This is a genomic window from Frankia sp. BMG5.60, assembly GCF_059428125.1.
In genome coordinates this window covers 5,120,864-5,236,206 of the sequence record NZ_CM182091.1, presented here as the reverse complement: position 1 = coordinate 5,236,206, position 115,343 = coordinate 5,120,864, and the positions used below count along the sequence as shown (strand labels likewise).

General features: G+C 73.2%; 95 protein-coding genes, 4 tRNA genes and 1 pseudogene (2 of these 100 running past the window's edge). 55 read left to right on the top strand and 45 right to left on the bottom strand.

All coding sequences use genetic code 11. The features are described 5' to 3' along the window. Together ispD and AC5R91_RS21545 are read right to left on the bottom strand one after the other, a co-directional pair. A protein-coding gene (gene ispD, locus AC5R91_RS21550) for a 2-C-methyl-D-erythritol 4-phosphate cytidylyltransferase (protein WP_495393130.1) crosses the window boundary here: on the bottom strand, positions 1 to 320 show its 5' end (the start). It extends 475 nt beyond the left edge of the window; 320 of the gene's 795 nt are visible here — the first part of the coding sequence; the start codon lies at positions 318 to 320; its stop codon lies beyond the left edge, outside the window. A gap of 275 nt (positions 321 to 595) precedes the next feature. After that, entirely contained in the window at positions 596 to 1,078 is a 483-nt protein-coding gene (locus AC5R91_RS21545; protein ID WP_009741775.1) for a CarD family transcriptional regulator, read from the bottom strand. 765 nt (positions 1,079 to 1,843) lie between these two features. On the opposite strand from AC5R91_RS21545, the gene AC5R91_RS21540 reads away from it, so the two are divergent. From AC5R91_RS21540 to AC5R91_RS21525, 4 genes are all read left to right on the top strand, one after another. Beyond that, positions 1,844 to 2,587 (top strand): copper chaperone PCu(A)C domain-containing protein, encoded by a 744-nt coding sequence (locus AC5R91_RS21540; protein ID WP_495393129.1) that lies wholly within the window; start codon positions 1,844 to 1,846, stop codon positions 2,585 to 2,587. Positions 2,588 to 2,935: 348 nt separating this feature from the next. Beyond that, a complete protein-coding gene (gene radA / locus AC5R91_RS21535) occupies positions 2,936 to 4,393 on the top strand; it encodes a DNA repair protein RadA (RefSeq protein ID WP_495393128.1) in 1,458 nt (485 codons plus the stop codon). A 129-nt stretch (positions 4,394 to 4,522) separates the two neighbouring features. After that, on the top strand, positions 4,523 to 5,602 hold the full coding sequence (disA, locus tag AC5R91_RS21530) for a DNA integrity scanning diadenylate cyclase DisA (RefSeq protein ID WP_011607569.1): 1,080 nt from the start codon (positions 4,523 to 4,525) through the stop codon (positions 5,600 to 5,602). A gap of 82 nt (positions 5,603 to 5,684) precedes the next feature. After that, positions 5,685 to 6,677, top strand: coding sequence for an HhH-GPD family protein (locus AC5R91_RS21525; RefSeq protein ID WP_495393127.1), 993 nt, complete (start codon positions 5,685 to 5,687; stop codon positions 6,675 to 6,677). A 129-nt stretch (positions 6,678 to 6,806) separates the two neighbouring features. On the opposite strand, the gene AC5R91_RS21520 is transcribed toward AC5R91_RS21525, so the two are convergent. The 5 genes from AC5R91_RS21520 to pstS all read right to left on the bottom strand — a co-directional run bounded on the left by AC5R91_RS21520 (position 6,807) and on the right by pstS (position 11,991). Beyond that, the gene (locus AC5R91_RS21520; protein WP_495393126.1) at positions 6,807 to 7,610 is read right to left on the bottom strand and encodes a winged helix-turn-helix domain-containing protein; all 804 of its coding nucleotides are present in this window, start codon (positions 7,608 to 7,610) and stop codon (positions 6,807 to 6,809) included. A 32-nt stretch (positions 7,611 to 7,642) separates the two neighbouring features. Further along, positions 7,643 to 8,419, bottom strand: coding sequence for a phosphate ABC transporter ATP-binding protein PstB (pstB, locus tag AC5R91_RS21515; protein ID WP_011607572.1), 777 nt, complete (start codon positions 8,417 to 8,419; stop codon positions 7,643 to 7,645). Between the two features lie 166 nt (positions 8,420 to 8,585). Continuing rightward, positions 8,586 to 9,653, bottom strand: coding sequence for a phosphate ABC transporter permease PstA (gene pstA / locus AC5R91_RS21510; protein ID WP_495393125.1), 1,068 nt, complete (start codon positions 9,651 to 9,653; stop codon positions 8,586 to 8,588). Further along, positions 9,650 to 10,693: a phosphate ABC transporter permease subunit PstC gene (gene pstC, locus AC5R91_RS21505; protein ID WP_495393124.1), complete on the bottom strand. Its 1,044-nt coding sequence runs from the start codon at positions 10,691 to 10,693 to the stop codon at positions 9,650 to 9,652. The genes pstA and pstC overlap by 4 nt, the downstream gene beginning before the upstream one ends. Before the next feature lie 227 nt (positions 10,694 to 10,920). After that, positions 10,921 to 11,991, bottom strand: a complete 1,071-nt coding sequence (pstS, locus tag AC5R91_RS21500) for a phosphate ABC transporter substrate-binding protein PstS (RefSeq protein WP_495398025.1) — start codon at positions 11,989 to 11,991, stop codon at positions 10,921 to 10,923. A gap of 1,026 nt (positions 11,992 to 13,017) precedes the next feature. On the opposite strand from pstS, the gene AC5R91_RS21495 reads away from it, so the two are divergent. From AC5R91_RS21495 to AC5R91_RS21470, 6 genes are all read left to right on the top strand, one after another. Continuing rightward, complete coding sequence (locus tag AC5R91_RS21495; RefSeq protein ID WP_495393123.1) at positions 13,018 to 13,326, top strand: hypothetical protein; 309 nt, start codon at positions 13,018 to 13,020, stop codon at positions 13,324 to 13,326. Positions 13,327 to 13,456: 130 nt separating this feature from the next. Further along, complete coding sequence (proS, locus tag AC5R91_RS21490) at positions 13,457 to 14,863, top strand: proline--tRNA ligase (RefSeq protein WP_495393122.1); 1,407 nt, start codon at positions 13,457 to 13,459, stop codon at positions 14,861 to 14,863. A gap of 311 nt (positions 14,864 to 15,174) precedes the next feature. Further along, positions 15,175 to 16,149, top strand: coding sequence for an acetyltransferase (locus AC5R91_RS21485; RefSeq protein ID WP_495393121.1), 975 nt, complete (start codon positions 15,175 to 15,177; stop codon positions 16,147 to 16,149). A gap of 52 nt (positions 16,150 to 16,201) precedes the next feature. Continuing rightward, a complete protein-coding gene (locus AC5R91_RS21480; RefSeq protein WP_495393120.1) occupies positions 16,202 to 17,875 on the top strand; it encodes a long-chain-fatty-acid--CoA ligase in 1,674 nt (557 codons plus the stop codon). After that, positions 17,872 to 18,330 carry a hypothetical protein gene (locus AC5R91_RS21475; protein ID WP_495393119.1) on the top strand — a complete coding sequence of 153 codons (459 nt, stop codon included), beginning with the start codon at positions 17,872 to 17,874 and terminating at the stop codon, positions 18,328 to 18,330. Before AC5R91_RS21480 ends, AC5R91_RS21475 begins: the two co-directional genes overlap by 4 nt. A 164-nt stretch (positions 18,331 to 18,494) precedes the next feature. After that, positions 18,495 to 18,920 (top strand): hypothetical protein, encoded by a 426-nt coding sequence (locus AC5R91_RS21470; protein ID WP_495393118.1) that lies wholly within the window; start codon positions 18,495 to 18,497, stop codon positions 18,918 to 18,920. A gap of 247 nt (positions 18,921 to 19,167) precedes the next feature. On the opposite strand, the gene pyrH is transcribed toward AC5R91_RS21470, so the two are convergent. From pyrH to AC5R91_RS21450, 4 genes are all read right to left on the bottom strand, one after another. Then, entirely contained in the window at positions 19,168 to 19,962 is a 795-nt protein-coding gene (gene pyrH / locus AC5R91_RS21465) for a UMP kinase (protein WP_044883895.1), read from the bottom strand. 215 nt (positions 19,963 to 20,177) lie between these two features. Next, entirely contained in the window at positions 20,178 to 20,531 is a 354-nt protein-coding gene (locus tag AC5R91_RS21460; RefSeq protein ID WP_495393117.1) for a VOC family protein, read from the bottom strand. Between the two features lie 147 nt (positions 20,532 to 20,678). Further along, positions 20,679 to 20,755, bottom strand: a tRNA-Pro gene (locus AC5R91_RS21455). A gap of 127 nt (positions 20,756 to 20,882) precedes the next feature. Continuing rightward, positions 20,883 to 21,815 (bottom strand): metallophosphoesterase, encoded by a 933-nt coding sequence (locus AC5R91_RS21450; RefSeq protein WP_495398024.1) that lies wholly within the window; start codon positions 21,813 to 21,815, stop codon positions 20,883 to 20,885. Between the two features lie 286 nt (positions 21,816 to 22,101). On the opposite strand from AC5R91_RS21450, the gene AC5R91_RS21445 reads away from it, so the two are divergent. After that, positions 22,102 to 22,578, top strand: coding sequence for a GatB/YqeY domain-containing protein (locus AC5R91_RS21445; RefSeq protein ID WP_495393116.1), 477 nt, complete (start codon positions 22,102 to 22,104; stop codon positions 22,576 to 22,578). 22 nt (positions 22,579 to 22,600) lie between these two features. On the opposite strand, the gene AC5R91_RS21440 is transcribed toward AC5R91_RS21445, so the two are convergent. After that, on the bottom strand, positions 22,601 to 25,288 hold the full coding sequence (locus AC5R91_RS21440) for a penicillin-binding protein (RefSeq protein ID WP_495393115.1): 2,688 nt from the start codon (positions 25,286 to 25,288) through the stop codon (positions 22,601 to 22,603). A gap of 552 nt (positions 25,289 to 25,840) precedes the next feature. On the opposite strand from AC5R91_RS21440, the gene AC5R91_RS21435 reads away from it, so the two are divergent. Continuing rightward, on the top strand, positions 25,841 to 26,197 hold the full coding sequence (locus AC5R91_RS21435) for a WhiB family transcriptional regulator (RefSeq protein WP_495393114.1): 357 nt from the start codon (positions 25,841 to 25,843) through the stop codon (positions 26,195 to 26,197). Positions 26,198 to 26,383: 186 nt separating this feature from the next. On the opposite strand, the gene bagB is transcribed toward AC5R91_RS21435, so the two are convergent. Continuing rightward, a complete protein-coding gene (bagB, locus tag AC5R91_RS21430) occupies positions 26,384 to 27,748 on the bottom strand; it encodes an ATPase BagB (RefSeq protein WP_495393113.1) in 1,365 nt (454 codons plus the stop codon). A gap of 5 nt (positions 27,749 to 27,753) precedes the next feature. Further along, the gene (bagA, locus tag AC5R91_RS21425; RefSeq protein WP_495393112.1) at positions 27,754 to 28,785 is read right to left on the bottom strand and encodes an ATPase BagA; all 1,032 of its coding nucleotides are present in this window, start codon (positions 28,783 to 28,785) and stop codon (positions 27,754 to 27,756) included. A 144-nt stretch (positions 28,786 to 28,929) separates the two neighbouring features. Here bagA and sp36 point away from each other — a divergent pair, with 144 nt between their 5' ends. From sp36 to AC5R91_RS21400, 5 genes are all read left to right on the top strand, one after another. After that, positions 28,930 to 29,097 carry a Sp36 family protein gene (gene sp36, locus AC5R91_RS21420; RefSeq protein ID WP_095212072.1) on the top strand — a complete coding sequence of 56 codons (168 nt, stop codon included), beginning with the start codon at positions 28,930 to 28,932 and terminating at the stop codon, positions 29,095 to 29,097. A gap of 1 nt (position 29,098) precedes the next feature. Continuing rightward, positions 29,099 to 29,575: a RidA family protein gene (locus tag AC5R91_RS21415; RefSeq protein ID WP_495393111.1), complete on the top strand. Its 477-nt coding sequence runs from the start codon at positions 29,099 to 29,101 to the stop codon at positions 29,573 to 29,575. Between the two features lie 79 nt (positions 29,576 to 29,654). Further along, positions 29,655 to 30,605, top strand: a complete 951-nt coding sequence (locus AC5R91_RS21410) for an NUDIX hydrolase (RefSeq protein ID WP_495393110.1) — start codon at positions 29,655 to 29,657, stop codon at positions 30,603 to 30,605. 10 nt (positions 30,606 to 30,615) lie between these two features. Further along, entirely contained in the window at positions 30,616 to 31,458 is an 843-nt protein-coding gene (locus AC5R91_RS21405) for an MBL fold metallo-hydrolase (RefSeq protein WP_495393109.1), read from the top strand. Positions 31,459 to 31,954: 496 nt separating this feature from the next. Continuing rightward, positions 31,955 to 35,809 (top strand): AAA family ATPase, encoded by a 3,855-nt coding sequence (locus AC5R91_RS21400; RefSeq protein WP_495393108.1) that lies wholly within the window; start codon positions 31,955 to 31,957, stop codon positions 35,807 to 35,809. 233 nt (positions 35,810 to 36,042) lie between these two features. On the opposite strand, the gene AC5R91_RS21395 is transcribed toward AC5R91_RS21400, so the two are convergent. Next, entirely contained in the window at positions 36,043 to 36,744 is a 702-nt protein-coding gene (locus AC5R91_RS21395) for a Crp/Fnr family transcriptional regulator (RefSeq protein ID WP_264761768.1), read from the bottom strand. Positions 36,745 to 37,277: 533 nt separating this feature from the next. Further along, positions 37,278 to 37,514: a hypothetical protein gene (locus AC5R91_RS21390; RefSeq protein WP_009741745.1), complete on the bottom strand. Its 237-nt coding sequence runs from the start codon at positions 37,512 to 37,514 to the stop codon at positions 37,278 to 37,280. A gap of 146 nt (positions 37,515 to 37,660) precedes the next feature. Between AC5R91_RS21390 and nth the strand changes: the two genes are divergently transcribed. From nth to AC5R91_RS21370, 4 genes are read left to right on the top strand one after another with little or no spacing between them, the layout of a single operon-like run. Further along, complete coding sequence (gene nth / locus AC5R91_RS21385) at positions 37,661 to 38,395, top strand: endonuclease III (RefSeq protein WP_495393107.1); 735 nt, start codon at positions 37,661 to 37,663, stop codon at positions 38,393 to 38,395. A 5-nt stretch (positions 38,396 to 38,400) separates the two neighbouring features. Continuing rightward, entirely contained in the window at positions 38,401 to 39,408 is a 1,008-nt protein-coding gene (locus AC5R91_RS21380) for an NUDIX hydrolase (protein WP_495393106.1), read from the top strand. Positions 39,409 to 39,445: 37 nt separating this feature from the next. Next, a complete protein-coding gene (locus tag AC5R91_RS21375) occupies positions 39,446 to 39,910 on the top strand; it encodes a plastocyanin/azurin family copper-binding protein (protein WP_495393105.1) in 465 nt (154 codons plus the stop codon). An 18-nt stretch (positions 39,911 to 39,928) separates the two neighbouring features. Beyond that, a complete protein-coding gene (locus tag AC5R91_RS21370) occupies positions 39,929 to 41,113 on the top strand; it encodes a MarP family serine protease (protein ID WP_495393104.1) in 1,185 nt (394 codons plus the stop codon). Positions 41,114 to 41,119: 6 nt separating this feature from the next. On the opposite strand, the gene AC5R91_RS21365 is transcribed toward AC5R91_RS21370, so the two are convergent. Both AC5R91_RS21365 and AC5R91_RS21360 read right to left on the bottom strand, forming a co-directional pair. Further along, positions 41,120 to 42,034, bottom strand: coding sequence for an alpha/beta fold hydrolase (locus tag AC5R91_RS21365; RefSeq protein ID WP_495393103.1), 915 nt, complete (start codon positions 42,032 to 42,034; stop codon positions 41,120 to 41,122). A gap of 142 nt (positions 42,035 to 42,176) precedes the next feature. Beyond that, the gene (locus AC5R91_RS21360; protein WP_495393102.1) at positions 42,177 to 42,728 is read right to left on the bottom strand and encodes a phage holin family protein; all 552 of its coding nucleotides are present in this window, start codon (positions 42,726 to 42,728) and stop codon (positions 42,177 to 42,179) included. A gap of 287 nt (positions 42,729 to 43,015) precedes the next feature. Here AC5R91_RS21360 and AC5R91_RS21355 point away from each other — a divergent pair, with 287 nt between their 5' ends. The 8 genes from AC5R91_RS21355 (at position 43,016) to AC5R91_RS21320 (ending at position 51,958) form a co-directional block, all read left to right on the top strand. Next, on the top strand, positions 43,016 to 43,987 hold the full coding sequence (locus AC5R91_RS21355; RefSeq protein WP_495393101.1) for a hypothetical protein: 972 nt from the start codon (positions 43,016 to 43,018) through the stop codon (positions 43,985 to 43,987). 456 nt (positions 43,988 to 44,443) lie between these two features. Beyond that, positions 44,444 to 45,643 (top strand): septum site-determining protein Ssd, encoded by a 1,200-nt coding sequence (gene ssd / locus AC5R91_RS21350; protein WP_495393100.1) that lies wholly within the window; start codon positions 44,444 to 44,446, stop codon positions 45,641 to 45,643. Then, positions 45,634 to 46,878 (top strand): TadA family conjugal transfer-associated ATPase, encoded by a 1,245-nt coding sequence (locus tag AC5R91_RS21345; protein ID WP_495393099.1) that lies wholly within the window; start codon positions 45,634 to 45,636, stop codon positions 46,876 to 46,878. The genes ssd and AC5R91_RS21345 overlap by 10 nt, the downstream gene beginning before the upstream one ends. Beyond that, positions 46,875 to 48,278 (top strand): type II secretion system F family protein, encoded by a 1,404-nt coding sequence (locus AC5R91_RS21340; RefSeq protein ID WP_495393097.1) that lies wholly within the window; start codon positions 46,875 to 46,877, stop codon positions 48,276 to 48,278. The genes AC5R91_RS21345 and AC5R91_RS21340 overlap by 4 nt, the downstream gene beginning before the upstream one ends. 51 nt (positions 48,279 to 48,329) lie before the next feature. After that, positions 48,330 to 48,596, top strand: a complete 267-nt coding sequence (locus tag AC5R91_RS21335) for a DUF4244 domain-containing protein (RefSeq protein ID WP_495393096.1) — start codon at positions 48,330 to 48,332, stop codon at positions 48,594 to 48,596. 9 nt (positions 48,597 to 48,605) lie between these two features. Then, on the top strand, positions 48,606 to 49,094 hold the full coding sequence (locus tag AC5R91_RS21330) for a TadE family type IV pilus minor pilin (RefSeq protein ID WP_495393095.1): 489 nt from the start codon (positions 48,606 to 48,608) through the stop codon (positions 49,092 to 49,094). Next, positions 49,091 to 49,564 (top strand): Rv3654c family TadE-like protein, encoded by a 474-nt coding sequence (locus tag AC5R91_RS21325; protein ID WP_495393094.1) that lies wholly within the window; start codon positions 49,091 to 49,093, stop codon positions 49,562 to 49,564. Before AC5R91_RS21330 ends, AC5R91_RS21325 begins: the two co-directional genes overlap by 4 nt. A 315-nt stretch (positions 49,565 to 49,879) precedes the next feature. Then, positions 49,880 to 51,958: a PASTA domain-containing protein gene (locus AC5R91_RS21320; protein ID WP_495393093.1), complete on the top strand. Its 2,079-nt coding sequence runs from the start codon at positions 49,880 to 49,882 to the stop codon at positions 51,956 to 51,958. A gap of 95 nt (positions 51,959 to 52,053) precedes the next feature. Here AC5R91_RS21320 and AC5R91_RS21315 read toward each other — a convergent pair whose 3' ends face one another. Together AC5R91_RS21315 and AC5R91_RS21310 are read right to left on the bottom strand one after the other, a co-directional pair. Continuing rightward, positions 52,054 to 53,010 (bottom strand): hypothetical protein, encoded by a 957-nt coding sequence (locus tag AC5R91_RS21315; RefSeq protein ID WP_495393092.1) that lies wholly within the window; start codon positions 53,008 to 53,010, stop codon positions 52,054 to 52,056. Between the two features lie 112 nt (positions 53,011 to 53,122). Continuing rightward, the gene (locus AC5R91_RS21310; RefSeq protein ID WP_495393091.1) at positions 53,123 to 55,396 is read right to left on the bottom strand and encodes a DEAD/DEAH box helicase; all 2,274 of its coding nucleotides are present in this window, start codon (positions 55,394 to 55,396) and stop codon (positions 53,123 to 53,125) included. Between the two features lie 372 nt (positions 55,397 to 55,768). Between AC5R91_RS21310 and AC5R91_RS21305 the strand changes: the two genes are divergently transcribed. The 7 genes and pseudogenes from AC5R91_RS21305 to AC5R91_RS21275 all read left to right on the top strand — a co-directional run bounded on the left by AC5R91_RS21305 (position 55,769) and on the right by AC5R91_RS21275 (position 68,610). After that, on the top strand, positions 55,769 to 56,110 hold the full coding sequence (locus AC5R91_RS21305; protein WP_009741728.1) for an STAS domain-containing protein: 342 nt from the start codon (positions 55,769 to 55,771) through the stop codon (positions 56,108 to 56,110). Between the two features lie 42 nt (positions 56,111 to 56,152). Further along, positions 56,153 to 56,689, top strand: a complete 537-nt coding sequence (locus AC5R91_RS21300; RefSeq protein ID WP_495393090.1) for an ATP-binding protein — start codon at positions 56,153 to 56,155, stop codon at positions 56,687 to 56,689. Positions 56,690 to 57,252: 563 nt separating this feature from the next. Then, on the top strand, positions 57,253 to 59,592 hold the full coding sequence (locus tag AC5R91_RS21295; protein WP_495393089.1) for a sodium-translocating pyrophosphatase: 2,340 nt from the start codon (positions 57,253 to 57,255) through the stop codon (positions 59,590 to 59,592). 531 nt (positions 59,593 to 60,123) lie between these two features. Next, positions 60,124 to 63,359 (top strand): annotated as a pseudogene (topA, locus tag AC5R91_RS21290) (type I DNA topoisomerase). Continuing rightward, positions 63,359 to 66,034 carry a dTMP kinase gene (gene tmk, locus AC5R91_RS21285; protein ID WP_495393088.1) on the top strand — a complete coding sequence of 892 codons (2,676 nt, stop codon included), beginning with the start codon at positions 63,359 to 63,361 and terminating at the stop codon, positions 66,032 to 66,034. Before topA ends, tmk begins: the two are co-directional and overlap by 1 nt. Before the next feature lie 31 nt (positions 66,035 to 66,065). Beyond that, positions 66,066 to 67,319 carry a DNA polymerase III subunit delta' gene (locus AC5R91_RS21280; protein WP_495393087.1) on the top strand — a complete coding sequence of 418 codons (1,254 nt, stop codon included), beginning with the start codon at positions 66,066 to 66,068 and terminating at the stop codon, positions 67,317 to 67,319. Positions 67,320 to 67,551: 232 nt separating this feature from the next. Then, entirely contained in the window at positions 67,552 to 68,610 is a 1,059-nt protein-coding gene (locus AC5R91_RS21275) for a PSP1 domain-containing protein (protein WP_495393086.1), read from the top strand. A gap of 106 nt (positions 68,611 to 68,716) precedes the next feature. Here AC5R91_RS21275 and AC5R91_RS21270 read toward each other — a convergent pair whose 3' ends face one another. After that, a complete protein-coding gene (locus AC5R91_RS21270; protein ID WP_044883920.1) occupies positions 68,717 to 69,451 on the bottom strand; it encodes a response regulator transcription factor in 735 nt (244 codons plus the stop codon). A gap of 372 nt (positions 69,452 to 69,823) precedes the next feature. On the opposite strand from AC5R91_RS21270, the gene AC5R91_RS21265 reads away from it, so the two are divergent. From AC5R91_RS21265 to AC5R91_RS21255, 3 genes are all read left to right on the top strand, one after another. Continuing rightward, positions 69,824 to 69,895, top strand: a tRNA-Thr gene (locus AC5R91_RS21265). A gap of 109 nt (positions 69,896 to 70,004) precedes the next feature. Then, positions 70,005 to 70,334 carry a DUF6247 family protein gene (locus AC5R91_RS21260; RefSeq protein WP_495393085.1) on the top strand — a complete coding sequence of 110 codons (330 nt, stop codon included), beginning with the start codon at positions 70,005 to 70,007 and terminating at the stop codon, positions 70,332 to 70,334. Beyond that, positions 70,334 to 70,486 carry a hypothetical protein gene (locus tag AC5R91_RS21255; protein ID WP_495393084.1) on the top strand — a complete coding sequence of 51 codons (153 nt, stop codon included), beginning with the start codon at positions 70,334 to 70,336 and terminating at the stop codon, positions 70,484 to 70,486. The genes AC5R91_RS21260 and AC5R91_RS21255 overlap by 1 nt, the downstream gene beginning before the upstream one ends. Before the next feature lie 210 nt (positions 70,487 to 70,696). Here the strand turns inward: AC5R91_RS21255 and AC5R91_RS21250 are convergent, their stop codons facing one another. Further along, positions 70,697 to 71,236, bottom strand: a complete 540-nt coding sequence (locus AC5R91_RS21250; RefSeq protein ID WP_495393083.1) for an inorganic diphosphatase — start codon at positions 71,234 to 71,236, stop codon at positions 70,697 to 70,699. A 731-nt stretch (positions 71,237 to 71,967) separates the two neighbouring features. On the opposite strand from AC5R91_RS21250, the gene dacB reads away from it, so the two are divergent. The 5 genes from dacB to folE all read left to right on the top strand — a co-directional run bounded on the left by dacB (position 71,968) and on the right by folE (position 79,739). After that, positions 71,968 to 73,389 (top strand): D-alanyl-D-alanine carboxypeptidase/D-alanyl-D-alanine endopeptidase, encoded by a 1,422-nt coding sequence (gene dacB / locus AC5R91_RS21245; RefSeq protein ID WP_495393082.1) that lies wholly within the window; start codon positions 71,968 to 71,970, stop codon positions 73,387 to 73,389. A 142-nt stretch (positions 73,390 to 73,531) separates the two neighbouring features. Further along, positions 73,532 to 74,644, top strand: a complete 1,113-nt coding sequence (locus tag AC5R91_RS21240; RefSeq protein ID WP_495398023.1) for a zinc-dependent metalloprotease — start codon at positions 73,532 to 73,534, stop codon at positions 74,642 to 74,644. Between the two features lie 52 nt (positions 74,645 to 74,696). Further along, entirely contained in the window at positions 74,697 to 76,532 is a 1,836-nt protein-coding gene (hpt, locus tag AC5R91_RS21235) for a hypoxanthine phosphoribosyltransferase (protein WP_495393081.1), read from the top strand. A 217-nt stretch (positions 76,533 to 76,749) separates the two neighbouring features. Beyond that, positions 76,750 to 78,981, top strand: a complete 2,232-nt coding sequence (gene ftsH, locus AC5R91_RS21230; RefSeq protein ID WP_495393080.1) for an ATP-dependent zinc metalloprotease FtsH — start codon at positions 76,750 to 76,752, stop codon at positions 78,979 to 78,981. Then, entirely contained in the window at positions 78,978 to 79,739 is a 762-nt protein-coding gene (gene folE, locus AC5R91_RS21225) for a GTP cyclohydrolase I FolE (protein ID WP_495393079.1), read from the top strand. The genes ftsH and folE overlap by 4 nt, the downstream gene beginning before the upstream one ends. A gap of 128 nt (positions 79,740 to 79,867) precedes the next feature. On the opposite strand, the gene hisG is transcribed toward folE, so the two are convergent. Both hisG and AC5R91_RS21215 read right to left on the bottom strand, forming a co-directional pair. Then, positions 79,868 to 80,716, bottom strand: coding sequence for an ATP phosphoribosyltransferase (hisG, locus tag AC5R91_RS21220; protein WP_495393078.1), 849 nt, complete (start codon positions 80,714 to 80,716; stop codon positions 79,868 to 79,870). A 40-nt stretch (positions 80,717 to 80,756) separates the two neighbouring features. Then, positions 80,757 to 81,173, bottom strand: a complete 417-nt coding sequence (locus AC5R91_RS21215) for a phosphoribosyl-ATP diphosphatase (protein ID WP_495393077.1) — start codon at positions 81,171 to 81,173, stop codon at positions 80,757 to 80,759. 178 nt (positions 81,174 to 81,351) lie between these two features. Here AC5R91_RS21215 and AC5R91_RS21210 point away from each other — a divergent pair, with 178 nt between their 5' ends. Then, positions 81,352 to 82,149, top strand: a complete 798-nt coding sequence (locus AC5R91_RS21210) for an HAD family hydrolase (RefSeq protein ID WP_495393076.1) — start codon at positions 81,352 to 81,354, stop codon at positions 82,147 to 82,149. Here AC5R91_RS21210 and AC5R91_RS21205 read toward each other — a convergent pair. Together AC5R91_RS21205 and AC5R91_RS21200 are read right to left on the bottom strand one after the other, a co-directional pair. Beyond that, the gene (locus AC5R91_RS21205) at positions 82,115 to 83,176 is read right to left on the bottom strand and encodes a helix-turn-helix domain-containing protein (protein WP_495393075.1); all 1,062 of its coding nucleotides are present in this window, start codon (positions 83,174 to 83,176) and stop codon (positions 82,115 to 82,117) included. The genes AC5R91_RS21210 and AC5R91_RS21205 overlap by 35 nt on opposite strands. A 53-nt stretch (positions 83,177 to 83,229) precedes the next feature. Next, positions 83,230 to 83,382 carry a hypothetical protein gene (locus AC5R91_RS21200; protein WP_495393074.1) on the bottom strand — a complete coding sequence of 51 codons (153 nt, stop codon included), beginning with the start codon at positions 83,380 to 83,382 and terminating at the stop codon, positions 83,230 to 83,232. A gap of 842 nt (positions 83,383 to 84,224) precedes the next feature. On the opposite strand from AC5R91_RS21200, the gene AC5R91_RS21195 reads away from it, so the two are divergent. From AC5R91_RS21195 to AC5R91_RS21185, 3 genes are all read left to right on the top strand, one after another. Next, positions 84,225 to 84,857, top strand: coding sequence for a hypothetical protein (locus AC5R91_RS21195; protein WP_495393073.1), 633 nt, complete (start codon positions 84,225 to 84,227; stop codon positions 84,855 to 84,857). Positions 84,858 to 84,974: 117 nt separating this feature from the next. Beyond that, complete coding sequence (locus AC5R91_RS21190; protein WP_495393072.1) at positions 84,975 to 86,546, top strand: TldD/PmbA family protein; 1,572 nt, start codon at positions 84,975 to 84,977, stop codon at positions 86,544 to 86,546. Next, positions 86,543 to 88,051: a metallopeptidase TldD-related protein gene (locus tag AC5R91_RS21185; RefSeq protein ID WP_495393071.1), complete on the top strand. Its 1,509-nt coding sequence runs from the start codon at positions 86,543 to 86,545 to the stop codon at positions 88,049 to 88,051. The genes AC5R91_RS21190 and AC5R91_RS21185 overlap by 4 nt, the downstream gene beginning before the upstream one ends. A gap of 30 nt (positions 88,052 to 88,081) precedes the next feature. Here AC5R91_RS21185 and AC5R91_RS21180 read toward each other — a convergent pair whose 3' ends face one another. From AC5R91_RS21180 to AC5R91_RS21165, 4 genes are all read right to left on the bottom strand, one after another. Beyond that, on the bottom strand, positions 88,082 to 88,645 hold the full coding sequence (locus AC5R91_RS21180; RefSeq protein WP_495393070.1) for a bacterial proteasome activator family protein: 564 nt from the start codon (positions 88,643 to 88,645) through the stop codon (positions 88,082 to 88,084). Positions 88,646 to 88,764: 119 nt separating this feature from the next. Further along, a complete protein-coding gene (locus AC5R91_RS21175) occupies positions 88,765 to 89,748 on the bottom strand; it encodes an NAD(P)H-quinone oxidoreductase (protein ID WP_495393069.1) in 984 nt (327 codons plus the stop codon). A gap of 90 nt (positions 89,749 to 89,838) precedes the next feature. Further along, the gene (locus AC5R91_RS21170; RefSeq protein WP_495393068.1) at positions 89,839 to 90,486 is read right to left on the bottom strand and encodes a nitroreductase family protein; all 648 of its coding nucleotides are present in this window, start codon (positions 90,484 to 90,486) and stop codon (positions 89,839 to 89,841) included. 40 nt (positions 90,487 to 90,526) lie between these two features. After that, positions 90,527 to 90,814 (bottom strand): hypothetical protein, encoded by a 288-nt coding sequence (locus tag AC5R91_RS21165; protein ID WP_495393067.1) that lies wholly within the window; start codon positions 90,812 to 90,814, stop codon positions 90,527 to 90,529. Between the two features lie 525 nt (positions 90,815 to 91,339). Here AC5R91_RS21165 and AC5R91_RS21160 point away from each other — a divergent pair. The 4 genes from AC5R91_RS21160 to AC5R91_RS21145 all read left to right on the top strand — a co-directional run bounded on the left by AC5R91_RS21160 (position 91,340) and on the right by AC5R91_RS21145 (position 95,841). Continuing rightward, the gene (locus AC5R91_RS21160; protein WP_495393066.1) at positions 91,340 to 92,596 is read left to right on the top strand and encodes a SigE family RNA polymerase sigma factor; all 1,257 of its coding nucleotides are present in this window, start codon (positions 91,340 to 91,342) and stop codon (positions 92,594 to 92,596) included. Beyond that, positions 92,597 to 94,246, top strand: a complete 1,650-nt coding sequence (locus tag AC5R91_RS21155; protein WP_495393065.1) for a hypothetical protein — start codon at positions 92,597 to 92,599, stop codon at positions 94,244 to 94,246. It abuts the gene before it with no gap. A 633-nt stretch (positions 94,247 to 94,879) separates the two neighbouring features. Then, entirely contained in the window at positions 94,880 to 95,425 is a 546-nt protein-coding gene (locus AC5R91_RS21150) for a hypothetical protein (RefSeq protein ID WP_495393064.1), read from the top strand. Beyond that, positions 95,422 to 95,841 (top strand): DUF3817 domain-containing protein, encoded by a 420-nt coding sequence (locus AC5R91_RS21145; RefSeq protein ID WP_495393063.1) that lies wholly within the window; start codon positions 95,422 to 95,424, stop codon positions 95,839 to 95,841. Before AC5R91_RS21150 ends, AC5R91_RS21145 begins: the two co-directional genes overlap by 4 nt. 78 nt (positions 95,842 to 95,919) lie before the next feature. On the opposite strand, the gene AC5R91_RS21140 is transcribed toward AC5R91_RS21145, so the two are convergent. Beyond that, on the bottom strand, positions 95,920 to 96,528 hold the full coding sequence (locus AC5R91_RS21140) for a hypothetical protein (protein ID WP_495393062.1): 609 nt from the start codon (positions 96,526 to 96,528) through the stop codon (positions 95,920 to 95,922). Positions 96,529 to 96,827: 299 nt separating this feature from the next. Further along, on the bottom strand, positions 96,828 to 97,061 hold the full coding sequence (locus AC5R91_RS21135; RefSeq protein ID WP_495398022.1) for an FDXHR family putative zinc-binding protein: 234 nt from the start codon (positions 97,059 to 97,061) through the stop codon (positions 96,828 to 96,830). Between the two features lie 402 nt (positions 97,062 to 97,463). On the opposite strand from AC5R91_RS21135, the gene AC5R91_RS21130 reads away from it, so the two are divergent. After that, positions 97,464 to 98,351 (top strand): helix-turn-helix domain-containing protein, encoded by an 888-nt coding sequence (locus tag AC5R91_RS21130; protein ID WP_495393061.1) that lies wholly within the window; start codon positions 97,464 to 97,466, stop codon positions 98,349 to 98,351. A gap of 253 nt (positions 98,352 to 98,604) precedes the next feature. On the opposite strand, the gene AC5R91_RS21125 is transcribed toward AC5R91_RS21130, so the two are convergent. Both AC5R91_RS21125 and AC5R91_RS21120 read right to left on the bottom strand, forming a co-directional pair. Then, positions 98,605 to 98,693: transfer RNA gene (locus AC5R91_RS21125), tRNA-Ser, on the bottom strand. An 80-nt stretch (positions 98,694 to 98,773) separates the two neighbouring features. Continuing rightward, entirely contained in the window at positions 98,774 to 99,247 is a 474-nt protein-coding gene (locus AC5R91_RS21120; RefSeq protein ID WP_495393060.1) for a MarR family winged helix-turn-helix transcriptional regulator, read from the bottom strand. A 261-nt stretch (positions 99,248 to 99,508) separates the two neighbouring features. Between AC5R91_RS21120 and AC5R91_RS21115 the strand changes: the two genes are divergently transcribed. Next, entirely contained in the window at positions 99,509 to 101,011 is a 1,503-nt protein-coding gene (locus AC5R91_RS21115; protein ID WP_495393059.1) for an MFS transporter, read from the top strand. Positions 101,012 to 101,508: 497 nt separating this feature from the next. On the opposite strand, the gene AC5R91_RS21110 is transcribed toward AC5R91_RS21115, so the two are convergent. The 8 genes from AC5R91_RS21110 to AC5R91_RS21075 form a co-directional block, all read right to left on the bottom strand. Continuing rightward, positions 101,509 to 104,286 carry an FUSC family protein gene (locus tag AC5R91_RS21110; RefSeq protein ID WP_495393058.1) on the bottom strand — a complete coding sequence of 926 codons (2,778 nt, stop codon included), beginning with the start codon at positions 104,284 to 104,286 and terminating at the stop codon, positions 101,509 to 101,511. A 138-nt stretch (positions 104,287 to 104,424) separates the two neighbouring features. After that, positions 104,425 to 105,186: a hypothetical protein gene (locus tag AC5R91_RS21105; RefSeq protein ID WP_495393057.1), complete on the bottom strand. Its 762-nt coding sequence runs from the start codon at positions 105,184 to 105,186 to the stop codon at positions 104,425 to 104,427. Further along, positions 105,183 to 106,223, bottom strand: coding sequence for an ABC transporter ATP-binding protein (locus AC5R91_RS21100; RefSeq protein ID WP_495393056.1), 1,041 nt, complete (start codon positions 106,221 to 106,223; stop codon positions 105,183 to 105,185). The genes AC5R91_RS21105 and AC5R91_RS21100 overlap by 4 nt, the downstream gene beginning before the upstream one ends. 323 nt (positions 106,224 to 106,546) lie before the next feature. Next, positions 106,547 to 107,251 (bottom strand): ANTAR domain-containing protein, encoded by a 705-nt coding sequence (locus AC5R91_RS21095; protein ID WP_495393055.1) that lies wholly within the window; start codon positions 107,249 to 107,251, stop codon positions 106,547 to 106,549. Between the two features lie 101 nt (positions 107,252 to 107,352). After that, the gene (locus AC5R91_RS21090) at positions 107,353 to 107,748 is read right to left on the bottom strand and encodes an STAS domain-containing protein (RefSeq protein ID WP_495393054.1); all 396 of its coding nucleotides are present in this window, start codon (positions 107,746 to 107,748) and stop codon (positions 107,353 to 107,355) included. A gap of 225 nt (positions 107,749 to 107,973) precedes the next feature. Continuing rightward, positions 107,974 to 108,435, bottom strand: coding sequence for a hypothetical protein (locus AC5R91_RS21085; protein WP_495393053.1), 462 nt, complete (start codon positions 108,433 to 108,435; stop codon positions 107,974 to 107,976). 84 nt (positions 108,436 to 108,519) lie between these two features. Next, complete coding sequence (locus tag AC5R91_RS21080) at positions 108,520 to 109,398, bottom strand: LLM class F420-dependent oxidoreductase (RefSeq protein WP_495393052.1); 879 nt, start codon at positions 109,396 to 109,398, stop codon at positions 108,520 to 108,522. A 124-nt stretch (positions 109,399 to 109,522) separates the two neighbouring features. Next, positions 109,523 to 110,413 (bottom strand): class II glutamine amidotransferase, encoded by an 891-nt coding sequence (locus tag AC5R91_RS21075; RefSeq protein ID WP_495393051.1) that lies wholly within the window; start codon positions 110,411 to 110,413, stop codon positions 109,523 to 109,525. Positions 110,414 to 111,591: 1,178 nt separating this feature from the next. On the opposite strand from AC5R91_RS21075, the gene AC5R91_RS21070 reads away from it, so the two are divergent. Further along, positions 111,592 to 112,995: a glycosyltransferase family 4 protein gene (locus AC5R91_RS21070; protein WP_495393050.1), complete on the top strand. Its 1,404-nt coding sequence runs from the start codon at positions 111,592 to 111,594 to the stop codon at positions 112,993 to 112,995. Here AC5R91_RS21070 and AC5R91_RS21065 read toward each other — a convergent pair. From AC5R91_RS21065 to AC5R91_RS21055, 3 genes are all read right to left on the bottom strand, one after another. Beyond that, positions 112,975 to 113,952, bottom strand: coding sequence for a carbohydrate kinase family protein (locus tag AC5R91_RS21065; protein ID WP_495393049.1), 978 nt, complete (start codon positions 113,950 to 113,952; stop codon positions 112,975 to 112,977). The genes AC5R91_RS21070 and AC5R91_RS21065 overlap by 21 nt on opposite strands. A gap of 591 nt (positions 113,953 to 114,543) precedes the next feature. Next, positions 114,544 to 114,614: transfer RNA gene (locus AC5R91_RS21060), tRNA-Gly, on the bottom strand. A gap of 145 nt (positions 114,615 to 114,759) precedes the next feature. Further along, positions 114,760 to 115,343, bottom strand: the final stretch of a protein-coding gene (locus AC5R91_RS21055) for a glycoside hydrolase family 65 protein (protein WP_495393048.1). It continues 1,969 nt past the right edge of the window; only the last 584 of its 2,553 coding nucleotides appear in the window; the start codon falls outside the window, past its right edge; the stop codon is at positions 114,760 to 114,762.

Genomic DNA, 115,343 nt, shown 5'->3' with positions numbered 1-115,343 from the left:
ACCACGGAGACGTCCTCGTCGACCGCGCGCAGGGCCCGACGGACCGAATCCACCCGCTCCGCGCCGCCGGCGATCACGCGCACGTCCCGCCCGAGCAGTTGAGCCACGACCTCGACCAGAGTCGGCGGTGCCGCCACGACGATCTGCGTCACCGACTCCGAACGTCGCAGCGCCTCGATCGAACGCACCAGCATGGGCCTACCGCCCAGGGCTCGCAGAGCCTTCGGGGTACCCCCGCCCAGCCGCTCGCCGCGGCCGGCAGCCGGCACGATCGCCGCGACCCGCGGGCCTGTCGCCCGCGACTGGAGACCTTCGCCCATCACCAGACCTCCCGTGTGCCATCCACCACGAGAGCATGGCCTATCCGGCCGACCGGATGCGAGCCGGCCGACCGGTACGCCGATCGGGCGTGCGCAGCCGGATGGGTGCGAGCGCCGCCATCGGACCGCGTCGGCCGGCGAACCCGGCCCACCGGACGACAGGGCGTCCGGAGGGGCCGACCTCCCGGCCGGAAATCATATTCCGGTAGTTTCACGCCGACCGAATGGAACCGGCCGACACCCGATCTATTACGACCGGGCCGACAAGGCCTGGATCAGCCGGCGAGAACCTCGTCGAGCATCGCCTCGGCCTTGTCCTCGTTGGTGCCCTCCGCCAGCGCGAGCTCACTGACGAGGATTTGCCGCGCCTTGCTCAACATCCGCTTCTCACCCGCGGAAAGACCGCGCTCGCGATCACGGCGCCACAGATCGCGGACGACCTCGGCAACCTTGTTCACGTCACCGGAGGCGAGCTTTTCGAGATTTGCCTTGTAACGCCGGGACCAGTTGGTGGGCTCCTCGGTGTGGGGTGCCCGGAGCACCTCGAACACCCGTTCCAGCCCATCCTGCCCGACGACGTCGCGCACCCCGACCATGCCGACGTTGTCGGCCGGCACCCGGACAGTCAGATCGCCCTGAGCGACCTTCAGCACGAGATAGAGTCTTTCCTCGCCCTTGATGACGCGGGTTTCAATCGCGTCAATCAGAGCAGCACCATGATGCGGGTAAACAACGGTCTCGCCGACTTGGAACGCCATGTGTCACGTGCCCCTTCCGCCTCTACCAGCGTAACACGCACGCATCGCCGCAGGTCAGACGCGCGCTGCAAGCGCAAGGGCAGCAACGCCAAGCCGAGGGGCCCGGCGGAGCCTTCCGGCCACCGTTCGCGACGGCGGACACCGCCCGGCCCGGATCCACGCACCGATCCCACCTCGCCGCGCAACGACACCGAACAGCCCTACCAGCTAAAACGGGCAACAGGTCGACGGACGTTGGCTGCGCGTTGAGCGTCAACCGCCCGGCGAACGTAGCGCGGACGGACCCCGTCCGCGCGCCGACACGGCCGCGTCCGGCGGGACGGCGGCGCGGCCCGCCGACCCGGCCCCGGCCCCGGCACCGGCCGCGGCGCGGCCGTGGGCCGGCCGGGTGCGCGGCGTGACACTGCCCACGTCCCCGACCGGCCCTTCGTGGCCTGTCGGGCCGGTCAGCCCGGCTGCCGGCGCCCGGGCACCGTCCCGGCGCGCGCCGCCCACCGGCCCACGCGGGCTGGCCGGGGCCGGCGGCCTGGGCACGTGGCGCCGCCGGGTGGCTAGTGTTAGCCCCGCACGGAGACCTCCGTGGACGGCCACTCGACACACCGGCCCGTCGGCGGCGGGTCCTCCGGGCACCGGGGGTGACCCCTGCACGCCGGGTCCGACTACCGGCGCCGGGGCGCGCCGCCGGGTGGCCGTCCATGCGACGGCCGTCGACCAGCACCGGCGCCGCCCAACGCGCCGGTCTTGTGCAGGAGGAGCCACCGAGCTGTGAGCCGCCGTCCGGGTGCCCGTTTCCCGTCAGTCACCGCCGTCGCCGAGGCGACGCCCGCCGCCGCAGCCCGCGACGACGCCGCGCCGCACTCCGCGTTGCGGCGGCGGATGACCTCCCGCCGGGTGGGCGTCGCCCTGCTGGCCTCGGTGATCGGTTCGGCCGGCCTGGCGAGCTGCGCCTCCGGCAACGACGCGTTGACGAACCTCGCGCGGACCACGACCAACAGCGTCGCGGGGTCCGTGGGTTCCATCACCCTGCGCAACGTCTACGTCGCCGGGCCCGTGTCCCAGGGCGATTCCGCGCCGATCGTGTCGGCGTTCTTCAACGGGGGCGGCGAGCCGGACACCCTCGTCTCGGTGTCCTCCCCGGAGGCCGGCGGCGGCCAGCCGCCGAAGTCGGCGCAGTTGGCGCCCGGCGGCGGCCAGATCTTCACCGCGAACGCCGCCGCGCCCACCCTGCAGAACGTGCAGCGCAAACTGCTGATCGGCTCCCAGCTCCCGATCACCTTCACCTTCGCGAAGGCCGGCAGCGTGACCCTGGACGTGCCGGTGGAGCCGGCCGCTCCCGGTGCCTCCGGTGCCCCGACGGAGGCCACCACGAGCACGGAGACGCCCGCCGCCGTCTCGGCCTCGCCGAGCGCCGGCGCCTCTCCTTCCGCCGCCGCCACCACTCCGGCCGCCGGCAGCGCCACCCCTTCCGCCGGTACCGCCACCCCGACGGCCACCGCAACCGCGGGCTGAGGCCGCCGAGGCCGAGCTCGGCCCGGCCGCCGCACCGCGAGGAGTGACTCGTGGCAGCCGACGGCCGGGCATCAGCGTGGCGAGCGCGCAGCCGTGCCGGCCCTGGAACCGGATCGGCGATCCCAAGGTTCCGCGGAACCGCGCCGATCCCGGAACCAGATCGGTGATTCCAAGGTTCCGCGGAACCGCGCGGACCCTGGTGACCAGGACAGCGGCGGACCAGGACAGCGGCGGTACCAGCCCGGCAGGGGCCCTGGGCGCCGGTCGGTCGCGGCCGGTACGGCGTCGCCGGCTCCGGTCCTGGTCACACGACACCTGTGGGCGCCCCCACGCGCGGCTGGCTCCGACATGTCGGACCGGCCGGTTAACGTGGCGCCCATGACATCCACTCGGCCGGCGGCCGGCGGACGCACGTCCGGTCGAACGGCGTCGGGCGGGTTCCGGTGCAGCGGCTGCGGGGCGGAGTCCGTCCGCTGGGCCGGGCGCTGCCCGCGCTGCCAGGAGTGGGGGACGCTCGAGGCCCAGACGCCGGCGCCGCGCCGGGCCTCCGGTCTCGGCGGTGCCGGACGGGCGGTCGTGGCCACGGAGGTCACGGCGCCGGCGCAGCCGGTCGTGTCCGTCGACGTCACGGCGGCCCGCCGCCGGCCCACGGGCATCGACGAGCTGGACCGGGTGCTCGGCGGCGGTCTCGTCCCCGGCGCGGTGATCCTGCTCGCCGGTGAGCCGGGCGTCGGCAAGTCCACGCTGCTGCTGGAGGTGGCCGCCCGCAGCGCGGCCGGCGGGGCCCGGGCCCTCATCGTCACCGGTGAGGAGTCCGCCGCGCAGGTGCGGCTGCGCGCGGGGCGGACGGGCGCGCTCCACGAGGATCTGTGGATCGCCGCCGAGACGGATCTCGGCGCCGTGCTGCGCCACGTCGAGGAGGTCTCGCCGGCACTGCTGGTGGTCGACTCGGTGCAGACGATCTCCGCTGCCGGGGTGGAGGGGGCGGCCGGCGGCGTCACCCAGGTGCGCGAGGTCACCGCCGCGCTGATCCGCACGGCGAAGGCACTCGGCCTCGCGACGGTGCTTGTCGGCCATGTGACAAAGGATGGGCTGGTGGCCGGGCCCCGCCTGTTGGAACATCTGGTGGACGTGGTTCTGCATTTCGAGGGTGAGCGGCACTCCGCGCTTCGCCTCGTGCGGGCGGGCAAGAACCGGTACGGCCCCGCCGACGAGGTCGGCTGTTTCGAGATGAGCGACTCCGGCATCCACGGGATCGCCGATCCCAGCGGGCTGTTCCTGTCCCGTTCGGGGGCCGGCGGCCTGGAGGCGGTGCCGGGGACGTGCGTCACCGTGACGGTGGAGGGCCGCCGGCCGCTCGTCGCGGAGGTGCAGGCCCTCGTCGCCGAGACGTCCGCCCAGGTGCCGCGACGGGCGGTGTCCGGGCTGGACCCGGCCCGGGTGGCGATGATCCTCGCCGTGGTCGAGCGCCGCGCGAAGGTCCGGTTCGGCAAGGCCGACGTCTACGCCGCGACCGTCGGCGGGGTGCGCCTCGCCGAACCCGCGGCGGATCTGGCGACGGCACTTGCGGTCGTGAGCGCGGCGCGGGACCGGCCGCTGCCGGCCGATCTCGTCGCAGTCGGGGAGGTGGGGCTGGCCGGGGAGGTGCGGGCCGTGGGTGCGGTCCGCCAGCGGCTCGCCGCGGCGGCCCGGCTGGGATTCCGCCGGGCGCTCGTGCCCGCGGGTGCCGGGCCCGGACCCGAGGGCATGAAAGTCACCGAGGTGCCCGATCTGATCGGCGCCATAACCCGAATGCATGAAGCGTAACAAGAAATATGTCTGTTTTGAGTAATTTCGTTACCCCATGAAGAGCTGGACCGCACCGACTCCGGTCGCCCCGATAGCATCGCGGCAGAGGTGGCAGACAGCGGGGAGCCGAGGAGCTGAGGGAGCCTGATGGCGGGACCACCCGGAGACGACATCTTCCGGGCGACACTGGCCGCGGTCGCCCCCGGAACTCCATTCCGCGACGGCCTGGAGCGCATCCTTCGCGGGCATACCGGGGCGCTGATTGTGCTCGGCCACGACAAGGTCGTCGAGGGTTTGTGCACCGGCGGCTTCGAGCTCGACGTCGAGTTCTCGGCCACCCGGCTGCGGGAGCTGGCCAAGATGGACGGCGCGATCGTGCTGTCCTCGGACCTGCAGCGGATCGTGCGCGCCGCGGTGCATCTCGTGCCGGACCCGACGGTGCCCACCGAGGAGTCCGGCACCCGCCACCGCACCGCCGAGCGGGTCGCCAAGCAGACCGAGTACCCCGTCATCTCGGTCAGCCAGTCGATGCACATCATCGCGCTCTACGTCGCCGGGCGGCGCTACGTGCTCGACGGCTCGGCCGCGATCCTGTCCCGGGCGAACCAGGCGCTGGCCACCCTGGAGCGTTACAAGCTCCGGCTCGACGAGGTCGCGGGCACCCTGTCCGCGCTGGAGATCGAGGATCTCGTCACGGTCCGGGACGCGATCTCGGTCAGCCAGCGGCTGGAGATGGTGCGCCGCATCGCGGACGAGATCGAGGGCTACGTCGTCGAGCTCGGCACCGACGGGCGACTGCTGTCGCTGCAGCTCGAGGAGCTGATGGCCGGCGTCGAGACGGAGCGTGAACTCACCGTGCGCGACTACCTGCCCGCCGGGTCGAAGGCCGGGTCGGCCGCGCAGGTCCTCAGCGAGCTGTCCGCGATGTCGCCGACCGACCTGCTCGACCTCACCGTGCTCGCCCGGGTGATCGGATTCTCCGGCGGGGCGGACATCCTGGATCGGCAGATCAGCCCGCGGGGCTACCGCATGCTGGCGAAGGTCCCCCGGCTGCCGCGGATGGTGGTCGACCGGCTCGTCGACCACTTCGGCACGCTGCAGAAGCTGCTCGCCGCCGGGGTCGACGACCTGCAGGCGGTCGACGGCGTCGGCGAGACCAGGGCTCGCGCCGTCCGCGAGGGCCTGTCGCGGCTGGCCGAGTCGAGCATCCTGGAACGCTACGTCTGATCCCTGCCCCGCCAACCCTTACCCCGCCGACCCCCGTCCCGCTGACCCCCGTCCCACGGCCGTCACCCACCGGCCTGGCACGATGGCCAGGATGACCAGCGCACCGCGGCCCGCGCCCGCTTTCCCGACCCTGGCCGCGACTTCGACTCCAGCCGCGGCGTCGGCGCCAGCCTCGGCCACGGCATCGGCCGGGGCATCGGCCGGGCCGGAGGCGCTCGCCGGGCTGGTGCTCGACTGGTTCGCCGCCGCCGCCCGGGATCTGCCCTGGCGCCGTCCCGGGACGACGCCGTGGGCGGTCCTGGTCAGCGAGGTCATGCTGCAGCAGACTCCGGTCAACCGCGTGCTGCCGGTCTGGCAGGCCTGGCTGGACCGGTGGCCGACCCCGGCCGCGCTGGCCGCGCAGCCCGCCGGCGAGGCCGTGCGGGCCTGGGGCCGGCTGGGCTACCCACGCCGGGCACTGCGGCTGCACCAGGCCGCGACGGCCGTCGTCGAGCGGCACGGCGGCGCGATCCCGGCGGACCTCGACGCGCTGCTGGCCCTGCCCGGGATCGGGACCTACACGGCCCGGGCCGTCGCCGCGTTCGCCTTCCGCCAGCGCCACCCGGTCGTCGACGTGAACGTGCGCCGCCTGTTCGCCCGCGCCGTGGAGGGCCGGGCGGATCATCCGGCCACCGTCAGCCGCCGCGATCTGGCCGCCGTCGCCGAGCTGCTGCCGGCCGACCCCGAGACCGCCGCCATGACCAGCGCCGCGCTGATGGAGCTCGGGGCTCTGGTCTGCGTGGCCCGTACCCCACGCTGCGCCGCCTGTCCGCTGCTGCACCGCTGCGCCTGGGTGGGAGCGGGCAGTCCGGCCGGGACCGGCCCCGCGCGCCGGCCGCAGGGCTACGCCGGCACGGACCGCCAGGTCCGCGGGCGGCTGCTGGCCGTCCTGCGCGACGCGGAGCAGGCGGTCGGCCAGGACCTCCTCGATCAGGTCTGGGACGACCCGGTCCAGCGGCACCGGGCGCTGGCCGGGCTGATCGACGACGGTCTGGTCGTCCGCGTCGCCCCCGGCGTCTACGCCCTGCCGGGCTGACCGGCGCCGCACGATCCGGCAGGCGCAAGGTCCGCCAGGCGCACGATCCGCCAGGCGCACGATCCGCCAGGCGCGACGTCGGGCCCGCGCCGGGTCCGGCAGGCGCGAGGTCGAGCGGGTGAGGTTCGGTCAGGCGGTGGGGTCCGGCGCGGCACGGAACCGGTAGCCGACCCCGCGGATGCTCTCGATGATCGTCGGCTCGCCGGAGGCCTCGCCGAGGCGGCGGCGCAGCCGGCGCACGTGCACGGCGAGCGTGTTGGTCTCGGTGTGCGCCGAGCCCCAGACCTCCCGCAGCAGGGTCTCCCGCGGCACGACCCGTCCGGCCTGCTCCAGCAGCAGCGCGAGCAGCCGGAACTCCCGCGGCGGGACCGACACGACCGCGCCGTCGAGGCGGACCTCGTGGGCCGCCCGGTCCAGCAGCACCGGCCCGCCGCGCAGAACGTCGTCCCCCGCCGACCCGGACGGCTGCGGGCCGGGGCGGCCCGCCCCGATCACGCCGACCATCGCCAGCACCTCGGGCACCCGGTACGGCTTGCCCACGCAGGCGCTCGCGCCCGCGTCCAGGCCGGCCGCGGCGGCCGGCCGGTCGTCGGGACCGACCGCGAGCAGGATCGGCATGTCGTCGTGCCCGGGCACGCTGCGGACCGTCCGCACGACGGTGACCCCGTCGACGACCGGTAACCGGGCGCTGATCAGCAGAGCGGCGGGCTGCTGGAGTCCGATCTCCAGCAGGGCCTGCGCGCCGTCGGCCACCACGCTCACCTCGACCCCGCCGCCGACGAAGGCGTCCAGCATGCCGTCGTCGACCTCGGAGTCGGCGATCAGCAGCGAGGGCCGGCCAGCCGACCTGACCTGCGCCGACCCGTGCCGTTCGGCCACCGGATCACGGTCCTCACCCCCCGGTTGAGCGGACCCACGCCGTACCGGGAGCATCCGCGCGTCCTGTCCGTGAACTTCCGCCGGCGTCAGCCGAACCGTCCGGAGACGTAGTCCTCGGTCCGCTTCTCCGTCGGGTTGCTGAAGATCTTCGAGGTCTTGTCGAACTCGACGAGGCGGCCGGGGTCTCCGGTCTTCTCCAGAGAGAAGAACGCGGTGGCGTCACTGACCCGCGACGCCTGCTGCATGTTGTGGGTGACGATGACGATCGTGAAGCTCGACTTCAGCTTCGTGATCAGGTCCTCGATGGCCAGGGTGGAGATCGGGTCGAGCGCCGAGCAGGGCTCGTCCATGAGCAGCACCTGGGGCTCGACGGCGATCGCCCGCGCGATGCACAGCCGCTGCTGCTGGCCGCCGGACAGGCCGGCGCCGGGCCGGCCGAGCCGGTCCTTGACCTCCTCCCAGAGGTTCGCGCCGCGCAGCGACTCCTCGACCCGCTCGTCGAGCAGCGCCTTCTTGCGCACGCCGTTGAGCTTCAGGCCGGCGATCACGTTCTCGTAGATGGACATGGTGGGGAACGGGTTCGGCCGCTGGAAGACCATCCCCACGGTGCGGCGGACGTTCACCGGGTCCGTGCCGGCCCCGTAGAGGTCCTCGCCGTCGAGCAGCACCTTCCCCTCGACGCGGGCGCCGGGAAGCACCTCGTGCATCCGGTTGAGGGTGCGCAGCACCGTCGACTTTCCGCACCCGGACGGCCCGATGAATGCGGTGACGTTCTTCGGCTCGATGGTCAGGTTCACGTCGGCTACGGCCTTGAACTTGCCGTAGTACGCCGTCAGCCCGGTTACGTCGATGCGGGTGGCCATGGCAACCTCGACTCACGATCTGTCTGGACGCTGTTCGATGTCGGACGGGAACGCGGGGCGGTACGGGAACGCGGGGCGGTACGGGAACGCGGGGCGGTACGGGAACGCGGACGGTACGGGCCGGCGGCGGCGACGTCGGCGGCGGCGCCACCGGCCCGGGTCTGGGTCATTTCAACCGGTTGCGTCCGGCGAACAGCCGGGCGATGAGGTTCAGCACCATGATGATGATGATCAGCACCAGGGCGGCCGCCCACGCCCGGTCGACCGCGAACTGCTGCGGCTGGCCGGCCTGGGAGTAGATGTACAGCGGCAGGGACGACTGCTCGCCCGAGAACGGGTTCGAGTTGATGAGGTTCGTCCCGAAGACGGTAAGCAGCACCGGGGCGGTCTCGCCCGCCACCCGGGCCACCGCGAGCATGACGCCGGTCACGATCCCGGGCAGCGCGGTGGGCACGACCACCCGCAGGATGGTCCGCCACTGGGGTACGCCGAGCGCGTACCCGGCCTCGCGCAGCTCGTTGGGAACCAGCTTGAGCATCTCCTCGGCGGAGCGCACGACCGTCGGGATCATCAGCACGACCAGCGCGAGCGCGCCCGCGAACCCGGAGAAGCCCTGGTCGAGGGCGAGCACCCAGAACGCCAGGATGAACAGACCCGCGATGATCGATGGCAGGCCGGTGAGCACGTCGACGAAGAAGCTGATCACCCGGCTGATCCGGCCGCGGCCGTACTCCACCAGGTAGATCGCCACCAGCAGGCCGAACGGCACCGCCAGCAGGCTGGCGAGCAGGACCTGCTCCACCGTGCCGATGATGGCGTGGTAGATGCCGCCGCCGACGTCCCGGGCGCCGATGCCGTTCATCGAATGAGTGAAGAAGCCGGCGTCGAGCCGACCGGCCCCCTTGCTGATCACGCTGACCAGTACCGCGACCAACGGGATCACGGCGAGCAGGAACGCGGTGTAGACGAGTGTCGTCGCGAATCGGTCCCGCGCCCGGCGCCCGCCCTCGACGACCGTCGAGACGACGGTCGTCGCGATCACGAAGAAGACGGCGGCCATCAGCACGATCTGGATCTCGCTGTCGACCGGCGTGAGCAGGTAGATCAGCAGGGACACGACCACCGCGCCGGCGGCGACGGCGAGCGGCGCCCAGCGCGGCAGGCTCTGCCCGCGCAGGTGCAGGCGGTCTGGGCCACTGTCGATGTCCGGTCCGGACACGGTCGCGGTGCTCATGCGGAGCTCCCGGAGAACTCGCGGCGGCGCGCGACGATGGCCCGCGCGATGATGTTCACGATCATCGTGACGATGAACAGCACCAGGCCGGAGGCGATGAGCGCGCCGCGGCCGATGTCGTTGGCCTCGCCCCAGCCGTTCGCCACGTTCGCGGCGATCGTGTTGCCGGCGGGCGAGAGGAGGTGCGCGGAGATGTTGAACGAGGCGGGCAGGACCAGCGCGACCGCGATCGTCTCGCCCATCGCCCGGCCGAGGCCCAGCATCGACGCGCTGATCACCCCGGGCTTGCCGTAGGGCAGCACCGCGGTTCTGATCATCTCCCACCGGGTCGCGCCGAGGGCCAGGGCCGCCTCACGGTGCGCGATCGGCACCTGGAGGAAGACCTCACGGGACAGGGCGGCGACGATCGGCAGGATCATGATCGCCAGAACGACGGAGGCGACGAAGAGCGAACGCCCCACCGAGTCGCCGCTGAACAGCGGGATCCAGCCGAAGTAGTCGTTCAGCCAGAGCTGGATGCCCTTCATGTGCGGCGCGAGGACGATCAGGCCCCACAGGCCGTAGACGACGCTCGGCACGGCGGCGAGCAGGTCGACGATGTAGCCGAGGACGGACGAGAGCTGCCGGGGCGCGTACACGGTGATGAACAGCGCGATCCCGACCGCCACCGGCACCGCGATGATCATCGCGACCGCCGCCGAGACGACCGTGCCGTACAGCGTCGCGGCCACCCCGAACTTCGGCGGGGTGGCGTTGGGGAACCACTCCTCGGTGGTGAGGAAGTTCCCGGTGTTGGCGTTGAGGGCGTGGGTGGCTCGCAGCACCAGGAAGATGGCGATCACGGCGATCAGCGCCAGCAGGCCGAGGCCGGCCGTGCGGGTGAGGTTCTTGAAGATCAGGTCGGCCACCCCGACCCGGGCCTTGCCCGAGGATGCGGGCGCGGGCCCGCCGGCCGGCGGTGGGTCTTCCGGCGGGGTCGCCGCCGTAACGGCCCCCCGCGGCTCGGCGGCGTCCGCCGAGCTGTCCGGCTCCGTCGTCATGGTCCTCTCCTTGGTGCCCGAACGGGGCTTCCGATCAAGGTCCCGGACGCGGCACGCGCGGCGGGACGTGGGTGCCGCGGCCGCCGTACATCGACGAATCCGCGGTGGGTCGTTCGCCCACCGCGGGCACCGGCCGGGCCGGTCGGGTCGTGCGGGCCGCCCCGGCCGGGCCCGGACCGTGTGGCGGTCCAGGACCGGCTCAGGGCGGCCGTGGTGCTAGCTGCGGGTCAGGCCAGCTTGGCGACGACCGCGCGGACCTTCGTCGCGACCGCGTCCGGCAGCGGCGCGTAGCCGAGGTCGCCGATCGAGGACTGAGCGGCGTCCGAGGCGGTGTAGGTCAGGAAGGACTTGACCAGCGCGGCCTGGTCGGCCGAGAGACCCTTGGTGCAGGCGATCTCGTAGGTGACCAGGTAGACCGGGTAGGCGCCCTTCGTCGCCGTGGCGTAGTCGAAGGTCAGCTTCAGGTCGTCGCCGTCGGCGACCTTGGCGGTGCTCAGGCCCAGGGAGGCACCGTCCGTGCTCGGCTCGATGTACTCGCCGGCGGCGTTCTTGACCTTGACGGTCGACAGCCCGGCGTTCTCCGCGTAGGACAGCTCGGCGTAGCCGATGGAGTTCTCGGTGGACTTCACGGTCGAGGTGACGCCGTCGCTGCCCTTGGCGCCCTGGCCGCCGGGGGCCTTCCAGTCCGAGCCGGAGTCGAACGTCCAGTCGGCGCCGCCCGCGCCCTTGAGGAACTTGGTGAAGTTGTCCGTCGTGCCGGAGCCGTCGGAGCGGTGCACCGAGGCGATGGTGGCGTCCGGCAGCGAGGCGGCGCTGTTCTCGGCCTTGATGGCCGGGTCGTTCCACTTGGTGATCTTGCCAGCGAAGATCTTCGCCAGGGTCTGGGCGGACAGCTGCAGGCCGTCGACGCCGGACACGTGGTACATCAGCGCCACCGGGCCGACGGCCATCGGCAGGTCGACCGCGGCACCGCCGGTGCAGCGCGCGTCCGCGTCGGTCTTCTGCTGGTCCTTCAGCGCGGAGTCCGAACCGGCGAAGGACACCTGCTTGCTGATGAACTGCTGGCGACCAGTCGAGGAACCCGTCGACTGGTAGTTGATCGTCGCGCCGGAGCACGCGTTCTGGTAGGCCTTGACCCACTCGTCGACCGCGTTCTTCTGTGCGGACGAGCCGGAGCCCGTGATGGACCCCTTCGCGCACGAGATCGCTGCCGCCGAAGTTGACGGCGCCGCGCCCGTGCCACCGGAGTCGTTGTTGTCGTCAGTTCCGCACGCCGCCACGGTGAGCAGTGCCACCATCGCGGCCCCGACGGCGGCCTGACGCTTGCCTCGGATCACAAGCAACCCTTCGTCCCCGCGCCATTCCTGGCGCGCAATGTCGTCCGCCCCCCGGACTGGGGTGCCGGCGAGAATCGAAGCGATCCGGAGTGAACGGAAGATGAACAAGCGCATACGCCAACCCGTCACCAACCGGAACACATACATGTCGGATGATTTATGGCCTGTTGACCGGACCGGCTGCCACCACTCCAGAACACCGCGTACTGAACACTAAGCGCACCGTTACCGGCGGCCGACGCCTCCGGCGCCCCGACACAGCACGACACCGCGCCTCCCCGGGGCGCGCACCGCCCCGCGGCCTGCGGTCCGCGGGTACCCGCCGGCAGGCAACACCAGGCGGCCGACCACGTCGGACCCGCGCCACCGCCGGCACCGCACGCCACCCCTACGCCCGCGAACACCGGGACAACCATCGGACAAGTCGATGACAAGAGGGTGTGGGCGTCGGGACGGTCGGCGGCCCGAGTTGGAGGATGGTCCGGCCGCTCGGGCGTCGCCGCGCCGGCCGGCCCGAAGCCCGGATGCTGACTTTTCGACGTCATCTAACGACATCAAGCGTCTCGGGAATCTTGCGCCGCTGACACCGAATGTTCATCCACGCGCGTCATGCCCGACCCGGCCCACTGCGCCCGGCGACGCAGTGGGACGGACCCGGCGAAGCGGCCAACTCGCGCGCAGCGCTACGCAGATGATCAGGACTTGCGCCCGCAGTCACCGGACGTCCGCTCTGCCCGGAGATCGCCGGTGGCGTTCCACCCGTTCCCGTGCTTTGCTTGGAAGCAACATCGATGTAGCTGACAGCATCCAGTCGAAACCCGAACGCCCGACCGCGGAGGACGATTCCGCCCGACAGTAGCAATGAGATACATCGAAGCAACGTAACGAAGTTGTCCCGGTCCCGGGGAGAGCCCGACGCCCGCCAGGCCCGCCGGCCGCACGTGACGCGCATCGGAACCGACACGCATACAGGAGGACGGCCAGAAGATGAACACCGTCGACAACGACGATCTCCTGCCGGAGCCCCGGCCGATCACCGGCGGACGGCCCGGCTCCCTCGCCGAAGTGGTCACCGTCCACGACGGCCTGGCGATACGGCACGAGCTGGTCCTGGCGCCGGGAGCCACCGCGGCCGACCTGACCACGGCCATGATCCTCGTCCCGCCCACGGCCTGCCTGGTCAGCCACCACGGGGACGTCGACGTCTCCCTGGTGTTCCAGGAGGTCGGCCGCGACGGGCGGCTGGAGCCGGCCGCCGACCCACTGGAGCACAGTCGAGGCCTGCGTCACCGCTGACCCGGCCCGATCGGGGCCGCCCGCCCGAGCGCCGGTGCGGGCACCCCGAGCGGCACCTCGGGGTGCCGCGCCGCGCCCACCCGTCCGTCCCGATGGTCCCGCCGCCCGGCGTAGGCAATATCGTGGCGAGGTGGCTGTACTCACCTCCCGTGCGACCGACTTCCCGCGCTGGTACCAGGACGTGCTTGCGAAGGCCGAACTGGCCGACAACGGCCCCGTCCGCGGGACCATGGTCATCCGACCGTACGGCTACGCGATCTGGGAACGCATGCAGGCCGACGTGGACGCCCGGATCAAGGCGGCGGGCGCGGTCAACGCCTACTTCCCGCTGTTCATCCCGGAGAGCTACCTGCGCCGGGAGGCCGAGCACGTCGAGGGCTTCAGTCCCGAGCTCGCCGTGGTCACCATCGGCGGCGGCAAGGAGCTCGAGGAGCCGGTCGTCGTGCGGCCGACCAGCGAGACCATCATCGGCGAGTACCTGGCCAAGTGGACCCAGAGCTACCGCGACCTGCCGCTACTGCTCAACCAGTGGGCCAACGTCGTCCGCTGGGAGCTGCGTCCCCGCCTGTTCCTGCGCAGCAGCGAGTTCCTCTGGCAGGAGGGGCACACCGCGCACGTCGACGAGGCCGAGGCCGCCGCCTACGCCCGCAGGATCGCCCTGGAGGTCTACCGCGACTTCCTCACCGACGTGCTCGCCATCCCGGTGCTCATCGGCACGAAGACCCGCAAGGAGCGCTTCGCCGGCGCCACGAACACCATGACCTGCGAGGGCATGATGGGCGACGGCAAGGCCCTGCAGATGGCGACCAGCCATGAGCTGGGGCAGAACTTCGCCCGGGCCTTCGACATCGACTTCCTCGGCGCGGACGGGGCGAAGCACCTGGCCTGGACGACGTCCTGGGGTAGCTCGACCCGGATGGTCGGCGGCCTGATCATGGCGCACGGCGACGACAACGGCCTGCGCATCCCGCCCCGGCTCGCGCCGACCCAGGTCGTCGTGCTCCCGGTGCGCGACGACGAGACCGTCGTCGCGAAGGCCCGCGAGATCGCCGCGGCGCTCACCGACGCCGGGCTGCGGGTGCAGCTCGACGCCCGCCCGGGGCTGTCCTTCGGTCGCCGGGTCACCGACGCCGAGATCAAGGGCATCCCGGTGCGGGTCGAGGTCGGCCCGCGTGACCTCGCCGCCGGGAACGTGACGCTGGTCCGCCGGGACACCTCGGTGAAGGCTCCGGTGCCGCTGGCGGAGGCGGCCGCCCGGGTCCCGGCGCTGCTCGACGAGGTGCAGGCCGGCCTGCACGCCGAGGCCCTGGCACTGCGCGAGAGCCGGACGGCGGACGTCACCACGGTCGCCGACGCCGCCCAGGCGGCCCAGACCGGCTTCGCCCGGATCCCGTGGCGGCTCGTGGGCGAGGAGGGCGAGGCGCGCCTCGCCGAGGACGCCCTGACCGTCCGCTGCCTCCAGACGCCCGACGGCGAGATTCCGCCCGCCGGCGGCGACCCCGACGACCTGGTCTGCCTGATCGCCCGCTCCTACTGACCGCCGGCCCACGGCACCTGGCCCACGGCGCCTGGCCCGCCGTCTACGGCGCCACCGCACCCCCGTCCCGGCTGGTGTGCCGGGGCCAGGGCGTGGGGCGGACCTGTCCGCGCAGTCTCCGCTCGTCCGGGCTGGTGCGCCGGGGCGGGAGGCTCGGCGCGGGACGGGCCGGTGCGTGACGCAGGCGCGCTAGCCGAAACGGGTTATCCGGCTTTGCGGCCCTTCGGCTCGTTTGCTAACGTCACCAATGTCCGAACTGCCCGAAATCGTCCATCTTTGATTCCGTCTTTCGCGCACGCAGAACAGGTAGCATGCTCCGACAAGACGAATTCGAGCAGCTTATCGCCCGGAAAATGGGTCTCGCCGATTCCGCGATCGCCGGCGGCAGCCGGCTCCATGAAGACCTCGGGCTGGATTCCTTCCGGCTTCTGGAACTCTGCCTGTACGTGATCGAACTCGGGGTCGACCTCTCCGAGGCGAACTGGCTGGAAATCGAGACCATCGGCGAGCTCTACAACCGTTATCGGGCCGGGCCACCCGCCGCGGACTCCCAGCCGATCCCCGCCGCATCGGCGACGAGCGCCGTACCGGCCAGGGTCGGCGTCGGCGGAGGGCCGCTCGGCGGGCCCGCGGGCCTCGCCGGGCAGGGGATGGCCGGGCAGGGGATGGCCGGTGCCGCAGCCGCCTCCGCGGCCGCTTCGGCGGCATCGGCGGCATCGGCCGCCGGCTCGCTCGCGCTGCCACCGCCGCGGTTCGCCGGGCGGTTCCTGCGGCTGATGCCGGTGCTGCCGGCGTCGACACCGTTCCTGTACGAGCTCGCGGTCACCCCGGACATCGGCTTTCGCTGGCGCTACCGCGGCTCGGTGCCGTCGTACCCGCAGTTCGAGCAGGAACTGTGGCAGGGCGTCCTGACCCAGTTCGTGATCGAGTCGATCGAGACGGGCCGGCCCGTCGGCCACGCGATCTGCTACAACCCGGAGTTCGCCCTGGGGTACGCCTACGTGGGCGCGGCGATCTCGGCCGACTACACCGGGTCGGGTCTGGCCGTCGAGGCGCTGGACCTGTTCGTGCGTTACGTCTTCGACATCTGGCCGTTCCGGAAGCTGTACTTCGAGGTGCCCGAGTTCAACTATCCGCAGTTTGCGGGGGCCGATCGGGAAAAGTCGGCCGGCGGCGCGCTCGAACTCGAGGGACGGCTGCGCAGGCACGACTTCTATCGCGGTCGCTACTGGGACCGTCTCATTCTCGCCGTCTACCGGGATAGCACGGACGGCGACGCCCGATAACGGGATCGTCCGCCGGGAGAGGGCGTCGACAATGGTTTATCTGCTGGATCGTATGAGGCGTGCCAGCACCGGTCCGAACACGGTGACCTTCCTCGCGCCGGACGGCGGACGGCGGGTCGGCTGGGCCGAGCTGTACGGGGACGCCCGACGCGTCGCCGCGGGCCTGCAGTCGCACGGGGTCGGGCCGGGCCGTCCGGTGGTCATCCTCGCCGACACGTCGCGGGAGACGATCACCGCGGCGATGGCGACCTGGCTCGCCGGCGGCAGCCTCACCATGGCCCCCACCCCCGCCCGCACCGTCGACCTGGCCCGCTACCTCGCCGACACCCGCGACCGGTTCGACTCGCTCGGTGAGCCGCTCGTGCTGGTCGGCGCGCCGTGGGGGGAGGCGGTGCCGGCGCTGTCCGGCGGGGCCGGGCGGGTCATCCCGCTGGCCGAGGCGGTCGGCGACCCGCTGGCGGCGCCGTGGCGCCCGCCCATGCTGACCGCCGACGCCCCCGCGATCCTGCAGTTGACCAGCGGCACCACCGGTGCACCGAAGATCGCCCGGATCAGCCACGGCAACCTGGCGGCGAACGTCGAGGGCATCCGCGTGGCGACCAGCCACGAGGCGGTGCACGGCCGGATGCTGTCCTGGCTGCCGCTGTCCCACGACATGGGGCTCATCGGCGGGTTCATCCTGCCGATGGCGTGCGGCCGCTGCGACACGTTGCTGTCCTCACCCGCCGACTACCTGGCCAGGCCGGCGAGCTGGATGCAGCTCGTCTCCCACCACCGCGCCACCAACACGGTCGGACCCGGCTCCGCCTACGCCGTCGCGGCCCGGCTGCTGCGCACCGGCCCCCGGCTGGACCTGTCCTGCCTGGCCTACGCGCTGTGTGGCGGGGAGCCGATCGATCCCGCGGTCGTCGACGACTTCCTCGACGCCGCCGGCGGTCACGGCTTCCACCCGGCCTCCTTCATGCCCGCCTACGGGCTCGCGGAGGCCACGGTCGCGGTCACGTTCTCCGCCGTGGGGCGCGGGCCGCGCTACGACACGGTGGACGCGGACGCCCTGGCCGCGGGCACGGCCCGGTTCGTGCCCCCCGAGCCGGCCGAGCGCCCGGTGCCCCTCGAGCGCCCGGTGCCGCCCGCGGCCGCCGAGCCGGCGGTGCGCACGAGGCGGCTGGCGCTGCTCGGGGAGCCGATCCCCGGCCTGTCGGTCCGCGTGGTCGATCCGGACTCGGGCGGGATCCTGCCCGAGCGGAAGGTCGGCGAGGTCCAGGTCCGCGGCACCTCGGTGGCCGCCTCCTACCATGACGATCCCGAGTCGGCGGCGGCCCTGCGCGCCCGCGACGGATGGCTTGCCACCGGCGACCTCGGCTACCTCACCGGCGGCGAACTGGTCGTCTGCGGTCGCCGAAAGGACGTCATCATCCTCGGCGGTCGCAACATCTATCCCGAGGAGGTGGAGCGGGCCGCGGCCCGCGCCGAGGGTGCCCGCGCGGGCAACATCGTCGCCTTCCCCTACCCGCGTCCCGGCCACCTCGGCGGGGAGGGACTCGCCGTGGCCGTCGAGACCCGTGGGGCCGATCCCGCCGCGCTGCGCAGCGCCGTCGCCGAGGAGGTCCGCGCCGCGCTCGGGGTGACCCCGCACGCGGTGCTGGTGCTCGGACCGGGCTCGGTGCCGAAGACCCCCTCCGGAAAGCTGCAACGAGCCGAGGCCCGGCGGAGGTTCGCCCCATGAGCACCCAGCCCGCCGCGCGGCACGACGCGCACAGCGTCGGCGCGGGCAGCGACGCCGCCACGGCCGAACGGCTCGCGGCCCTGGCCGACGGCCTCTACGCCGCCTGGGCGGAACCCGCGGTGTCCCGGCGCGACGAACTGCTCGCCGCCTGCTGCGTCCCCGCGGTGACCTACGCCAACCCGCTGGGCGAGGCGGCCGGCATCATCGAGTTCGCCGATCTCATCGGCGAGTTCCTCGCGCCCTACCCGGGGCATCGTCCGCTGCGCACCAGCGGGGTCGACGTGCACCACCGTCGCGCCCGCTGGGAGTGGGGACTGCGCAACAGCATCGGCCAGATCGTGCTGGCGGGCCTCGATGTCGTCACCTTCACCGAGCGGCCGCGCCTGGAGACCATCACCACCTTCTTCGGGCCTCCGCCGCGGCCGGTCTACTCCTTCGGCGCGGCGCCGGCCTGAACCGCGCCGGCCGAACCCGCGCCGTCGGTGACCGTCTCGCTGCCGCCGCCCCGCGCTGCCCCTCCCCCTGAACCACTGCCCCTTCCCGCACCACAGCCCATCTCGTTCCCCTTGCCGCACCATCCCCGATCCCGCACCGCCCATCCCCCACCTGGAGGAAACCCGTGCCCAGCACTCGCGCAGCACTGCGTACCGCGGCCGTCGGCGCGACCGGCGCCGTGGCGGCCGGCCTGTTCGGCGCCATTCCCGCCGACGCGTCCACCCCGATTTCCTCGACCGGCTGCACCGTCACCGCCTGGCCGCCCACCGGCGGCTCGACGATCTTCGCGAACGGCGGCATCACCTGCGACCCCCGGTACTCGGGCAACATGCAGATCAGCAACCAGCTGCGGAAGTACGCGAACGGTCAGTGGATGTCCATCGGGGACCCGGTCAAGAAGTCGTACTGGGGCGGCAGCGGCATCGGCGAGGGCACCTCGGTGCCGTGCAGCTTCAACGGCCAGGCGCAGTTCAAGACCGTGACCACCGGCACCGCGGACGGCATGTCGACCACGGACACCTCGCCGAGCACCACCTACTCCTGCTTCTGATCCACCCCTGGCGATCCATCGCCGCTGAGCCCGGCGCCGGTACCGGCCACGTGTCGGTACCGGCCCGGCCGGGCTGGCCGGTCAGATCCCGACAAAAGACGCCTCATAGCACCAAATCGGGCCTCGCCTTTACCGAAAAGGCGACAACTGTACGGCGTACCGTCAACCCACCACGGCAGGAGTACAACCCCCGGTGCCGGCGGGCGGTGCGCGATGAGAACTTCGCCGACCGGCGGCGCCGCGCGGCTCACACCACCGTTTCGGCGGAACTCGCCAGCGCCGCGGAACCCGACTTCCCACCCGTGGTGTCGATGACGGTCCCCCGGTGTTCGCCGCGACAGATCGCCGTCATCGCGCCCTGCTGCTCGATGTCGAAGATGTGCAGCGGGATACCGAAGTCGCGAGCGAGAATGAATGCCGACTGATCCATGACCCGCAGCCCCCTGCTGATCACCTCGTCGTAGCTGAGGTGGGAGAATCGCTGAGCGTCCGGGTTGATCTTCGGGTCGCTGTCGTAGACGCCGTCGACGCCGTCCTTGGCCGCGAGCACCGCGTCCGCGCCCAGCTCCAGCGCGCGCTGCACCGCCGGGTAGTCGGTGGTGAGGAAGGGCTGGCCGTTCCCGCAGGCGAGAATGACCGTCGCCCCCTTCTCCAGCAGGTGCACGGCTCGCAGCCGGATATAGGGCTCGGCCACCGCCGGGACCGGGACCGCCGTCATCACCCGCAGGTTGTCCTCCCCGAGGGCGGTCAGCTTGCCCCGCAGCAGCAGACTGTTGATGACCGTGCCGAGCATCCCGATGTTGTCGGCCTCGACCCGATCGATCCCCCACCGGTCCGACTGGTTGCCGCGGAAGAGATTTCCCCCGCCGACGACGATCGCCACCTCGACCCCGGACTGACGCACCGCGATGATTTCCCGGGCGAGGTGTTCCAGCGCATTGGAGTCGAAGCCGAATTCGGCGGAACCGGCGATCGCCCGGCCACTTAGTTTTACGACCACTCGACGGTATTTGGCCACAGTCTCCCGCTTCCCCTTTTCCATCGTGCGATCTTAACGTAGCCCGGCCAATGATCGATCATGAGCCCGGGAAGTACTGGGTACACGGTAGAGCACCCGGCTCCCGGGACCACGCCATGACCGGCCGGCCACGAAAACAACCCACGCCAGCCGCAACGCGTCAGGTGCCGACGAAGGTCTCTCCCGGCCGCGGCGCCCTGCCGACGCGCATCCGGGCAGCAAGATTCGAACACACGACCTTACATCACGATGTGCAGGTATTCGAACACCGTCCCGTCGGGGTGCTCGGCGATCAGTCGGGACCCGTTGGGTGACTCGCCGGGCCCTTCGATCAGTGCACCACCTGCCGAGATGATCGTCGAGGCGACGACGTCGAGGTCATCGACGAGTACGGTCGCGGCCCGGTTGCGCAACGGCGCCAGCGCGGCGGGCGTACCCGCCACCAGGAGGAAGGGGCCGACCCACGCAAGCTCGACATCGCGGAAGGCGAAGCGGCGCGTGGGCGCATCACCGGCCAGCCGCTGGTAGAGGGGCAGCACGTCGTCAAGGGATTCGACGTAGACCCGAGCAAGCACCTCACGAATCGGACTCACAGCGCGACGCTACCTCGCCCTGCCGACGGGCCACCGGTGGAGCAGCCCGCCTGCCGGCGGGCAGGTGTGATCGCTTCGGTGCGAGCCCAGAGACGACGAAGGCCCTGGTCCGGCTCTCCCGTAGGAGCCTGAGACCAGGGCTTTGCGTGGTCGGGGTGGCGGGATTCGAACCCACGACCTCTTCGTCCCGAACGAAGCGCGCTACCAAGCTGCGCCACACCCCGCGACCGAGATGAAGCATACCCGACGGAGCAGTGGTTCAGGGCGGGGGGGTGGTCACGGGTTCGGCCGGAGGTCAGGCCGTGACCGCGGTCACGCAGACGAATCGCGGTCACGCAGAAGGGGCCGCGGTCACGCAGAAGGGGCCGCAGTAAGGCAGAGCAGGGTCGCCTCGGGGCGGCAGCCGAGGCGCACCGGCGCGAAGGGCGACGTCCCCAGGCCCGGGGACACGTGCAGCCAGGACGCTCCCGCGGCGGTCGCGTGGCGGGACAGCCCACGGACCCGGGATCGGTCGAGCCCGCAGTTGCTCACCAGGGCCCCGATTCCCGGCAGCCGGATCTGGCCGCCGTGGGTGTGACCCGACAGGATGAGGCCGACGCCGTCGGCGGTGAAGGCGTCGAGAACCCGCGGCTCCGGCGTGTGCGACAGGCCGAGCGCGAGCTGCGTGCCGGGCTGCGCGGCCCCGGCCACGAGGTCGGGCCGGTCGCGGCGCAGCCGGGCGTCGTCGACCCCACGCACGTCGATCCGGCTGCCGCCGGCCGCGAGTACGGCCCGGGTGTTGGTCAGCTCCGTCCAGCCGCTCGCCGCGGTCAGGTCCTTGGCGAGGCCCGCCCAGTCCAGCGGGACGCCGGTCGGCTCGGCCGCCTCGGACCGGTTCAGGTACCGGTGCGGGCTGGTCAGCGCGGGGACGAAGTAGTCGTTGTTCCCGGGAACGAACACGCCCGGGAACGAGTACAGCGGCGCCAGCGCGGTGAGCAGCGGGCCCCGGGCCTCCTCGGCGCAGAGGATGTCACCGGTGAGGGCGACCAGGTCCGGCACCAGCCGCGCCAGATCCGCCAACCAGGCGAGCTTGTCCCGCTGGCGCGCCGTGACGTGCAGGTCGGACAGGTGTAGCACGCGCAGCGGCCGCGAGCCGGCGGCAAGCGCGGGGATCGACAGCCGACGCAGCGTGTAGGCGTTGCGTTCGTACAGCGAGCCGTAGGCGAGCGCGCCCGCCCCGACCACCGCGACCGACGCCGAGAACCCCGCGACCCCGCGCGCCACCCGGCGCCTCGGCGCCCCCACACTCGCCACCACGACCTCCTCGTGCCCCGACCGCTCGTGTGCCCCGACCGCTCGTGTGCCCCAGACCGCTCGCGCGACCGCCCTCGCCCCGGCGCCATCCCCCGTGCCGCGCGTTCGGCCCGGCGGCCCCACCGCGCCGGAGGGACCACTCTCGTGGCGGCGGCGTGCCTCGGGCCGTGCAACACAGTCTCATCCCCGGTCCGCCGTGGCCGGGCGCCACCCCGGTCGTCGCACCGCCGTGGCCAGGCGTGACCAGGTCCCCCGCGGACCATAGGCTTCGTTGACTATGAGCACCCCCACGGAACGGAGCACGCTGCACCAGCGGCTCCGCGCCGACCTGACCACCGCGATGAAGTCCCGCGACGAGCTGCGCACGTCCACCCTCCGGCTGGCGCTGGCCGCCGTGAAGGACGCGGAGGTCGCCGGCGCCATCGCCCGCGTCCTCGACGACGCGGAGGTCTCGAACGTCCTGACCCGCGAGGTGAAGAAGCGGCGGGAGGCGGCCGACGCCTACGCCGCGGCCGGTCGCGTCGAACAGGCCGACCGGGAACGCGCCGAGGGCGAGGTGCTGGGCGAGTACCTGCCCAGCCAGCTCGGCGACGACGAGCTGGCCGCCATCATCGACCGCGTGCTCGCCGGGCTGGACCTGTCCGGGCCGAAGGCGATCGGCCCGGCGATGAAGTCCGTGCAGGCCGCCGTGGCCGGCCGGGCCGACGGCGGCCGGGTGGCCGCGATGGTGAAGGCGAGGCTCACCGGCGGCTGACCGGCCGCCACCGGACCCAGGGTCAGGCCCCGCGGCGCTGCGCCCGGTTGCCGCGCTGCCCGCCGCGCCAGGCCAGCGGGCCGGTCCCGGGACCGGCGGGCGCGCCGAGTTGCTCGCGCGGGTTCACCCCGAACACGCCCGGCGGAACGGGCTGCCCCAGCCCCGCCGGCGGTGAACCCCCGGGCAGCACCGGCGTACCGGTCAACCCGCCGGAGATCGACAGCCTGATCTCCGTGTTGATGGAGACCGGGCCGCCGGGCGCCGGCGACATGTACACCACGATCCCGGGGGCGACCGGCGCGGGGACCGGCTGCGACGTGACGTGGAACCCGAGCTGGACGAGCATCTGCTCGGCCACCTGCTGCGGCAGGCCGACCACGTTCGGTAGAACCTTCGTCGGCACCTGCGGCTGGGTGTCGTCCGGCGCCGGCAGCGGCTCGACCGGCAGGCTCAGACCGTTGATCGTTCGGATCATGGTCCGGGACCACACCTGCGCCGGGTATCCGCCGCCGAAGACGTTGCGGCCGAGCACGTTGGTCAGCGGATGCGAGGTCGGCCCACGCGGGTCGGCGAGGGTGACCGCCGCGGCGAGCTGCGGGATGTACCCCGCGAACGAGGCGGTGCTGAAGCCCTCGGCGGTACCCGTCTTGCCCGCGGCCGGCCGGCCGATCTGCCCGTTGCCGCTGGCCGTCCCGTGGTTGATGACGCCCTGCAGCACGGCACTGACCGTGTCCGCGATCTTCGGGTCGAGCACCTGCTGGCAGGGCGCGCCGGCGTTGAACGGCAGCGGCCGGTCGGCGCCGCCGACCCGCTGCGTGATCGCGAGGACGGTGCGCGGGTCGCACCGGCGCCCCCGCGCCGCCAGCGTCGAATAGGCGGTGGCCAGGTCCATCGTGCTGATCTCGTTGGAGCCGAGGATCGACGAGCCGTCGACGCGGCTGATTCCGTCGATCCCCTTGCATTCCGGATCGTCGTTCCTGGCCGGGCGGATCCGGCAGGAGGAGACGCCCATCCGGCGGGCGACCTCGGCCGTCTTCAACACGCCCAGCTTCTCGGCGAGCTGGATGTAGTAGGTGTTGACCGACCCCCAGGTCGCGGTCGTCAGCGAATAGAAGCCGTCCTCGCTCGGATCGGCGTTGCCGTAGCAGTTCTTACCCTGCGGATCCGGGTTCGGAAAGACGTCGGAGTGATAGCAGACCGGGGCGTGCAGCGTCGTGGACAGCGGCAGGCCGGACTCCAGGGCGGAGATCAGCGTGAACACCTTGAAGGTCGATCCCGGCGAGAAGGAGTCCTCGTCGACCGGGTAGACCTCCTTTGTGTGCACGAAATCCGTCGACTGGCTCGCCGGCTTGCCGTCGTCCGTCGCCCCGTACTCCCGGTTGATCGCGACAGCGAGCACCTGGCCCGTGCCCGGCTGCATCATCGCGACGCTCGCCGCCACCCGGTTGCCGATCGGGATGACCTCCGTGGCGGCCGACTGCGCGGCCTGCTGCGCGACCGGGTCCAGCGTCGTTCTGATGGTCAGGCCGCCCTCGAACAGCAACCTGCGGGCGTCCTCCTCGGTGGGGGCGAAGGTTCTGTCGTTGAGGAGCTGCTGGCGGACCAGCGCGCAGAAGAACGGCGCGCCCGAGTCGGCGCACGGGTCGGCCGACCGCGCGGGTCGGTCGAGCACCAGTCTGCTGTCGTGCGCCTGGCGGAAGTCGGCCTGGCTGAGATGATGCAGCTCCAGCATTCGGTCGAGTACCACGTTGCGCCGTTCCCGGGCCGCCTCGGGGTGCAGCACCGGATTGAAGGCGGTCGGGTTCTTCACCAGCCCGGCCAGGGTCGCCGCCTGCGGCAGGGTGAGTCGGTCCACGTCGACGTTGAAGTAGTGCTTCGCCGCGACCTCGATGCCGTAGGCGCCGTCGCCGAAGTAGGCGATGTTCAGGTAGCGCTCGAGGATCTCGTCCTTGCTCAGGTGCGCCTCGAGGTAGAGCGCGTACCGCGCCTCCCGCAGCTTTCGCCGCACGGTCTGCTCGGTGGCGGCCTTCTTCTCCTCCGGCGTGGTGGCCGACATCAGCAGGACGTTCTTGACGTACTGCTGGGTCAGCGTGGACCCGCCCTGGGTCACCTCGCCGTTCTCCCGGTTGGTCAGATAGGCGCGGACGAGGCCCTTGTAGTCCAGCCCGTCGTGTTCGTAGAAACGCGAGTCCTCGATGTCGACGACGGCCTGTCGCATCACCTGGGGAACCCGGCTCAGCGGCACGACCTCACGGTTCTGCTCCCCGGACAGGACGGCGATCTGGTTGCCGCGCGCGTCGAGGATCCGCGACGCCTGCGCGAGCGGGGGAACCGTGAGGTTCGCCGGCAGATTCATGAAGTCGTCGGCGCTGCCCTTGACGGTCAACCCCACCGCGCCGACCACCGGCAGCGCGAGCATGCCGACCAGCACTCCGGCCACCACGCTGAGCACGCCCGCGACGGCCAGCCGGCGAGCCGTACGTCCGGCCCGGCGGCCGCCGGCACCGCCCTGCCCACCGGAACCGCCCTGCCCACCGGAACCGCCGTGCCCGCCGGAACCGCCCTGGCCACCCGTGGCGAAGCCCGGCCGGTAGAGGTCGCCGACCCCGCGGTTCCGCCCGGCAGCGGTGGGTACCGGGCCGGCCGGGGTCGGCCGGCGCCCGGGGGGTGGCTGCCCAGAGGGCACCGGATACCCGGAGGGCGTGGTCATCGGCGGACCTCCGTCCAGCCAGGCTGGGACACCAGTCGGAGCATACGGGCCAACATCTGATCAACCCTCCCCGCCCTGGAGGGGCAGGCCGGTACAACGACGCTCGGGTGGCCCCCCAAGCGAGTCGAAAACGCCGTGACCTGGGACACCGCAATTCCGACGGCGGGTGGCGTGGCCGGCCGCCGACGGCGAGCCCAGGACGAGCGTGACGACCTCCACATCACCACGCCCGAGGCGGTCCCGCCATGCCCACCAACGGGCTACCGGATCGGAGGGGACCTCGGATGCCAGTTCCCATGTCAGCCGGACAACGGGACCATGGAAGAACTACTCGGCCCTCACGGCGATACTGGAATGTCACCCAACCGACATACGGTTGTCACAGACCGCACTACTGCGGCGATCCGGATCAATGGCCCGGACTAGTCATTTGGACAACCACCCGTGTGGGGTCTGTGCCGTGGCCACGCCACTCCGTACGGTTTCGGGTCAACGCCACGTCACCACCCGCACGGGCCCCCTGACCCGGACTCGAGAAGAAAGGCAGGTGGCATGACCAGAAGCCTGGCCCCCGCCGTCAGCACGACCCTGCACGCCAACACGACCCACCTCGTGGGTTCCACCGTCGACGGCGACTGGACGGCACACGCCGCCTGTCGCGACCTCGACCCGGATGAGCTGTTCGTCCAGGGCGCCGCCCAGAACCGGGTGAAGACCCGGTGCTTCGGCTGCGCCGTCCGCACCGAGTGCCTCGCCGACGCCCTCGACAACCACGTCGAGTTCGGCGTCTGGGGCGGCATGACCGAGCGGGAGCGCCGCGCGCTGCTGCGTCGCCGCCCGGACGTCACGTCCTGGCGCAAGCTGCTCGCCGACGCCCAGGCTGATCATCGATCAGCGTCCGCCGGATAGCCCGGACGGGGACGCCCCGCCCACCGAGCCGGCCCGGTCCACCGTCCGGCCCGACACTGCGCGGCAGCACACCCGCCCGACCGCCGCATGACCGGCACGGGCCCACCAGCCCGTGACCCGCACCCGATTCCGCCCGAGGACAGCGTCGTCCCGGTTCGGAACGCAGCCCCTTCCGCCGGCCCTGCGTCAACCGGCCTGCTCCAGCCGCTCGACCCGAGCCAGCGCGTCGCCGATCTCACGCAGACCCGCCAGGTCGTGCACATCCTCGGACAGCGCCTCCACCTCCACCAGCGGGGTGTCGGGATGGGCGCTGGTGAACCGCTCCCGCAGCCTCGCCTCCCGGCTGGCCAGCCGCGCCCGCTCGGCATGGATGCGCAGCACCGCCGCCGCGAGTGGATGCTCCCCGTGCTCGTCGAGGTTCTCGGCGGCCGCCAGGCTGCGCTCGACGGTGAGCGCCGTCGCGTCGCTGTGGTGCATCCGGTTGACCACCAGCCCGGCCAGCGGCATCCCCTCCGCGTCCAGCCGATCGACGAAGTACGACGCCTCGCGCAGCGCCGCCGCCTCGGGCGCGGCGACGACGACGAACGAGGTGCCGGGATCGCCGAGCAGGCGGTAGGTCTCGTCCGCCCGGGCCCGGAAGCCCCCGAACATCGTCTCCAGCGCGGCGACGAACTGGCTGACGTCCATGAGGAGCTGGGCGCCGAGCACCTTGGTGAACACCTTGGTGAACATGCCGAGACCGGCGCCGAGCACCTTCGCGTAGGCCCGCCCGCCGGCCTTGGCCGGCGCGAGCAGCAGCCGCAGCAGCCGCCCGTCGAGGAAGGCGCCCAGCCGCGTCGGCGCGTCGAGGAAGTCCAGGGCCGACCGGGTGGGCGGCGTGTCGACGACGATGAGATCCCACTCGCCGGTCGCGTCGAGCTGGCCGAGCTTCTCCATCGCCATGTACTCCTGCGTCCCGGAGAAGGAGGACGACAGCGACTGGTAGAACGGGTTCGCCAGCAGCGCCTCGGCGCGCTCGGGCGTGCTGTGCGCCAGGACGATCTCGTCGAACGTCCGCTTCATGTCGAGCATCATCGCGTCGAGGCGACCGCCGGCGGCGCCGTCGACCCCGGCCACCTCCCGCGGGGTGTTGTCGAGCGCGGTCAGGCCCAGCGACTGGGCGAGCCGGCGGGCCGGGTCGATGGTCAGGACCACCACGTCGCGCCCACGCTCGGCGGCGCGCAGCGCCAACGCCGCGGCCGTGGTGGTCTTGCCGACACCGCCCGCGCCGCAGCAGACGATGATGCGCTCGGTGTCGAGCATCGCGTCGACGTCAAGCAGCGGCGCCCCCGCCGGGTGCGGCCGGACCCGGCGGGTCGCGCTCCCGGCGGACCGGCCCGCGGCCCGCCCCGTCGACCCGCCGGAGCGGCGGCGCGGACCCTCGTTCCTGGTCCCGTTCGCTCCGGTGCCCGCCTTCGTGGCGCCGGCCTTCCTCGCCGGTCCCGTCGTGGCCTTGGTCGACCGGGAACTCTTCTCCGCCTGCGGCCGGTCGTCGCCGGACGTCGAACCCACGGCGCTCACTCCACCATCTGCTGCGCGCGCAGCATCTCCGCAAACCGATAGATCGTGCCGACGTCGACCCCGTCCGCGACCAGCGGCACCTCGTACACCGGGCGGCCGAGCGCGGCGATCTCGGCCCGTTCGGCCGTCTCCAGCGCCACCCGGTCGGCGTGCTGGGCCGCCTCCCAGGCCAGCGCGTCCACCAGATCGCGGGTCGGTTCCAGGCCCGCCTCCTTGATCCCGGCGGCGAGCTCCTCCCGGTCGAGCTCGCCCCGGCGGGCCAGCCGCGACTGGCCGACCTTCAACAGGGGTGAACGGGCCATGTTGACGATCACCCCGCCCAGCGGCAGCCCGACCCGGGTGAGCTCGGCGACGCCGTCCACGGTCTCCTGGACGGGCATCTCCTCCAGCACCGTCACCAGATGCACGGCGGCACGTTCGGGCCGCAGCACCGCCATCACGCTGTCGGCCTGGGCGCGGATCGGACCCATCTTGGCCAGCCCCGCCACCTCGGCGGTCACGTTGAGAAAGCGGGAGATCCGCCCGGTGGGCGGCGCGTCCAGCACGACCGCGTCATAGGCGAGCCCCCCCGGACGGGTGGCGTCGGGGCGGTTGACGGCCTCCTTGACCTTGCCGGTCAGCAGCACGTCGCGCACCCCGGGCGCGACCGTCGTCGCGAAGTCCACCGCGCCGATCTTGGTCAGCGCCTTTCCGGCCCGGCGCAGGTTGTAGAACATCTCCAGGTATTCCAGCAGGGCCTCGTCCGCGTCGATCGCGAGCGCGAACACCTCGCCGCCGCCGGGCGCGCTGGCCACCTTGCGTTCCTGGTAGGGCAGCGGCGGGGTGTCGAACAACTGTGCGATCTGCTGGCGCCCCTCGACCTCGGTGAGCAGGATCCGTCGGCCGCCGGTCGCCAGCGCCACCGCCAGCGCACCGGCCATCGTCGTCTTGCCGGTTCCGCCCTTGCCGGTGACGATGTGCAGCCGGCGATCCCACGGACCGCTCGCCTCGTCGTCGGAGTCCTCGGTCACCGTGCGCTTGCCGCTCACACGCTCGACCGTACCCGCGCGCCCGGCCCCCGCCACGTCGGAAGCCGTGAGCTCGCCCGCGGCGGGCGCCAGGTGGGCCGGACGACCGCCGTCGTCCCCCGAGGTGTCCGGGGCGGGCAGACGGATGCTCTAAGGTCCGGTGTCATGCAGACGAAGTGGGAGTACTTCACGGCCCCGTTGCTGATCCACAACACCAAGCAGATCCTCGACACCTTCGGCGAGGACGGGTGGGAGCTGGTTCAGGTCATCCCCGCTCCCACGAACCCCGAGGGCCTCGTGGCCTACTTCAAGCGACCCAAGGGCCAGGCCTGAGATGACCAGCCCGAGCGCCCGCCTGGCCGCGCTGGGGCTGGCCCTGCCGCCGGTGGCCAGCCCGGCGGGCGCCTACCTTCCCGCGATCCGCGACGGCGATCTGGTCTGGACCGCCGGGCAGCTTCCGCTGGTCGACGGGCGGCTGGTCGCCACCGGCCTGGTCGGGGAGGCGGTCGACGCCGAGCGGGCGGCGGAGCTGGCGCGGATCGCGGCGCTCAACGCGCTGGCGGCCGTCGCCGCGCAGGCCGGCGGCCTGGACGGGATCGTCCGGATCGTGAAGGTGGTCGGGTTCGTCGCGAGCGCCGCCGGGTTCACCGCCCAGCCGGCGGTCCTCAACGGGGCGAGCGAGCTGTTCGTCGACGTCTTCGGCGACGCCGGCCGGCACGCCCGCTCGGCGGTCGGGGTGGCCGCGCTGCCGCTGGGCGCTCCGGTGGAGGTCGAGGTGGTAGCTCGGGTGGCAGCCCCCGCCCGAGACTGAGCGGGCCCGCCGGGGCCGGGCGGCGAGGTCCGACCTCGATCAGCGGCGGCCACCGGTGGTCCTCACTAGCATCAGACCCATGGTCGATCACAAGGCTGCCCTGCTTGCCCGGCTGCAACGGTCGCTGGTCGTCGTCCGCGATCCCGCCGGTCCCGGTGCCGGGGCGGGGGCGCCGCAGCCGACGGCGGGCTCGTCGGCGCCCGTGCGCGACGCCGCCACGGTCGTCCTGCTGCGCGACGCGCCGGGCGGTCGTGGCGTCGAGGCGTACCTGCTGCGGCGGGTGACGGGGATGGCGTTCGCCGGCGGGATGTACGCCTTCCCCGGCGGCCGGGTGGACCCGACCGACATGGGGCCGGACGTGCCCTGGGCCGGGCCGCCGGTCACCGAGGTGATGCACGCGCTCGACGCGGACCCCGCGCTCGCCCGGGCGCTGGTCTGCGCCGCGGTGCGCGAGACCTTCGAGGAGTGCGGCGTGCTACTGGCCGGCGCCGTTCCCCCGGATCCAGCCGGCGGGACGGCCGCCGCACAGAGCCTCGACGAGACGGCCCGCGCCGAGGCCCGCCGGGCCCTGGAGCGCCACGAGCTCGGGCTGAGCGAGCTGCTGCGCCGCCACGACCTGGCGCTGCGGGCCGACCTGCTCGCGCCCTGGGCTCGGTGGGTCACCCCGGAGATCGAGCCGCGGCGCTACGACACCCGGTTCTTCGTCGCGGCCCTGCCCGGCGGCCAGTCCCCCGAGCAGCCCTCCCGGGAGGCCGACCGGATGGAGTGGATGCGGCCCGTCGACGCGCTCGAGCGCCACGCCGCCGGCGCGCTGGGCATGCTGCCGCCCACGGCGTTCACGCTGGCCGAGCTGTCCGAGCACGACGACGTCGCGTCGGTCCTCGGCGCCGCCCACGCCCGCGACCTGTCGCCGATCATGCCGAAGATCCTCGTCAGCGGCGGGGAGGCACACCTGCTGTTGCCGCACGACGAGGCGTATGACCCGCCGGGCGGCGACGGACCGGGCGACAGCGGGCCGGGCCAGCGATAAGGCTGGAAACATGACGACTCCTCGACAGGTCACCCCGCTGGCCGCGGTGCTGCTCGCGCCGAACCCGGGCCCGATGACGCTGGACGGCACCAACACCTGGCTTCTGCGCGCCGCCGGCGAGCAGGGATGCGTGGTGGTGGATCCCGGGCCCGACGACGCGGGGCACCTGGCCGCGGTGGCGGCCGCCGGACGTGTCGAGCTGATCCTGCTCACCCACGGACACGCCGACCACAGCGCCGGCGCCGCCGCGCTGCACCGGCTCACCGGCGCCCCGGTCCGCGCACTGGACCCGGCGCACCGCCTCGGCTCGGAGGGGCTCACCGCCGGCGACGTGATCGCGACCGCGGGGATCGAGCTGCGCGTGCTGCCCACCCCGGGCCACACCTCGGACTCGCTGTCGTTCCTGCTCAGCGGCGACGAGCGCCCGGCGCCAGGCCCGCCCGCGGACGCCGCCGGCACCGCCGGCCTGCCGTCCGGACCGGGAGTGCTGACCGGGGACACGATCCTCGGCCGCGGCACCACCGTCGTCGCCCACCCCGACGGGCGGCTCGGCGACTACCTCGACAGCCTGCGGCTGCTGCGTGAGCTGGGGGAGACCACGGTGCTGCCGGGGCACGGCCCGGAGCTGCCCGCCGCCGGCCTCGCCGCGGAGCAGTACCTGGCCCACCGCCGGGCCCGTCTGGACCAGGTCCGCCGCGCGCTCGCCGACGCCGGGGTCGACGCCGCCGAGGCCGACCCCGCCGACGTGGTCCGCCGGGTGTACGCGGACACCGACCGGGCGCTGTGGTTCGCGGCCGAACTTTCCGTCAGGGCCCAACTGGACTACTTGCGGGAGCATCCCGACGTCGCCTGAACGAGCCAGGCACTTCGAGTTGGTCCCCGGGATCGCGACCCGTGACATATCCTCACGGCGGCCGTGAGCGGGGCCACCCGTTCGCCACCCCCGTACCAGCGGCCCGGACCCGAGTCCTGCCAGCCCCACCGCGGGCCGCTGACCAGGCAGATCAGGGAGTCCGGCGGCGGCGGGACGGCACCGGCGTCGAGCCTCGCCGCACCCGGCCGCGCGGGACTGGACGACCCCCGTACCACCGGGAGGCACCGACGCGGCCGCGGTCGGTCACCCGACAGGAGGGGATGCCGGGAAGGAGACCCAGACCACTAAACTCTGGCGCGGAGGGAACCGATCGTGCGCAGGATGACGACTTCGACCAGCCGGAGGCCGAGCGACCGGTCCGGGGCGGCCCGTGGCCACCCGGTCGGGCGAGACGCGGCGCCGGTGCTGCCCCTACCCCGGGAGGCCCGCAGATGAGGGTGCCCGCGCGATCCCCACGCCCCGGGCGGCGGCGCCCATGGTGATCACCGCACCGCACACGGGGCCGCTGCGCTGCCCCCGGTGCGGCTCGGCGGCCGTCCCCGGCGGACGGTTCTGTTACCACTGCGGCCTGGAGTTCACCCAGGCCGAAGCCCCGGCGTCCGAGGTCCCGGAACGGCGCGTCGTCACCGTACTGTTCGGCGACCTGTCCGACTTCACCGGCTGGGCCGAGGACCGCGACCCGGAGCGTGTGGGCGAGATGACCGACCGGGTGCTCGCCGCGCTGGCCCACGAGATCGACGAGGTCGGTGGGCGCGTCGACAACCTGACCGGCGACGGCATCATGGCCGTGTTCGGCGCGCCCACCGCCCACGAGGACGACCCGGAGCGCGCCGTGCGGGCCGCCGCCGCGATGCAGGAGACCGTCCGCCGGCTGGTGCAGGACACCGCGGGCGACAGCGCGGAGGGCCGCCTCGGCCTGCGCGTCGGGATCAACACCGGCGAGGTCCTGGCCGGGGTGCAGGCGGCCATCTCGTACACGGTGATCGGCGACACGGTGAACACCGCGGCCCGGCTGTCGGCCGCGGCCACGATCGGCACCGTGTACGCGGGCCGCGAGACGGTGCTGGCGACCGGGTCGGTGGCGAGCTGGCGCGAGCTGCCCGATCTCGTCCTCAAGGGCAAGCGGGAACCGGTACCGGCGTACGAGCTGATCAGCCTGCGCCCCTCCAACGTCGCCCGGCCGGGTCTCGCCGACGACGCGCCGTTCCTCGGCCGCGACGCCGAGCTGGCCGCCCTGGAGACGCTCTTCGCCGAGGTCGTCACCCGGCGCTCACCGGAGGTCGCGCTGATCGTCGGCGAGGCCGGGATCGGCAAAACCCGGCTGGCCAGTGAGCTGGCCAACCGGGCTGAGCGGACACCCGGCACGGTGGCGCTGTGGGGACGCACGGTCCGTCACGGCGACGGCCGCGGCCTCGCGCCCCTGGTGGACGTCGTGCGCAACGCCTGCGGTGTCACGGACGGCGACTCGCTCGACCGGGTGGCCGACCGGGTCCGGCGCACGGTGGCGGGGCTGCCCCACCCCCTCACCGGGGCGCGGCTGCCCGCCGGCATCGCCGACCGCTTACTCCTGCTGCTCGGTGTGCCCCTGGACCGGCGGTCCACCATCCCGGCCACCACCCCGGGTGATCCGGCGGCCCGTGCCTCCCACATCGAGGAGGCCGAGCAGCGCGCCGTGGAGGCGACGGTGGAGGCCGTCGCGCTGCTGCTCAGCGCGCTGGCGCGGTCCGGGCCCATCCTGGTGCTGATCGACGATCTGGAGTGGGCGACGAGCCAGCTCAGCGACGCGATCGGCCGGCTCGCCTCGCGCCTGTCCGGGCCGGTGCTGCTCGTCCTGCTCGACCGGGCCGGGCCGCGCCTGGCCACCCTCCCCCGGATCCGGCGCATCGACCTGCAGCCGCTGAGCACGGAGGCGTCCGGCCTGCTGCTGCAGAGCCACCTGCGGGGCAAGACGCTGGAGCCGCACACTCGCGACGACCTGCTCGCCCGGGTGCACGGCAACCCGTTCTTCCTGGTCGAGCTGCTCAACCTCCTCATCGACCGGCGGCTGCTGCACCCCGGCGACGGCACCGGCGAGGGCGACCAGGCCGAGTTGGTGCTCGACGGCTCATTGGCCGAGACCCCGTTGCCCGCCGGCGTGCAGTCCGTGCTCGCCGCCCGCATCGACGATCTGGACCCGGTCGCCAAGGCGGTGCTGCGGGCCGCGGCGGTGCTCGGCCGGCGCTTCCCCGCGGAGGCGCTGCCGATGGTCGACGAGCGGCCGGCCGAGGAGGTCACCCGGGCACTGGAGGTCCTGACCGAGCGCCAGCTCGTCCGCCCGCCGCGGGCCGCCGAGACCCGCTGGCGCTTCGTCCACCCGATGGCCCGGGACGTCGCGTATGCCGGCCTGCCGAAGGTCGAGCGGGCCCGCCGGCACGCCACGGCCGCCCGCTGGGGCGTCACGGCGATGATCGGCAGCTCCCGCTCGGTGTCGACCTTCGTCGCCGGCCACGCCCTGCGTGCCTACGACCTGGCCGCCTCGATGGGCCTGCCACCGAGCGACCCGGCCTGGTCGTCCCGGATGTCCGGGTTCCACGCGCATGTCCGGCTGGCCCGGGCGGCGCTCGCCCGCGACGACCACCGGACCGCGGCCGACCTGCTCGCCCATGCCCGCCGGCTCGGCCGGGGCATGATCGACACGCAGGAGGACAACGTCGTCCGGGTGCTGCACGCCGAGGCTCTGGTGGGGCTGCGTCACCTCGAGGAGGCCGAGCGCACCCTGCGCCCGGCGCTGCGGGCCGGCGCCCCCGCCCGGCGCGCCGCCGCCTTCTCCGTGCTCGGCGAGCTGCGCCAGAAGCAGGGCCGCACCGAGGAGGCGGCCCAGTGCCTGCTCACCGCGCTGGAATCGGCCCGCCAGGCCGGGGACGAGCGGGCCACGGCCGCGGCGCTGCGCCGGCTCGGCATGCTGGAGTACAACGCCGGCCGGATCGGCGCGGCCGAGGACCGGTACCGCGAGGCCCTCACGATCGCCCGCCAGGTCGACGACCCGCGCGGCGTCGGCTGGGCGCTGCAGCACCTGGCCTGGAGCGCCACCACCCGCGGGGACTACCCCCGGGCCGAACGGACGCTGCGTGAGGCGTCCGCCGTGTTCGAACGGCTGGAGGACACCGGCGGGCTCGGCTGGTGTCGGGGCACCGAGGCACTGGTGCTCCTGCTGTCCGGCCAGCTCACCCGCGCCCGCAAGCTCACCCGCGAACTGATCGAGATCGCGGGTTCCGTCGGCGAGCAGTGGGGCATGGGTGTTTGCCTGACCGTGGACGCGATCGCCGCCGCGGAGCTGGGGGACATCGCCGCCGCCGAGTCCCACGCGCAGCGGGCCACGGAGCTGTTCGAAAACTCCGAGTACACGTGGGGATCGATGCTGGTGCTGGTCGCCCGGGGGCTCGCCGCCCGCGGCGCGGGCGAGCCGGCCCGCGGGGCGCGGTACCTGGAGCAGGCCTGCGACCAGGCCGCCGAACGCGGCCACGTGGTCGTCGGCGCTCTGGCGCGGGTGCTGCTCGGGCTGACCCTGCTCGACGCCGGCGAGGTCGACAAGGCCGCGCAGGCCGCCGAGATCGCCCTCACCGACCTCGAGCACCTGGAGCTCCACCCGCACGCCCAGCTCGGGGCGAAGGTGCTCGTCGCCCAGATCGCCCGCGCCCGCGGCCGGACCAGGGCTGCGCTGGACCTGCTGCGGGAGGCGCTGTCGGCGAGCGAGCCGGCGACGCTGATGTTCCCCCGGCGGCAGGCGTACGCGCACCTCGCCGGCATCCTGCTGGACGCGGGCCAGCCGGCCGAGGCGCTCGAGGTCGCCCGGCGGGCGGTCGCCGTGGACGCCGAGGACGTGCGCGCCCAGGTACTGGGATACCGGGCACTGGGCACGGCGCTCGTGGCCAACGGCGACCTTGAGGGCGGCCGCGGAGCCTACCTGCGGGCGCTCGCGGCCGCGACCGCGACCGGCGCCGTCAGCGAGGCTCCGCAGACCCGGCGGCTGCTGGCCAGCCTGCCGCCCAGCGGGGGCCCCGCCGGGGCCGGCAATCCCGCGGGCAGCGGTGGCGGCCCAGCGGGTAGCGGTGGCGGTCCGGCCGACGGCGCGGTACCCACCGGTGTCCCGGACGCGGGCGGCCCCGGCGCGGGCCTACCGGAGGCGGGTGTCCCCGCCGCGGCGGACGCGCGGTCCCGGCGCGGGGCGCAGCCGGCAGCGGCGCAGGCGCAGGCACAGGCACAGGACCTCACCCTGCCGGGGACGACCGGGGACGCCGATCACGCGCGGACAGCATCCCCGCCGGCCGCGGTCGCGGGCAGCGCCGGCTGACCCGCGCAGGGCCATGGGGTGACGTCAGGGGCCGGCGGGCGGGTCGTCCATCGGGGGCGACCCGCCCGCCGGCACGGTGTGCGGGCGTAGAGCGGGACGCGGATGTAGGGCTGTCGGGCTGGGCGCGGGCGTGCCGATGGGACGGGCGTCGGGCTGCACGGGCGGGCGGCTGGGCGCATGGGGCTCCGGGCCGTCCGGGCGGATCCGGAACGGCGCGTGACGAGCGCCGGGAACTAGCGGGCTCGGCGGGACAGCCGTTCGCGGTCGAGCAGCACGACGGCACGGGAGTCCAGGCGAAGCCAGCCGCGGGTGGCGAAGTCGGCAAGCGCCTTGTTCACCGTCTCCCGGGAGGCGCCGACCAACTGGGCCAGCTCCTCCTGGGTGAGCCCGTGCTCGACCCGGACACCGGCCGCCTCGTTGCCGGGCTGCGCCGGCTCACCGAACCGCTCCGCCAGGTCGAGCAGGGCTTTCGCCACCCGACCCGGAACGTCCGTGAACACCATGTCCGCGACGTTGTCGTTGGTGCGACGGAGCCGACGGGCGAGCACGCGCAGCAGCATTGCGCCCGCCTCGGGGCGGGAACGCAGCCAGGGCCGCAGCGCGGTGTGCTCCAGCGACAGCAACGACGCATCCGTGACCGCGGTCGCGGTAGCCGTGCGTGGACCGGGGTCGAACAACGAAAGCTCCCCGAAGAGGTCACCAGGACCCATTACGGACAGCAGGTTCTCCCGGCCGTCGGCCGACTGACGCCCTATCTTCACCTTTCCGGACAGGACCACGAAGACCCGATCCCCGACATCTCCTTCTCGGAACAGCACGTCCCCGCGGGTGACGTCCTGCCGATCAAGATGGTCGGAGAGGGCCAGCCGGTCCTGCTCGGAGAGCCCGACGAACAGCGGTACGCGGGCAAGCAGATCCTCCACGGTCCTGAGCATGCCAGGACTATCGGTGGAGGGCACGGGCAGGGACCCCCAGCAATCAAATTGCTCCACGTAGGTGAACGTGGAGCGACCAACCGTGTGCCGTTCGCGAGAATCCGCCCTTGATCAGGCACTTCCGGATGCCACGTCCGGGTGTTTTAAACCCCACCACCGCGCCTCGCCGCGGGCCGTGGGAGCCGTCTCGCCCGGACGGGCCAGGTGGGCACCGGGTCGATCGGCCCGGCCGCCGACGGGCCGATGGACCCGCCCCTGGCGCCTGGACGGACGGCCGGGGGCCGCCAGGGCCTTCGGCCCGGGTCTCGCGGGACTCCCCGCCCGGCGCCGCTGCCCCACAATGCCCGCCGCCCGAGCCCGCCACCTGCGGCAACGCCCGCAGGCGGCGGAATGGGCGGAAAAGCCGTCGGATGCGCCACCCGCCGCGCACTCATACCCGGACCGTTGATGGCGCGCGGCGGGCGACATGTGGTATACGCCGGCACCGGCCATCCACCCGGCACCGGAAGAACGGTGGAAGGCGCGCGGGGGCATCAGGCTGCCCGATGCTTGCCGGGCGACGGGCGGCGCAGCCGGCGCCGGTACCGCTCGAGCGCGGCGGGCAGGCCCTGTTGGACGAAGGTGTCGACCTCGTCCGGTTGGGCGTTGTCGAGGAAGCCCTCCAGTCCCTTGCCCGTGTCGGCGGCGTTCAACGGGCGTTCCACCCGTTCCATCGCCAGCAGAAGACCGAGAAGCACCAGAGGAAAGAAGATCGCGGCAATGACAAACATGACTCCCCCATGGTGGCCGACGAGCGATCGGCAGACGCACCGGGGGTGGGTGTGTCGCGGATCGGGTTGCCCACGCCCGTCATGACCACACGGCACGCCCACCGGTGCCAACCGGGCCGGATCGGCCGGCGGATACGCTGCGAGACATGCCCGCCGCCGTCGACACCGCGACCGAGACACCACTCGCGAAGACCCGGCGGGCCCGACGGATCGTGCGTCTGCTGGGCGAGGTCCACCCTGATGCCCGCATCGCGTTGCACTTCGACAACGCTCTCGAGCTGCTGGTCGCCACGGTGCTGTCCGCCCAGTGCACCGACAAGAAAGTCAACGAGGTCACGCCGACGGTGTTCGCCAGGTATCGGTCGGCCGCGGACTACGCGGCCGCCGACCGGGCCGAACTCGAGACGCTGCTGCGGCCGACCGGGTTCTTCCGCGCGAAGGCGAACTCGCTGATCGGCATCGGCGCGGCGCTCACCGAGCGCTTCGGCGGCGAGGTCCCCCACCGGCTCGACGAGCTGACCACCCTGCCCGGCGTGGGCCGCAAGACCGCCAACGTCGTCCTCGGCCACGCGTTCGACACCCCGGGCATCACCGTGGACACCCACGTCGGGCGCCTGTCGCGCCGCTTCGGGCTGACCGCCGAGACCGATCCGGTCCGGGTCGAGGCCGACCTCGCCGCGCTCATCGAGCGCCGGGACTGGACGATCACCTCCGATCGGATGATCTTCCACGGCCGGCGTTTCTGCCACTCCCGCAGACCGGCGTGCGGCGCCTGCGCCCTGGCCCGGCTGTGCCCGTCGTTCGGGCTCGGTCCCACGGAGCCGGACGAGGCCGCCAAGCTCGTGCGGGGAACACGCGGCGACGTCGAAGCCTTGCGGTGAAGGAGATGTCCACGCCTGCACCCTCTTCCCCCGACGCACCCTCCCCCGTTCCCGCCGACGCGACGGCGCCGCCAGGCGCCCCCCCGACCCCCAGGATCGCCACCCCGGCCGAGGTCGCCAACCCCATCGAGGTCGCCCGCCCCGGCGAGATCGCCGGCCCCGGGGAGATCGCCCGCCCACCCGCGGTGCCGCGCCCAGCGGACCCCGCCGACGCGACGGGCCTGGGCGATCCGGGCCATGTGGCCACGGGTGCGTCCACGCCGCCGGCGTGGCTGCGCACGCTCGCCGGCCACCTCGGGGATGCGCTGGTGACCGGCCGGACCCGGCCGGGCTCGCGCGCCGCCGACGCTCGCCCGGCGGCCGTGCTGATCCTGTTCGGCGACGGCCCGGACGGGCCGGACGTCCTGCTCCTCGAACGCGCGGCCGAGCTGCGCAGCCACGCGAGCCAGCCCGCGTTCCCCGGCGGCGCCGCCGACGCCACCGACGCCGACCGGGTCGCCACCGCGCTGCGGGAGGCCGCGGAGGAGGTCGGCCTCGACCCGGCGGGAGTCGAGGTGCTCGCCGTCGCCTCGCCGCTCTACCTGCAGGCCAGCCACTACCTCGTCACCCCGGTGCTCGCCTGGTGGCACACCCCGTGCGCGGTCGCGCCCGTCGACCTCGCCGAGACGTCGTTCGTCTCCCGGGTGCCGCTGGCCGAACTCGCCGATCCGGCCAACCGGGTGATGCTGCGCTACGCCCAGGGCGGCCTACTCAGTCCGGCGTTCCGGGTCCACGGCATGCTGGTCTGGGGCTTCACCGCCGGCATCCTCGACATCCTGCTGCGGCTGGGAGGATGCGAGCGCCCGTGGAACCACTCGGCGGTGGTGGACTACCCGCTCCCACGTGAGGCTCCCGCGGCTTCCCCACCGGCTCCACCGACTCCACCGTCCCTGCCGACTCCACCGTCCCTGCCGACTCCACCGTCCCTGCCGACTCCGCCGACTCCGCGGCGACGCTCACCGAGTGCGCCCTGAGCCGGCCGGCCGCGCCCCGACACGAAAGGCACCACCGATGACCTGCACCGCGGACCGCGACCAGGCGGCCCGCCCGGCGGACCCGGCCTCGCCCCGCCGGCGAGCGTCCCACGCGGCCGCGCTGCTCGGGCTGGTCATTGCCGTGCTGTTGGGCGTGGCGGGCTGCGGCGGCGACGGCGGCGACAGTCCGTCCGCCGGCCCCACGCTCAGCGCCACCCAGGGGGCGGACGGCGTCCAGGTGTTCGCGGTCACCGGACTGCCGAGCATGAAGTTCTCCGCCACGGAGCTGGTGGCGAAGCCCGGGAAGATCCGCGTCGACTTCTCCGTGGCGCAGGGCTCGGCGCCGCACAACTTCGTCGTCCCGCGCATCCCCGCCGCGCACACCAGCATCGTCTCCGCCGGGGAGTCGCAGAGCGTCACCTTCACCGTGACGGAGCCGGGCGACTATCCGGTGGTCTGTACCCTGCATCCCAACATGACGGCCACGCTGAAGATCACCTGAGTCCGGGCCGACCCCGCCGTGCCCAATGTGCTCGACGTCGTCCTGCTGGCTCTCGTCGTCCTGTTCGCGGTCTCCGGCTACCGGCAGGGCTTCCTGGTGGGCGCCCTGTCGTTCGTCGGCTTCCTGGGCGGCGGAGTGCTCGGCGCGAAGATCGCGAAACCGTTCACCGAGCTGATCGGTCAGCAGGGCCACGGCGCGCTGGTCGGCCTGCTCGTCGTGCTCGGGCTCGCCCTGGTCGGCCAGGTCGCCGGCACGGCGCTCGCCGTCGCGCTGCGCGATCGGTTGACCTGGCGGCCCGGTCGGGCCGTCGACGCCGCCGCCGGGGCGGTGCTCTCCGGCGTCTCGGTGCTGCTCGTCGCCTGGCTGCTGGCGAACGCCGTCGAACGCTCCCCCTTCGAGTCCCTCGCCCGGTCGGTCCACGACTCCCACGTGCTCGCGGCGGTGGACGCCGGCATGCCGAACGGGGTCCGCGAGACCTTTGCCGACCTGCGCCAGATCGCCGACGACAAGGCCTTCCCGGAGGTCTTCGCCGGCCTCGGGGGCGAGCGGATCATCGCGGCCGGCCCGCCGGACCCGGCCACCACCCAGGCCGCCGGGGTGCAGGCCGCGGCGGCGAGCATCGTGAAGATCCGCGGCGTCGCCCGGTCCTGCGACCAGCGGGTCGAAGGATCCGGCTTCGTGATCGCCCCCCAGCGGGTCATGACCAACGCGCACGTGGTGGCCGGCGTCCGCCACCCGACGGTCGTGCTGTCCACCGGCACCCTGCCGGCCGAGGTCGTGGTGTTCGACCCGGACCGGGACGTCGCCGTGCTGCGGGTGCCGGACCTGCAGCGCCCCCCGCTGCGGATGCGGGCCAGCCCGCCGGCCGCGGCCGAGGAGCCGGCGGTCATCGCCGGGTATCCCCAGGACGGGCCCTACACCACCGTGGCCGCCCGCATCCGCAACCACCAGCGGGCCCGGGCGGCGAACATCTACGAGCACGGCACCGTCGTGCGCGACATCTACGCCGTTCGCGGCCAGGTGCTACCGGGGAACTCGGGCGGTCCGCTGCTCGCCCCGGACGGGACCGTGCTCGGCGTGGTGTTCGCCGCGGCCATCGGTGACGACGACACCGGGTACGTGCTCAGCGCCGCCGAGGTCGCGCAGTCCGCCGCGGTCGGCAGCGTCGCGGCGGTGCCGGTCAGCACGCAGGGCTGCGACTGACGGTGGTCAGGAGCCGAGCCAGGCGAGCAGCTCGGCGTTGACGAGGTCCGGGACCTCCTCGTGCGGGAAGTGTCCGACCTCGCCGTGCAGCTTCCAGGTGTAGGGACCGCTGACGTAGCGCCCGGACCCCTGGGCGGTGGACGGCAGGAAGCAGCGATCGGCCGCACCGTGGATCTGCAGCGTGTCGACGTGCAGGGAGCGCCGCAGCACGCCGGCGAACCGCGCCCCGTCCGGCCGGAACAACGAGCGGAACACCCATCGGTGGTACTCCAGGGAGCTGTGCGCCACACCGGGGATACGCATCGCTGAGCGGTAGCGCCGCTCCGCCTCGGCATCGGGATATCCGGGACCCCCCCACGCGCGCAGGAGGGCCGCGACCCGGACGGCATCCCTGGCGACCAGGGCACGTTCGGGACGCCACGGCAGTTGGAAGCCCGCCATGTAGCGGCTCGCGGCGCCCTGGCCCCGCGGGTCCGCCGCGATCTGGTGACGCAGCCGCAGCGGGTGGGGCATCGCCAGAACGGCGAGGCGGCGGACGACCACCGGATGACGGGTCGCCGTCGTCCAGCCGAGCAGGCCGCCCCAGTCGTGGCCGACGATGACCGCGTCCTGCTCGCCCAGCGCCCGGATGAGGCCGGCCACGTCGTCGGACAGGGTGAACGCGTCATAGCCTCGCGGCGGTTTGTCGCTCGCCCCGTATCCGCGCAGGTCCGGGGCCACGACACGGTAGCCCGCCGCGGACAGTGCGGTGAGCTGGTGGCGCCAGGCCCACCAGAACTGCGGAAAACCGTGCAGCAACAGGACAAGGGGACCGCGGCCGAGCTCGGCGACATGCAGCCGGGTGCCGTTGGCGGACACGTCCCGATGCCGCCACGGCCCGTCGATCAGGACGCTGGCGGGCTCGGGAACGGTGTCCTCCATTGCCTGCCAGAATGGCAGACCGCCCCCCGCTGTAGGCCGGCGGTGGTCCGGTCAGGACGGGGCGTGACCGGGCCAGCGGCTGCCGCTGCGGACCGCTCCGGGGACTCCTCTTCGGCGCCCCGGCGACCTGGCCGACCGGCGATCAGGAGTGGATGCGGTGCGGGGCCAGCACCGCCCCGCCAGGCCCCGACGGAGTGGGGCCTGGCGCGTCCCCTGGTGCGGCCGGCCCCGCGGAGGTCACCCCGGATGCCGGGTTCGTCGGGGCGGCCGATGCCGATGCCGGTGTGGCGGTCGGATTGCGCAGCCACGAGATGTCGTCCCGGACGGTCTGGATGGTCCGTTCGGGCGGGGAGAGCCGGCGGAACCTGCGGATCGCGAACAGCGCCAGCAGACCGGCGACCACCAGGTACCCCGCCGCGGTGAGCAGGTACGACCAGAACCGCTCGACGCCGGCCCAGGTGATCAGCTCTCCGAGGAAGATCGTGACGGCGATCAGGGCACACAGCCCGAGCCCCGCCGCCACCGCGAGGCAGGCCACTCCGAGCGCGGCCGAGACGGCCTGCCGGGTCAGCTCGGCCTTGGCGAGGTCGATCTCCTGACGGACGAGCAGCGAGACATCGCGGGTGGCCAGCGCCACCAGCTCGCCCAACGAGGGCTCCCGGCCATTGCGGGTCTTTCCGGCAGTAGTCGACACCCTTCGTCCTCTCTCTGGCCCGCGACCGGACCGGTGTGGTCGGGTCGCGAGGCCCATCGCCCCACCCAGGGTGGTCCGCGCCGACGGCGGACCGAGAGACCCGACCGGAGATACCCGGCCCGGACCTCTCGCCAGTCACACCGTCGACGTGCCTTCCGGCGGACCGGCGCACAGTCCGCCGCTCCCGTCCTGATGCGCAGTGTCCCCCGGGCGAACGCTCCCAGGGGGAGAACGACGCGGTTGCGCTCGTGTGACGCCTCCGACGGCCGGCTGCGCACCGACTCCGGATGGCGCGGACGGGTACCGTGCCAACCGTGAACCCCCGCCCGTCCGGATCAGTCCTCGCCGCCGACCCGCTCGCCCGAGTCGCCGCTCTGCCCGGGGTGCGCGAGGCGGCGGACAGCGCCCGCGCGGCCGTCGACGCGCTGCTGCGGCACCGCATCCTGCGCCGGCAGAGCGCCGACGTGACCGCAGAGGCGTCCCTGCGGGCGGCCCGTGCCTCCGCCGCCCTGGAGGGTCACGAGATCAGCCTGGACGGGCTACGCGGCTACCTCGCGGGCGCTAACACCGACGCGCGGCTCACCCCGGCGGGCGAGGAACCGACGGCTTCGGACCTGGCGGCACCGGCCCACTCCTCCGCCGAACTGCCCTCCCCCGTCGTGCTGGGGACGGTCCGCCTCTACGCCGAGCTCGGGGTGCTCGGGCCCGCCTGGGAACGGGCGCCCCGGCAGGCCCTCGCGCGGATGCACGTCCTGGCGGGGCGCGGTTACCTGCCCGACGACCTGCTCGGCCGGCCGCGTGCCGACGCGGGCACCCGCGAACTGCTCGACCCGCTTCGGCTCGGTCCGCCCCCGCACTCGGTCGAGACCTCCGTGCGGCTGGATGGCCTGACCGGGCTGCTCGTCGCGCCGACCACGGCGCCGGCCGTCGTGGTGGCCGCCGTGGTGCACGGGGAGCTGTTGGCGCTGCGGCCGTTCGGCGCGCTGGACGGTGTCATCGCCCGGGCCGCCGGCAGGCTGGTCCTCATCAGCCGCGGGCTGGACCCCAAGGCCCTGACCGCCACCGACGTCGGGCATCTGGAGGTCGACCAGGTCGACGACCCAGGGGCGCCGGTCCTCGGATACCGCGATGCCGCCGCCGCGTACGTCGGCGGTGGGGCGCAGGGGGTCGCGGCCTGGGTGCTGCACTGCGCGAAGGCCCTCGAACTGGCCGCCCGGGAGTCCCTGGCCGTCTGCGAGGCTCTCGCCCGCGCCACCTGATCATCCCCGCGGCCCCTCGCCGGGCCCCCCGCTCGGGTGATGCGTCCCACGATCGGTGGGCACGCCCTGAATTCGCGCAACGCGCGGTTTCGCACGGGCACCCCTGGGTATCTCCCGGCATGTCGGACCTGGTGGCCGTGGGGCCGCGAGATCCGACCCGCGACGGGCGGCCTTCTGGGCCATGTCCCGAGGCGACCCCCGCACTCCCCCCTGCGGGGGTCGCCTCACCCGTTCCGTCCCTCTCTCGTTCTGCCGCCGGCTCCCTGTCTGCCGTCGGCCCCGCCGCGTCCTCGCGGCCACCGACCGGCGCGGCCCCGGGCAGCGGCGAGCTGCCGGCATCAGGCCGAATCCTCCATGACACCACGGCGAAGCCCTGTGGAGAGCGCTCATCCACAGGGCCCGCCTCGGCGCATGGTGGGCCACGTCCTCCCCATCCGACCGGGAATCGAGCCCACCATGCCCCCCGCCCTGCCCCTGCTCACCCCCGCTGACGGCCGCGACGCGCGACCCCTGATCGTGACCGGCGTCCCGGACCTGCTCGACGACCTCCTGCGCCTGGCCGCGGCCGCCGGCGTCACAACGACCGTCGCCACCGAGCCGGGCGCGCTGCGCCGCGCCTGGGCGGCGGCGCCGCTGGTCGTCGTCGGCATGGACCGCGCCGAGGCGTGCGTCGCCGCCGGCCTGCCGCTGCGCCCGCACGTGGTCCTGGTCGGCGGCCATGTCGAGGACGGCCGGGTCTGGTCCGCTGGTTCCCGCATCGGCGCCGATCACGTGATCTTCCTGCCGGAAGCCGAGCTCTGGCTGATCGACGCCTTCGGCGATCTCGACGGGTTCGGCCCACGCGAGTCGGTGACGATCGGGGTGGTCGCCGGCCGGCGCGGCAGCGGCGCGTCAACGCTCGCCGTCTCCCTGGCGCTGTCGGGCCTGCGCCACGGCCTGCGCACGATGCTGATCGACGCCGACCCGCGGGGCAGCGGGGTGGCACCCGGCTTCGCCCGGCTCCTGCCGTCCGTGGCTGATCCCCCGCCGGGGGCCATCGACCGGCGGCCGGCGGATCCCCTCCCCCCGCCGGACGCGGTGCCCCTGGGCAGGCTCGGTGGGAAAGCGCCCCTCTCCTGGTCGGGTCCGCCGGCGGGGCACGGTGACCTGGCGGTGGTCTCCTGGGATCTCGGTGCCGGGCCCGACGTACCAGTGGGGCCGATGGTCACGCTGCTCTCGACGGCTCGGTCCACCTCGGATCTGGTGGTGGTCGACCTGCCCTGGCAGCAGGACCCGGCCGCCGCCCTCGCGCTCGGCTCCTGCCGGACGGCGCTGGTGGTGCTCCGGGCGGATCTGGCGTCCGTCATGGCTGCCGAGCGTGTCTGCGCGGCGGTCGGGCGACGGTGCTCGGACATACGAGCGGTCGTGCGGCAACGCCAGTCGGCCGGGCTCGCCCCCACGCAGGTCAGCGAGATGCTCGGAGTGCCGCTGGCCGGGGTGATCGCCGACGCCCGCCGGCCACCGGCCGCGACTTCGGCCGGCGCCGACGCCCCGCGGGACGCCGACGCCCCGGGACCGCTCGGCGACCGGCTGCTGGCCCGGCTGGGACTCCTCCGGTGGCCGACCACCCCGCAGACGCCGGACGGCCCGAGCGCGGAGCCTCAGACATGGGCGTGACGGCCCGGCGGGGTGGTGGGCCGCCGGGCCGGGCCGGGCAACGCCGGGTGGCGGCGGCGCAGCCGGCGGCCGGGGAGCGGGAGTCGGACACGGGCCGGGAGGCAGCGGGCCCGCACGGGCTGGAATCGGCGACCACGGAACCCCGCGGCGCCGGTCCGCTCGGCGCCGGTCCGCTTGATCCCTTCCTCGCCGATCCGGACGTCACCGACGTGCTGGTGAACGCCCCCGACGAGGTCTGGGTGGAGCGGCGGGGCCGGCTGACGAGGACGCCGGTCACCTTTGCCGATGAGGATGCGGTGCGCCGCCTCGCCGTCCGGCTCGCGGCGGCCAGCGGCCGGCGGCTGGACTCCGCCATGCCCTTCGCCGACATCCTGCTGGGTGACGGAACCAGGATGCACGCCGTCCTCGCGCCCACCGCCGTGCGCGGCACCTGCCTGTCCCTGCGGCGCCCCCGGCGTCGGCCGTTCACCTTTGACGAGCTCGTGCTCGCCGGCACGCTGAGTCCCGCGGTGGCCGCGGTGCTCCACGCGGTGCTGCACGCGCGGCTCGCGGTCGTCGTGACGGGCGGCACCGGCACGGGCAAGAGCACGCTGCTCGCCGCTCTGCTGGGCGCGGTGCGCCCGGGCGAACGCATCGTCCTCGTCGAGGACACCGCCGAGCTCGCGGTGAGCCGCCCCGGCCTGGTCCGGCTGGAGGCCCGACCGCCCAACATCGAGGGCGCCGGCGAGGTAACCCAGCGCGAGCTGGTCCGGCAGGCGCTGCGGATGCGACCGGACCGCCTCGTCGTCGGCGAGGTCCGCGGCCCGGAGGTGCTCGACCTCCTCGTCGCCCTCAACACCGGACATGAGGGGGGCCTGAGCACCGTGCACGCCAACGACACCGGCGCGCTGCCGACCCGGCTGGAGGCGTTGGCCGCCCTCGCGGGACTGTCCCGGGCGGCGGTGCACAGTCACGTCGCCGCGGCCCTGCACGCGGCCGTCCACCTGCACCGCGATGCGGACGGCCACCGGCGGGTCCGGGCGGTTGGCGTGTTCCGCCGGGCGCCCGACGGCCTGGTACAGGTGGTACCCGCGCTGGTGGCGCCCCCGCCCACCGGGCGGCGGGGAGCGCCGCGGCGCGCGGCGGGGCCCGTGGCCGCGGAGGGGCTGCCGCTGCTGAGAAGCCTGTTGGACGCCCGCGGGGTGAGCCTGCCGGGGTTCGTCGACGCTGCCGCACCCGCGGGGAGCCGGCCTTGATCGCCCCGGCGGGCGTCGTGGGCCCGGCCGCCCGCGCCCGCCGCCGCGGCCCGGACGGGACCGCGAGGACACGGCGGGCCGCGGCGGTCGCCGCGGCACCCGTCGCCGTGCCGGGCGGCACCGTGCTGGGCATCGCCGCAGTGGTCGCAGTGGTCGCAGTGATCGCGGTGACCGCCGGGCCCGTCGCCGCGGCAACCGTGAGCGTGGCGCTGGGCTGCCTGTCGCGAGCCGTCCGGCGGGAGCGGGCGCGGCGGCGGCTGACACGGGTGCGCGCCTGCGCGGAGGACTTCCTCGCGGCCTTCGCGGCGGAGCTCGACGCCGGCGGTCCGCATGGGCACGCCCTGCGCGCGGCCGCACGCGGCATCGACGAGCTCGGAACCGCCCCCGGCCGCCGCCCCGGCTGGATCCCGCTGGACCGGCTGGCCGACACGCTCGCGGGACCGGACGACCCCGGGGTCGCGCTGTGCCGGAACGAGGCAGGCGCCGTCCGCCAGCTCGGCATCGCTTACCAGGTCTGCACGATGGTCGGTGCCCGGCTCGCCCCCGTCACGACGATGCTGGCCACGCTCGCCAGGGCCGACGCCGTACGGGCGGGGGAACTGGCTGCGGCGCTGGCCGGCCCGAGATCCTCTGGGCGGCTGGTGGCCGCCCTCCCGCTGGCCGGGATCGCGCTGGGCTCGCTGGCCGGTGCCCAGCCGCTGCACACGTTGCTCGCCACCCCCGCCGGCAACGCCTGCCTGCTCGCGGGGGGCCTGGCGGACCTGGCGGGCCTGCGCTGGCTGCGATCCTTCGCGGATCGCGTCGAACGGCGGGTGGCTCCGGTGGCCATGGATGCCGCCCGGACCGGTGGCCCGGCCGGCATCACCTCCGGGCGCGAGCGGCTGCTCGCCGACCTGCCGCTGGCCCTCGACCTGATCGCGGCCTGCCTGCGGGGCGGCGGGACGGTCGTCTCCGCCATGGTGGCCGTCGGGGCCGCCAACGGCGGCGTGCTGGGCCGGGAGCTGCGCCGCGCCGCCGAGGAACTGGCGGCGGGGGCCGATGCGCTCGCCGCCTGCGACCGGCTGATCGCTGCCACCGTCGCGAGCGGCCGCGCCGCGTGGCTGGCGCGGCTGCTGCGGCGCGATCCGCGCGCGTCGCCGGGATCACGCTGGACCGCGATGATGCGGGCGGCCGTCGCCGCCTTCGACCGGGCTCAGACGTCGGGGGCGAAACCGGCCGCCGCCCTCGTCCGGCTCGCCCAACGCGCCCGCGACGAGGCCCACGCGGAAAGCATCGCCGCTGCCCGCCGGGCCGGCGTACTGGCCGTCGCGCCGCTCGGACTCTGCTTCCTGCCGGCCTTCCTGCTGCTCGGCGTCGTCCCCGTCGTGCTCGGGTCCCTACCGAACCTGCTACCGGCATGACCGCGCAGGCACCACCCCATCCGACCCTGCCCCGTTCCGGAGGTGTCCCTGATGTTCCCGTCGAGGATGTTCCCGTCCCCGAGCCGCTTGCCCCGCCTGCCTCGCGGTCCGTTCATCCGGGCCGCCTGCCACCGGATCCTCGCCGGTCGCCGCGTCGGCGCGGGCGGCCGCGACCTGGGGATGTCCACTGCCGAGTACGCGGTCGGCACGCTCGCCGCAGTCGCGTTCGCCGGTGTCCTCTACGCGGTCGTGTCGAGTTCCGCGACCCGCTCGCTGGTCTCGTCGGTCGTGCAGCGCGCGCTGACCGTCTCGTTCTGAGCGGCCCCAGTGCGATGGTCCTGGGCGGCGCCGCGGACGCGCCGCGCACATTCCACCCCCCATCCACCGACCCATCCACCGACCGTCGCCCAGCGCCGGCGGGACATCACCCGCGGGGCGGACAACGGTCAGGCGACCGCCGAACTCGCCGTGGGCCTGCCGTCACTGTTCGTCGCCTTCTTCCTCGCGGCCTGGATGCTCGCGGCGGTCGGCGCGCAGGCCCGGTGCGCCGATGCGGCACGGGTCGGCGCCCGGCTCGCGGCCAGGGGCGAGGCGCAGGCGACGGTCTCCGCCGCGGTGACCCGGGCGGCGCCCCGCGGCGCGACCCTGCGGCTGCACCGCCGTGCTGACCTGCTGGACGTCGAGGTCTCGGCGCCGGTCGGTGCCACCGGCCTCGGGCGGCTGGCGCCGGCACTCGTCGTGACGGCGCACGCCGTCACGCCCGTGGAACCGGCCGCCTGCACGGCACCGGGCTGCGCGCCGCCGGGGCCACCATGACCACGGGTGGGCGCCCTCTCCCGCTGGCGGGCCTCGCCGCCCACGCGGCGACCGGGGAGCGGCGGGACGGCGGATCAGCGACGGTGTGGCTGCTCGCCGTCCTGTTCGCGCTGCTGTCGCTGGCCGACCTCGCCTTCACCGTGACGGTGATCGGCGCGTCGCGGCAACGGGCCGCGACGGCCGCCGATCTCGCGGCGCTCGCCGCGGCAGCCCTGCCCCCGGTCGACGAGCAGGCCGTGTGCAGGCGGGCCCGGGAGATCAGCGCCGCCAACGGGACGCGCCTGGTGGACTGCCGGATCGTCGCCGACGCGGTGGAGATCGCCGTCAGCGTGCACCTGCCGGCAGTGATCGGCAGGCTGGGCGATCTGAGTGTCCACGCCCGGGCCGGCCCATGGGGCGGGGCGGCCGGCGCCTATCTGCCGACGTCCCAGGAAGCGAATGGTCAGGAGCAGGCCCCCGCTCCGCCCTGACCGGTCTGACCGCCTGAGCTGGCGTGTGTCACGTTCACGACAGCCCTGCCCCGTTTCCGCAACCGATCGGGATCGCCTCGCGTCGATGACTCCGGAATGGCGTGCCGTCCGACGCGCCGACCGGAGGCCGGAGGTCGCGTGGACGAATGCCGAAGCGCCGAGAAACCAACCTCCGCGGCCCCGGGTTCTCTGGGTGGCCGCGCCGTACCTCCGACCAGCCCGCGCAGCGGCGACGGTCCGCCAGCGGACGGGCCACCTCTCACCGCGCCTCCTCCCGAGCTCGCCGGCCGGGCGGAGGTCGCCGGCCGGGCGGAGGTGGCTGCGTTGCGGCCCGGGGACCCGTCCGAGCTGGCCGGTTACCGCGTTGTCGGCCGGCTCGGCGAGGGCGGGATGGGCACCGTCTACCTGGGCCGCGCGCCGGAAGGACGTCTCGTCGCGATCAAGGTGATCCGGGCCGGCATCGCCGCCGTTCCCGCGTTCCGCGCACGGTTCCGGCGCGAGGCCGAGGTGGCCCGCCGCGTTGCCCGGTTCTGCACGGCGGAACTTCTCGACGCCGTCGACCCGCCGGACGGGCAGCCATTCATCGTCACGGAGTTCATCGACGGCCCCACCCTGGCAGAGGCGGTGAGCACCGGCGGACCGCTGGGCGCCGCGGACCTCGAACGGGTCGCGGTGAGCGTCGCCGCGGCGCTGACCGCGATCCACGGAGCCGGTCTCGTCCACCGCGATCTCAAGCCCTCGAACGTCCTGCTCTCGTCGTTCGGGCCACGCGTGATCGACTTCGGAATTGCCTATGCGGCCGATTCCACCCGCGTCACGCAGGATTCGATCGTCGGCACGCCGGCCTTCATGGCGCCCGAGCAGATCCGCGCGGACGGTGTCACCAGCTCCGCGGACGTCTGGGCCTGGGGCGGTCTGGTGGTCTTCGCAGGCACCGGGCATCTCCCGTTCGGGGAAGGCCCGGCCGCCAGTCAACTGTTCCGGGTCATGCAGACTGACCCCGATCTGGAAGGCCTTGATCCGGCTCTGGGCGCCGTCGTACGGCAGGCCATGAGGCGCGATCCCCGAGCCCGGCCCACCGCTGAGGAGCTGCTGCGAAGCCTGGTCACCCTCGGCGCCGCGGCACCTTCTCCTGCCGGCCCGACACACGCCGGCGCGGCACAGACCGGCAGCCTCGCGGCGGTCGGCCCGGACCTGACCGCGCTGGAGCGTCTCGTCACGGACACGGCGCTCCCGGGCCTCCAGGAGCTCCCGGAGCCCTCGCAGATCCCCGAGCCGCGAGCCATCCCACCGCAGCCGGAGTCCGCCGCCCCGCGACCCGAACCCTCGGCCCCCGCCGAGGCCGCACCACCCATCCGTAAGGCCTTCGCGTCCACGCGGGTGCTCGTCGCCGTGGCGCTCGGCGTGATGGTCACCCTGCTCGGTGCCTGGCTCGTCGTCCAGGCAGACGGGCCTGACCGGACCACCGCCGGGACATCCGGGCAGGCGGACACCATCATTCCGGACGATCTGATCGGGCTCCCGTTCCACGAGGCGGCGACCCGACTGCGTGCGGCCGGGTTCCGTTCCATCCGGGAGGACACGCACGCCGACGACCACCCGCGCGACAGCGTCCTCTCCGTGGATCCGGTGAGCGGGTCGCGGGCCGACGCGTCCACCACGGTGACATTGGTCGTCTCCACCGGGCCGACGAACTCGCAGGTCACGATCCCCCGGGTCGTCACGCCGGGCGCCGGGCCGGACGATCAGGACGACCTGACCGCCATCCCCGACGTCGTGGGACGGGGTGCCGACGCGGCCGAGCGGGAACTGCGCGCCGCCCGGTTCACGAACATCACCAGAAACTACCTGCCCGCTGACCAGCCCGCGGGCATCGTCCTCGCGGTCGACCCGACCAGCGGCACCCGGGTGAGTCGGGACGCGGCCCTACGGATCGATGTGTCCACCGGCCCGGGGCACACCACGGTCACCAACGTCGTCGGCTGGTCTGAGGTGGACGCACGGTCCAGCCTGGAGACCGCCGGACTGACCGTGGTGACCCGGACGGACTCCGGCCCCTCGGACGTGGGGGCGGGTCTGGTCGCGAAGGTGCAACCGCCGGGCAACACTCAGGTCGCCTACGGGACGACGGTCACGATCACCGTGGTGAGCCGCCAGGTCACGGTGCCCGGTGTCGTCGGTCAGGATCGCGCCACGGCCACGGAGACACTGCGCGGCCTCGGTCTCGACGTCATCGAGGAGCCACGGCCGGGAAGCGAGGCACCGGGGACGGTCGTCTCCCAACGGCCCCGGGGCGGCGTCGTCGCCCGCGGCACGGCGATCACGATCATCGTCGCGCAGGCGCAGGCACCCGACCACACCCCGGTATCCACCCCGCCCGCTTCCCCCTCCTGACCACTGTTTCCGAGTGCAGCGGCACGTCCACGGCCGGGCCGGCCCCGGGGTCGGCGCGGCGGGCACCTACCTGCCCCGTCCCAGGAAGCGAACGGTCAGGGGCGGGCCCCCGCTCCGTCCTGAACGGTCTGGTCGGCCGAGTCGTGGTCGCGGCTCTCGCGTCGGCCCAGGTCCGCGACGCGGGCCACGATCCGGTCGCCACGTCGCGGATGGCTGTTTGTCCGCACCGGCGCGCTGGACCCGGCGGACGGCGGATCGGTCGCCGGGTTGGTCGAGGCCGGCGGGTTGGTCGAGGCCGGCGGGTTGGTCGAGGCCGGCGGGTTGGTCGAGGCCGGCGGGTTGGTCGAGGCCGGCGGGTTGGTCGAGGCCGGCGGGTTGGTCGAGGCCGGCGGCGTCGACGGGGTGGGGACGCGCACCGCGGACCGCACCGGCGCGGTCTGCCGAACGTCGCCGGCCCAGGTGGGCGAGGTGTCCGCGCCATGCGCAGGGACGGTCTCGGCGGCCGGCCGGGGCTCGAAGACCGGGCGGGCCTCGGAAGCCGGCCGAGGCTCGAAGACCGGGCGAGTCTCGGAAGCCGCGCCGGCCTCAGCGACGGGCTGCTTCGCCGGAGTGGAGCTCTTGGCCGGAGTGGAGCTCTTGGCGAGGGTGGGGCGCTTGGCGAGGGTGGGGCGAGTCCGCCTGGGTCCGTCGGGGGTCCGCTCGTCGGGCCGTCCGGCGGCCGCAGCCGGGCGCGTCGCCGCGGGCGCGGGCGGCGCGGCGCCGGCCGGCACCGGCGCGGAAGACGCCGGAGCCGTTCGGATCGCCGCCAGCTCGCGCGCCCGCTGCCGCTCGACCCGCCGGCGGTGCCGGTCCCGCGCCAGGCCCTGCAGGGTCAACTGCACCCCCGCGACGACCAGCACCCCGGCCGCGAGACCCAGCACGAACAGGCCCCAGATATCGAAGGAGAGGGACTGCCCCATGATCATCACATCTGTGTGGCCACCGTTCTCCAGCACCAGATCGGCGGTGAAGACCCCCGCTACCAGCAACAACACGACACCGACGGTTACCACCGGTACCTCCAGAACCATGGACGTGGGCGAAACTGGCCGCGAAGAGCCGCTGGGCTCGGCCTACCCGTCTTTGGTCGGGGCGGAACCGCACGGGCGCAGTGTGATCCGCGGTTCAGCCGACCGCGCCGGTCACCGCGGTGAGAAGACGCCAGGCGGCGGCCTTGTCGAGCGGTTCGTTTCCGTTGCCGCATTTCGGCGACTGCACACAGGACGGGCAGCCGGCCGGGCATTCGCAGGCGCCGATGGCGTCCCGGGTCGCGGCCAGCCACTCCCCGATGCGCAGAAATCCCCGTTCGGCGAATCCCGCGCCGCCGGCGTGGCCGTCGTAGACGAACACGCTGGTCCGGCCCGTGTCCGGGTGCAGGGCGGTCGACACCCCGCCGATGTCCCAGCGATCGCAGGTGGCGAACAGCGGAAGCAGGCCGATGGCCGCATGCTCGGCGGCGTGCACCGCGCCGGGCACGTCCGCGGACTCGACGGCGGCGCCCGCGAGCAGGCCGTCGGTGACGGTGTACCAGACTGCGCGGGTTCGCAACTGCCTCGGCGGCAGGTCCAGCGGCTCCTGGCCGAGCACCTCGCCGGTCGCGACGAGCCGGCGCTGGTAGCCGACGACCTGGCTGGTGACCTCGACCACCCCGAGGTGCACCTCCACGTCGGGCAGGACGCGCGATCGCGACGCCTCGACGATCCGGATGTCGGTGTGCTCGCGCGCGACCGTCGTCCACTCCGGGGACTCCTCGTGGACGAACGCCACGGATTCGGGTAGGTCCAGGTCGTCCACGACGAAGCTCGAGCCCTGATGGAGGTAGACCGCACCGGGGTGCACCGCGGAGTGCGCGGCGGCCGCGTCGACCGTGCCCAGCAGGCGCCCGGTGGCCGTCTCGACGATGCGGACCGGAGGGCCCCCGGTACCCCGGATGTCCACCTCCGGGCGGCCCCGCTGGGTCCAGAACCAGCCGGTGGGCCGGCGGCGCAGCCGCCCGCGGCGGACCAGGTCGTCGACGACACGCGCCGCCGCCGGGCCGAACAGGCCCAGGTCCGCCTCGGTGAGCGGCAGCTCGGCGGCGGCGCACTCCAACTGCGGGGCGAGCACGTAGGGGTTGTCCGGGTCGAACACACAGGCCTCCACCGACCGGCCGAACACCGCCTCCGGATGGTGGACGAGGTACGTGTCGAGCGGGTCGTCCCGCGCGACCAGCACCGCCAGCGACCGCTGCCCGTCCCGGCCGGCCCGGCCGGCCTGCTGCCACAGCGAGGCGAGGGTGCCCGGAAAGCCGGCGGTGACGGTGGCGTCCAGGCCGCTGATGTCCACCCCGAGCTCCAGCGCCGACGTCGTCGCGACTCCGAGCAGGTCGCCCGCGCGCAGCCGCCGTTCCAGCTCGCGGCGCTCTTCCGGCAGGTAACCGGCCCGGTAGGCCGCCACCCGGTCCGCCAGGTCCGAACCGATCTGACCCAGCTCGCGCCGAGCGGTGACCGCCACGACCTCCGCCGACCGCCGGGACCGGACGAACACCAGGGTGCGCACGCCGTCGGCGACGAGATCGGCGAGGAGGTCGGCCGATTCCGCGGTGACCGAACGCCGGACCGGCGCGCCGTTCTCACCGGCACCGCGCGGCTCGCCCGGGGCACCGCCCCCCTCTCGCTCGGCCTGCCGCCGCCACAGCAGCGGGGGTTCGTAGAGCACGAAGTCCATCGGGCCTCGGGGTGCGCCGTCGTCGTCGATCACCTCGACGTCGACGCCGGTGAGCCGCCCGGCCGACAGTCCCGGGTCGGCGGTGGTGGCGGACGCCAGCAGGAACACCGGCTCCGACCCGTAACGCGCGCAGACCCGCCGCAGCCGCCGGATCACCGCGGCGACGTGCGCGCCGAACACGCCGCGGTAGCCGTGGCATTCGTCGATCACGACGAACCTCAGCCCGCGCAGGAACTGCGCCCACCGCCGGTGTTGGGGCAGGATCCCGCGATGGAGCATGTCGGGATTTGTCAGGACGAGGCCGGCGTGGGCCCGGACCCAGTCCCGCTCGGCTGCCGGTGTGTCGCCGTCGTAGGTGGCGGCCCGGACCCCGGTGAGCCGCAGCGCCCGCACCGCGCGGAGCTGATCATGGGCGAGCGCCTTCGTCGGCGACAGGTAGAGCGCGCGGGCGCCGGGCTGCGTGAGCAGCCGCGACAGGACCGGCATCAGGTATCCCAGCGACTTCCCGGAGGCCGTGCCGGTCGCCAGCACGACGCTGCGGCCGGCATGGGCGGCGTCGGCTGCGGCCGCCTGGTGCGTCCACGGCTCGTCGATCCCGGCGGCGACCCACCGCCCACGCAGCACCGGGTCGACCCACTCCGGCCAGGGCGCCCGCCGCCCCGGCCGGGCGGCAACCGGCTCGACGTGCGTCATGCACTGCGCCCGCCGCGCATCGCGACGAAGCCCGGCGAGGACCGTGTCCGCGCCGCCGATATCCGCCGGCGAACCCACGACCGTCGAGGATATGCGCCGTGGCGCCGCCGACGGCAGGACGATGGGCGATCCACGGGCCACCACCCGACGGACCACCCGTCGCACAACCGCGACTCGGTGCGGCCGACCAGCCCCGTCCGGACAAGATCAGGGATAGATTCCAGCAGACGTCATCGACCACGCCGCCGGAATACCGGGGCACCGCGATCTGTGTCGCGGCCCACCGGATTGATCCTCCTCGTGGGAGGGTAATGGCGCCGTGATGTCGGTCGCCCGAAGCGCGGGACGGCCGGAGGCACCCAAGGAGGATCCGTGGACCTGTCCCTCACGACTCGCCAGGAAGGCAACCACACGGTCGTCGTGGTGGGCGGCGAGATCGACGTGTACACCGCACCGAAGCTGCGCGAACAGCTCATTGATCTTGTGTCGGGGGGCTCGTACCACCTGGTCGTCGACATGGAGGGCGTCGAGTTCCTCGACTCGACCGGCCTCGGAGTCCTGGTCGGCGGCCTCAAGCGAGTGCGCGCGCACGAGGGTTCCCTGCGGCTGGTCTGCACCCAGGAACGCATCCTCAAGATCTTCCGGATCACCGGTCTCACCAAGGTCTTCCCGATCCATTCCTCCATCGAGGAAGCACTCGCCGCCAGCGAGTGAGTGAGCCGGACATCACGCCTTCGGAAAGGCAGGCACCGCCGTATGCCCACCGTTGAGCTGCGGTTCGCCGCCCTGAACGGACACGTCCGCACGGCGCGGATGATCGCCACGGCGGTCAGCCGCCGGGCCGGCGTCCCCGCCGGAGCCGCCGACGAGATCAAACTGGCGGTCACGGAGGCATGCGCCCGCGCGGTGCGGGTGAACCGCCGGCATGCGCCCGAGTCGCCGGTGCATGTCGCTCTCATCGACACGCCCGACACCTTCACCATCACCGTCGCGGACTGCGGGCGCACCGGCGACGAGGTCGCGCCGGGTCCCGACGGCGGCCTCGTCACTGCCTCCACGCTGCTGGACCTCGCACCCGAGGCCGCCGACCCGCCCTGGTGGTCCGAGCCGTCCGACGACGACTCGGCCGAGGACAGCGCGGGGTTCCCGCCGGGCCTCGGGCTCGCCCTCATCGAGGGCCTGGTCGACGAGGTCGAGATCAGCCGCGGACCCGACGGGGTGGGCACCGTCGTGGCGATGACCTGGAACACCGGCGTCGACGTCGAGGCCGTGCCCTACAAGACGGCCCGTTGACCTCCTCTCCACCCTAGAAGCTGATGGGTGGAGTTTTCCGTCTGCTACGCCCTGGTCGGTGCGGGCTTCGGGGGGTTCCCGCGCGTCGTGGCACGACCTCGGGACGGGCGCGGTCCCTCCCGCGCTCCATGGGCGCTCAGGGTCTCCGCCCGTCCGACGGCGACCGTGCGCCCCTCGGACTGGATGTTCCCACCGCCCGGTTCTCGCGGGTGCCTTTCGCCCTTTACCGGGATAAATAGGAATCAGCGCGCGCCTTCACGCTAAGCATTCGAACGCGGCCGACCCGGCGGGTGGCGCAGAAAAAGCAGCGCACGTCACACTCGTGTGGATAGACTCCGCCGCATCTCGCGGACGGTTGATCCAACCGTCGGAGATCCCCTTGTGCTCCCCGTGAGTCCGGTCGGAAAGCGTCGAATTCGGGACGAATCCGGCCGATCTCACTCCGGGCGTCGTCAGATGCGGCGCCCGACCGCCACCGTCTCCATGCCCAGGTGACCGCCGGAACCGGCACCGATGAGCCATCGACACGCGCGGAGGGTGCACGGAGTAGACCGGGAGGAGCCATGTCCCCGACCCGCGCCCTGCAGTCCCAGGGCACTGGAATCGACCTTAGCGGCAGCGCCCTCGGCCTGGTCGCCGGTGTGGCGATAATCGCAGCCCTCGCGCTGCTCGTTGCCGGCTACCTGGTACGGGAGGTGTTGGCCGCCAGCCCCGGAACCGCACGGATGGTGGAGGTCGGGCAGGCGGTCCAGGAAGGCGCGGCCGCCTACCTCAGGCGGCAGTTCAAGACGTTGGCCGGCTTTGTCGTCGTCATTCCATTTGTCCTACTGCTCCTTCCGGCCGACGACACCGGCGCCAAGATCGGCCGATCGGTCTTCTTCGTCGTCGGCGCCCTTTTCTCCGCGCTCGTCGGCTTTGTCGGGATGTCGCTGGCGACCAGGGCCAACACCCGCACGGCGGCCGCGGCGATGAGCCGTGGCGAGAAGGCCGCGGTCCGCATCGCCTTCCGGACGGGTGGCGTCGTGGGCATGTTCACGGTCGGTCTGGGCCTGCTCGGCGCCGCCGTCGTGGTGCTCGTCTTCCGGGACACCGCGCCGCAGGTACTGGAGGGATTCGGCTTCGGGGCCGCCCTCCTCGCGATGTTCATGCGGGTCGGCGGTGGCATCTTCACCAAGGCCGCTGACGTCGGAGCCGACCTGGTCGGAAAGGTCGAGCAGGGAATTCCGGAGGACGACCCGCGCAACGCGGCGACGATCGCCGACAACGTCGGCGACAATGTGGGTGACTGCGCCGGGATGGCCGCGGACCTGTTCGAGTCCTACGCGGTCACCCTGGTCGCCGCGCTGATCCTCGGGGTGAGCGCCTTCGGCGAGCGAGGGCTGGTGTTCCCGCTGCTGATCCCGGCCGTCGGGGTCGTCACGGCGGTCATCGGCATCTTCGCGGTATCGCCACGGGCCGGGGATCGGAGCGGGATGGCCGCGATCAATCGCGGCTTCTTCCTCTCCGCGGTGGTGTCGGCGATCGGCGTGGTGATCGTCTCGGTGCTCTATCTGCCGACGGACTTCGCCGGGTTCCCAGGACTCGAGGCCAGCACCCAGTCGGGCAATCCGCGGGTCATCGCGATCAGTGCCGTTCTCATCGGCATTGCGCTCGCCGCGGCCATCCAGGTGCTCACGGGATACTTCACCGAGACGACCCGCCGGCCGGTGCGCGACGTGGCCCAGGCGTCGCTCACCGGTCCGGCCACGAACATTCTCGCCGGCATCGGCGTCGGCCTGGAATCCGCCGTCTACTCCTCCCTGCTCATCGGGGCCGCGGTCTTCGGGGCCTACCTGCTCGGTTCGGGTAGCGTCACGATCGCGCTGTTCGCGGTCGCGCTGGCGGGCACCGGACTGCTGACCACGGTCGGCGTCATCGTCTCAATGGACACCTTCGGTCCGGTGAGCGACAACGCCCAGGGCATCGCCGAGATGTCCGGGGAGATGGACGAGGCGGGCGGCGCCATCCTGACCTCGCTCGACGCCGTGGGCAACACCACGAAGGCCATCACGAAGGGCATCGCGATCGCCACCGCCGTCCTGGCCGCGACCGCGCTGTTCGGGTCGTTCACCGACACGGTCACCAATGCTCTCGGGGACGCCGGCGTCCGACCGGAGACCGGCCGAGGGACGGTCGGCGGCCTGAACATCGCGTATCCCGACGCGCTGGTCGGGCTCGTCATCGGCGCGGCCGTCGTCTTCCTGTTCTCCGGGCTCGCCATCAACGCGGTGGGCCGGGCGGCCGGACGGGTCGTGATGGAGGTGCGCAACCAGTTCCGCACCAGGCCCGGAATCATGACCGGCAGCGAGAAGCCGGACTACGGCGCGGTTGTCGACATCTGCACCAGGGATTCGCTCCGTGAACTGATTACCCCGGGGACGCTGGCGGTCCTCGCGCCGATTGCGGTCGGCTTCGGCCTCGGTTACCCGCCCCTGGGGGCGTTCCTCGGCGGGGCCATCGCCGGCGGCGTCCTGATGGCCGTGTTCCTGGCGAACTCCGGTGGCGCGTGGGACAACGCGAAGAAGCTCGTCGAGGACGGAAACTACGGCGGGAAGGGCTCGGAGGTCCACGCCGCGACGGTGATCGGCGACACGGTGGGCGACCCGTTCAAGGACACCGCCGGGCCGTCCATCAACCCGCTACTCAAGGTGATGAACCTGGTCAGCCTGCTGATCGCGCCGACGGTGGTGAAGTACTCGGTCGGCGCCGACCGCAACACGCCGTTGCGCATCGGCATCGCCGTCGCCGCGGTCGCCGTCATCGTGGCGGTGATCGTCGTGTCCAAGCGGCGCAGCTCGATGATCGCCGGCAGTCCGCCGGCCGCGCGGCCGACGCCCCCGAGCCCACAGAAGATCAACGTCTGACGGCGGTCCGGTCCCGCCGGCCGGCCGGCACGAGATCCGCTCCGTGCCCGCCGGCCGTCCCGGGACACCTTGATCCCGGCCCGGCCGTGCGACCGTGCACCGGCCCCTGCCGGGACGCCGGGACGCCGGAACGCCGGGACAAGCATCCGAAAAGGTCACCCGGCGTAGCCTCAACGCGCCTGAGATCGCGGCTTCATACCACCATGGCGCACCCTCGTGCGGGCCCGGTCGGGCCGTTCAGGCGTCATCGGGTGAGCCGTGGGTAAGCGTCGGGCTACCGGGGTCATACCCGGACGGGAAGCTCCGCGGAATCCGACAGCGGCGTACGGTGCTGCGAGGCACCGCTTGCACACCGGCGGCCGCCGCCCGCCCGATCAGCGCCCGCCGGACGACCGTTCGCCGGGCCACGCCAGATCCAGCACCGAGCTCCGACCGAGCAACATCCGCCATATCCGGGACCTACGCTCCGGAGAGTCGACCTACGCTTCGCCCACCGGTCATCGCACCGAGCACGCCGCACCGAGGAGAGAAGTGCCACCGCGCACGAAGACGACGACACGGACGACCGCGCGGTCAGCCGCACCGGTCGCCGAGCCCGGCGAGCCCACCGGGACCGGCTCCACGCCGAGCCCGGGCGCGAGCGCGGCTCCGACCGAGGTGCCCGCCACGCGTCCGAGCGGCCGGGCGGCCGCAAGCCGAGCCGCCACGGGACGCCGGGCGGCCGGCCGGCCGGCGACCGGTTCGAGCGACGCCGCCGGTGCCGCGCCCGAACCGACCCCCGGCTCGGGCACCCGCCTGGTGATCGTGGAGTCCCCGGCCAAGGCGAAGACCATCGCCGGTTACCTCGGGCCGGGCTGGCAGGTCGAGTCGAGCATCGGCCACATCCGCGATCTGCCGCGCAGCGCCGCCGATGTTCCGGCCGCGCACAAGGGCAAGCCGTGGGCCCGGCTCGGCGTGGACGTCGACAACGACTTCGAGCCGCTCTACGTGGTGACGCCAGACAAGAAGATGCAGGTCAGCAAGCTCAAAGCGTTGGTGAAGGAAGCCAGCGAGCTCTACCTCGCGACAGACGAGGACCGCGAGGGCGAGGCGATCGCCTGGCACCTGCTCCAGACGCTCAAGCCGACGGTGCCGGTGAAGCGGATGGTGTTCCACGAGATCACTCCGCAGGCGATCCGCCGCGCCGTCGACAACCCCCGCGAGATCGACGAGAACCTGGTCAACGCGCAGGAGACCCGTCGCATCCTGGACCGCCTCTACGGCTACGAGGTCTCCCCCGTGCTGTGGAAGAAGGTCATGCCGAAGCTGTCGGCGGGCCGCGTCCAGAGCGTGGCGACCCGGGTCCTGGTCGAGCGGGAGCGGGCCAGGATGCGGTTCCGCGCCGCGGAGTACTGGAACATCGAGGGCCTGTTCGGCGCGACGGTCGCCCGTCAGGGCTGGCCGGCCGGAGGCGACGGGGCCGCCGCGGACCCGGCCGGCGCGGGCGTGGAGCGGACGCCGCTGCCGGCGACGCTGGTCGCCCTCGACGGCAACCGGATCGCCACCGGCCGGGACTTCGCCCCGACCGGCGAGCTGACCTCGTCCAGCGTGACCCGGCTGGACGAGGCGGGCGCGCGGGCCCTCACCGACCGGCTGGCCGGGGCGGCGTTCGCGGTGCGCTCGGTGGAGACCAAGCCGTACCGCCGCTCGCCGTACCCGCCGTTCATGACCTCCACGCTGCAGCAGGAGGCGGGCCGCAAGCTGCGGTTCTCCAGCCAGCGCACCATGCAGATCGCGCAGCGGCTGTACGAGAACGGCTACATCACCTACATGCGCACCGACTCGACGAACCTGTCCGAGACGGCGCTCGCCGCCGCCCGCAGCCAGGCGGAGAGCCTCTACGGGCCGGAGTACGTCCCGGCCAGCCCGCGCACCTACACCAAGAAGGTCAAGAACGCCCAGGAGGCGCACGAGGCGATCCGGCCCGCCGGCGATCACTTCCGCACCCCCGGCGAGGTTCGCGGCGAGCTCGACGTCGACTCCTACCGGCTCTACGAGCTGATCTGGCAGCGCACCGTCGCCAGCCAGATGGCCGACGCCCGGGGCACGAGCGCCACGATCCGGCTCGGCGCCACCTCGTCGGCCGGGGAGGACGCGGAGTTCTCGGCGTCCGGCAAGGTCATCACCTTCCCCGGCTTCCTGCGCGCCTACGTCGAGGGCGCCGACGATCCCGACGCCGAGCTGGAGGACCGGGAGCGGCGCCTGCCCGACGTGCGTCAGGGCGACCCGCTGGCGGTCCGCTCGCTGACCCCCCGCGGACACACCACCAGCCCGCCCGCCCGCTTCACCGAGGCCAGCCTGGTCAAGACGCTCGAGGAGCTCGGGATCGGCCGGCCGTCCACGTACGCCTCGATCATCGGCACGATCCAGGATCGCGGCTACGTGTGGAAGAAGGGCTCGGCGCTCGTGCCGAGCTTCGTCGCCTTCGCCGTCGTCGGCCTGCTGGAGGACCACTTCGGCCGGCTGGTGGACTACCGGTTCACCGCGACGATGGAGGACGACCTCGACGACATCGCGGCCGGGACCTCGGCGTCCACCGACTGGCTGACCCGCTTCTACTTCGGCACCGGGGACGGCACCGATCCCGCCACCGCGGCCGGGCTCAAGCACCTCGTCAGCGAGCGGCTCGGCGAGATCGACGCCCGCGAGGTGAACTCGATCCCGCTCGGCGAGGCCGACGACGGCACGACGGTCGTGGTGCGCGTCGGGCGGTACGGCCCCTACGTCCAGCTCGGGGAGGGCAGGGCCAGCGTGCCCGACGACCTGGCCCCGGACGAGCTCACCGTGACCCGCGCCCTGGAGCTGCTGGCCGCCCCGAGCGGGGACCGGGTGCTGGGGGTGGACACCGCCACCGGCGCGACGATCACGGCCAAGGCCGGTCGGTTCGGCCCGTACGTCACCACGGACACCGACCCGCCGCGCACCTCCAGCCTGCTGCGCACGATGTCGCTGGAGACGCTGACCCTCGACGACGCCGTGAAGCTGCTGACGCTGCCCCGGACGCTGGGCGCCGGTGCCGACGGCGAGGAGGTGACCGCGCAGAACGGGCGGTACGGCCCCTACGTGAAGAAGGGCACCGAGAGCCGGTCGCTGGAGTCCGAGGATCAGTTGTTCACGGTGACGCTCGAGGAGGCGCTGGCGCTGCTCGCGCAGCCCAAGGCGCGCGGACGCCGCCAGGCCGCCCAGACCCCCCGCTGCGCGAGCTCGGCAACGATCCGGCGAGCGGCAAGCCGATGGTCGTCCGGGAGGGCCGGTTCGGGCCCTACGTGACCGACGGCGAGACCAACGCGAGCCTGCGCAAGGGCGACGCCGTCGAGTCGATCACGGACGCGCGCGCCGCGGAGCTGCTCGCCGACCGCCGGGCCCGCGGTCCGGCTCCCGCGAAGCGAGCCGCCCGAGGCACCGCGAAGACGACGGCCTCGAAGAGCGGCGCAGCGAAGTCCACGACGGCGAAGACGACGAAGACGGCGTCGGCGAAGTCGACCGCGGCGAAGTCCACGACGGCGAAGTCCACGACGGCGAAGAAGGCCGCCAAGTCCGACACCACCGCCAAGTCCGACACCACCGCTGAGGGCTCGGAAGCGAAGTCGGCCACGACCAGGTCCGCAGCGAAGAGCAGCGGGGCGAAGAAGGCCGGTGAGGAGCCTGCGGCCACCGGGTCGTCCGCTGCGGACGACGGCGGCGGCGCCGCGGGCGCCGCGTCCGGTGGCACCCGTCGGACGGACTGATGGCCTCGCCGATCCGTCCGGCTCACGGGCCGGTCGACGCGGCGGGGGACGGCTCGGCGGGGGACGGCTCGGCGGCGGCCGTGGGACCCGCCACGGCCGGCTCCACGACGACCATTCCCGAGTCCCCCGCGACCCCGCCCCCCGCCCTTTCGACCCCTGCCCCCTCGACCACGTCCTCCGCGAGACCCGGCCACGACAGCCCGCCCGACGACGGCCCACGCGGCGACGACCGGCCCGCCGGCGAACAGAGCGCGGATCGCCAGGGGGCCGCCAGCGCCGACCTGCCGGGGGCCACGGTCCGCAGCGTCGAGGGGCAGGACGACGACGGCGCGGGCCGCCGCCGTGGTAGCGGCCGACGGCCGCGGCTGGGGCGCATGCCGGGCCGGCATCCGGTCACGACCGTCCCCTCCCCGCCCCCCAGGGCAAGCAGCGCGGCCGGCGACGACAGCGACATCCGCGCCGTGCTGCGGATCCCCGAGTTCCGCCGAATGTGGATCCAGCTCAGCCTGTCCAGCCTGGGCGACTGGATGGGCCTGCTGGCCACGACCGCGCTGGTCACTCAGCTCCAGAACAGCTTCTCGGGGCAGGCGTACGCGATCGGCTCGCTGCTGATCGTCCGGCTGATGCCGGCCCTGATTCTCGGACCGCTCGCCGGCGCGCTCGCCGACCGGCTGGACCGCCGGCTGACGATGGTCGTCACGGATGTGATCCGCTTCGGGCTGTTCGTCTCGATCCCGCTCATCGGCACGCTCGAATGGCTGCTCATCGCGTCGTTCCTGGTCGAGGCGGTCACCCTGGTCTGGGCGCCAGCGAAGGACGCCAGCGTCCCGCACCTGGTCCCGCGGGAGCGGCTCGCCGCGGCGAACACGCTGAGCCTGATCATGACCTACGGCACGGCCCCGCTCGCCGCCGCCATCTTCACCATGCTGGCGACGATCTCGCGGACGCTGGGCTCCAGCGTTTCGTTCTTCCGGGACTCCTCCGTCGATCTCGCGCTGTATTTCAACGCGGCGACCTTCCTCGGCTCGGCCATCGTGATCTGGGGGCTCAAGGGCATCGGCCGGGCCGCCCGCCCGGAGACCGGTCCCGAGCCCGGTTTTCTGGCCTCGATCACCGAGGGCTGGCGCTACGTCGGGCACGACCGGTTGGTCCGCGGGTTGGTCGTGGGCATCCTCGGCGGATTCGCGGGGGCCGGGTGTGTGATCGCCCTGGGCCGGCTCTATGTCGAGATCCTCGGTGGTGGTGACTCCGCGTATGGAGTTCTGTTCGGAGCGGTGTTCGTCGGGCTGGCCGGTGGGATGGCGGCCGGGCCGAAGCTGCTCGGCGACTACAGCCGGACCCGCCTGTTCGGCGTCTGCGTCACCGGCGCCGGCATCACCCTGGTGATCGTCGCCATCATCCCGAACCTGGTCATCGCCTGCATCCTGGTGGTGGCGGTGGGGGCGTTCGCCGGGGTCGCCTGGGTGACCGGGTACACGCTGCTGCAGGCCGAGGTCTCCGACGAGCTGCGGGGACGGACCTTCGCCCTGGTGCAGTCGCTGGTGCGCATCGACCTGCTGGTGGTGCTGGCGGCGGCACCCGCCCTCGTCGGCCTGATCGGCACGCACGGCATCCACCTGTGGGGGGACATCACCGTGCGGGCGGACGGTGTGACCGTCGTCCTGCTCGGCGGGGGCCTGCTCGCGGTGGCGGTGGGGCTGTTCGCCTACCGCCAGATGGACGAGCGGGTCGGGGTCGCGGTCTGGCCGGAGCTGTGGAACGCGATGCGCGGCCGGAAGCCGAGGCCGACGCGACCGCGTCACGCCGGCCTGTTCGTCGCGGTCGAGGGGGCCGAGGGGGCCGGGCGATCCACCCAGGTCGAGCTGCTGCGGTCCTGGCTGGCCGCCAGCGGGCGCGAGGTCGTCGTGACCTCCGGTTCCGGCGGCACGACAACCGGCGCGAGGCTGCGGGAGCTGCTGTTCGACCCCACGACGCGCCTGCACGCGCGCACCGAGGCGCTGCTCGCCGCCGCCGACCGCGCCGAGCACGTGAGCCGGGTGATCGAGCCGGCGCTCGCCCGGGGCGCCATCGTCATCTCGGACCGCTACGTCGACTCGTGGATCGCCTTCCAGTGCGCGAGCCGGTCGGTCGATACCGCGGAACTGGCCGTGCTGGCCCAGTGGGCCACCCACGCTCTCGTTCCCGACCTGACCGTGCTGCTGGACCTGCCCGCCGAGCTCGGGTCGCGGCGGACGGCCGTCGGCACGCCCCGGCTCCCCGCGGCCGCGCTCGACGGCGCGCGGCCGCAGGCCATCACCAACGCGGACGCCGTCGCCGACGAGAAGATCGTCACCGACCCGGCCGCCGTCCCCAAGGTGGCGGTGGCCGACGACACGGGCACGGACGCGGGAACCGACACGATCGGCGCTGGACCAGGCGTCGAACCGGCCGACGAACTTGCCGCCGAACTTGCCAACAGCGCCGACCGATCGGCCGACGGATCGGCCGAGGAGGCAGGAGCCGAGCTGCTCGCCTACCGCGGCCGGGTGCGCGACGGGTTCCTCCGACTGGCCCAGGAGGAGCCCGCGCGCTACCTCACCGTCGACGCGAACCGCCCCCGGGAGGAGATTCACGCCGAGATCCGCGCGGTCGTCGCCAGCCGGGTGGAGCGCCGGGCCGTGCCCCTGGGCGTCTGAGCCGGGCGGTGAGCGGGGGATGATGAGCCCCGTGACGGTTTGGGAGACGCTGGTCGGCCAGGAGGCGGTCGTCGCGACGCTGCGCGCGGCCGCGGTGGCTGCCTCCCCCGGCATCCGCGCGGCCGCGGGCAGGGGTGGCGGCCCGGCCGGGGTGCGCTCGGGGATGACCCACTCGTGGTTGTTCACCGGCCCGTCCGGCGCGGGGCGGCAGGAGGCGGCGCGCGCGTTCGCCGCCGCTCTGAACTGCGAGCGGGAGCCGCCCGGCTGCGGAGAGTGCGCTGGCTGCCACACGATGCTCACCGATACCGCCACCGACCTGCGCACCGTCACGCCGGAGGGGCTCTCGCTCGGCGTGAAGGACGTCCGCGCCCTGGTCCGGGACGCCGCCAGCGCCCCCACCGCCGGCCGCTGGCGGATCCTGCTGCTCACCGATGCCGACCGGCTCACCGAGGCCGCGGCGAACGCGCTGCTCAAGGCGTTGGAGGAGCCGGCGGAACGCGCTGTGTTCCTCCTGTGCGCGCCGTCGATCGAGGACGTGCTTCCCACCATCCGCTCCCGCTGTCGGACGGTCGCGCTACGCCTGCCCTCCGCCGCGGACGTTCGCGACATGCTGCTGCGGGAGGGGATCGACGAGCGGGTGGCGCAGACGGCCGCCCGGGCCTCGCAGGGGCACCTTGCGCTGGCCCGCCGCCTCGCCACCGACGAGGCCGCCAGGGACCACCGGGCGGCGGTGCTGCGCATCCCGGGCCGCCTGGGGCGCGTCGGGGACTGCCTGGCCGCCGCCGCGGACCTCGTGGGCGCGGCGAACGCCGATGCCGAGGCCGCGAACGCCGAGCGGGACGAGGTCGAGACGGAGGCGCTGAAGACAGCACTCGGCGTCGGTGCGACCGCCACCGGCGGGAAGTCGAAATCCGCTCGGGCGCCGAAGGCGGGCGCAAAGGCGAGGTCGATGGTCGTGCGGGGCGCGGCCGGGGCGCTCAAGGAGCTGGAGCGGACCCAGAAGAGCCGCGGGCGGCGCACCATCCTCGACTCCCTCGACCGGGCCCTGGTCGACCTCGCCGGCCTGTACCGCGACGTGCTCGCGGAGCAGCTCGGCGCGCCGGTCGACCCGATCCATGCCGACCATGCGGCCGAGGCTGCGGGCCTCGCGGCGGCCTCGACCCCGGAGCAGACACTGCGACGGCTGGAGGCCGTGCTCGCGACCCGGGCGGCCCTCGCCGACAACCCGGGCCTCGTCCCGCTGCTCGCGGTGGAGTCCCTGACCCTCGCCCTGCGCGACGGCTGACACCGGCCGCACCGCTCGGCGCAATGCCGCCCGCGGTGGGGCCGGTATGGCCGAAACGGGCAGCCAAGGCGCACCTGGCGGCATACTGTGACCTGCGACGCAGATCACGCCGGCGGGCGACTCCGGCACACCCCGCCCGACCCGGCGCTGCCGCGCATCGGGCCCGCCTCCCGCGCGGGCCATCGTTACGGCCGGCCAGCCGGCCCGCGGGTCAGGGAAGGTGACGGGCCGGATGCCGATGATGTGCGCGGTGGCGTTCTCCCCCCGCGGCAAGCTCTACTACGCCGATCCGGGGGTCCACACACCTCGGGTCGGCGACCAGGTCCTCGTGCCCACCGACGATGGTCCCGAGGTCGCCACCTGCATGTGGGCACCGCAGTGGATCTCCGACGACATCGGTGGCCTGCCCGTGCTGGCGGGGATGGCGCAGGCGGCGGACGTGCAGCGGGCCGAGCTGTCCCGGCGCCGGCGCGCCCGGGCGCGGGTCGCCGCCCGGCGGCTGGCACGGGAGCACGACCTGCCGATGAAGATCGTCGGTGTCGACCACGTGCCGGACACCGGCGGATACACGATCTACTTCAGCGCGGAGGGCCGGATCGACTTCCGGGAGCTGGTCCGCGACCTGAACCGGACGCTGGCCGCACGGGTGCGGCTGCGGCAGTTGTCCGCCCGGGACAGCGCCCGGGTGCAGGGCGGGATCGGCTCGTGCGGGCGCGACCTGTGCTGCGCGACGTTCCTCACCGACTTCGAGCCGGTGAGCCTGCGCATGGCCCGCGACCAGAACCTGGCCCTCAACCCGATGCGGATCAGTGGCGCCTGCGGCCGGCTGATGTGCTGCCTACGCTACGAGCACCCGCTGTACGAGGAGTTCGCCGGGGCCGTGCCCGCCGTCGGGGAACGGGCCTGCACTCCCCAGGGAGAGGGCCGGGTCGTGCGGCACGACGTGCCCCGCCAGCAGGCTGTGGTGGTGCTCGACGGCGGCGGGCAGACTTCCTGCGAACGGGCCGACGTGTGCCCGTCCCGGCAGGCACACGAGGCTGCCTACGCCCCGCCCAGGGCCGAGCCCCGTCCGGATCCCGACCCCACGCCCGCCGGCACCGACCAGGCCGGCACCGATCAGGCCGGCGTTGAGCAGACCGGCGTTGAGCAGACCGGCGCCGACCACGAGAGCGGGGCACACCGGGGCACCGACCACGGGGGGCCGCAGCACGGGGGGCCGGAGCACGACGGCGAGACAGGCCGCGAATCGGGACCTGCCCGCCGGCGCTCCCGGCACCGGCACCGGCCCTGAGTGGTCTTCCTGGCTCGGTGTTCCGTGGCTCGGTGTTCCGTGGCGCGATCGGCGTCTTCCGTGGCTCGATCGGCCCGCCCGGCCCCGCGCCGGTGCTCCCCGCGGCTCACGGGTCGAAGCGGTAGCCCATCCCGCGCAGGGTGGTCACCAGCCGCCGCTGCGGCGGGCGGCCCTCCACCTTGGTGCGCACCCGCCGGACGTGCTCGGTGACCGTGGCAGGGTCCTGGAAGCGGGTGCCCCAGACCTGCTCGAGCAGCTCCTCGCGGCTGAACACCCGTCGAGGGTGGCGCGCGAGGAAGGCCAGCAGCTCGTACTCGCGCGCGGTCAGGTCGATCCGCTCGCCGGCCACGGCGACCTCGCGGGCGCGCAGGTCGATGGACACGTCGCCGTACACGAGCGGATCGTTGCCGTCCCCGCTGCGCTGGGGCGGCGGCTCGGCGGGCCGGCGGCGTAGCCGGGCCCGCACCCGCGCGACCAGCTCCCGCAGCGAGTAGGGCTTCACGACGTAGTCGTCGGCGCCCAGCTCCAGGCCGACCACCCGGTCGACCTCCTCGGCCCGCCCGGTGAGCATGATCACCGGCACCTCGCTCGTCTGGCGCAGGCGGCTCAGCACTGCGAAGCCGTCCATCCGCGGCATCGCGACGTCCAGGACGACCAGATCGATCTCGGTCGTCTGGAACAGCCGGAGGGCAGCTTCGCCGTCCGCCGCCTCCAGCACGCGATAGCCGAATCGTTCGAGGCTGCGTGCAAGTGCCACGCGAGATGCCTCATCGTCCTCAGCGACGAGGAGCGAGGCTCCTCGTGTCGCCGCTGCAGGTGCAGCGTCCCCGGCCCCGGTCATGAAGCGAAACCCTACGCATCCTCATCGGAACAACTGCAACCGGGGTAGCGGTTTGCGTCGTTCGACGAGCCAGGAGCCGAAAATTGTGACAAGATCTGGATTAAGCGCAAACCGATTGTCACATCGGTGGCTTCCTTCTTGGGTTCCTATGACTGCCTGATGGGGTGGGATCGCCGGATCGTTCCGATTTCAGGCGCCCCGGCCTCGCCAGATCGGCTCGACTCCGGGCCGGGGGCCCGCCCCGGGCGGGAGTCCGAGCCGGGTTGCCGGCGCCCGCGCCACGGTGCGGCGCGCAGCCGGCCGAGTACCACCGGTCGGCCCCGCGCGGGCATCTGGCATACTCGACCCGGGCCAGTGCGATCCTGGCCGATCGCCGGAGTAGCTCAGTGGCAGAGCAATCGCCTCGTAAGCGATAGGTCGCGGGTTCAATCCCCGCCTCCGGCTCACTCCCCTCCGAACGGGCCCCGACCGGCGCGGCGCGAAGCCGCGCGGTGCGACAGCCGGCACGCTCGAGGCGGCGTGGGCGGCATCCGCGGGTAGGACAATCGGCCTCATGACCGCGGACGTCACGATCCCCTCGTACGGCGTGCGTAACCGGGTGGAGCGCACCGGGCCGGCGATCCGGGCCGCGCTCGACCCCGAGCAGCGTGCCGAGTTCGAAGCCGACTTCCACGCGGCCGCCGTCGAAACCGACGACACCCTCGACCTGGCCCCGCTGCACCGCGTCATCGACCGCTGGTGGCCCCAGGCCGTGCTCTGCGCCAACCCGGAGATCCAGGCCGGCATCGACGCCGACCGTCGCCGCATCGCCGCCGGTGACCCGACCGTGATTGGCGAGGTCTGGTATCCGCCCGGCCATCCCCAAGCGCCGCATCTGGCCTGATGACCGTCCACGGGGTCCGCTGGGTCGACTACGCCCGCGATCAGCGGGACGGTCTGCCCGCCGAAGCGGGCACGGCGCTCGACATCGCACTGCGGCGCCTTGTGGAGGATCCGCGCAGCCACAGCACGTTCCGCAAACGAGACAACCAGTGAACAGCTACCTTCAGTGATGGCTGGGGGCTCATCGTCTATACCATCGAAGATCGCTGAATCACGATCACGGTGCTCCGAGTGACCTGGCTGGACGGCTGATCCACCGCCGCCGGCCAGGTCCGCCGGAGCGCCGGCGCGAGGGGCGCCCCTTCACCCGCGAGGCCCGCGGGCCCGCGCATGAAGAGGCGTCGCCGTCGCGCCGGTCGGCGATCACGCAGACCTGGGCTCGGCCTCCTGGTCGTGCCCGTCCACTCCGGCGCCCTCCGACTCGCGCAGCCGCTTGATGGAGGCGAGAATCTCCCGCTCCGCCTCCTTGCGGTCCACCCAGGAGGCGCCCTCGACCGACTTGCCGGGCTCCAGGTCCTTGTAGACCTCGAAGAAGTGCTGGATCTCCAGCCGGTCGAACTCCGGCAGATGCCGCAGATCCCGCAGGTGCTCCTGACGGACATCGGCGACCGGGACGCACAGGACCTTGTCGTCCGGGCCCTTCTCGTCGGTCATCTCGAACATGCCGATCGTCCGGCACCGCACCAGGCAGCCCGGGAACGTCGGCTCCTCCAGCAGGACCAGCGCATCCAGCGGATCCCCGTCCCGCCCGAGGGTGCCCTCGATGAACCCGTAGTCCGACGGGTAGTGGGTGGAGGTGAACAGCATCCGGTCCAGCCGGATGCGCCCGGTGTGGTGATCCATCTCGTACTTGTTGCGCTGACCCTTGGGGATCTCGATGGTCACATCGAACTCAAGGTCCACTCCGCTCCCTGTCTCCTTCATGCTCAGGCCGGCCCGGTCCGCGCCGGTCGGCCACCACGTGTGAACTGCTCGTCGGTCTCCGGCGGATGCCGGGGCTCGCATGCTCCGGCGGCTGCCGGGGCACCGCGGCCGGGTGCCGCGCGCCGCGGCCACGCGCCGGGACACCCGACGGACGCGGCGAGGTGTCGCGGACGACGACCGCCGCCCTCCCAGTGTCCCGGAAGCCACCTCCTGCCCGAGTCACCCGGTCGGCAACGCCACTGCCCGGGCGCCGTCGCCACCGCCACGGACCCGCGGACAGCGCCGCCGGGCCACGTCCACATCCAGGCCCGCCCACCCCGCGCCGCGGCGCCAAGCTGACACAGCCGCGGTACGGAAGATCAGGAAACGCGATCGGCGAGCGGGAGCCCGCCTTGCAGGCAGATGTTCCCCCACCGGCCGCCGCGACCCGCCGGGCGAGCGGAAAGCTCGCTGGACGGCGGCCCGACGGCCGGGCCCACCCGCTGGTCATCGGGACCGGCACGGGTCGGCGCACGGCTCGTGGCATACGGTGACACAGCGGCACGCCACGTGCCACCGAGGGCGTCCGCGCCCGGACCGCCGCGCATCCGTCCCTCGACAACCCACACCCCCGCCCACACCCCCGCGTGCCGGCACCTGCCGGGGGCCCGTGCCCGCCGGGGCGGGCGGCGCCGTCGGCGTGGCCCACCCGCCTTGCGTAGTGTCCGGGAGTGACATCAGCCGCGCCGGTCGCTCGGACAGGGGCGCTCACCGCCCTCGCCGGCGCCCTTCTCGCCGGCGCTCTGTCCGCCGGTCCCGCCGCCGACCGACCCGTACCGCCGGTCGCCGGGACGGCCCGGGCGGGGGCCGCGGTCCTCGCGGGTCTGGACCCGGCCGCGCCCACGCCTCAGCCCGCCTCGATCGCCGCCCGCCTTGCCGGACCACTCGGCGACCCCGTCCTCGCCGGGCCCGCCGCCTTCGTCGTCGACGCGCTGACCGGTCGCGTACTGCTGGACAACCGCGCCCGCACACCGGCCGTGCCGGCGTCGACGCTCAAGACGGCGGTCGCCACGGCGGCGCTCGTCACGTTCCCGGACACCCGGCTGCGCACGTCGGTGTTCTACAGCCCCCCGCCGGGCGCCGCCGGCCATGCGCCCGGCGGCACGCTGTGGCTCGTGGGGGGTGGCGACCCGACGCTGACCGCGTCGTCCGAGACCGGCGGCTACCCTGCCTTCGCCCGGCTCGCCGATCTCGTCGCCCAGGTCCGGGCGGCCGGCATCACCTCGGTGGCCCGGGTGGTCGGCGACGGGTCGTTGTTCGTCGGCCCAGACCGGGCGCCGGGATGGCGTGACAACTACGTGACCGACGGCGACGTCACGCCGGTCTCCGCGCTGGAACTCGACGCGGGTCGCTCCGCCCCGGGTGCCGAGGGCCCGCGCAACCCCGCCCCCGCGGTGGCGGCGACGGCGGCGTTCGCCGGGGCGCTGGCGGCCGCCGGGATCCCGGTCGGCGCGGTCGGCACCGGGATCGCCGAGGCGGGGGCGACCCGCGTCGCCGCGGTGGATAGCCCGCCGGTGCGGGTACTCGTCGAACGCATGCTCACCGAGTCGGACAACGACCTGGCGGAGAGCCTGGGCCGGCTGGTCGCCCGGCGGCGTGGCCTGCCGGCCTCGTTCGCCGGGGCCGCGAGGGCCGTGACCGACACGATCACCGAACTAGGTATCCCCACCGCGGGGATGGCCCTCAACGATGTCAGCGGCCTGTCCACCACCGATCTGATCGCGCCCGCCACCCTCGTGGCGCTGCTGCGAGCGGCGGTCCTGCCCACCCGACCCGCCCTGCGGACCGTGTTGACCGGGCTACCGGTGGCCGGTTTCTCCGGCACCCTGAACGACCGGTACGCCACCGCGGACACGGCGCCGGGCGCGGGTGACGTCCGGGCCAAGACCGGCACACTGCGCAACGTCAGCAGCCTCGCCGGCCAGCTCGTCGACGCCGACGGGCGGCTGCTGCTGTTCGCCTTCCTGTCCCCGGCGGAGGAGGGGGGCGGCACCAAGGCCGCGCTCGACCGGGTCGCCGCGGCGCTCGCCGGCTGCGGCTGCCCCGCGCCGGCACCGGTCGCACGCGCGGCGCCGACCGGACCGGCCCACTGAGCCGGCGGCGATCCCGGAGACGACCCGTCATGGTCCCGGCCGGCGCCGCGCCGCGGTGAGGGCGTCGGTGAGGGTGTCGGTGAGGGTGTCGGTGAGGGCGACGCGGGAGCAGAGCGCGGGCCGGCCCGGTACGCTCGGATTCGTGGACGCCGAGCTGGTCGACTGGGAACTCGCCGTGACGACGGCGAGAAGGCTGGTCCGCCCCGGCCCACAGATCACCCGGGAGCAGGCCGGCGAGGTCGTCGCCGAGCTCCGCCGCCTGGCGGTGGAGGCCGAGGGGCACGTGGAGGACTACACCCGCCTCGCCCCTGCCGGTGCCATCACCCCCATCAACGTGGTCGACCGGCCCGAATGGGTCCGTTCCAACGTCGCCGGCCTGCGGGTGCTCACCACCCCCCTGCTCAGCAAGCTGTCCGACCAGCAGCGCGGCACCTTCTCCACGGCCGTCGGCCGGCGGGTCACCGGCATCCAGCTCGGCACGGCGCTGGCCTACCTCGCCGGCAAGGTGCTGGGCCAGTACGAGGTGTTCCTGCCGCCCGAGGAGTACCTCGCCGGCCCCGACGGGTCGGCCACGCCGGACGCGGTCGGCCGGCTGAGCCTGGTCGCACCGAACATCGCCCACGCCGAGGCCACGATGGGCGTCGTGCCGCGTGACTTCCGGATGTGGGTCTGCCTGCACGAGCAGACCCATCGGACCCAGTTCACCGCCGTGCCGTGGCTGCGCTCCCACCTCGAGGCCGAGATCACCGCGTTCATCGAGGCCACCGATCTCGATCCGGACGTCCTCGCGGACCGGGTCCGCTCGGCGGTGGCCGCGGTGCGCGGGGCGGTGTTCGACCGCGGCGCCGACAGTCCGAGCGTCGTCGAGGCGCTGCAGACCCCGGCTCAGCGAGCGGTGCTCGACCGCCTCCAGGCGATCATGACGTTGCTGGAGGGCCACGCGGACCAGGTGATGGACGCCGTGGGACCCAGGGTGGTTCCCACCGTCGCCGACATCCGGTCGAAGTTCGAGGGCCGCCGCGACGGCGGCTCGCCGCTCGACCGGTTCATCCGCCGCCTGCTCGGGCTGGACCTCAAGCTCCAGCAGTACCGCCAGGGCGGCGCCTTCGTGCGGGCCGTCGTCGCCGAGGCCGGGGTCGGGGGCTTCAACACCGTCTGGGAGTCGCCGACGACGCTGCCGACCCGCGCGGAGCTGGCCGATCCCACCGCATGGATGCAACGCGTCCTGGGCAGTCGCCCGTCGATCTCGGCGTGACGGCCGTGGTCCGCGGGGCGCTCACCGGCGCAGCCGGCCACCGGCCCACGCGGTGACCCGATCCGCCACCGGCGGTGACCACAACGGAGAGGCGGCCGGGCCGGTGGGCGCGGCGGGCGGCCCACTCGACCAGACGGCGCGGACGACGCGGCCCGGTCGGGCGCCGGATCCCGCCGTGGCCGCGGTCCGGTTCGCGGTCCGCAACGCGGTCGCCGATCTCGACCCGGGCGAGCTGGTGCTGGTTGCCTGCTCCGGCGGCCCGGACTCGATGTCGCTCGCCGCGGCGCTCGCTTTCGTCGCCCCCCGCCGGGCCCTGCGGGCCGGTCTGCTGGTGGTCGATCACGGCTGGGATCCCGCCTCGGCCGAGCGCGCGCACGGCGTCGCCGAGCTCGGGGAGGCCCTCGGGCTGCGCCCCGTGGAGGTGCTCACCGCGCACGCGCCGCGCTCGGAGGGCGCCGCGCGCGATGCCCGCCGCGGCGCGCTGCTGGCCGCGGCGGCCCGATTGGGCGCCCGGGCCGTACTGGTCGGTCACACCCTGGACGACCAGGCCGAGACGGTGCTGCTACGGCTCGCGCGGGGCTCGGGGGCCCGCTCGCTCGGCGGGATGCGCCCGCGCGACGGCCTGTTGCGCCGCCCCCTGTTGGGCCTGCGCCGCGCGCAGACGCGGGCCGCCTGCCTCGCCGAACGGCTGTCGGTCTGGGACGATCCGACCAACCAGGACCCGGCGTTCGCCCGGGCGCGGGTGCGCCACCGGGTCCTGCCGCTGCTGGAGGCCGAGCTCGGGCCGGGCATCGCGGAGTCGCTGGCCCGCGGCGCCGAGTTGCTGCGGGCCGACGCCGACGCGCTGGACGCGACCGCCGCCGGCGCCTACGCCACGGCCGTCACCGCCCACGCCGGCCCGCCCGCGGGCCCGAGGACCGGTCCGATCCCCGCTGCGGGCCCGGGTTCGGTCGGCGGCGAGGTCGGCTTCGCGGTGGCGACGCTCGCCGCCTTTCCCGCCGCGATCCGCGGGCGGGTGTTGCGCCGGGCCGCCCTCGACGTCGGCGCCTCGGCGTCGGCGTTGCGCGCCGAGCATGTCTGGGCGGTGGAGGAACTGGTGACGCGGTGGCGCGGCCAGAAGCCCGTGCCACTGCCGGGCGGTGTCCTCGCCCGGCGCTGGGCGGACCGGATCACACTCACCGGACCGGTGGCTCCGCCGTGGCCACCCGCCGGACCCGCCGGCCGCGGGCCGGATCTCGCCGCAGCGGCGTACTTCGAGGAGGACGATCAGGTGAGCCAGGCCGCGACGACGACGCCCGATGCCGGCAGCCCCCACGAGGGCCCGCCGGCGGCCGCCACGCATCCCGACATCGACGAGGTTCTGGTCACCGCCGACGAGATCGCCGCGAAGATCGCGGAGCTCGCGGCCCGGGTCGACGCCGACTATGCCGGCCGGGAGATCCTCCTGGTGGGCGTGCTCAAGGGCGCCGTGATGGTGATGGCGGATCTCTCCCGGGCCCTCGCCGTGCCGCTGACCATGGAGTTCATGGCGGTGTCGTCCTACGGGTCGTCGACCTCCTCCTCCGGGGTGGTGCGCATTCTCAAGGACCTGGACCGCTCGATCGAGGGCCGCGACGTGCTCGTCGTCGAGGACATCATCGACTCCGGGTTGACCCTGTCGTGGCTGCTGAAGAACCTGCGCTCGCGCGGGCCCGCCTCGCTGGAGGTACTGGCCCTGTTCCGCAAACCGGAAGCGATCACGGTCGACGTCGACGTCCGGTACGTCGGGTTTGACATCCCCAGCGCCTTCGTCGTCGGGTACGGCCTTGATTACTCCGAGTACTACCGCACGCTCCCCTTCGTCGGCACCCTGACGCCCGCGGCGATCGAGCGCGGGGCCCCGGCCTGAGCCAGCCGGCGCGGCCGCGCGGCCTCGGCTCCGCGGGGTGCACCCCCGTGCGGCACCGGATCGTCCGGTCCGGAACAGTGCGGCCCGCCGGTCCGTTGGTCGGATGTACGCGCGGTGAGATGCGCGCACCGGCGGTACCCTCGGCACAAGGGAATCCCGATCGAGGGCAGTACACACGTCAGGAGGGTGGAGCGCTCGTGTCCGGCGCTCCAGACAGATGACTCCAAGAAGAATCTTCCGCGGCTGGGTGCCACTGCTGCTCCTGGTCCTGTTCGTGATCATTCTCACGACGGGTGTCCTCTCGGGTCCCAGTGAGTACGGCAAGCGAGACCTGAACTTCGTCCAGCAGCAGATCGACGAAGGCCAGGTGACGAAGGCCAAGATCGAGGACTCCAAGCAGCTCATCCAGATCCAGACGAAGGACGGCCGGAAGTTCGAGTCGTCCTATGTCACCGAACAGGGTGTCGTTCTGGCCAACGAGCTGCGGAACAAGCGCGTCGCCTACGACGTCTCCGTGGATCGCGGAAACATCCTGGTCTCCCTCCTGCTGAACCTGCTGCCCGTGCTGCTCGTGGTCCTGCTGCTGTTCTTCTTCATGAACCAGATGCAGGGCGGCGGCAACCGGGTCATGAACTTCGGCAAGTCCAAGGCCAAGCTGGTGAGCAAGGACACGCCGAAGACGACGTTCTCCGACGTGGCCGGCGCGGACGAGGCGATCGAGGAGCTCCAGGAGATCAAGGAGTTCCTGGAGAACCCGAGCAAGTTCCAGGCGATCGGCGCGAAGATCCCCAAGGGCGTCCTGCTCTACGGCCCGCCGGGCACCGGTAAGACCCTGCTGGCCCGGGCCGTCGCCGGCGAGGCCGGCGTGCCGTTCTACTCGATCTCGGGCTCCGACTTCGTCGAGATGTTCGTCGGTGTCGGCGCCAGCCGGGTCCGGGACCTGTTCGAGCAGGCCAAGGCGAACGCGCCGGCGATCATCTTCGTCGACGAGATCGACGCCGTCGGCCGCCACCGCGGGGCCGGGCTCGGCGGCGGGCACGACGAGCGCGAGCAGACCCTCAACCAGCTCCTCGTCGAGATGGACGGGTTCGACGTCAAGGGCGGCGTCATCCTCATCGCCGCGACGAACCGGCCCGACATCCTCGACCCGGCCCTGCTGCGGCCCGGCCGCTTCGACCGCCAGATCGTCGTCGACCGGCCGGACCTGCTCGGCCGCGAGGCCATCCTGCGGGTGCACGCCAAGGGCAAGCCGATCGGCCCGGATGCCGACATGATGGTCATCGCCCGGCGCACCCCCGGCTTCACCGGCGCGGACCTGGCCAACGTGCTGAACGAGGCCGCGCTGCTGGCGGCCCGGTCCAACCTGAAGTTCATCTCCTCGGCGCTGCTGGAGGAGTCGATCGACCGGGTGATGGCCGGCCCGGAGCGCAAGACCCGGGCGATGAGCGACAAGGAGAAGAAGCGCATCGCCTACCACGAGGGCGGGCATGCCCTCGTGGCGCACGCGCTCCCGAACTCGGACCCGGTGCACAAGATCACCATTCTGCCCCGGGGCCGCGCGCTCGGCTACACGATGCAGCTCCCGCTCGAGGACAAGTACCTGTCGACCCGCTCGGAGATGCTGGACCGGCTCGCCGTGCTCCTCGGCGGCCGCACCGCCGAGGAACTGGTGTTCCACGACCCCACCACGGGCGCCAGCGACGACATCGAGAAGGCGACGCAGATCTCCCGGGCGATGATCACCCAGTACGGGATGAGCGACAAGCTCGGCGCGATCAAGTTCGGCACCGAGAACAGCGAGGTCTTCCTCGGCAAGGAGGTCGGGCACCAGCGCGACTACTCCGAGGAGGTCGCCAGCGAGATCGACGTCGAGGTCCGCCGGCTCATCGAGGCCGCGCACGACGAGGCGTGGGAGATCCTGGTCACCTACCGCGACGTGCTCGACAACCTCGTGCTGCGCCTCATGGACACCGAGACGCTGAGCAAGGACGACGTCGGCGAGATCTTCGCGACCGTGCAGAAGCGACCGGTGCGCGGCATCTACACCGGCGTCGGTCGGCGCATCCCCTCCGACCGCCCGCCGGTGCAGACCCCGGCCGAGCTGGGGCTGGTCCCCACCGGCGTCGCCGACCTGGTGAAGGACCCCGGTCACGGCAACGGAGCAACCGGTCGCGGCAACGGTGCCCCGAGTGCACCCGGGGCGGATCAGGCCGGACACGGTAACCCGGTCGGTCCCAGCGGAAACGGGAATGGCGGCCCGGGTGGGCACGGTTACCCCCAGGGACAGGGCTATCCGCAGGGTCAGGGCTACCCACAGGGGCCGGGTTATCCGCAGGGGCCGGGTTCACCGGCTCCGACCGGCGGCGAGGGTCCGCCCGAGGGGCCGCGCATCGCCAACCCGTGGGCTCCGCCGAGCTGGCCGAACGACGACGACAGGAGACGCCGTTGACGTCCGATTCCCCCGAGGTGTTCACGGCTGAGCGGGTGAGCTCCGGCGTGTCGCCAGAGGTGAACGCCACCGGATCGGATGGCTTCGGCGTTCCCGACCCCAGCGCCCTCGGCACCAGCGCGACCACCGCCACGGCAGCTCCCCCGACCTCGCCGGTCCGGGATCGGCGCAGACCGCAGCAGGTGCGTCCGTTCGACCATGACCGGGTGGCGCGCGCCGTGCGCGAGCTGCTCATCGGGATCGGTGAGGACCCGGACCGGGAGGGCCTGCGCAAGACGCCGGACCGGGTCGCCCGGGCCTACCGGGAAGCGGTGGAGGGCCTGGGGCGGGAACCGTCCGAGGTGCTGACCACCGTCTTCGACGAGGGCCACGACGAGATGGTCCTGGTGCGCGACATCGATTTCTCGTCGCTGTGCGAGCACCACCTGGTGGTGTTCTCCGGCCGGGCGCACGTCGCGTACATCCCGAACAACCGAGGTCAGATCACCGGCCTGTCCAAGCTGGCGCGCCTGGTGGACCTCTACGCCCGCCGGCCGCAGGTGCAGGAGCGGCTGACGTCCCAGGTCGCCGACGCCCTCGTCGACGTCCTGGAACCGCGCGGCGTGATGGTCGTCGTCGAGGCGGAGCACCTGTGCATGTCGATGCGAGGGGTGCGCAAGCCGGGGGCCACGACGGTGACCTCGGCGGTGCGCGGCCAGTTCCTCAGCACGGCGACCCGCAGCGAGGGCATGTCGCTGATCCTCGGCAGCCGGCGCTGATCCAGCGGTCACCCCGGCCGGTCACCCGAATTCAGGCCCGGGCCACCGAGTGACCTCCCCCGGCGGCCCGGCCGCCGGGGCCGGGCGGGCCCGGGAGCGGACGAGCCGCGGCGCGGCGTCGGTGAGCGTTACAGCCGGCAGGCCTGGATGCCGGAGACCAGGATCCCGCGGGCGCCCAGATCCCACAGGTCGTCCATCGTCCGGTTGACCTCCGCGCGGGGCACCATCGCCCGCACGGCGACCCAGTCCTCGCGCTGCAGCGGAGAGATCGTCGGCGATTCGTAGCCGGGCGTGATGTCACACGCCTTCTCCAGCACCGCGCTCGGCACGTCGTAGTCCATCATCACGTACCGCCGAGCGACGAGGACGCCCTGCACGCGGCGCAGCAGCCGCTCGTGCGCCGTGGACAGCTCCGCCCCCCGCTTGGCGATGATGATCGCTTCGGACCGCAGGACCGGCTCGCCGAGCAGCTCCAGCCCGGCGGCCCGCAGCGTGCGGCCGGTCTCGACCACGTCGGCTACCGCGTCCGCGACCCCGAGCCGCACCGCCGTCTCCACCGCGCCGTCGAGGGTCACGATGCTCGCCGGGGTGACACCGCGGCCGGCCAGATCCGCCCGCACCAACGCCGGGAACGACGTGGCGATCCGCCGGCCCTGCAGCTCCGCCACGTCCGCGAGCGCGCCCTCCGGGGCGGCGTAGCGAAAGGTGGCGTGCGCGTAGCCGAGCGGAAGCAGCTCCGCCGCGGCGGCGTTGCTGTCGAGGAGCAGGTCGCGACCGGTGATGCCGAGATCGAGGCGGCCCGAACCGACGTACACGGCGATGTCGCGCGGGCGCAGAAAGAAGAACTCGATGTCGTTCTCGACATCGGTGATCACCAGCTCCGCGGCCTCGCGCCGGGCGTTGTAGCCTGCGTCGGCGAGCAACTGGCTGGAGGCCGCGGACAGCGACCCCTTGTTAGGAACCGCAATACGAAGCATCGTCACTACTCAGCGTCTACGGGAAAGGACAGGGGCGTGATCACAGGTGGGAGTATACGTCGTCCAGGGAAAGACCCAGGGAAATCATGAGGAGCTGACTCCAGTACAGCAACTGGGAGATCTCCTCGGCCGCCCTCTCGCGACCTTCGTACTCGGCCGCCATCCATGCCTCGGCGGCCTCCTCGACGAGTTTCTTACCGAGATGATGAACGCCCTTGTCGAGTGCGGCGACCGTACCGGAGCCGGGCGCCCGACGCTGCCATTTGTCGGCGACCTCGGCGAAGAGTTCGTCGAATGTCTTTCCGCTGGCTGTATTCGCGCCGACGGCGGTGGGCATGCTGCCGATCGCCGCGTCGGGATCGCCGGCGGCCCCGACGGGACGGTGCGGATCGCCGTCCGCACCGGGTCGGGAGAGACGCCCGGACGGCGGCGACCCGGGCCGATCGGCAGGAACCATGTTCGGCATGCTACCTGTCACCGGGCCGTCGGCCGCCCCGCCGAACCTCGCCACCGCTCGCGGACACCGACGACCACGGTCGCATGTGGGCGGAGCACGTCGGCGCCGCCCCCCGGCCAGGCACGATGCTGGCGGATTGCGCCGACTGCGCGGCGCGTTGCTGGTTGACTGGGTCACTGTGTTCCCGCCTGCCCTCATCGCCACGGATCTGGACGGGACGTTGATCCGCAGCGACGGCACCGTCTCGGCACGCACCCGCGCGGCCCTGCGGCGGGTGGAGCGGTCCGGCGCGACCGTCGTGTTCGTCACCGGGCGGCCGAGCCGGGTGATGGCGGGCGTCGTGGCGCAGACGTCGGCCTCCGGCCTCGCCATCTGCGCGAACGGAGCGCTCGTGTTCGACCTGGATTCCGGCGTTCCGGTCAGCCACCGGTTTCTCGAGCAGGCCACGGCGCTGCGGTTGGCCCGCGCCATCCGCGCCGCGGTGCCGGACGCCGTGTTCGCCGTGGAGAGCGGCGTCCGGTTCGGCCGGGAACCGGCCTTCGAGACGATGTGGCCGGACCCCGAGGAGCTGGTCGCGGCGTTCCCCGAGCTGCTGCTGGCCCTGCCGGCGACGAAGCTGCTGGTTCGGCGGGGTGGTCAGCCGTTCACCGAGGTGTACGACGTGATCGTCGAGCTCGCCGGAACGGACGCCGTCGTCACGACGTCGAGCGTGGACCTGGTGGAGATCGCCGGGCCGGGGGTGTCCAAGGCCGTGGCGCTGGCGGAGCTCGCCGCCGAGCGCGGGATGACCGCCCGCGACGTCATCGCCTTCGGTGACATGCCGAACGACCTGCCGATGTTCGCCTGGGCCGGGTACTCGGTCGCCGTCGCCAACGCCCATCCGGACGTCCTCGCCGCCGCCGACGAGATCACCGCCTCGAACGACGAGGACGGGGTCGCGATCATCCTGGAGCGGCTGTTTCCGGCGGTGGGTTGAGTTCCCCGCCCAGGGTGGGCTCGGCCGGCGCGGCGGCGGTGCTCGCGGCGGAGGCGCTCGCGGCGGAGGGGTCGATCGCGGTGCCCGCGGTGTCGGCGGCGGGGCGGCGGGGCGCGAGGAGTTCGGCGTAGCTGCGCGTGTACCCCGCGAGAATCTCGTCGAGGTCGGGCGCGGTCAGCGCCGCATACTCCTCGAAGATCTTCGTGTAGATCCGTACCTGGTCCGGATGGCTGAATCCGGTGGCTTCCAGCGTCTCGACCACGACCAGGCTGTCATCCAGAATCGTGAATCCCTGCACGTGCGGATACTCCAGCTCGGCCGAGCTCGGCACGATCCGTACCGTGACGTTGTCCAGCTCCGCCACCGCGGCAATCCGCTTGATCTGTGCGATCATGTACTCCGGCGGCGCGAAACGGTTACCGAGGACCGACTCCATCAGGATGAACTCGAACCGCCGGGTCACGTCGTAGAGCAGATTCTGCCGTCTGATCCGCAGGCTGACCTTCTCCGCGGTCCGCTGGTACCACGCGCCCTCGTCGCCGCCGATGGTGATGCGGTGATAGCCGTTCACAACCCGGCGGGCGTATTCGCTGATCTGAATCAGCCCGGGCAGCAGGATCGGCTCGAACTCACGGATGAGGGTTGCCTCCCGCTCGGCGTCGAGGATCTCCTCCTGGTCGAGGCTGACGCCCTGCCGCCGGGTCTCCCCTCCCGCGGCGGTGCCGCGCCGGCGCGGGGCGCGGCGGGCGGCGGTCGACTGCAGGCGCTCCGCGAGGTCCACGAGATGGCGGACGAGGTCCGGCGGGGCCTGCAGGGTCCGGGCGATCCGCTCGACGTCGGCGGGGCTGGGCCGGAGCAGGCCATTCTCGATCTTGGAAATCGTGCTCTGGCTGATGCCGACGGACGAGGCGAGCGCCTGGCCGGTCATCGCGCGGGAGTGGCGTAGCTGCGCGAGCTCGACCCCGAGGCGGGCCGGCGGCGTGCCGTCGGACGCGGTCGCCGCCGGGGGCGCATCCTCGCCCTCCATGCCCACCTCCGAGGTCGGTCCGTCCCCGCCGGCCACCGCATGCGCCCCGACGGCTACGCCTGCACCGGCAGCCCGCGCGCGGCCGCCAGGAACACGCTGCGGGGGATGCGCACCAACGCCTCGCCGGGGGGCACCTCGCCCGTCGGGATCCGCTGGTCCGCCACCGCGTATCCCTGGACGAAGATGTCCTGATCCTCATCGTTCACATACACCGTGGGACAGTTCGCGCTGGCACACGACGCACTGGCCACCGGGACGAGCCGCATCGCTCCTACCTCTCTGCACCACTGCGCTTCATCCTAGGGATCACCCCCGAGTCAGGACATAGCGCAGTAATAACGATCAGATCTACGGCGGCGACGCGAATATTCTGACCGCTTGCGGCATTCCGTCACTCAAGTGTGACGAGCTGACGCCGAAGTCCTTAACCGAACGTCACCGCCACTCGGCAAATCTCATCTTCCAGCAGGCGCTGCCGCCACCTCAAGCAATTCCATCACTACAGAGAGTCGCAGAACGTGGCGACACAACGCTGCGCTGGACCACCGCAAATACTACCGAAACGCGTGAACTAGCAGCTCCTTCGGGCTACCCGTTCGCGGGAAGCAAGAACGGAACGTGAGGGTGAGGACGGCGACAGCCCTCACCCGTCGACTACAGTGGGTAGCACCGCGAATATTTTGAGACTCCGCCGGGGAAGTCGGCTCCGGACCCGGACCGGATCGAGTCCCGCCCACCGACGCCAGGTGACGAGGTCGGACCCCGGGGTTGCCCCACGACGGTCCTGCAGCCGCGGGTACGCCCCTTCGAACCACCGCAGGGAGGGGCCCACGCCCCTCGCCCCGGCGCCCTCCGGCGGACCCGGATACAGGGTCCCCTGCCCGGACGCGCGCGAGCCGCAACGATTCTGGCTCGATCATGAATATTCAAAAATTCCCTTGAGATTCGGATCACCGTGCCGGATGATTCGGACTGGAGCGCCCCGCCGGCCGATGGTCCCGCGGCCCCGGGTCCTCCCCCGGTGGCCTCCGACAGGAGGGAAGGCCGCATGTGCATCCCCAGCCGGCCCTGTGCGGCTCTCCTCGCCGCCCCGCGATCCTGGCCGCTGTTGCTGGGCTGGACGATGGTCGCGATCCTGATGGTGGTCGTAAGGGTGCTCGCCCACGCCCGGCACGGTCGTCGCGGCCGGGCTCGCGCCCCGGGGGCGGCCGGGACGCCGCGCACTCGGCCGGTTCCGCCGCCCGCGCGGTCCGGTGCCGGCGTCCATCGCTTCGACCCGGCCGCATTCGAGCCCCTCGCTGACCGGATGTCCTGCCTGCTGCGTGTCTTCCTCGCCGCCGCCGTCCCCAGGCCGGACCGACCCGCCCGACTCGACCTGCGCGCCCCCGCGACGACCTGGTTCGTCGACGCCTTCACCGCCGCCTCGGACCTGCTCGTCGGCATGAGCCAGGCCGATCGCCCCGAGACCCTGGCCGCCGCCGTTCGGGAGGCCGAACGGCGGTGGGAACTGATCGACGCGTGGAGCCGCGAGCCGGCAGAGCCCACGGGCGGTCCGCCGACACCGACGCCGCCGACGCCGCCGACGCCGCCGACACCGTTGACACCGCCCGGGCCAGCCGGGCCGGCCGGATCCGGCCGCCCCCGTCCGGACGATCCGGACTCCGCCGATCACCTGCGGTAACCAAGGCGAGATCGCCGGGCCGCCCTCGGCCACGCGGTGTCGACGGTGGGCGCCGCCAGGACACCACCCACCCGGGTCGGCGCCTCATCGGTCGCCCGCGCGGGCCAGGATAGGGACATGGCGACACCCGTCCATCAGGACCCGGCCGCATCCGGCCTGCCGGCGCACGAGATCGACGCGGAGTTCCTCGCGCTGCCGCGTTCCACGCTCGCGGACGCGGCCCTGCAGACCGCACGCGATCTCGGCGCGACTCACGCCGACATCCGCATCGAACGGCTGCGGGACTCCTCGCTGTCCTTCCGCGACGCCGCCCTGGAGAGCCGGCACGAGGGCGCCATGCTGGGCCTCGCCGTGCGGGTCGTGCACGGCGGGACCTGGGGTTTCGCGGCCGGCGTCGACCTCACCCCGGACGAGGCGGTCCGGCTGGCCCGCGAGGCCGTCGAGATGGCGCAGGTGGCGGCTCCGCTGAACTCCGAGCCCGTCGAGCTCGCCCCGGAACCGACGCACTCCGACGCGGTCTGGGTGTCGGCGTATGCCGCCGACCCCTTCGCCATCGACGCGCGGGAGCGCATCGAGCGGGTCGGGGGGCTGTGCCGCGCCCTGTTCGCGGCGAACGACGTCGACCACGTCGAGGGCCGGTTCGGCGCCGTGATGGAGAACAAGTACTACGCGGATCTGGCCGGCACCTCGACGACGCAGCAGCGGGTGCGGGTGCTCTGCCAGATCGAGGCGACGCGCGTCGACCCGGGCGGCGGCTTCGAGACCATGCGCACCATCGCCCCGCCCGTCGGCCGCGGCTGGGAGTGGATGGTCGCGGGGCCCGCGGCGGGCTGCTGGGACTGGGACGGCGAGATCGCCCTCATCCCCGGGCTGCTGGCGGAGAAGGCCAAGGCGTCCTCGGTCGAACCCGGCCCGTACGACCTGGTGATCGACCCGTCGAACCTGTGGCTGACGATCCACGAGTCCGTCGGCCACGCCACCGAGCTCGACCGGGCGCTGGGCTACGAGGCGGCCTACGCCGGCACGTCGTTCGCCACCCTGGACCAGCTCGGCACCCTGCGTTATGGCTCACCGGCGATGACGATCACCGGGGACCGCACGGCCCTGCACGGGCTGGCCACCATCGGCTACGACGACGAGGGCGTGCAGACCCGCCGGTTCGACATCGTGCGCGACGGCGCCCTCGTCGGCTACCAGCTCGACCGGGCGATGGCGGCGCGCAACGCGAGCGTGCTCGGGGTGGAGCGCTCCAACGGCTGCGCCTTCGCCGACTCCCCCGGCCACGTGCCGATCCAGCGGATGGCGAACGTGTCCCTGCTGCCGGCGCCCGGCGGCCCCTCGACCGAGGAGCTGATCGGCCGGGTCGACCGCGGGATCTACATCGTCGGCGACAAGAGCTGGTCGATCGACATGCAGCGGTACAACTTCCAGTTCACCGGGCAGCGGTTCTACGAGATCTGTTCCGGGCGCATCGTCGGCCAGCTCCGCGACGTCGCCTACCAGGCGACGACGACGGACTTCTGGGGTTCGCTGGAGGCCGTGGGCGGCCCACAGACGTACCTGCTCGGCGGCGCGTTCAACTGCGGCAAGGGGCAGCCCGGCCAGGTCGCGGCGGTCAGCCACGGCAGCCCGGCCGCGCTGTTCCGCGGCGTCAACGTCCTCAACACGCGGCGGGAGGCCGGCCGATGAGCCAGGTGACCGGAGCGGACACCACCCGGGCCGACCGGGCGGGCACGGTGCCCGCGGCGGCCCACGAGATCGTCGAGCGCGCCCTCGCGCTGTCCCGCGCGGACGGCTGCGTGGTGATCGCCACCGAGTCCAGCTCGGTGAACCTGCGCTGGGCCACCAACACCCTGACCACGAACGGGGCGAGCCGGGACCGGTCGATCACCGTCGTCAGCGTCGTCGGCCGCTCGTTCGGGGTGCGCACCGCCTCCACCATCGAGGCCCCGGCCGGACGGGGCGCACGGCCTGGAGACCTGCCGCATCCCACCGATGCCGACGCCCTCGCCGAGCTCGTCCGCGCCGCCGAGGACGCCGCCCGCGAGGCGCAGGACGCCGAGGACTACGCCGACCTGCTCGGGCCCGCCACCGCCGGGCTGGCCGGGAGCGGCGGGCTGGTTGCGGGCAGTGACGCCTTCACCGACCCGGCGGCCCGCACCGGCACGGGGGTGTTCGCCGCCTTCGCTCGCGACCTCGCCGAGGCGTTCGGGGCCGCGCGGGCGCAGGGCCGGCGGCTGTTCGGCTTCGCCCAGCACGACGTGACGACCACCTGGCTGGGCACGTCCACCGGCCTGCGGCTGCGCCACAGCCAGCCGACGGGCAGCGTCGAGTGGAACGCCAAGAGTGGCGTGCCCGGCGGCTCGGTGTGGCACGGGCAGTCCACCCACGACTTCAGCGACGTGGACGTGGCCGCGACGGACGCGGCGCTGCGCTCGCGGCTGGCCTGGTGCGAGCGCTCGGTGGAGCTGCCCGCGGGCCGCTACGAGACGCTGCTGCCGCCATCCGCGGTCGCCGACCTGATGATCTACCTGTACTGGTCGGCCGCCGGGCGGGACGCCGCCGAGGGCCGCACGGTGTTCAGCCGGCCGGGCGGCGGGACCCGGATCGGCGAGGCGATCGGGCCGGCGGGGCTGCGGCTGTTCAGCGACCCCGTGGACCCGGAGCTGGCGACGACCCCGTTCGTCACCGCCGGGTCGTCGTCGTCGATGTCGAGCGTGTTCGACAACGGGCTGACCCTCGGCGCCACCGACTGGATCCGGGACGGCGCGCTCGCCGCTCTCGTGCAGACCCGCGCCTCGGCCCGCGCCACGCAGAGCGCCGTCACCCCGATGATCGAGAACCTGACCCTGGACGCGGGGGGCTCCGCGTCGCTCGACGAGATGATCGCCTCGACCCGCCGCGGCCTGCTGCTGACCAGCCTGTGGTACATCCGCGACGTCGATCCGGAGGTCCTGCTGCTGACCGGCCTCACCCGCGACGGCGTCTACCTGGTCGAGAACGGCGAGGTCACCGGGGCGGTGAACAACTTCCGGTTCAACGAGTCGCCCGTGGACCTGCTGGGCCGCACGGCGCAGATCGGCGCGGCCACCCGCACCATGGCCCGCGAGTGGGCGGACTGGTTCACGCTCACCCGGATGCCACCGATGCGGGTGCCGGACTTCAACATGAGCTCGGTCAGCCCGGCGAACTGACCGCCGAACCGCCCGCGGGCGCCGACGCCGTCACAGGTAGGCGCCGCGCCCGAACGTCTCACCGCCGGGCTGCTGCTGCTGCCCACTCGGCAGCGCCCGGCGGCGCATCTCCTCGAGCTGGGCCCGGGCCGCCATCTGCTGGGCGAACAGCGCCGTCTGCAGGCCGTGGAACAGGCCTTCCAGCCAGCCGACGAGCTGCGCCTGGGCGATCCTGAGCTCGCCGTCCGACGGGGTGTGGCCCTCGTCGAAGGGCAGCGACAGCCGCTCCAGCTCGGCCCGCAGCTCCGGGGCCAGCCCGTCGGAGAGCTCGCGGATCGAACTGCGGTGGATCTCCCGCAGCCGGACGCGACTGGCGTCGTCCAGCGGCGCGGCGCGCACCTCCTCCAACAACTGCTTGATCATCGTGCCGATGCGCATCACCTTGTCGGGCTGGGAGACCAGCTCGGCCACGGGGTTGCCGCCGGCCGGCTCCCCCTCCTGTTCGTCGGCCGGGGTCACCGACCTGGCCGGCCGGCCGAGCACCGTCTGCGGGCCGTCGTGCAGGGCTCCATCGGGCCCGACAATCACGACGCGGGGTTCCGGTTGATCCGTCATGACCCCTATCCTGCCCCGTGCGGGCGCACCACACGGCGCCGATGCCACGTCGGCCGCCCGGCCGTGACCCGACCGTGACCCGACCACGAGCAGCGACAGCCGGTTACGGCCCGCCACCATCAGTGCGGAATGGTGAGGATCACCTTGCCGACATGCCCGAGATCGGCCACGTGCCGGTGCGCCGCCACCACCTCGGTGATCGGGAGCACCCGGTCGATCACCGGTCTGATCGCGCCGCGTTCGACCGCCGGCCAGAACTCGGCGCGGACCCCGGCGATGATCTCGGCCTTCTCCGCCGCCGGCCGGGCACGTAGCGACGCGGCATGCACCGCCGCCCGCTTGGTGAGCAGAGCCCCGAGATTGAGCTCGCCCTTCACCCCGCCCTGCAGGCCGATGACGACGAGCCGCCCGCCGACGGCGAGCAGCGACACGTTGCGCGGCAGGTAGGCCGCGCCCATGTTGTCGAGGATGACATCCGCCCCGTGGCCCTCGGTGGCCTTGCGGATCACCTCGACGAAGTCTTCGTCCCGGTAGGACACGGCCACGTCCGCGCCGAGCTCCCGGACCCGGGCCAGCTTCGCCGCGGAGCCGGCGGTGGTGGCGATGACCGCCTCCGGCCGCAGCGCGCGGACCGCCTGGATCGCGAACGTGCCGATCCCCGACGCACCGCCGTGCACGCAGAAGACCTCGCGGTCGCGCAGGTCGGCGATGCCGAACACGGTCGAGTAGACGGTGGCCGCGACCTCGGGCAGGCCGGCGGCCTCGACCAGGTCGACGCCCGCCGGGATCGGCAGGAGCTGGCCGGCCGGCACGTTCACCCTGCTCGCGTACCCGCCGCCGCCGAGCAGGGCACACACCTCGGCACCGACCTCGAACCCGGACACCTCGGGCCCCACCGCGACGACCCGGCCGGAGCACTCCATCCCGATGATCTCGGAATCGCCGGGCGGCGGCGGGTAGAGACCCTGCCGTTGCAGCAGGTCCGCCCGGTTGACCGCCGTCGCGACCACGTCGAGGGCCACCTCGCCCGGCCCGGGGTCGGGCGGGTCGGCCACGCTGGACCAGGACATGACCTCGGGCCCGCCGGGGGCCGACACCGTCACCGCATGCACCCTCCACACGCTACGACGCCGCCGGCGCCCGGGAGCCCGCGGACCCCCGAGCCCGCGGACTCCGGGACGACGGTGAGGGCGCTACCAGCGGTCGTGGTGCAGAACGCTCGCCAGCGGCTCCCGTGCCGCCGGCCGGAAGTCCGTGCCTACGGTGTAGGCGACGGGCAGCAGCACGCCCTGGCTCACGTCCGACGGGATGCCGAGCAGCTTCGCCACCTCGTCTGCGTAGCGCAGGTGCAGCGACGTCCAGGCGCTACCGAGGCCGCGGGCCCGCAGGGCGAGCATGAAGCTCCACGCGGCCGGCAGCAGCGACCCCCAGAAGCCCGCCTGCAGCCCCGCCGGGATCTGCGTCGCGTCCCCCTCCAGGCAGCCGATGACGTGCACGGGGACCCGGTGCAGGTTCTCGGCGAGATACCGGGCGGAGTCGCTGACCCGCTGGTGGACGGCGAGCCGCTCGCCCTCGAGTGAGTCCTGTACCGGCCCGGAGCCGGCGTCGAGATAGGCGATCGCGGCGCGCTGGTAGTAGTCGGCGATGCCTGCACGCAGCTCCGGATCGGTCACCACGATCCAGTGCCAGCCCTGCCGGTTGGAACCGCTGGGCGCCTGCAGGGCGATCCGCAGGCACTCCTCGATGATCTCCGGTTCGACCGGGCGGTCGAGATCGAGCCGCCTGCGCACGCTGCGGGTCGTCGTCAGCACCTCGTCGGGGGTGAGGTCGAGCAGGGTCACGATGAGCTCCTTCGTGGCCGCATCCCGCGCAGGTCCCGGATCAGACCGGTTCGGGTTCGGGTTCGGGTGAGTCCGGCGCCGGCTCGGTGTACGGCGAGGGTTCGTGCGGCGCCGGCGGCAGATCCGGCGTATCGGGCAGCAGCGGGCCCGGGTCGTCCGGAATCGGGGCGTCCGGGTCGAGCGGCGGCGGCGTGTCCGGACGGTGGGGACGGACGCCGGCGGACACCACACTCGGGCACGCCGGGGTGGTCCACATCGCCATGGTCCACGGGACGGTCCCCGTCGGGATGGTCGACGTCGGGATGGTCGAGGTAAGCGGGCCGGACATAGGACCCGCCGTACCCGGTGGTCGGAGCCACGGAAACATCGTCCCAGCATCGCACGGCCAGCGATGCGCCCATCCGAAGCCTCGCGACCCACCCCGGACAGGCAGGCCAACCCCGCCAGATCTCCAAACGATCAACAAAAACATCGCATGAACAACGGACGCAATCCCGCGACACGCGCAATCGAACAACTAAAACAGCCGACCCACAACGGGCCTTCATTCGGGTGGCGTCTGGCCGTCGAAAAGGTTCGCCGACGGGCCTGTCCGACCCCGGACCCGGATGGCACGTAGGTCACAGCGGAGACGGCGGTCCGCACGAGGTGCGGCGCCCGTATCGCCGTATTAACGGTACAGGAACTGATCAGCACTCAAGTGCCACGACAGACAGCAGATCCAGTCGCTACCGTCATATGCGCATCACCCTGAACTCTTGGTTCTCTGCAACGAGTCACAGACGACCACAGCATCGACTGTCTGGCCGGCACCGGGGACGCGCCGGCCAGGACGGGCCCGGGGAGCGTGCCAGTGGAAGCGGTCGCGGCCGACGACGAGCACGAACATCCCCACAGACAGGCGGAGTTCCACGCGTTCTTCGAGAACCATCATCGCGCGCTGAGTCGCTTCGCGTACCTGTTGACCGGCGACCATGACGCGGCCGACGACCTCACCGCGGAGGCGCTCACCGCGGCCTGGTCGAGCTGGGACCGGGTCCGTTCGGCCGAGCTCCCGCTGGCCTACGTTCGGCGCATCGTCGCCAACCTGGCGGCGGACCGGGTCCGCAAGGTCGTGCGCGAGCGGCGCGGGCTGGCCGTGCTCGGGCAGCGCGCCGAGCGATCCGCCCCGGTGCCGGACGTGCCGGCGGTGGTCGACCTGCGCACCGCCCTGATGAGCCTGCCCGCGGGCAAGCGGGCCTGCGTGGTGCTCCGCTACGCCTTCGACCTGTCAGAAGGGGAGACGGCCCGCACGCTGGGCATCTCCGTCGGGACGGTGAAAAGCCAGACGGCCAAGGGAGTCGCCGAGCTCGAGCGAATCCTTAAGAGAGCCGAACCGCCGCCGACCGCGAGGACCCAGGAGGAGGTGACCCCCCGCATGGCCCCCGAGCACCCCGAAACGCCCCAGGGCGGCACGTCCCGGCCGGGCGCGTCCCGGGTGAACGGCGCGCGCTCCGGCTCGGGCGAGTCCCCCGGGGGGCGCGGCACCGGCCAGTCCGGCGAACCCGCCGGGCCCGACCGGTCCGCCTTCGCGCCGCCGCGCGGGACCGAGCCGACACCGGGGGCCGGCCTGACACCAGGGCTCGACCTGACACCAGGGGCCGCTCTGACACCGGGGGCCGGGCCGACACCAGGGGCCGGGCCGACACCAGGGCTCGACCTGACACCGGGGGCCGGGCCGACTCCCGGAGCCGGGCGGCACCCCGGCGGCGAGCCGTTCCCAGAGGCGGGTCGGCTGCCCGGTCCGGTTCCCCTGGGCCGGCGCGAACCACTGCGGCGCGAACCTGTCCCCTGGCGCGGATCCTCCTCCGCGCGCCAACAACTGACCCGGCACGAACGCATCCCCGGCCCCGAACGCATCCCCGGCCCCGGCCGCATCCCCGGCTCCGGACGCATGCCGCAGGCCGAACGCCTGCCCCCGGCCGAACAGGCGACCCGACTCGACGAACCGGGCTGGCTCGAGCGACCTGGCGGGGCAGGTTCGCCGACCTGGCCCGAGTCGCTGCCCTGGCCGCGACTGGCCTGGCCGGAACGACTGGCCTGGCCGGTGTGGCGGGTCGGCGAGGCGTAGATGACACCGAGCACGTCGGGGTTCCAGGAGCCCGACCATGAACCACCAGCCGCATCCGGCCGGATGAGCGGCACCGGCACGCCGTTCCACGAGGAGCTGCGCGGCATGCTGGGCGCCGAGATGGCCCGGCACCAGCCCGACTCCGACCGGATCCGGCGCCGGCTCGCGGCGGCCATCGGGCAGCCGCTGGGCGCGCCGTCCGTTCTCCCGCTGCGCCAGCCGGGGTCCGTCTCCCCCTTCACCACCCGGGCGGCCGCCAGCCCTCAGGACCGCCCGGAAGCCGCCGCGGGGCCGACGCCGGATCCTCACGCAGGCCCGCAGGGCGCCACGCCGATCGTCGTCGGCGCGGGCTTCACCGCCTACGACGATTCCGCTACCTACGGCGAAGCCGCCGCCTACGGCGAAGCCGCCGCCTACAGCGAAGCCCGCGCGGAATCCGGGCTGTACGCCGAGGCCGAGCCGTACGCGGACGCCGAGATGGCCGCGCCGGACGGCCTCGGCACGTTGATCGACCTGACCGGTCCGCTCGACCTCGGCGAGCCCGCCGAGGAGGGGGATCGCCTCGGCACGACGTCGCCCCTGCGGCTGGAGGCCCTCTACGGCACAGCGCACAGGCGCCCGTCCGCGGTGCTGCCGCGACGGGGCCGTCGTCCCCGGCGCACCCGGCCTGGAAGCGGTGGGCCGGGGCGGGCGGCCCGGCGCCGCACTCAGGCGCTCGTCGGCGCGGCCGTCACCGTGCTGAGCCTGGCCCTGATCGCGCTGGTTGCCCTGCTCGACCTGCCGGGCTCAGATTCGTCCGATCCCCCGACCACCACCGTGACGGCACGACCCCACCCGTCGGAGACACCGTGGGCGACCGCAGGCGCCACGCTGGCACCGTCCCGTCCACCCGCCGCGCAATCCCCCGCGTCCCCGCAGCCCTCGGCCGGCGTCCCGCGGGGACAGGCCAGTCCGGCGGGCAGCACGGCGGCCGCGGGAGCGGCCGAGCCGGCGGGCGCAGCGAGGCCGTCGAGCGGGGCGTCCACGCAGCCGTTGACGAGGGGCACCAGGCCCGATCCGGCCGCACCGGCCGGGGACGGCACCGGCGCGGCCGGCACGGGCCAGGCACCCACCACCGGCCTGGCGCCGTCCGCCACCGGCATCTACACCAGCTCTGTCGCGCCGTTCCCGGCCGGGTCGCGAGTCCAGATTCCCGGCGGCGAGGCCGCGGACTGGGCGCTGTTCGGTGAGGGGTGGGGCGGGGTGCAGAACCGGGCGGCGCTGCCGGTTCCGCTGCTCAGCGCCAGCGTGGTGGGCGTTCCGACGACATCGCCTTCGGGCTTCGACTGGAGCGGCGGGATGCCGACGGCCAGCGGCACCGATGACACCGACCGGCTGGCGGTCCAGGGCACGGCCGTGTTGTCGACCTTCGTCATGCAGGCCCGCACCCTGGATGTCTACCTCGGGTCGTCGTCGGGACGGGTCGAGATCACCGTGTCCTCGCTGCGGGACAGGCGCACCTTCACCGTCACGCTGCCCTCGACGTTGGTCGACGGTTCGGCGGACGCCCGGGTGAGCGTGTCGCTGCCGGCGAACATCGGGGCCGCCACCGTGTCGATCTCCAGCGGAGGCTCCGCCGGGTGGACGCTCGCGGCCGCTGTGCTGCGGTGACGAAGGGGCGCTGCGGTGACGAAGCGGTGCTGCGGTGACGAAGGGGCGCTGCGGTGACGAAGCGGTGCTGCGGTGACGAAGCGGTGCTGCGGTGACGAAGCGGTGCTGGTGCGATGACGGCCGTTCGACCATCCGAGCCGCATTTTTCGACCGCCGGGTCGAGGGGTCCCAACAACGTGACTAGCCCTTTTGGGTCATCCAGGGGGGATCGCGAAAAACTTTAAAAATCTTGCCCTCCGCGGCAACCAAACGACACCTCCCGGACGACTGACCATGTGAACGCCACACCGGCCCCCGCGCCAGGAGGTCCGGTCGGCGTTTCGGCCCGTTCGTCCGGCTAACCCCCCCCAGCCGACCGAACGGGCCGTCGAGCGGTACCGGGGCTGGCCGGTCAGGCCAAGGCCGGCCAGCCCCCTCGCCACCGCCGCATTCACCCGCTCCGGGCTTCCAGCACTCGGACACTCGGCGCCCCGGGCATCCAGTACTCCGGACATCCAGCGCCCCGGACATCCAGCGCCCCGGGCAATCAGCCACCGTCGCGGCCGCCGCGCCCCAGGGCCCGGCCGGGCTCCGACGCCCGGCCCGGCGAGCGGACCGTCTCCCCGCCGTTCGCCCGACCGAGTCATCGACGGTGTGAGCCTGGTCGCTGACACCTGGCCCGCGACCTACGCGGACCGGACCCGGAGAGGTAGCGTCGACAGCGTGCGCCGGCTGTTGTTTGCACCCTCGTGGATCGCGCGTCATCTCCTCGCGCTCGCTATGGTCGCGCTGTTCATCCGCATGGGGATATGGCAGCTCACCAAGGGCGAGTCGGCGCAGGGCTCGTTGCAGAACCTCTTCTACGGGGTCGAGTGGCCGATCTTCGCCGCCTTCGTCGTGTACTGGTGGTACAAGATGATCAGGGAAGAGCTGGCGCCCCAGGACGACAGCGGTCCCCAGTGGGGCGCGGGCGGGCGGATCGCACCCGAGGCGCCCTGGCGGCCCGAGCTGGACGGTCCCCGGATGTTGACCGCCGCGTCGGACTCGCCCGAGGAGGACGACGAACTCGACGCCTACAACCGCTACCTCACCTCGCTGTACGAGCGCGACGTGCTGCGCGAGGCCCTGAAGCAGATCGACCCGAAACAGATCAACTCGAAGCAGATCAACGCGAAACAGATCAACGGAGCCCGCCGATGACCCCCGCCCCCTCCCGCACCGCCGGGGGACGTTCCGCCACGCCTGCGGTGCGAGCCGCCCTGCTGCGGTACCGCGTGATCGCCTACGTCGTCGGCGTCGGTCTGATCCTGCTGGTCTGCGTCGGCGTGCCGTTGAAGTACGCCGGCGGCAACGACACCGTCGTCGCGGCGATCGGCCCGATCCACGGCGTGCTGTACATGGTGTACCTGGCCTGCGCATACGACCTGGCAAACCGTTGCCGGCTGCCGCTGCGGCAAACAATCCTGATCATGCTCGCGGGCACGATCCCGTTCCTGTCGTTCGTCGCCGAGCGCCGGGTCAGCGCCCTGATCCGCCGCGAGCACCTCGCGGCACCGGCCAGCACCAGGGCCGCCCGCCCCGCCGCCGGCGAGACGGCTGAGGCCCCCGCCCGCTGACCAGACCGACCAGGCCCGCCCCCTCTCCCCGCGGCCAGGGCCGGAGCGGCTCCCGGCGTTCCAGGCGGCCGGTGACCGTCACGGGCAGCCGGCCGGGGCCAGTCCCGGAGCCGCCGCCGTACCGGTGCGCTGGCGGACCGCGGCGAGCGCGGGGCGGTGCCGGGCGGGGGGCACGGTAATCGTGACGATCTCGCCCGAACCCAGCCGTCGCAGCCGGGCCGGGCGGGAAGGCCCGCCAGCGCCGACGGACAGCACCTGTTCGGTCTCGGTGCCGAAGGCGAACAACCGTCCGTCCGACCAGGTGACCAGCTCGGTGCGAGCGCCCGACGGCCGGGCGAGGACCAGGCGGGCCCGCGCCGGTTCCCAGACGACGGCAACCGTGCCCGCGGGGCTCAGCAGGGCCCACCGACCGCCGCTGCGGTAGGCGGCGGCTGACGCCCGCGCCGAGCGGCGGGCGCCCGCGCTCCGCGGCGAGAGGTCGGCGATCACCACGAGCCCGGCGTCGTCGACGGCGATCGGCGGAGTCGGGTCCGCGTCCGGATCCGCCGCGCTCACCGCCCCGAACGCCCCGTCGGTGTGCACCCCGCGCGCTGCCGGCAGCCCGGCGGCGGAGGAGGCCAGCATCGTGGTGAGCACCGCCCGCCGCACGTCGACCCCGTCCAACCGGACCAGCCCGCAGACCGTCATCGGCTCCTCCATCCTCCGCCCCGCCCGACCGCCCCGCCTGGACCGCCCCGTCCGGGGCACACGGCACGCGCGCGACCGCGGCGGCCGCCGCCCTGACGGGCTCGCGCGCCACGACCGGGCGCACGCGACGCCGCGGGCGGGCACGGGTGCTTCAGCGCCGGAACGTAGCAGTTCCGTGACCGCACCACCGACCCGTTGACCGCAATCGCAGACGGAGTCGGGAAACAAGCGGCCGACGGAGTTTCGGCCGATGGGCGGGAAACTCCGGACCGGTCCGACGTCGGCGCCAATGGCGCCGGTCAGGCGGCTCCGACGCCGGACTGTTCGGGTTCCCGCTTCACCCGCCGGGCGGCGATGACCGGATGGGCCGGGCATTCGACCAGGTGGTCGTCGAAGCCCTGCACGCTCGGCCAGGACTGATGACACGAACCGCAATGGGTCGTGGCCGGATCGGTCCACCGCGTGTCGCAGCCGGCACAACTGGCCGTAACCGCGATATGCGCGCCGGCCTCGGGCTGCCGGCGGCGGGGCACCTGGATCGGCAGTGTCGGTTGCCGGCCGGGCTGATCCGGATCGGAGTGAAGGGTCACGGAAATCGCGCGGGGACGCCGGGGCGAGGAGACGGCGGCCGGGATCGCGCGAGGGGATGTCGACCGACGGGGAGGCACCCGGCCATCCTGTCGCAGACCTGCACAAGCGTCACGCAACCGGCCGTCGAGTCTTCAGGGTGTTTGTCCAGTGCCAACGCTCCGGAGACGGTCAGGTCGGGGCGATCCCACCTACTCCGGGCATCTCGCGCAACCTTTCGGGCCGCTCAGGGCAGACGCCCGTGGCGGACATCATCGAACACGGAAATCACAATGCAGGGACACTTGGCCATGTCGTGGCGAACGACGGCACGACCGGTCCCGGTCAGACTGGCTACGGTTGCACGCATGACGACCTCCTCGGCGGGACCCGGCCCGGCCGACCCGGCGCCCGGGGGTGCCCGGATGGGCGTGGGCGCGCTGCTGCGGCAGTGGCGGGAACGACGCAGAGTCAGTCAACTTGAACTAGCACTTCGGGCGGATAGCTCCGCCCGGCACATCAGTTTCGTGGAGACCGGCCGGGCCACGCCGAGCCGAGCGATGGTGCTGCGACTCGCCGAACATCTCGACGTCCCGGTACGGGACCGCAACGCACTGCTGATCGCCGCCGGCTATGCTCCGGCCTACCCCGAGACGCCGCTGCACGACCCGGCGATGACGGCCGTGCGCGCCGGGTTGGAGCAGTTGCTCACCGCCTATGAGCCGAACCCGGCGCTGGTGCTCGACGGGCACTACGACGTTGCACTGACCAACCGCGCGGCGCTGGTTCTGCTCACCGGCGTGCCGGCGGACCTGCTGCGCCCACCGCTGAACGCGATGCGCCTCACCTTGCATCCGCGCGGGCTCGCGCCGCGGATCGTGAATCTGGCGGAATGGCGGTCGCACCTGCTGGAGACAATGCGGCGGAACATGATTCTGCGTGGTTCGTCGGTGCTGCGCGCACTCCACGACGAGGTGGCCGCCTATCCCGTTCCCGACCGCCCGGCCTCAGACGATCCGGGTGCGGACACAGGCATCGGATCGGCGAATCCCGCGGCGCCGGCCGACGGAGCGCCCCCGGCGCTCGCGCTGCCGATGCGGATCGTCGTCGAAGGGCACCTGCTCACGCTCATCTCCACGGTGACGACATTCAACACCCCGATGGACGTGACCGTCTCCGAGCTGGCGGTCGAGACGTTCCTGCCCGCCGACCCGGAGACAGCCAAAGCCCTCGTGGCCCTTACCGAGGGGCGGTGAACCGGCCGGCGATCGAACCGGCCGGCGATCGAACCGGTCGGCGACACCAACTCCCCAGCCGAACCGCACCACGTCGTGGTGGCCGTCAAGGCCAGCATCCGAACCGGCGCCCCACCGTCGCCTCACGATCGGGACGCAGGAGGGACTCAGCCAGTCGGATCTGGCCGGAGTCAGCCGGAGTGATGGTTGATCGTCCTGGGATGGCCGATACCGGCTCTGGCCTGCGGATCTGGTGTGGAATTCACGTGGTGGGCGGAGGGCGTGGGATTCGAACCCACGATGAGGATCACTCCCCATAGCGGTTTTCAAGACCGCCGCCATCGGCCTCTAGGCGAGCCCTCCCACCTGGCGTTACGGCAGACAAGCGAGCTCATCCTACAAGATCCGATCATCGCCCGGTCGCCGCCGCGACGCGGGGGCGGCTACCGGTCGGAGACGCGGGTGGGACGGGGCCAGGGATAGCCGTTCTCACGCTCGCAGGTGACGTTGAAGCGGCCCAGCAGGTCGGCGAAGCATCGCCGGTCCTCGACGGACCAGTTCTCGAGGACCTGACCCAGCCCCCGCAGGACCACGTCGCGGTCGGCATGCAGGCGCTGCAACCCCTGCGGCGTGACCGCCAGCTTGCGGGCCATCCCACCGTCGGGATCGGGGATCCGCTCGACGAGGTCGGCATGAACCATCGCCGCGGCCTGCCGGTTGACGGTGGAGACGTCGAGGGCGAAGGCATCGGCGAGCTGCCCGATGGTCATCGGCCCCTCCGCCTCGATCCGGCTCAACAGTAAGTACGCCGAGCGGTCGAGGGTTCGGCCGTGTTGCTTGTGGGTGGACGTGGGCAGGATGTGATGGCGGGCGAGCAGCAACAGCTCCCGCTCGATCTCCTGCAGGTCCTCGAGCACGCTCGCCTCCGCCGCGCATCCGGGCACCTATGCCCTCGTCTGACCGTGACCTTTATCCCAGACTATGCGCAGCTCCGGTGTCTGTGCACGGCACACATAGCATGTATGGTGCACATCAGCGATCGTCCGTGGCTACCGAAACGATCTCGCAAACCCTCTTGCAAGCGACATGGTCGTGCCGCACCCGCAGCCGCTCGCGGTCCGCGCGCAGACGGTCACCTTCCGTCGGTGCTCCTCACCGTCATCCACCCGGAGGCTCCCATGGCACAGGCGTCCGCCGACCCGACCAGTCGGCAGGAGGGCGCGCCCGCGCCCGCGCTGATGATCGGGGCCCTGGCCACAGCCGGGGTCGTGGTCTCGGTCATGCACACCCTCGTGGTGCCGCTCATCTCGGACCTTCCCGAGCTGCTGCACTCATCCGCCTCGAACACGGCCTGGGTGGTGACCGCGACCCTGCTCGGCGCCGCGGTCTCGACGCCGATCGTGGGCCGCCTCGGCGACATGTACGGCAAGAAGCGGATGATGATGGTCAGCCTCGTGGTGCTGATCATCGGCTCGGTCGTCTGCGCGCTGAGCACCGCTCTGCTGCCGATGGTCGCCGGGCGCGCGCTGCAGGGTCTGGCCACGGGTCTGATCCCGCTGGGGATCAGTGTGATGCGCGACGAACTCCCGCCCGAGAAGCTCGGTTCGGCGCTCGGGCTGATGAGCTCCTCGCTGGGCATCGGCGGCGCCCTCGGCGTCCCGCTGTCGGCGATCATCGCCCAGCAGGTGAACTGGCACGTGCTGTTCTGGGGAGCGGCCGGGCTCGCCGTGCTGGTGCTGCTGGTCATCTGGAAGGTGATCCCCGAGTCGCCGGTGGGCGACAAGACCCACGGCCGCTTCGACTTCGTCGGCGCCTTCGGGATGTCCGCCGGCGTGCTGTGCCTGCTGCTGGTCATCTCCAAGGGCAGCGACTGGGGCTGGACCAAGAGCACCACGCTGGGGCTCGGCTTCGCGGCCGTCGTGATCCTGCTCGCCTGGGGCTTCTGGGAGCTGCGCACCCCGAGCCCGCTGGTCGACCTGCGGATCAGCGCCCGCCGTCAGGTTCTGATGACCAACCTGACCTCGGTCATCATCGGATTCGCGATGTACGGCATGTCCCTGATCATCCCGCAGCTCCTGCAGGCCCCCAAGGGCACGGGCTACGGATTCGGCCAGTCGATGATCGTCGCCGGCCTGTGCTTCGCGCCGTTCGGCCTCGTGATGATGCTGGCCTCCCCGGTCACCGCCCGGCTCTCCGCGGCCTTCGGATCCAAGGTCACCCTGATGCTGGGCGCGGGGACGATCGCGATCGGCTACGGGCTGGGTCTGGTGCTCATGAGCGAGGTCTGGGAGATCATCTTCCTGGCCTGCATCATCGGCCTCGGGGTTGCCCTGGCCTACGCGTCGATGCCCGCCCTGATCATGGCCGCGGTGCCGCCGACCGAGACCGCCGCCGCCAACGGCCTGAACACCCTGATGCGCTCGCTCGGCACCTCGTCCTCCGCCGCGGTCGTCGGCGTGGTCCTCGCACACATGACAACGACCTTCGAAGGCGTCGCGCTGCCGTCCGAGGGCGGCTTCCGGCTCGCGTTCGTCCTCGGCGCGGGGTCGGCCCTGCTCGCGCTGCTGCTGGCCACCTTCATCCCCGGCCGGCGGGCGAGCGCCGCGGTCACCGTCCCCGCCCAGCGGGAGACCAGGACCACGGTCGCCGATGCGGAGACGGTGGACGCGGTCCAGGCCTGAGCCAGCTCCCGATCCGCCGGACGCGCGGGCGCCCACGGTGTGGGGGCCCGCGCGTCCGGGCATCCCGCCAGGGTGAGCAGACACCCCCGCCAGGACGCCGATCGCGCCCACGGCCGGTCGGGCGACCGCGGCGAGAGCCGTACCGCCGGCCGGGACCGCGATCCCGGGCGCGCGGACGGCCGCCGCAGCCACCTGGATGGGCAGCGCGGGCCCGGCGATCGGCTGGACCGCACCCGGCCGGACCTCGACGACGCCACCGCCGAGGCGGTCGGCCGCCTCAGCGAGGCACTGGAATGGGTGGAACGCGCCCGCGGCGCCCTGTATGAGTTCCACCAGCTCTCCGGACGAGCGGACCTCACCCTGACAGCGGCGATCACCGGACTGGAGGACGCCGGGCACGCCCGGATCGCCGGGTTCGTCCGCGGCGAGCTGTACGGGCGCAACGTGCTCGACGGACGCTGGACCTTCCAGATCGTCGAGGAGTACGACGAGCTGTACTACCGCCCCTTCGTCGACGTGGACGAGGAGGTTCGGCGGCGGCTCACCGACGGGATGCGCCACGTCCACGAGGCCCGGATGAAGTCGCGGGAACGCGCCCGGGCCGGCCGCGACCTGTGGGGCCCCGGCGCCTGATCGGCGCCACCCCCGCCGGCGACCAGGGTGCCGACCGCCCCGGCGAGCCGACCCCGCAGGTCCTGAAGCACGGCGAGATGCTCCGCGCGCTCGACGATGTCGAGTGCGGCCACCGCCGTTGCCCGGTCGCCCGTGGCGAGCGCCGCCCGGACCCGGACGAGGGCACAGCCCCGCACCGCGTCGACCGGCGGCGTCGAGGAGACCGGCGCGGGTGGCGGCGGCTCGGCCCGATCGGCCAGGGCGTCAGCCAGACGCAGATGCCATCGCCGCAGCTCGTCGACGCTCGCGAGGAGCCGCGGACGGCAGCGGAGCAGCCCCGCCCAGGCGCCGGCCCGGCCCCCGACCGGCGAGCCGGCTCCGACGATCTCGGCCCGCAGCGGGTGGGGGCCGGTCAGCCGCAGGGCCTGCGCGGTGCGCCGGATCCGCAGGGCACCAGCGGCGACCAGCATGAGCGCGTCGACGTCGAGCTGGCCGGCGGGCCGCTCGGACAGGTACTGGCGGATCGCGTCGTCCAGCAGCCGGCCGGCGCGCACGGCCGTGCGCGCCAACCGGGCGATCTCCCGCGCGCTGGCCGGCTCCGGAGCGGCACAGGGCGGCTCCGCGGCGACCCGGACGAGGAACTCGGCGGCGGCCCGGTACGCGGTGGCGGCCCGCTCGCGCACCAGCCGGGTCGTGGCCCCCGTCGGCCACAGCAACGCACCGACGACGACGCTGATCGCAAAGCCGAGGACCACGTCCTCGATGCGGACGAGACCGACCCGCCAGCCGGCCGGCTCGACGATGTTGAACAGCAGCACGACGGCGACGGTGAACCCGGCCTGGCCGACGGCGAACGCGTTCGCCTTGCGGGCGTACCCGGCGATCAGGACCGCGACCGGCAGCAGCGCCCACAGGACCGGCCTCGCCGTGCCGGCCCCGACGACGGCGACCCCGCCGACGGCGATCCCCGCCGCCGTGCCGACCAACGCGCGCGCGACGGTGATCCCGGTCGCCAGCGCGTTCGACCGCAGCACCGACAGGGTGCCGAGCACCACCCAGAACCCGTGCTGCAACCCCGTCACGCGGGTCACCGCCACGGCGAGCGTGAGGCCGGCGGCGCCGCGCACGCTGTTGCGGAACCAGATCGCCCGGACGTCGGCGTATCCGGCGACGAGCTCGCGGGTCAGACGCAGGCGGGCCCGGACCCGCTGCCATCGCCCCGCGCCCGGCATCGGCCGCCACAGCCGACGCTCCCCCGTCGCCACCAGTGTGTGCACCGCGAGCTGCCGGGTGCCCAGGGCCAACTGCCGCAGCCGGAACGCCTCGGCCGCCGTGGCATCCGGTCCGACCGGTCCGGTCGGTCCGGTCGGACCGGTCGGGTCAGTCGGGTCAGTCGGGTCGGTGGGCTGCCCGGCGGGCCGGCCGATCGCGTCGAGCAGCGCCTGTCCGATGCCCCGGGCGGCCCGGTCGAGTCGCTCCACCCCAAGCCCGCCGCCGCGGCGCCCGTCCCCGGCCGCGTGGCCCGCTCGCGCCGGGCGGGACGTCCCGTCGCGCGGGGCGAACCGGTCGAGCCGGTCGGCGATGCCGTGCAGGGTGTCGACGGCGGCCGCCAGGAGTTCGGCGGCCGGCCCGGGGAAGCAGTGCCGGCGCATCCGGTCCCCAGCGGGGACGGCCAGCGCGAAGGGGACTATCCAGTTCAGGTCGGCGACGGCGTGGCCGAGAGCGGCCGCGGATCCGCCCGCCCCGGTCGGGCGGTACGACGTTGCGGCGAAGCGCCGGCGGACCTCCGCCACCGCCGAGCGCACCACGACGCCCATCGCCGCCGATCCTCCCGCCGCCCCCGCCCACTCGGCCCACTCGGACCCCCCGGCCCACTCCGGCCCCCCGTCCCACTCGGACCCCCTGGACGCCTCCGACGCCCCGGACCCCTTGGCCGTCTCCGACCCCGCGGCCGTGACGCCGGCCGGGCGGCCGGCGACGCAGTCGGCCAGGGCCCGGCAGGCTGCAGCCAGGGCCCGGCGGACCTCATCCGGCGGCCGTGCCGGCCACAGCACCACCAGCGAGAGCAGGGCGGCGACTGCGCCCAGACCCCAGCCGGCGAGCCGCTCCGGCACGGCGGACAGACCCGCCGGACTCGTCACCGGCAGCACGAAGGACAGCAGCAGGGCCGGGGCCGCCACCGCCAGGTACACGTTGATCACCCCGGCGAACAGGACGGCGAAGGCCACCGCCGCCATCCCCCCGCACGCCGCCCACGATGAACGGGAACACAGCGTGCCCAGGGTGATCAACGGCAGCCCGGCCACGGCCAGTCCGGCGTAGGCGGCGACGCGCACCCGTGCCGGACCGCCGAAGTCGACGAAGACGAGCAGGGCGAAGACCGCGAACCAGGCGAACAGGCTCAGCAGGATCCGGTCGAACAGGTAGTAGCCGGCGGCCAGCACGGCGGGCGCGACGACGGCGGCCCGCAGTGCGCTACGCAGCAGAAACGGATCGATACCGGCGAGGGCGACCCGGCGCCGGCCGAGCCGCGACAGCTCGGAACATCCGAACCGCCCGAAACGCGCGCGACGCCCGGGCAGCATCGGACCGCCGGCCGGTCCGATGCTGCCCGGCGGCCCGACACGCCCGGGCACAGGCGCGATCCCGACCCCCTCCACCACCCGTCAGCAACGGCACCCGCCAGCAGCGTCACTCCATGTCAACGAGTGCAGACGTGAGGTGGTGAAGCTATCTCTCGACGCACGCCGCTGTCTCCTCTGCCGGCGGCCCGTCGAACCACTCGGCGTCAGTCGCAGGCGTCAGGCGTCCCGGCGCTTGGCCAGGATCAGGCCGATCGCGAACAGGCCCACGCACACCGCGGCGTAGTACACCAGCGAACCCCAGGGCCCGAACGGCATCCCCTCGATCGCGGGCGGCCCGTCGTCGGTCTCGGGCTGGCCGGCGACGATGAAGTTGTTGCCGACGGTGTACGGCAGCCAGTGCTGGATGTGATCGCCGATCCGGGGGATCGCCGGTAGCAGGTTCTCCAGCAGGAGCAGGTAGATGAGTTCGATGACGACGGCGCCGGCGGACTGCCGGACGATCAGCCCGACGGCGAGGGCCAGCACGGCGGACAGCAGATAGATCAGCCCGACACCGAACACGTTGCGGTACTCCTGCGCCGTGTCGATTCCCAGCGGCGCGTCCGGCTGGATCAGCTTGGCGATGCCCCAGGAGCCGACTGCGGTGATCTCCCCGACGATCCCCGCCAGCAGAGCGACGACCACGGCCTTGGCGACCAGCGCCGGGGTGCGGGTGGGGACGGCGAGGAAGGTCGACCGGATCGTGCTGAACCGGTATTCGGTGGTGACCGCGAGCGTGGCCATCACCATCATCACCACGAGTCCGAAACTGAAGGCGAACTGGGTGACGCTCGGGGTGAAGGTGGGCAGGTCGGCGGGCTTGGTGGTGGCCGCGAAGATGGAGGTCAGCCCTACCGTGAGGGCGGTCGCCAGGATCATGCACCACCACGGCGAGCGGGTGGAGAACAGCTTGATGCGTTCGACGGTGAGCAGAGTCATCGCGCGTCGCCTCCCCGCGTCGCGTCCACGGCCTCGGTCTCCCGCGGCAGCGGCCCGGTGGGCTGTGCCGGGGCGGCGGGTGTCCCGGCGGGCGGCGAGCCGTTCGGCGTCCCCGCGAGTGCACCGGCGTGGTACTCGACCTCACCCCCGGTGAGCTGGATGAACGCCTGCTCCAGCGAGCCACGCTGGGCGGCCAGCTCGTGCAGCACCAAGCCGACCCGGCCGACCAGCTCGCCGACCTGTTCGGTGCTGCTGTTCGACACGAGCAGCGCCGCCGGTCCGTCGTCGCCGGCCGGCACGTCGCGGACCGCGAGCCCCTGGCCGGTGAGCACCCCGTGCAGCCGGTCCATCTCGGGGCTGCGGACCCGGACCGTCGACTCGGACGCCATGTCGATGAAGGCCCGGGTGCTGGTCTGCGCGATGAGCCGCCCGCGCCCGATGACGACGAGTTCCTGGGCGGTCAGCGCCATCTCGGAGAGCAGATGGCTGGAGACGAAGACCGTCCGGCCCTCGTCCGCGAGCCGGTGCATGAACCGACGGATCCAGAGGATCCCTTCCGGGTCCAGGCCGTTGACGGGCTCGTCGAACAGCAGCACGCCCGGATCGCCGAGCAGCGCGGTCGCGATACCGAGCCGCTGCGCCATGCCGAGCGAGAAGCCGCCGGCGCGCTTGCCCGCCACGCCGGTCAGCCCGACGATCTCCAGCACCTCGTCGACCCGCTTCGCCGGGATTCGGTTGGACGCCGCCATCCAACGCAGGTGAGAACGCGCGGACCGGTTGGGGTGCACCCATTTCGCCTCGAGCAGCGCGCCCACCTGGCGCAGCGGCTGCTTCAGCTCGCTGTACCGCCGGCCGTCGATGCGGACCGTGCCCGCGCTCGGGTTGTCGAGCCCCAGGATCATGCGCATCGTGGTGGACTTCCCAGCGCCGTTGGGCCCCAGGAATCCGGTCACCTTGCCGGGCTGCACCGTGAAGGACAGGTCGTTGACGGCGACCGTGCGTCCATACCGCTTGGTGAGCCCCTGTGCCTCGATCATTCGCCCCCTTTCGTCAGTGGTTGTCCCAGGTACGGGTCGTTCCAGGTACGGGTCTTGCGGGTACGGGGATAGCCGGCCCCACGAAACGCCGACAGGCCGGCGCGCCGGCAACCCGGGGCATCGCCCGGTGGGCATCATCGTCGTGGAGCCGCCACGGTCAGGCCAGGCGTCGCCGCCGGCCAACCGTGTCGTCCTGCCGACAGTGAACAGGGGCGGCAGGGGCGACGACCATCGGGCCAGCACCCATATCCGACCGGGGGCGCGCCGGTCGGAGGACGAGCCGGTCTGGGGAGGAGCCGGTCCGAGGACGGGCCGGTCGGGGGTCAGAGCACCCGTCGCCGGGCGAGGATCTCCCCGGCCAGCTCGGAGACCCGTCGGCGCTCGTTGCGTGCGGTCCGCCGCAGGGTCTCGAAGGCCGAGATCGGGTCCGTCTTCATCGTCGCCATGAGATATCCGACGGCGCGCTCGATGGGAACCCGGTATTCCAGGGCGTACTGAAGCTGACGAGCGAGTTTGTCATTGCGGTCGGCGATGAGCCCGGCGAGCAGCAGATTCTCGAGAACCGCACCAAAATGAACCATCGCGTCGCGTTCGCTGTCGGTCCAGACTCGCGGGGAGTCGGCGGCGACGTTGAGGGTGCCGATCGGGCCGCCGCCGAGGCGCACCGGGACGCCGAGGACCGCGCGGATCCCGCCGTCCAGCAGGGCGGGGGTGACCCGCGGCCACCGGGTGTCCGTGGCCAGATCCTCGGACGCGACGATCTCGTCGATGATGAAGGACTCGACGCAGGGGCCCTCGCCGAACTCCTCCTGGACGCGTTCGAGTAGCGCCCCGCTGCTGTCGGACGCGGCGATGCTGCGCAGGGCCCGGTCCGCGTCGACCACCAGGACGCCCGCGCCGGTCAGGTCGAAGATCTCGGTGACCGCGTGCACGACCTCGCTGACCAGCCTGGCGAGCTCGACCTGGCTCGGCACGAGGTGGTGTAGCCGGGCCAGGCTGGCGTCCAGCAGCAGCTTGTCGATCTCCATCGTGGTTCCCCCGTACCTCCAGCGCGACCCCGACCCCGACGCCGACACCAACCGCGACCGCGACAGCCCGGCCGTCCCATCCTGCCGGATCATCCTGGGGGTTATCCCGCAGTTGCCGCAGACGTGGCGGTGGTCGGCTCGGAGCCGGTCACTGCTTGCCATGCAGCATCTACCGTACGGAATCGTGGCACGCCCTGGGGCGTGAGGACGGTCGCCATCCGGTCCACGATCGGCGAGCACCCGGCGACCGCGACCCGCACCCCTCGCTCCCGGCCCGCCCGCCAGAGCAGATGCAGCGCCGTGAATCCACGGACGTCGACGAACACACCGGTCAGATCGACGACGAGCACGCTCGCGCACTCGTCCAGGCACGCCCACAGCAGCGCCCGGGCCATCGGCTCGGCAGCGGCGTCGAGGTCGCCCTCGAACGCGACCGCGACACCGCCCGGACGGTGCCCCACCGTGGCGACGAGCCGGGCCGGCCCGGCGAGGCTCACCCGGACCCCACCGGCCGGCGAGGCCCGGTGGGCGGTCCGCCCGCACTCCGGCCGAACCCCCGGGCCGGACGACCACGCAGCGGGCTTGGCTTCGGGCGCCGGCTCCCCTCCGGTCCCGACGATTACGGCCTCGAACACGACGGACCCCGGCACCGTGGACCGGGCGGCGGCGCGGCCGGTCGGGTCCGGGGACCTCACAGCGCACGACGCGGGATGCGGTGCCGCTCAGCCATCGCCCGCCTCGCCGCGAGACCCGTCCGCGGCCGGCTCACCGGCGTGTCGATGTGCCGCGCCCGGCGCGCCGCCGCGTTCGTCCGCCGCGTCGGGCGTGTCGGGTTCCGTCGAGCGGTGCGACGAGCGACGGCGGCGCACCCCGACATCGACCTGGCGGCGGACGGTCCCGTCGATCGCAGCCGACCGCTCGGCCGCGATCGACGAGTTGATCATTCCGAGCAGGCGGTTCTGCTCGTCGGTGGGGATCCCGGACATCAGGCTGGCGACCAGCTCAGACCCGGTGTCCACCGCGCCCGCCGCCGATGCGGCGTCCGCGGCCGCGATCAGCGATGGCGCCGGTTCGCCCTCGCGGGCGGCAGGGACAGCGGCGACGTCGTCATGCTCGGAGACGCGCTGGTCGGACTCGCGTTCATCGGCGTCCGGAGACGGGGCGCCTGAAGCATCTGCGGGCATGCGTCACTCTCCGTGACTCGGCCGCAGACACAGGGCAGGCGAATGGATCGGTTGTCGAGAGACTACCGCATGGGGTTCCCCCGGTCAGGGTGACGCGAGGGTGTTGATCGCGCCGGCGAGCCGTCCCCACTGTGCGAGCGGGAGCTGAGCGGGCGTCGGGGTCAGGACCTGCACGGCGACGTGGTCCGCGCCCGCCTGGTGGTGTTCGGCGATCCGGGCGAGGACGGTGTCCAGATCACCCCAGGCGACCAGGGCGTCGACGAGCCGATCGGAACCGGATCCGGCCAGGTCCGCGTCGGTGAAGCCGAGCCGGCGCAGGTTGTTGGCGTAGTTCGGCAGCCCGAGGTAGAAGGCGATGCCCTGGCGGGCCACCGCGCGGGCGCTGTCGGGGTCGCTGTCGAGCACGACCTTCTGCTCGGGGGCGAGCAGCGCGTCCGGCCCCATGATCTCCCGCGCCCGCCGGGTGTGCTCGGGCGTGGCCAGGTACGGCAGCGCACCCGCGCTGCGTCGGGCCGCGATCTCCAGCATCCGCGGTCCGAGCGCCGCCAGCGCCTGGTCGGATCGGGGTACCCCGAGCTCGTCCAGCGTGTCGAGATAGTCGAGAAGGACCTTGACCGGCCGCTCCCAGCGGCGGCCGGTCAGCTTCTCCACCGGACCTCGGTGCCCGACGCCGAATCCGAGCAGCAGCCGGTCGGGATGAGCCTTGGCGAGCATCGCGTAGTGATCGGCGACGATGTCCGCCTTCTCGGTCCAGATATTCAGGATGCTCGTGCCGACCACGAGCCCATCGGTGCCATCCAGGATGGCGGCGGGGAGCTCCAGGTCCCCGCTGGCGGCACCGATCCACAACGTCGGGATACCCATCGCCGCCACCTCGGCGGCGACCTCCGCCCGCGACCGGACGTCCGTCGGCCACTGCCGCTGGGCTGCCCACAGCCCGATCCTGCCGACTTCAAGTACCACGACGAGCCCCTTCCGCCCAGGGAACTGCGACTGTCCGCATCATTGCCCCTGCAGCATTGCTACCCCGTGCGCACGCCCCCTATGTCCGCAGGTTTCGCCGAACCTTGCGGGGACGCCGGCCGGGTCAGGCGGACGCCGGCAGATCGGGGACCGAGGTGGTCTGCGACACGGCGGCCTCGGGCCGCAGGTCCTCCAGGGAAAGCTGATGGACGGGCGGACCGTCGAGCACGATCCGCGAGGTCACGGTGAGATCGGCCGCGACATGGAGCAACTCGCCGCTGGCCATCAGCCGCCAGCGCGGATCCTCGTCCATCCGCTCGCTCTCGACCACCACCGCCGGCTCGTCGAGCAGGTCGAGGGAACGGACCCGGATCTCACTGAAGGGGCTGGCGTGGTCGAGATGGCGGCCGTTGCGCCCGCCGGCGGAGCGCTGCAGCACGTACAGGCCATTGGTGTCCGGATAGCGCAGCGCCCACAGCTCCCCGGCGGTGATGAGAATCATGTTGATCGAGTAGAGGGGAAGATTCTGCGCCGCCCAGCGCGCCGCCGCGGCGATGCCCTCGCCGACGTCGCCGTCGTGGGCGTCGATCTCCCGGGTGACCAGCGCGAAGAATCGCTCGGAGTCGGTATCGCCAAGCACCGGCAGCCCGGCGGTGCCGAGTTCCGCGTCCAGCTTGCCCAGGCCCTCGATAACCCCGTTGTGGGCGAAGATCCGATCGTCGCGGACGAACGGGTGCGTGTTGGCGTCGCTGGCCCGGCCGGTGGAGGCGTGCCGTACGTGCGCGACGAAGGTCGACGAGGTGACGTCCTGCGCCTCCCGGGCGAACGCCGTGTCCGCACGGCTGCGGATCGCCTGCCTCACCACCTGCGGGACGCCGTCCGCGTCGAAGGCGCCGAGGCCGGCGCCGTCCGGCGTCCGCAGGATGGCCGCGCGTGGGCTGTCGGGCGCGTCCAGCAGCCAGAACGTGGCCTTGATCCGCTTCGGGCCACTACTCATCGCGAACAGGTGGCACATCGACGCCCTCCCTCACAGTCTCGACGGCCCCGGTCCGCCCGGGGCCCAGCTCACCGAGGCACGCGGATCCGCCGGGCCGGCGTGGGGATGGCCGTCGGCGGCGCGAAAAGGGCAACGCTACCTCCGGCCCGAGGCGCTGACGATCCGCTCGACGCCCCGGACCCGCGACCGGCGACACGTTCGGTGCAGTTCTCGCGGATGTTCTGTTCCCCGCACCGATCCGGTCACTCCCGGCGCATGCGGCGCGTCCCACGCCGGAGTCCGATGACCTGGATGTCGTATCGGAGTTGCACGGACGGACGTATCGTTGTTTCGTTCCGTTTCGTCACTCCTACGCAACGACGGATGTAGCCGGATGGTGCCGGCACACCGCGGACCGCAAGCCCCTCAGGACCACGTCGGCCAACCCCCTGTCACCCGCCACGCCCACGACGCCCGCCGCGGGCACCCGCGACCCCGCCGGCCGCCGCTGTCCCGCCACGACCCGTCGACCTTCGCGGCGCGACGAACACCGTCCCGCCCCGGGTCGGCCGCCCGTCGCGTCACCCGGAAGAACTGGGTCGGCACGGGGCACCACGGCGTCGGCCCATCGCCCACGAGAATGGCAGCCATCGCCACGACCGAGACCATTCAGATCGGCTGACCTGGACGTTCCGCGCACCTGCAGGCCCGCCGCGCCCGGCCCTCCGCCGCGGCAATCATCACAGGCACCTCGGCGAAATCGTAGCCCCGTGTTCCCACTCGAAAATCCGACCGTCCGGAATTGTTTCCACGCAACAGGAAACCACCGCGACAGCAATCAGGAGCGCCTGCGCCGCCTGTTCCGATCGCCCGACAGGCCCCGCGACCAGGCCGAGCCGTCCCGATCAGAACCCATCATGTGCGCCGCCGGGCAGGGCCGGACGACTCCGATCTCCACGGAAACGGCAGCGCGCCACCTTTGCCCGCAAGCTCGGACGAAAGACCGCCTCCCGACCGATCACCGAACGGTTTCGGACCTGCCCGGACAATATCGACGCCAGCGCCGCGCGACGCAATCCCACCACGACCCGCCGGACCATCCAGAGCGACTCGTCGGACGCACGACGACAATCACCCGCAGCTCCGCGAGGTTCGCGCTAACGTATTCCCATCATTCCCGCAAGCTCCGGTGACCGGACCGATGGAAACGGAAACGCATGGCGGATTCGGTCCAATCGTTACGCGCCCTGTGCATCCTGTTCTTCTGCGAGCAGTACCCGCCGGTCGTCTGGGACGGCGCGGGCAGCTACACGGCGACGCTGGCCGTCGCGCTCGCGCGGCTGGGGCACGAGGTGCACGTGCTCTGCGCCCAGGGTCACCGGGTCGTCGACTCCGTGCAGGACGGGGTGCACGTGCACCGCCGGCCGCTGCTGCGGGTTCCGGTCACCCGCGGGCTGGGCCCGGTCGGGGCGCGGCTGCGCGGGCCGCTGTACCCGCGGGACTCGATCACGCTGCGGGTCAGCCTGCCGTTGTCCTACAGCTTCTGGATGCGCCGCCTCGGCCTGCACCCCGACGTGATCGAGACGCAGGACGGGGAGACCCGCGGCCTGCTCCAGGCGCTGTACCGCACCCGCCCGATCGCCATCCACTTGCACTGCCCGACCATGCTCACCGTCCAGCTCGCCGGCCAGCCCCTCGGGTGCAAGGGCCGGCTCGCCGACCGGCTCGACCAGATCTCCGCCGATCGCGCCGCCGTGGTGACCTCACCGTCACAGCTACTCGTCGACACCCTGCGCGAACGGGGCTGGCTGGGACGACGCACCGTGGAGGTGATCCCGAACCCGTTCGACGCTCACCCCTGGCTCGACGTCCCGGACGTCGCCGGCACGGCGCCGACGGTCGCGGCGGTCGGCCGCCTGGAGGCGTACAAGGGGGTGGACGTCCTGCTCGACGCGTCCGCGCGGCTCAACCGCGCGGGCATCGCCCACCGGCTGGTGCTCGCCGGGCGCCCCGCCGGGACGATCGGCGGTGCCCCCGCCGGCGCCTGGCTCGCCCGGCGCGCCCGGGAGCTCGGCCTGCGCGTCGAGTTCCCCGGCCATCTGTCGGCCGGCGAGCTCCACGACCTCTACCGCCGGGCACGGGCCGTCGCCGTGCCCAGCCGCTTCGAGAGCTTCTCGATCGCCGCCGTCGAGGCGATGGCGGCCGGGCGGCCGGTGGTCACCACGACCCGGACCGGCGTGGCACCGTTCGTCGAGCGCTGGGGGTCCGGGACCGCGGTCCCGCCCGACGACGCCGAGGCGTTGGCCACCGCGCTCGCCCCGTTCCTGCTCGACCCCGCGCGCGCCGCCGCCTGCGGCGCCCGGGGCCGGCTCGGCGTCGCCGAGATCGACCCGGCGACGATCGCCCGCCGCAAGGAGGACGCCTACCGCCGTGGCATCGCCCAGTTCGCCACGGCGGCCGCGGCGCCGCCGGCCGGCGGGCGACGAGGCCCGCCGCGCCCCCTCCGGCCGCTGTATCCCCTCCACCTGCCCAGACCGCGCCCGGCGCCCAGCTCCCCGTCCGCCCACCCTGAACCCGACGGCGACCTGGACGGGCCGGCCCTACCCCGACCGGTCCCGTAGGCCGAAGACCAGCTCGCGGAGCTCGGCGGCGGTGGGAAGCGCCTCGTAGGCGCCGACCCGGCTCACCGTGAGCGCCGCGGCGGCCTGCGCATGGTGGACGGCGGTGGCCGGGTCGTCGCCCGCGACCAGGCGGGCGGCGAGCATGGCCGTGAAGGCGTCGCTGGCCCCGGTCGTGTCGATCACCTTCGCCGCGACCGCGGGGTGGACGGTCGTCGCGCCGCCGGTCCGCAGCACACATCCTCGTTCGCCAAGGGTGACGCAGACGGTCGGGACGCCGAGCATCCCGGCGACGGCTTCGGCGAGCCGGCCGGCGGGCCCGCGGGCGGCAGGTCGCCCGGCGAGCAGCGCGCGGGCCTCGGCCTCGTTGGGGACGAGAACGTCGACCTGCTCCCACGGCACGGCCCCGAGGGCCGCCGGGTCGGCCGGCGCCGGCGCCGGGTTGACGACGACCCGCGTGGCGGCCTTGGCGGCGGCGGTGACGAGGTCCGCGGCCCGTTCGGCGAACTCGAACGTCACCAGCGCCGCGTCGACCGGGCCGTCCGTCGCCACCGCGGCGTGGACCTGGTCGCCGGTGACGGCCAACGCCTCGGGGACCCGCCAGACAACCGCCTTCTCGCCGTCGTCCCGGATGTGGACGACGCAGACGGGCGTCGGCACCTGCGGGACCGCGGCCATCGCCGACACGTCCACGCCCTCGCCGACCAGCGCCGCCCGGACGGCCGCGCCCACCACGTCCGTTCCGACCGCCCCCACCGCGGCCACCCGCGCACCGAGCCGGGCCAGGGTCACCGCCTGGTTGAGCGCCTTCCCACCCGGGGTGGTCCGCATCGCCTCGGCCCGCACATCCTGCCCCCACCCCGGCAGCCGCGGCGTGCTGACCAGGCAGTCGAGCACGAACGCCCCCACCACGACAAACCGCCCCGACGCCTGGTCGGACGTCCGTCCCACATGCGGCACGCCACAGCTCTCCACCGGCCCGCGCAAAACCACCCCGACCAGTCCCCGCCTCGGTTCATCCCCAGAACCCGGCCGGACGCCGCCTGTCCGCAGTCCGGCACCCGGCCGCGCGAATCCAGAGTAGCTCCACCATGAACCAGTGCACGGAATGCCCTATAAAAAGCCCTGCCACCGCGACCTCAAATGCCACCCCGCATCAGTGTGCTTTCAATGAGATGAGGTCAGATTCCAAGGCTCGAGCGGGCCGGCCGGCGCTCCAGATACGTATGTAACTCCCAGCAGAAATCGCGAGATGCCCTGTCCTCTTGGCTACTCGTTCGATCCTGCGCGTGCGAGCTGGTGGGTTGCGGGGTGTATCGGCGTGCACCGTTACGTCGATGACCTTCGAAGATTGATCGATGGCGCCACGACGTCTCCCTGCCTCCATCGCCCCGCAACTGCACCGCTGATGACCCGGCTGGCCCGAAGAGTGCACGCCGAGGACCTTCACACAGACGTAGTGGCCGGTGGATGGTCCAGAGGTGCGGCGCCATAACCCAACAGAAAGGATCCCTGATCAGGGGTTGACCCTGACCTGCGGCTCCGTGACGGAGCGGGCGACGGGAATCGAACCCGCGTTGCAAGCTTGGGAAGCTCGTGTTCTGCCTCTGAACTACGCCCGCGTGGTGCATCCGCATCGTACCGGATGGAGGGGCCGGCGGGGCAGGGCGGGGCGGCGGCGCGGGAGCATGGGAAGGCCCCGCGTCTCCGCCCCCCGCCGCCGGCTTCCCCTGCACCCCGGTCGGGTCGCCGGCGGCGCGTCGGCGGTCAGCCGTCCACGGTGCTGCCGGTGGCGGAGGGGACCGCGCCGGCGGTACTCCCGGAACCGCCGCGACCACCGGTGTGGCCGCCGACGCCGCCGTGACCACCGACGCCACCGTGGCCGCCGTGGCCGCCGTGGCCGCCGCCGACGCTGGCGGCGCCGCCCGCGCTGGAGCCGGCGCCGGGGTTGGCCGGGCCGCCCTCGCCGGGCGGGCGCAGGAAGCGCAGCGGCTCGCGGCCGGGGGGCTGCCTGGGGCGATCCAGCACGGGGGCGGGCGGCACGTCGAGGCTCACCGGCTCGCCCGGCTGGACCCGCACCGTCTGGCCGTGGTGGAGCAGGGTTATCGCCGGCCCCTCGGAGACGGTGTAGGCGGCCGTCGCGTCGGACACCTCCACCCGCAGGTGGCGCCCGCGCACGCACAGGCTGAAGGCGAGCCTGGTCAGGCCCTCGGGCAGGCGGGGAGAGAAGGCGATGACCTCGCCGCCGTCGCGCAGGCCGCCGAAACCCTCCACGAGGGCGATCCAGCTTCCCGCGAGCGAGGCCATGTGCAGGCCGTCGCCGGTGTTGTGCTCGATGTCTCGCAGGTCCA

Excerpts from the sequence above, each read along its gene's own strand:
- AC5R91_RS21395 (WP_264761768.1), bottom strand. The coding sequence starts at position 36,744 with ATGCTCAGGACCGTGGAGGATCTGCTTGCCCGCGTACCGCTGTTCGTC.
- ftsH (WP_495393080.1), top strand. The coding sequence starts at position 76,750 with ATGACTCCAAGAAGAATCTTCCGCGGCTGGGTGCCACTGCTGCTCCTG.
- ssd (WP_495393100.1), top strand. The coding sequence starts at position 44,444 with ATGCCCCCCGCCCTGCCCCTGCTCACCCCCGCTGACGGCCGCGACGCG.
- AC5R91_RS21145 (WP_495393063.1), top strand. The coding sequence starts at position 95,422 with ATGACCCCCGCCCCCTCCCGCACCGCCGGGGGACGTTCCGCCACGCCT.
- AC5R91_RS21300 (WP_495393090.1), top strand. The coding sequence starts at position 56,153 with ATGCCCACCGTTGAGCTGCGGTTCGCCGCCCTGAACGGACACGTCCGC.
- AC5R91_RS21165 (WP_495393067.1), bottom strand. The coding sequence starts at position 90,814 with ATGTCCGGCCCGCTTACCTCGACCATCCCGACGTCGACCATCCCGACG.
- AC5R91_RS21400 (WP_495393108.1), top strand. The coding sequence starts at position 31,955 with ATGGTGATCACCGCACCGCACACGGGGCCGCTGCGCTGCCCCCGGTGC.
- AC5R91_RS21270 (WP_044883920.1), bottom strand. The coding sequence starts at position 69,451 with ATGACCGGGGCCGGGGACGCTGCACCTGCAGCGGCGACACGAGGAGCC.
- pstB (WP_011607572.1), bottom strand. The coding sequence starts at position 8,419 with ATGGCCACCCGCATCGACGTAACCGGGCTGACGGCGTACTACGGCAAG.
- AC5R91_RS21180 (WP_495393070.1), bottom strand. The coding sequence starts at position 88,645 with ATGACGGATCAACCGGAACCCCGCGTCGTGATTGTCGGGCCCGATGGA.
- AC5R91_RS21440 (WP_495393115.1), bottom strand. The coding sequence starts at position 25,288 with ATGACCACGCCCTCCGGGTATCCGGTGCCCTCTGGGCAGCCACCCCCC.
- AC5R91_RS21415 (WP_495393111.1), top strand. The coding sequence starts at position 29,099 with ATGACCAGCCCGAGCGCCCGCCTGGCCGCGCTGGGGCTGGCCCTGCCG.
- AC5R91_RS21260 (WP_495393085.1), top strand. The coding sequence starts at position 70,005 with ATGACCGCGGACGTCACGATCCCCTCGTACGGCGTGCGTAACCGGGTG.
- AC5R91_RS21185 (WP_495393071.1), top strand. The coding sequence starts at position 86,543 with ATGAGCCAGGTGACCGGAGCGGACACCACCCGGGCCGACCGGGCGGGC.
- AC5R91_RS21075 (WP_495393051.1), bottom strand. The coding sequence starts at position 110,413 with ATGTGCCACCTGTTCGCGATGAGTAGTGGCCCGAAGCGGATCAAGGCC.
- AC5R91_RS21130 (WP_495393061.1), top strand. The coding sequence starts at position 97,464 with ATGACGACCTCCTCGGCGGGACCCGGCCCGGCCGACCCGGCGCCCGGG.
- AC5R91_RS21525 (WP_495393127.1), top strand. The coding sequence starts at position 5,685 with ATGGCCAGGATGACCAGCGCACCGCGGCCCGCGCCCGCTTTCCCGACC.
- AC5R91_RS21380 (WP_495393106.1), top strand. The coding sequence starts at position 38,401 with ATGTCCACGCCTGCACCCTCTTCCCCCGACGCACCCTCCCCCGTTCCC.
- AC5R91_RS21345 (WP_495393099.1), top strand. The coding sequence starts at position 45,634 with ATGGGCGTGACGGCCCGGCGGGGTGGTGGGCCGCCGGGCCGGGCCGGG.
- AC5R91_RS21190 (WP_495393072.1), top strand. The coding sequence starts at position 84,975 with ATGGCGACACCCGTCCATCAGGACCCGGCCGCATCCGGCCTGCCGGCG.
- sp36 (WP_095212072.1), top strand. The coding sequence starts at position 28,930 with ATGCAGACGAAGTGGGAGTACTTCACGGCCCCGTTGCTGATCCACAAC.
- AC5R91_RS21480 (WP_495393120.1), top strand. The coding sequence starts at position 16,202 with ATGAGGCGTGCCAGCACCGGTCCGAACACGGTGACCTTCCTCGCGCCG.
- AC5R91_RS21335 (WP_495393096.1), top strand. The coding sequence starts at position 48,330 with ATGTTCCCGTCGAGGATGTTCCCGTCCCCGAGCCGCTTGCCCCGCCTG.
- AC5R91_RS21520 (WP_495393126.1), bottom strand. The coding sequence starts at position 7,610 with ATGCTCCCGGTACGGCGTGGGTCCGCTCAACCGGGGGGTGAGGACCGT.
- radA (WP_495393128.1), top strand. The coding sequence starts at position 2,936 with ATGTCGGACCGGCCGGTTAACGTGGCGCCCATGACATCCACTCGGCCG.
- nth (WP_495393107.1), top strand. The coding sequence starts at position 37,661 with ATGCCCGCCGCCGTCGACACCGCGACCGAGACACCACTCGCGAAGACC.
- pstC (WP_495393124.1), bottom strand. The coding sequence starts at position 10,693 with ATGACGACGGAGCCGGACAGCTCGGCGGACGCCGCCGAGCCGCGGGGG.
- AC5R91_RS21195 (WP_495393073.1), top strand. The coding sequence starts at position 84,225 with ATGTGCATCCCCAGCCGGCCCTGTGCGGCTCTCCTCGCCGCCCCGCGA.
- AC5R91_RS21410 (WP_495393110.1), top strand. The coding sequence starts at position 29,655 with ATGGTCGATCACAAGGCTGCCCTGCTTGCCCGGCTGCAACGGTCGCTG.
- tmk (WP_495393088.1), top strand. The coding sequence starts at position 63,359 with ATGGCCTCGCCGATCCGTCCGGCTCACGGGCCGGTCGACGCGGCGGGG.
- pstS (WP_495398025.1), bottom strand. The coding sequence starts at position 11,991 with ATGGTGGCACTGCTCACCGTGGCGGCGTGCGGAACTGACGACAACAAC.
- AC5R91_RS21405 (WP_495393109.1), top strand. The coding sequence starts at position 30,616 with ATGACGACTCCTCGACAGGTCACCCCGCTGGCCGCGGTGCTGCTCGCG.
- AC5R91_RS21495 (WP_495393123.1), top strand. The coding sequence starts at position 13,018 with ATGAACACCGTCGACAACGACGATCTCCTGCCGGAGCCCCGGCCGATC.
- AC5R91_RS21365 (WP_495393103.1), bottom strand. The coding sequence starts at position 42,034 with ATGGAGGACACCGTTCCCGAGCCCGCCAGCGTCCTGATCGACGGGCCG.
- AC5R91_RS21445 (WP_495393116.1), top strand. The coding sequence starts at position 22,102 with ATGAGCACCCCCACGGAACGGAGCACGCTGCACCAGCGGCTCCGCGCC.
- AC5R91_RS21095 (WP_495393055.1), bottom strand. The coding sequence starts at position 107,251 with ATGGAGATCGACAAGCTGCTGCTGGACGCCAGCCTGGCCCGGCTACAC.
- AC5R91_RS21205 (WP_495393075.1), bottom strand. The coding sequence starts at position 83,176 with ATGGAGGGCGAGGATGCGCCCCCGGCGGCGACCGCGTCCGACGGCACG.
- AC5R91_RS21475 (WP_495393119.1), top strand. The coding sequence starts at position 17,872 with ATGAGCACCCAGCCCGCCGCGCGGCACGACGCGCACAGCGTCGGCGCG.
- AC5R91_RS21275 (WP_495393086.1), top strand. The coding sequence starts at position 67,552 with ATGCCGATGATGTGCGCGGTGGCGTTCTCCCCCCGCGGCAAGCTCTAC.
- pyrH (WP_044883895.1), bottom strand. The coding sequence starts at position 19,962 with ATGGAAAAGGGGAAGCGGGAGACTGTGGCCAAATACCGTCGAGTGGTC.
- AC5R91_RS21105 (WP_495393057.1), bottom strand. The coding sequence starts at position 105,186 with ATGACTCTGCTCACCGTCGAACGCATCAAGCTGTTCTCCACCCGCTCG.
- AC5R91_RS21155 (WP_495393065.1), top strand. The coding sequence starts at position 92,597 with ATGACACCGAGCACGTCGGGGTTCCAGGAGCCCGACCATGAACCACCA.
- pstA (WP_495393125.1), bottom strand. The coding sequence starts at position 9,653 with ATGAGCACCGCGACCGTGTCCGGACCGGACATCGACAGTGGCCCAGAC.
- hisG (WP_495393078.1), bottom strand. The coding sequence starts at position 80,716 with ATGCTTCGTATTGCGGTTCCTAACAAGGGGTCGCTGTCCGCGGCCTCC.
- AC5R91_RS21100 (WP_495393056.1), bottom strand. The coding sequence starts at position 106,223 with ATGATCGAGGCACAGGGGCTCACCAAGCGGTATGGACGCACGGTCGCC.
- AC5R91_RS21325 (WP_495393094.1), top strand. The coding sequence starts at position 49,091 with ATGACCACGGGTGGGCGCCCTCTCCCGCTGGCGGGCCTCGCCGCCCAC.
- AC5R91_RS21140 (WP_495393062.1), bottom strand. The coding sequence starts at position 96,528 with ATGACGGTCTGCGGGCTGGTCCGGTTGGACGGGGTCGACGTGCGGCGG.
- disA (WP_011607569.1), top strand. The coding sequence starts at position 4,523 with ATGGCGGGACCACCCGGAGACGACATCTTCCGGGCGACACTGGCCGCG.
- AC5R91_RS21215 (WP_495393077.1), bottom strand. The coding sequence starts at position 81,173 with ATGGTTCCTGCCGATCGGCCCGGGTCGCCGCCGTCCGGGCGTCTCTCC.
- AC5R91_RS21545 (WP_009741775.1), bottom strand. The coding sequence starts at position 1,078 with ATGGCGTTCCAAGTCGGCGAGACCGTTGTTTACCCGCATCATGGTGCT.
- AC5R91_RS21295 (WP_495393089.1), top strand. The coding sequence starts at position 57,253 with ATGTCCCCGACCCGCGCCCTGCAGTCCCAGGGCACTGGAATCGACCTT.
- AC5R91_RS21355 (WP_495393101.1), top strand. The coding sequence starts at position 43,016 with ATGGCGCGGACGGGTACCGTGCCAACCGTGAACCCCCGCCCGTCCGGA.
- AC5R91_RS21255 (WP_495393084.1), top strand. The coding sequence starts at position 70,334 with ATGACCGTCCACGGGGTCCGCTGGGTCGACTACGCCCGCGATCAGCGG.
- AC5R91_RS21070 (WP_495393050.1), top strand. The coding sequence starts at position 111,592 with ATGGCGGATTCGGTCCAATCGTTACGCGCCCTGTGCATCCTGTTCTTC.
- AC5R91_RS21115 (WP_495393059.1), top strand. The coding sequence starts at position 99,509 with ATGGCACAGGCGTCCGCCGACCCGACCAGTCGGCAGGAGGGCGCGCCC.
- AC5R91_RS21485 (WP_495393121.1), top strand. The coding sequence starts at position 15,175 with ATGCTCCGACAAGACGAATTCGAGCAGCTTATCGCCCGGAAAATGGGT.
- AC5R91_RS21435 (WP_495393114.1), top strand. The coding sequence starts at position 25,841 with ATGACCAGAAGCCTGGCCCCCGCCGTCAGCACGACCCTGCACGCCAAC.
- AC5R91_RS21085 (WP_495393053.1), bottom strand. The coding sequence starts at position 108,435 with ATGCCCGCAGATGCTTCAGGCGCCCCGTCTCCGGACGCCGATGAACGC.
- AC5R91_RS21310 (WP_495393091.1), bottom strand. The coding sequence starts at position 55,396 with ATGACGCACGTCGAGCCGGTTGCCGCCCGGCCGGGGCGGCGGGCGCCC.
- AC5R91_RS21375 (WP_495393105.1), top strand. The coding sequence starts at position 39,446 with ATGACCTGCACCGCGGACCGCGACCAGGCGGCCCGCCCGGCGGACCCG.
- AC5R91_RS21390 (WP_009741745.1), bottom strand. The coding sequence starts at position 37,514 with ATGTTTGTCATTGCCGCGATCTTCTTTCCTCTGGTGCTTCTCGGTCTT.